A 96607-nucleotide genomic window follows, 5' to 3' on the forward strand; every position below is an offset into this window, starting at 1 on the left:
AAGGTAACCGAGCACCTGCGCGAGGTGGCCGGGCACCACCTCGACCCGACCTATGTCGATCTGTTGATCCGGAATATGGACAAGGCGCTGGCAATCAACGCGCAGTGGCCCGACTGACCAGTACTCCGGATCGCCTGACGCTTACTTGAGCGCAGCGCGCAGCGCCGACGCATCGAAATAAATTTGACGAATCACCGGATGCTCGGCTGCCACCGCGGTTTCGATGCGGCCGATCGCCGCTTCCACCTTATCGATCGACAGTCCCCGGCGAAACTGGACCGACGCGGCCAGCAGCACTTCTTCCGGTCCCAGCTGCATCGTGCGCAGGCTGGCCACGCTGTCCAGCGCCGGCTCGCGCAGGAACAGCGCCTTCAATGCGGCCAGCTCGTCATGGTCGATCGCTTCGCCCACGAGCAGGCCACCGGTCTCGCGCGCCAGCATGAAGGCGGCGCCGATCAACAGCAGGCCAATCAGGATCGACGCGGCCGGATCGATGTACGGATTATTGAAGTAGTGGCCCAGCGCGATGCCGGCGGCGGCAATCCCGAGACCCAGCAGCGCCGCGGAATCCTCGATGAAAATCGTGAAGACGGACGCATCCTTGCTCGCACGGACGGCCTGCCACAGCGTCGTGCCGGGTTTGCGCGCCGTGTTCAATTCCTTGCGCGACACATTCCAGCTATACCCTTCGAACAGGACAGCCACACCAAGCACGACGTAGCTCCACATCGGGTCTTCCAGTGGCGGCGGGTTCTGCAGTGCGGCGACGCCATGGTAGATCGATAATCCGCCGCCCAGCGAAAAGACCGACAGCGCAACGATCAGCGCCCAGAAATACAGCGACTTGCCGTAGCCGAACGGGTGTTTGCGATCGGGCGCGCGGGCGCTGCGGCGTTCGCCCAGCAGCAACAGGAATTCATTGCCCGTGTCGACGGCCGAGTGGATACCCTCGGCCACCATCGCCGCACTGCCGGTGATGCCGGCGACGATGAACTTGGCCACCGCGATGCCCAGGTTGGCGGCAATTGCCGCATAGATGACTTTTTGCGAGCCCTGGCGTGGCGCGTCTTGCTTGTTCTCGTTCATGGACTCTCCAAATGGGAGCCCAGCGTAAAGAACCTGCAGCAACGCATCTGTACGGCGCCGCACGTGCCCGCTCGATCGTGGCACTAGGCCGCCAGTTTTTCCTTGCGCTGCGAACGGGGAAAACGCAGGTGGTACGTCAGCCCCTGCCCCGGCGCACTCGTGGCCCGCACTGTCCCGCCCAGCGCGCCGGTCACCAGGTTGTACAGGATGTGTGCGCCCAGGCCACTGCCCCCGGTCCCGCGCCGCGTGGTAAAGAACGGATCGAACAATTTGTCGAGCGTGGCGGCATCCATCCCTGCCCCGTCGTCGGCGTACTCCATCACGACCCAGCCATCGGTGCCCAGTGCAGCGCGCAGCGTAATGTTGCCGGCCTGCTCGTGCTCGAAGCCGTGCACCAGCGAATTCATGACCATATTGGTGAGGATCTGCGACACCGCGCCCGGGAAGCTGTCGAGCAGCAGGTCGGGCGGGCAATCGACCGCGACCTTCACCGGGCGGCCCTTGAGCTTCGGGTGCAGCGACAGGAGCACTTCGTTCAGGTACGCGCCCAGGTTGAAGCTGCGGATATCGTCCGACGACTGGTCCACCGCCACCTGCTTGAAGCTGCGCACCAGGTTGGCGGCGCGCTGGGTGTTGGTGGTCATGATGCGCAGCGACTGGTCGACGATGTCGAAGAAGCTCTCCAGGCTCTCTGCGGTCATCTCGCCCGCTGCCAGTTCTTCGCGCGTGAGTTTCAGCTCCTGCACCAGGTGGCTCGTGGCCGTCACGCAGATGCCCAGCGGCGTATTGATTTCATGCGCCACGCCGGCCACCAGGCGGCCGAGCGAGGCAAGTTTTTCCTGCCGCACCAGTTCGGACTGCGCCTCCTGCAGCGCGTGCAGCGCGTCGTTCAGTGCCGCGTTCTGCTGCTCGAGGGCTTCCTTGGTCTTGCGGATCCGGCGGTCGGCCTGCATGCGCGCAATCGCCACGGCCACGTGGCTGGCCATGAACGCCAGCAGATCGAGGTCGGCCTTGCTGTAGACGATCGCCGGGTCGTAGCTCTGCACCACAATCACGCCGTACGGCTGGTCGTTGACCAGCATCGGCGCGCCCATCCAGCTTGCGATATCCGTGCTGCCCAGCGGCTCGGCCACGGTGCCGGCGTCAACGAGCGCCCTGAAGCTGGCCACGTCGTGCAGCTGCGCCTGCTTGGTCGACAGGATGTGCGAACACATCGCCTTGCCGAACGGGAAGCGCAGCAGCGGTGGCGCGCTGTCCTTCTGGTCGACGAAGTACGGGATGCTGATCTCTTGCGTGCGCTGGTGGTACAGGCCGATCAGGAAGTTGTCGGCCACCATCAGTTCGCCGATGATGCGGTGCAGGCTGGCGCTGAGCTGGTCAGTGTCGAGCGCCTGCGCCGACAGGTCGGCGATCTCGTACAGCGCGTGCTGGATCTTTTCGGCGCGGCGGCGCTCGGCCACCTCGTGCGCCAGCGCGGCCGTGCGCGCCGAGACCGCGCGTTCCAGCCGGTCCATGCTTTGCAGGCCCTGCAGCGCGTTCGAGACGTGGTTGGCGATCAGCCCGAACAGCGCAATGTCTTCTTCGCTGTAGGTCTGGTCGGCAGAGTAGCTCTGGATGACGATCGTGCCCAGCGCCTGGTGGTTCTGGTCGAGCAGCGCACAGGCAACAAAATGCTCCGGCGTGCTGCCGTTGCCCCAGCGCCCGGCCGCCTTGCGGTGGCGCTCCTTGAAGTCGGCCGCCGTCAGCACCAGCCTATGGCGGTTGAGCAGCACCCAGGCCGTGGGCGACTGGTCGGGCGAGGCGAGCCGGATGCGTTCGAGCGGATCGGGCGCGCCGTCGACTTCATCGACGAAATAGGGAAAGCGCACGGTGCCGTCTTCATGGTCGGCCAGCGCCACATAGAAGTTGGCCGCGTACATGATGCGGCCCAGCGCGCCGTGCACGGCCCGGATGAATGCGGTGATGTCGCTGCAGCTGGTCGAGAGTTGTCCGATATCGAGCAACATCGACTGCACCGCTTCCAGCCGGTCAAGACGTTCCATACTTTCCCCCACCTGTTCACAGAATGCATCTGATGATGCGCAGAGGAAATAGTAGCAGCTTGAGGCCGGGCGCAGCAGCCTGCCGCGCCCGGCTGTGGCTTTTTAGCGCGGCGCGCGGAAGTCGTTCTCGACCCAGGCCTGCGCCGAACTCGGGGTGAGCTTGAAGGTCGGCGCCACGCGCACGCGCGCAACCTGCTCGCCCATCTCGTCGGTGGCGGCCAGCATCGCGTACGGATCGTCGTCGTCCGGGACAATATCGAGCGTGACCTTCAGTTCGCCCTGCTCGGTGAAGATGTACAGGTTCTTGTGCAGGATCGCGTGCATGTGCTGCTCGTGGCGGCGAATGACTTCGGACGCCGTCTTGATCAGCGTGTTGAAGGCATTGGTGTCGAGCGGCTTCGGGTTCTTCTTGTCGCGGCCCATGGTCCAGGGACCGACCAGCGCCGGTTCGGGCTCGCCATCCTTGTACATTGCCACGGCCCAGCCTTCATCGTCGTCGTTCTTGATCACGCGCGCGGTCCAGCCATTGCCCTGCCACAGCCGGGGTTGCTGCACGGGGCCGGTGTCCTCGCTGCCGTCGTCGCTGTCGGGGTCCAGCATCTGGTCGTTCATGGGTCGGTGTCCTCGGCGCTTGCGCGCCCAAAACCACGATCATAGAGGAAACCGGCCCCATGAAAAAGGCCGCACGGCGCTGCTGCGAGCGATTGGCTGAAATAGTCTAAATAACTATGCCGGACAATCGTCGACGATGCGTGGACAGCGCCACGACGGGCCGGGTGGCGGCATGATTGGCGGGCCGACGGGGATCGGCCGCGGATCGCCGTTGGGCGCCGGCGTATCGCGGTTGAACGGCGTGATGATGATGGGCGGAATGGCCGGTGGCGCCGAGGGCGGATCCTTCGGTCCGCCCGATGCATGGGCCAGGTCGTGGAAGGCATTGGGCACAGCGTACATGGGGTCCCCCTGAAACAGAGCAGGCTGTCAGTATAGGAAACGCTGCCGTGATTACAAGGACGGAATGGGCGGATCTGGCTGGCCCGGCCTATGCACATTTCATCCCGTTAAACATGCAGCCTGTCGCACGCGGCTGGCCGCGCACGTGCGCCGCGCCTACAGTTCGAGCATGCAAGACCAAACAGCTCAACCCAACCATTCGCGAGGACTGCCATGAAAAAATACGCCCCCTACGTCATCCTGTTCCTGTTTGCCGCCATGCTGTGGAATCTGTTTACCTGGAGCGGCGACATGACGGTCAATCTCGATGGCGACCAGATCGATGGCCCGCTGGGCTTCCTGCTGGCCACGCTGTTCACGGGTGGCGGCATGCTGCTGGCCATGTTCATCTCGGTGATCACGGTGGCGGTACTGGCGGTGGTGTTTGCCGGGGTTGGCGTGATTTTGATCGGCTCGCTGGCGATCGGCGCCGTCGTGCTGGCGCTGGCGATGTCGCCGCTGCTGCTGCCGCTGGTACTTGTCGTGGCGCTCGTGTGGTACGCGATGCGCCGGCCGCGCCCGGTCACGCTGGACAAGGCCGCGGCAGCGTAAAAACTTAGCGCGCCACGTACTGCGCGTAACCACGCGCACGCAGGGCGCACGCCGGGCACGTGCCACAACCGTGGCCCCAAGCATGCGCCTCACCCCGCTCACCCAGATAGCAGGTGTGCGTATCGAAGCGGATCAGATCGACCAGCGCTGCGCCACCCTCCTGCTCCGCCAGTTCCCAGGTCTGGGCCTTGTCGATCCACATCAGCGGCGTTTCGACCTTGAGTCTGGTGGCCATGCCGAGGTTCAGCGCCACCTGCAGCGCCTTCATCGTGTCGTCGCGGCAATCCGGGTAGCCCGAGAAATCCGTCTCGCACATCCCGCCCACCAGCACGTTCAGTCCGCGCCGGTAGGCCACCGTCGCCGCCACCGTCATGAACATCAGGTTGCGGCCCGGGACGAACGTATTCGGCAAGCCGTTTTCCTGCATCTCGATCGCGACATTGCTGGTCAAGGCCGTGTCGGAAATTTTGGAGATCAGGGACAGGTCGATCATGTGATCGTCGCCCAGGCGCGTGTCCCAGTCGGGATTGAGCGCGCGCAGCTTGGCCAGCACGCCGGGGCGCACGGCCAGCTCGATCGCATGGCGCTGGCCATAATCGAAGCCGATCGTCTCGACCCGCGCATAGCGCCGCAGCGCCCAGGCCAGGCAGGTGGTGGAGTCCTGGCCGCCACTGAACAGGACGAGCGCGGTATCGGTAGAGAGGATGGTCATGGTGGTAAAAGAAGGTAAAAGGCAGGGGGTCAACCGTCAATTCTGGCACAGATCGCGGGCACCGTGGCCGATAAAGCCGTTCTTGTCCAGACGCGCGCGCGCAACATTTCACGTCCGCCATCGACTTTGCCAATCAGTTAAGATGCGAACGAGTCACCCAATGGAGCGTCACGTTGTCACGATCGAATCCCCACCTGCGCAAGGGTCCCCGCCAGCGCACACTTCCTCCGCTGTTGCAACGCTCCCTGCTGGGTGTTGGCGCATTCATGTTTGCCACCGCTGTCTATGCGCAAAGTACCACCGGCGTCGATTACACGGTGCGTATCGACGCGCCGCGCGCGCTGGAGGAGTTGCTTGAAGAGAACCTCGACCTGATGCGCTGGCGCGGCAACTCGCGCGTCGACATCGACCAGCTGCAGCGCCTCGTGAAAGAAGCGCCGGCACAAGCCACCAGCCTGATCGCCACCGAAGGCTACTACTCACCGAAAGTCTCGGTTGGCCTCGACACCAGCGGTGCACGGCCGGTCGCGCGCGTGATCGTCGATCCGGGCCAGCCGGTGCTGGTCGGCGACGTCGACCTGGTGTTGCAGGGCTTTGCCGCCTTTGAAGAAGGCGGCGCCCCATTCGACGCCGGCGCCCTGCGCAACCGCTGGACGCTGCCGGTGGGCAGCCAGTTCCGCCAGTCCGACTGGGAAGGCGCCAAGAAAGGCCTCGTGCGCGACATTGCACAAAGCCGCTTCCCGCGCGCACGCCTGGTCGAAACCAGTGCGACCGTCGATCCGGATTCGCGCCGCGCGCTGCTGCGCGTGGTGATCGATTCGGGCCCCGAGATGCGCTTCGGCCAGCTACGAATCCGCGGCCTGAAACGTTACCCGGCCGAAGTCATCACCAACCTCAACAAGATCAACCCGGGCGACCAGTACAGCGAAGCGGCGCTGCAGGCGCTGCAAGCGCGCTTGCAGGAGACCGGCTACTTCGCCAGCGTCGAGGTCAGCGCCGACATGCGCGCCGTACTGAATGCCGAAATCGCCGACATCAAGGAAGACGCCGACAGCGACGCCAACCCGGCCACGCCGGAACCGGCGACCGGCCCGACCACGCTGCCGGTGATCGTGCGCGTGACTGAAAACAAGCAGAAGAACGTCGAAGCCGGTGTGGGCTTTTCGACCGACACGGGCGGCCGCGCGCAGCTGAGCTACGACGACCTGAACGTGTTCGGCAAGCGCTTCAAGAGCGACCTGATCTACGAACAAAAACGCCAGACCGCCAAGGGCGAACTGTTCTGGCCAACCACGGCCAAGGGCTACAACGACAGCATCAGCGCCGGTGTTGAACGCGAAGACCTGCGCGGCGAACTGACCACGCTGGCCAGCGTCGCCGCACGCCGTGCCTGGGGCTCGCCGCTGCTGGAGCAAAGCGTGACGCTCGAAGCGCTGACCGAAGAACGCGAAGTCGAGGGCCTCGAACCCACCCGCACCAAAAGCCTGCCGCTCACCTACAGCATCACCAAGCGCAAGCTCGACAGCCTGATCCTGCCGACCAACGGCTATGTGGTCAACGCGCAGCTTGGCGGCGCCGTGCTCCCGATCCTGACGGACGAAAAATTCCTGCGCATGTACCTGCGCGGCATCTACTACAAGCCATTGGGCCCGGCCGGCACGCTGATCCTGCGCGGCGAAACCGGCGCTGTGGCGTCGAAGGAAAAACTCGGCGTGCCGAGCACCTTCCTGTTCCGCGCCGGTGGCGACCAGTCGGTGCGCGGCTATGGTTACCAGGAGCTGGGTGTGCAGGAAAACGGCGCGACCGTGGGCGGCCGTTACCTGGCCACCGCCAGCGCCGAATACCAGTACTGGTTCAAGCCGCCCTGGGGCGTGGCCGTGTTCTATGACGTCGGCAATGCCGCCGACAAGTTCGGCGACCTCAATCCCAAGTCGGGCTACGGCGTGGGCGCGCGCTGGCGCAGCCCGGTCGGTCCGATCAATGTCGACCTGGCCTACGGCCACGCGGTGCGCAAGGCGCGCCTGCACTTCTCACTCGGATTCACGTTCTGATGGATACACCTGACAATAACGCTGCAAAGCAGCAGGCGCCGACGCCCGACCAAGCCCAGGCCAACCCACGCCGCTGGCCGCGCCGCGTCGCGATCGGCCTTGTCGCCACCGGCGTCATCGTCGGCGGCACGCTCTGGTACCTGGGCCGCGAAACCACCTTGCAGATGATCGCCCAGCGCGTTGCCAGCGCCACCGGCGGCAAGCTCACGCTCACGGGCGTGAGCGGCACCTTGTACGGCAAGATGCACATCGAACGCCTGATCTGGCGCACCGACGAGCAGATCGTCACCGCCAACAAGATCGACATCGACTGGTCGCCGGGCCAGGTGCTGTCGGGCGGCATCCTGATCGACCAGCTGTGGGCCGCCAGCGTGCGCATGCAGACGCTGAAGGAAACCGACGAGCCATCCGTGCTCCCGGCCAGTCTGGCGCCACCATTCGCGATCGAGGTCGACGACGCCCGCCTCGCCAATCTGACGATGGTGAACATCGGCGGCGCCGAAACGCGCATCGACAATATCCGCGCGCGCGCCAAGGGCGACAAGCGCAGCTGGGTCGTGCAGAACGCCACGGCGGCCACGCCATGGGGCCAGGTTGCCGCCAATGCCACCGTCGGCGCGGCCCGTCCCTTCAAGATCGACGCCACCGGCAGCCTGACACAATCGCAGGCCAGCGCCGGCGCCCGCGCTGCGCAGTTGCAGATCAAGGTTGGCGGCGACATTCAAAACGCCACGCAGATCGACGCCACCGGCACCGCCGGACGCGCCATCGGCGACGCCCACTTCACGCTTGCGCCGTACGCCGAGATCCCGCTGCGCGCGCTGCGCATCAATGGCCGCAACGTCGATCCGGGCTTCTTCAACCCTGCCCTGCCGACTGCCGACCTGACCTTCGCGGTCGTCGGCAAGCTGGACGAACAACGCAATATCAGCGGCAGCGTCGACATCACCAATACCGGGCCGGAAGGCACGATCGACCAGCAACGCCTGCCGCTGCGCGCGGCGCGCGGGCAACTGGGCGGCAACCTGTCAGCGCTGAATGTCTCGAACGTCCTGCTCGACTTCGGCGCGGCCGGCACATTCACCGGCACCGGCGGCGTGCAGCGCACGAAGGACGAAGAAGGCATCGGCACCGCACGCTTCGCGCTGCACACCGACCGCTTCAATCTGCGCGAAGTGCATTCGGCCATGAAGCCGACGGCGATCAAGGGCGATATTGCGGTCACCAACGAGGCTACGCGCCAGACGTTAGAGGCGAACCTGATTGACGCTGGCCTGCGCTTGAGCGCGCTGGCCACGCTGGAAAACAATGTGGCCACGCTGCGTGAAGCGACGCTGCGCGCCGGGCGCGGCAGCGTTACGGCCAGCGGCACCATGAACCTCGAAGGCGATCAGGCCTTCAAGGCCACGGCCAATGCCAGCCGCTTCGACCCGTCCGAATTTGGCGACCTGCCGGCGGCCGACATCAACGCCACCGTCAATGCCGCCGGCGTTCTGACGCCCGCATGGAAGGTCGACGCCGACTTCGCCGTGCGCCAGAGCCGACTGATGAACCAGCCGCTGAGCGGCAAAGGCAAACTCACGGCCGATGCCAAGCGCTTTGCCGGCATCGACGCCAACCTGGCGCTGGGCCAGAACACGGTCGACCTGAAAGGCGCGTTTGGCGGCGCGGGCGACCGCCTGCAATGGCGCCTGGACGGCCGCCAGCTCGCCGCCGTGCGCGCCGACCTGTATGGCGCGGTGGTGGCCAACGGCGTCGTCACCGGCACCATGGCGGCGCCGCGCACGACGTTCGACGTCAACGCGCGCAACCTGGGCTGGGTCGACGCCCAGCGCAAGAACAACAGCGGCGTCGTGCGTGCCCAGGGTGAAGCCTGGCTGGGCGGCCCCGAGGATGCACGCGTGGTCGAAGTCAAGGCCACCGGCGCGACCGAACGCTTCAACCCGGCTGCCTTCGGTTCGCCGCTCGCCGGCAATATCAACTCGACCTTTACCGGCAGCGGCCGTGCGGGCGCTGACTGGCGCGGCGCGCTGGACCTGAAGGTGGTCGACTCGACGCTGGCCAATTCGCCGTTCTGGGGCCATGCGCGCCTGGCGGCCGACCGCCGCCATGTGTCCGACGCCAACGTCGACCTGCACGTGGGTCCGAACGTCATCGCCGCTACCGGCAGTTTTGGTGCCGCGCGCGATGCGCTCAACTGGCGCATCGATGCGCCGCAACTGGCCGCGTTCGGCCCCGAGTACGGCGGCGTGCTGCGCGGCTCGGGCGTCCTGTCCGGCACGGCCGACACGCCATCGCTCACGGCGACCATCGCGGGCCAGAACCTGCGCGCCATGGGCACGCACACGGTGCGCTCACTGAAAGCCAGCGCCAACCTCGGTTCCGGCCGTGGCGCAAGCGACCCATTGGTGACCGATGTCGAGGTGCTCGACTACGTCAACGGCGACACGCGCGTGGCGTCCGTGCGCCTGAAAACCGACGGCACGCGCGGTGCGCACACGCTGCGCCTGTCGGCGCTGGGCGACGCGTTCGATGCCAATGCAGAACTGCGTGGCGCCTTCTCGAAGGACACCTGGAGCGGCACGCTGGCCGCACTGCAGAACCGTGGCCGCTATGCGATGAACCTGCAAAAGCCGGTGCCGTTGACGGTCAGCGGCGCGCCGGGCGGCGGTCTCGCCGGCCTGGCCAGCCCGGAGCGTATCGCATTCAATGGCGCTGTGATCGCCCTGCCGAACGGCAGCATCACGGTCGACGCGCTGACCAAGGACGGCCCGCGCTGGGCCAGCCGCGGCCATGCCGACAATGTGCCGCTGACCTACCTGGCCCAATTCTCCCCAAGCTTGGCCGACAACGCGCGCGGCGACCTGACGCTGGGCGCGGCCTGGTCGGTCGACATGCGCGCGCCGCAAGCGCAAGGCGCCGCGCCTTCGCTGGCCGGCAACGTGCGCGTGTTCCGCGAAAAGGGCGACGCCATCGTCGGTGGCGACACGCCCGTGCCGCTTGGCCTGCGCCAGCTGGAGGCACGCGCCGAAGTGGTGGGCAGCAGCCTGCGCGTGAACCTGGACCTGGACGGCGCCCGCACCGGCGTGGCCAAGATCGACGCCAACGCGCAGATGATCAACGGCCGCCTGGAGAGCGCCAGCCCGCTGCGCATGACGGCCAATGCCAATATCCCGTCGATCGCCTGGCTCGCGGCGCTGGCTGGCCAGCCGGGCCTCGAACTCGACGGCGCGCTGCGCGTGGCGATGACGGGTGGCGGCACGATCGGCAAGCCGAGCCTGAACGGCAATCTCGATGGCGACAAGCTGGGCGTGCGCTGGGCCGAACAAGGCGTGAACCTGCGCAACGGCGAACTGCGCGCGCTGCTTGGCGGCGACCAGCTGCGCATCGAAAAGCTGTCGTTCCAGGGCCGCCAGGGCGGCGCCGCGGCCAGCGGCTACGTGCGCTTTGCCGACGGTGCGCCGACGATGGATATTCGCCTGAACATGGACAGGCTCGAAGCCCTGTCGCGCCCGGATCGCACCGTGATCCTGAGCGGTCAGGCATCGCTCGTACGTGACGCCAGCCGCTTCGCACTGGAAGGCAAATTCCGCGCCGACCGCGCCCTGATCGAATTTGCGCCGCAAGGCACGCCGACGATCTCGGACGACGTCATCGTGCTGGGCCGCGGCACCACCAAGCCAACGCCAAAAACCAGCGAGAAGGAAGTGCCGCTGACGGTGGACCTGGCGGCCGACCTGGGCGACGACTTCCACATCCGCGCGATGGGCATCGACGCCTACCTGGCCGGCACTGCCCGCGTGCGCATGACGGGCAGCGGCCAGCCACGCATCAACGGCACCATCCGCGCGCTGAACGGCACCTACGCCGCGTATGGCCAGAACCTGTCGATCGAACGCGCCGTGATGACCTTCAGCGGCCCGTACGACAACCCGTCGCTCGACATCCTCGCGGTGCGCAAGCGCCCCGAGGGCGAGCAGCTGTCCGAGACCAACGTCGAAGCCGGCGTCCAGGTGCGTGGCACGGCGCAATCGCCGACGGCGCGCCTGGTGTCGACGCCGAACGTGTCCGACAGCGACAAGCTGTCGTGGCTCGTGCTCGGCCAGGGCATGGAAGCAGCCAGCGGCGACCAGAAAGGCGTGCTGACAGCAGCTGCCAGCGCCCTGCTGGGCGGCAGCGGCGGCACCGGCGGCATCCAGTCCAAGATCGCCAACTCGCTGGGCGTGGATGAACTGGGCCTGAAACAGGGCGCCGGCGGCGGCAGCGGTTCGGGACTGGAAAGCACCGTGGTCACGGTCGGCAAGCGCATCTCGCAGCGCGCTTACCTGAGCTTCGAGCAAGGCACCAGTACCGCATCGAGCCTGGTGCGCCTGCGCTACAAGCTCACGCCGCGTATCTCGCTGCAGTTCCAGACCGGGACCAACAGCGCGCTTGATATTCTCTATTCGTGGGCGTTTGACTGATCTGGCCTAGACAGCAGCGGACAACCCTGTCCGCTGCTGTCCCACGGCGCCCGCCATGCGCACCAGGCGGCCCAGCAGCAAGCCATTGAACACACCGAACACGAGGCAGATCGTCGCGGCCACCGCCAACTGCTGCGCCAGGTGCGGCTGGATCACCAGCACGACCGACGTGATGTACTTGGTCAGAAAAATTGCCAGCATCAGCATCAATGGCATCACGCTGCCACGCACCAGCACGCGGTCCGGCGCCGTACCGGCTGCGATGCGCGTGCGGCCGAAGCGCCAGGCCAGCAGCATCGCCGCCGCACAGCCGGTGCCCCAGGCAGCCAGCAGCACCATTCCCATGTCGAACTTGAGCGCCATATCGTTCAGCGACAATCCCAGCATCACCAGCGGCAGGATCAGCATCCGGCGCAGCGTCAGTTCGCGATCGCGCATCTCGACCGCGCCGCGCCAGAGCAGGAATGCGAGGATGGCCCAGACATACAGGGGCGTGTGGGTCAGGATCTGGATCAGCATGACGGGCTCCGTTGCAGGTAGAAGGTGCGTACATTTTGCGTACACGCCAGGCGCCGCGGCATCCGGTGCGACGAAGGGGCGCCCGGCCGGCGCGAACTGCCTGCCGCGCGGCGCGAACTTTGCGCTGGCCGGGTAGAATCTGGCCATGGCAAGCAAACATCCCATCTTCCCCGGCCCACGCACCGCACGCGGCGCAGTGCTCGCCGTGCTGTTGTCGAACGCCGACCAGGCAGGCAGCGAGCCGCTGCGCGGACGCGTGACGCTGGCCGCGATCGTGCGCGCGCTGAAACGCAAATACCACTGGCCGATCGAAACCACCAGCTTCCCGTCCAACGATATCGATGGGCGCGCCACCTGGGCCACCGTCTACAGCCTGCCGCAGGGCGTCATCGATACGGCGCTGGCTGGCAAGGGCAGCGACTGGCTGCGCAGCACCCGCAGCGGCGGCGAGGCCGATCAGGCTTGATCCCGCATGGCCCGCGACAACATCAACGATATCCTCGTCTTCATCGCCGTTGCGCGCGAGCGCAGCTTCACGCGCGCCGCCGCCAAGCTGGGCATGAGCCAGTCGGCCCTCAGCCACATCGTGCGCGGGCTCGAGGAACGCCTGGGTGTGCGCCTGCTCACGCGCACGACGCGCAGCGTCTCGCCCACCGAGGCGGGCGAGCGCCTGCTGCAGAACGTGGGGCCGCGGCTGGAAGAAATCGATGCGGAGATCACGGCCATCACCGACCTGGGCGACAAGCCCGCCGGCACCGTGCGCATCACGGCCATTGACCACGTGATCGACACGGTTCTGTGGCCGCGCATCGCGCCACTGCTGCCGCAGTATCCCGAGCTGCACATCGAAATCAGCTCGGACTACCGTCTGGTGGACATCGCGGCCGAACGCTTCGACATCGGCGTGCGCCATGGCGACCAGGTGGAGAAGGACATGATCGCCGTGCGCCTGACGGCCGACGTGCCGATGCGGATCGTCGGCGCGCCTGCCTACTTCGCGCGCCAGCCGGCACCGGCGTCGCTGCAGGATCTCATGACGCACAACTGCATCAACCTGCGCCTGGCCAGCAGCGGCGGGCTGTATGCGTGGGAATTGCTGCATGACGGCCAACCGGTCGAGGCGCGCGTGCGCGGCCAGGCGGTGTTTACCAACGTCCATCACATGCTCGCTGCGGCGCTCGACGGCGTGGGCGTGACCTTCCTGCCCGAGAGCCTGATCGCGCCGCACCTGCAGGCCGGGCGCCTGGTCAGCGTGATGGAAGACTGGTGTCCCAGCTTTCCCGGTCTGCACGCCTACTACCCGAGCCGGCGCCATTCGTCGCGCGCACTGGGCCTCGTGATCGACGCGCTGCGTTATACGGGTTGATCGACGCGGCCGGCGCGCGCCGCCAGTAATGCCAGCAAGCTGGCCGCCACCAGCACGGCGGCGCTGAACCCGAACGTGGCGCCATGGCCGCTGGCGTCGAACAGCAGGCCGCCGCCGGTGGCGCCGAGCATGATCGCCAGCTGCACTACCGCCACCATCAGGCCGCCGCCGGCTTCGGCATCGCGCGGCAGTGTACGCGACAGCCAGGTCCACCAGCCCACCGGCGCCGCCGTCGCCACCAGTCCCCAGATGGCCAGCAGCACCGTCGTTGCCGCCACTGACTGGCCGACGACGAGCAACGCCGCCACGATCGCCGCCATGATGAGCGGGATCGCGATCAGGACCGGGTACATGCGCTCCCTGAGCACGGACCCGATCAGCGTCGTGCCGATGAATCCGGCCACACCAAGTACCAGCAGCATCAGCGACAGCGTCGACACATCGACGCGGGTGACGGTTTCCAGGAACGGCCGCAGATAGGTGAACAGCGCAAACTGCCCCATGAAGAACAGGCTTGCCGCCCCCATGCCCAGGCAGACCGCGGGACGCTTCAACAATGTGAACATGCTGGCCGGCGCCTGCCGGTTCTCGGGGCGCAGCGCCGGAAGGCTGAACCAGAGCCAGGCCAGTGCCAGCGTCGCCACCGGCACCAGGCAAAAGAACGCGCCGCGCCAGCCGATCACGCCGCCCAGGTAGCTGCCTGCGGGCGCGGCAATCACCGTGGCCAGCGCATTGCCGCCATTGAGGATGGCCAGCGCGCGCGGCACGTCGGCCGTGGGCACGAGGCGCATCGCGGTGGCCGCCGACATCGACCAGAAGCCGCCGATGGCCACGCCGATCAGCGCGCGGCCCACCATGAACAGCGGATAGTTAGGCGCAAACGCAGCCACGGTGCCCGAGGCGATCATCAGGCCGGTCAGCGCCAGCAGCAGCGTCTTGCGGTCGAGCCGGCCCACGACGGACGTCAGGCACAGACTGGTCAGGAGCGCGAATGCACCGGAAATGGCGATTGACTGCCCGGCCTGGCCTTCGGTGATGCGCAGGTCGGCCGCCAGTGGCGTGAGCAGGCTGACCGGCATGAATTCGGACGCGACGAGGGCAAAGGCGGCAAGCGACATCGCCAGCACGGCGCCCCACGCCGCGGGCGCGGCCGGCTTGCTGTCGCAAGCGACGGAAATGGTTGGATTCATTGGTTATGCAAGAGTGGAAAACAAACGCTCCTCCTGTACCGGGGGCGCAGGAGGAGCGGAGAAGCAGCCCGCCAGGGCTGAAGGAGACTTACGCGGCCAGCGTGGCGCTGTCGATCACGAAGCGGTACTTGACGTCACCCTTGAGCATGCGCTCGTAGGCGCCGTTGATTTCGTCGGCGCGGATCATCTCGATGTCCGACACGATGCCGTGTTCAGCGCAGAAATCGAGCATCTCCTGGGTTTCCGGAATCCCGCCGATCATCGAACCGGCGATCGCGCGGCGCTTCATGATCAGGCTGAACACCTGCGGCGACGGGTGTGGCGAATCCGGCGCACCGACCAGCACCATGGTGCCGTCACGCTTGAGGATCTGCAGGAACGCGTCCAGGTCGTGCGGCGCAGCGACCGTGTTGATGATCAGGTCGAGGGTCTTGGCCTGCGCCGCCATGGCGTCGGCATCCTTCGAGATCACGACTTCATCGGCGCCCAGCGCCAGCGCATCGTCGCGCTTGGATGCCGACGTCGTGAACGCCACGACATGCGCGCCCATGGCGTGGGCCAGCTTGATGCCCATGTGGCCCAGGCCACCGATGCCGACGATGCCGACTTTCTTGCCAGGACCGGCGTTCCAGTGGCGCAGCGGCGACCAGACGGTGATGCCGGCGCACAGCAGCGGCGCCACGGCGGCCAGCTGCTCTTGCGGGTGCGTCACGCGCAGCACGAAGCGTTCGTGCACGACGATCTGCTCGGAGTAGCCGCCCAGCGTGTGGCCCGGTGCATCCGGGGTCGGCCCATTGTAGGTGCCGACCATATTGTCGCAATAGTTTTCCAGGCCTTCGCCGCAATCGGCGCACGCTTTGCACGAGTCGACCATGCAGCCGACACCGACCAGGTCACCGACCTTGTGCTGCGTGACGTGGGCGCCGATGGCCGACACGCGGCCGACGATCTCGTGGCCCGGGACGCAGGGAAACTGCGAGCCGGCCCATTCGCCGCGCACGGTGTGCAGGTCGGAGTGGCAGACGCCGCAGAAGTCGATCGCGATCTGCACGTCGTGCGCGCCAGGCGCGCGGCGCGTGATGTCCATCGATTCGAGGGCTTGGTCGGGCGCGTAAGCGCCATAGGCTTTGACAGTCATGGGAATCCTTGTGGTGATGCGATCAGCGGCGCGGGCGGCGCTGACCGATAAACAAGGAGGCAATATAAAAGCTGGCGCAAGCGGGATAAAGGCCCGTTCATGCATTGGGCATATGACGCCAGCCCATGAATACGCGGGTCCGGCAGGCACGGCGTCTGCGCCGTCGCGCCTGCGCCGGTGGCACAATACGTTCGGGAGAACGTCGCATCAGGCAAGGCCGATGCGTAACCCGGTCACATTCCATGGAGCGCAGGCGCATTGACACCATCCACCGACAATCCGGCCCTCGATTTCCTGCGCTTGTCCAGCAAGCGCAGGCCGGTGGTGCGCTTCGTGGTCGCCGCGACGGTACTGGCCTGCATCCTGCTGGTGGCCTTTGCCGCGTGGTTCATCGAGACGACGCGCCGGGCGCAGATCGCGCAGACCACGGTCGCGACCAGCAATGTCGCGCGCATGATCGGGGCCCAGGTCGAATCGGCCATGAAGACCACGAGCATGGCACTGGCCAACGTCGCCGAACGGGTCGAACACGACGGCACGCGCCCCGCGGCGCTGGCGCGGCTGCAGTCGCATCTGGTCGATCTGACCCACACGACACCCGAGCTGCATGGCATCTTCGTGTATGGCGAAGATGGCGTGTGGCTGGCCACGTCGCTGGGCCAGCCGTTCGTGGCTAACAATGCCGACCGCGCGTATTTTCAGTATCACCGCGAACGTCCGGGCCGCGGCATCCACGTGGCCCATCCGGTGCGCAGCCGCTCGAGCGGCATCTGGGTATTGCCGGTGTCGCGCCGCATCGACCATGCCGACGGCAGCTTCGCCGGCGTCGTGCTCGTCACGCTGAAGGTCAACTTCTTCGAACAGATCTACGACGACCTGGATATTGGCCGCACCGGCACGGTGCTGCTGGCGCTGGCCGACGGCACGGTGGTCTACCGGCGCCCGTTCGACGAGAAGATCATCGGCACCAACCTGTCGCAGGGGGTGGTGTTCCAGGCGATCCGCAGCAAGTCGGCCGGCGCCGATTTCCTGACCGCCACGGTCGACAGGATCGAAAGGCTGTACAGCTTTCGCCGGGTCGATCGCGTTCCATTCGTGATCGCCGTCGGCCAGACCAAGGACGAGCTGCTGGGCAACTGGAAGCAGTCGAGCCTTCTGATCGGCGCTGTCACGCTGCTGATCGCGGCGCTGTTTACGCTGTTCGGGCGCAAGCTGGTGCGGCAGATCGCGATCCGCGACCGGCTCGACCAGACCTTGCGTGCCTATTCCGAAGACCTGCAGCGCGACAATCTGGGGCTGCACGAACTGGCGCACACCGACAAGCTCACGCAACTGGCCAACCGGCGCCGCTTCGATGACATGCTCGACCATGAATGGCGCCGCGCGCAGCGCAGCAATGCGCCGCTGGCGCTGATCCTGCTCGACATCGACTACTTCAAGAAGTACAACGACCATTACGGCCATCCGGCCGGTGACGCCTGCCTGCGGGGTGTGGGCGGCGTGCTGGCCGCCAGCCTGAATCGCACGGGCGACCTGCCCGCCCGCTACGGCGGCGAAGAATTCGCGATCATCCTGCCGGCGACCGACCTGCACGGCGCGCTGGCTGTCGCCGAGCGCATGCGCCAGGACATTCTTGGCCTCTGCATCTCGCACGTGGAATCGCCTTTCGGGACCGTCACGGCCAGCCTTGGCGTGGCCTCCTTCGAACCTGGCGGCAAGGAGTCACTGGACACCGCCGACCTGGTCGTACGCGCGGACATGCAGCTCTACCAGGCCAAGGCTGCGGGCCGCAACCGGGTGTGCGGCGCAGCCTTCAGCGCCACCGGCGCCGACGCCGGTTCAAGCGAAGGCCAGGCGGCGCAATGAGGCGTCGATATCGTGCAGGCTGTCGACTTCACAGGTGGGAATGGCGAGCGATTCGTTGGCCAGACGGCCCGGATTGAACCAGACGCTGTCGATGCCGAAGCGGTTCGCGCCGAGGATGTCGGCGTCCAGGCGGTCGCCCACGATCACCGTATCGGGCTTGGTGAAGGTGCGCGCCATCTTGCTGGTGTACTCGAAGAAGCGGCTGTCCGGCTTGGCGAAGCCGCAGGCTTCGGACGTCGCGACGAATGACAGCGACGGGGCCAGCCCCGAACTGGCGATGCGCCGGTGCTGGATCGCGTGCGCGCCGTTGGTGATGATGCCCACTTCGCCGATCCCGGCCAGCGTCTCGCACAGCGCTACGGCGCCGTCCACAAGCACGACGGTATCGGCAAGGGATTCGCTGTACACATCGCTGGCAACGTGTGGATCGAGGTCGATCCCGTTGTCGGCGAAGGTCTTGCGAAAGCGTTCAATGCGCAGGAAGTCCTTCGACACGGCGCCCTGTTCAAAGAGGCGCCACAGCGCGACGTTGGTCATCTGGTACTGCGCGAACAGGGCGTCAAGGCCCTCACGCAGATCGAGGTGCGCCATCGTGCGCTGGAAGGAAGCTTGTTCGGAAGCCCGGAAATCGAGCAGGGTGTCGTCGAGGTCAAACAGGAAAAGTCGGTGTTTCATTGCGTCCAACAGTAAGGCGGCAATGCTCCATGGTAGCACCCGCCGCCAAGCTGCGTCAGCTGGGGTTCGGATCGGGCACCGGCTCGTCATCGTGCGGCAGATGGCCCGGCTGGTGATGCGGATGCGGATGCGGCGCCTCGAACGGATCGGGCATTGGATCGTCGACGGGCGCCGGATCCGGCGCGCGGTGGGCATGGATGGAAAACGGCGGCGCTGATGGCGCGGTATGGCCTGCTTGCATGATGCGGTCCTCCTCGATTGGCTGATTGGCTGATTGGCCCACCTTAGCATGCGCTCCTGCGGCGCGGCGCGCGCCGGCAGTGGGCTACAATGCGGTCTTTCCGAACACCGCCTGCTGACCGTCCCCATGGAACTTTCGATCACCACCCTGGCCCTGCTCGTCCTGACCCCGCTGCTGGTCTGGCGCATCTACGCGCGCATCAAGAAGCAGATGCTGCGCCAGCGCTCGATCTACCAGCGCCATTACACGGGCATCCTGGTGTTTGGCGCGATGATCCTGGTGCCGGCGGCGCAGCTATTCGCCAGCCCGTACAACCTGGCGGCGCTGCTGGTGGGCGCCGCCGGCGGTATCGGCTACGGCGTGTGGGGCCTGAAGCTGTCACGCTTCGAGGCCACGCCCGAGGGTTACTTCTTCACGCCGAACGCCCGCCTGGGCCTGGTGATGGCGATGATCCTGGTGGCGCGCATCCTGTACATCGGCGTCGAGATCTACGCCAACCAGGGCAAGGGCTTGCCCACGCCCCAGTTGAGCGACAGTCCGCTGACCATGCTGTGTGTGGGTCTCACCAGTGGCTACTTCGCCTGTTATTCGGCCGGGCTGCTGCGCTGGCGGCGGCGGGCCAAGCGCCAGAGCTTGCAGGCATAAAAAAAAGGGATCCGCATCGGATCCCTTTTTGCATCAAGCCGCCTTCGCGTCTTCCTTCCGGCGCTGCAGCACGAAGATCGGCTGCGCCCACTGCTGGTCCTTCTTCTTCTTGCTCGTGATGAGCGTCAGTTCCGACGGGTCGTAGACGTCCGTGTTGTGCGTCAGCGGGGTCGTCATCAGGTACTGGGCGTCGGTGTTCTTCAAAAACTCGCCGACCAGCTGGATGTTGCGGATATCCAGGTGGGCAAACGGTTCGTCGATGAACACGAAGCCGCCCGAGCCTTCTTCGGACTTGAGCAGGCCAATCAGCAGCACCAGCGACTTCATGACCTGCTGGCCGCCCGACGCTTCGCCGTCGTTCATCCCGATCTGGTCCTTGCCGTCGAACTTGAAGCGCACGTGCAGGCCCGCCTGCGACAGTTGCACGTCGTCGTTCTCGAGGCGCACCGGGTCGGCCTGCACGTCGATCCCGGCCAGGCCACCCAGTTCGCGGATGTTCTTGGTGTAGGTCTTGATCGTGTAGCGCAGGCGCTCGATGTAGGCGCCGCGCGCATTGCCGGTCGCTTCGATCGCGCGGTTGTTCTGGTAGCGGCGCTCTTCGGTCTCGGTCTGGCGGCTTTCGAGCTGGTCGTGCAGGCGCGCGTACTGGTCGACCACCGTCGGGTCGAGTTCCCAGTCGTCGCGCGCCAGCGACCCTTCAAGGGACCCGAGGCGCAGATTGACCTGGTGCGCGTTTTGGTGCTTGGCCACCAGGTCGCCGCGCCAGTTCGGATTCTTCCAGGCGCCCGGCACTGCACGCCAGCTGCGGCGCAACTCCAGCAATGCTTTGGCGTGCTCGGTGCGCTGGTCGATCTGGCGGCGATGGTTCAGGCGCATGCCCGCCTCGGCTTCCGACAGCGCCATGCGCGCGTTCTGCCACACGGTGTCGGCGCGGGTGCGCGCGACGGTCGCGTTCTTGCTCAGCGTTTGCAGCTCGCCCAGGCGCGCGCCCACTTCCATCCGCTCGGCTTTGAGCGGCGCCAGTGCGCGCGCGGCTTCTTCGAATTCTTCCTGACGCGCCGACAGTTCCTTGGCCGCGTCCACGCCGGCGATGCGCGCCTTCAGGCCGCCCACTTCGGCAGCCAGCTTCGAGATCGCCAGCGTCAGCGCATCTTCCTTCTGTTCCAGCGCCGGCAGTGATTTCTGGATCGCTTCCAGACGCTGCGTCTTGCCGGCTGCGCCAAAGCGATAACGCGATGCTTCGACGAACAGCGAACGGCCACCGCGGCGTTCGCGGTGGTAAGCGTCCGGCGTGATCCACTCGTCCGAGCGGCTCTTGAAACCGTCGTCGACCGAATCGACGCGCACGATGCGCTCCAGCTGGTCGATCAGCCAGCCCGGCGCCTTGCCAGAAAAGCTCACCACCGACAGCAGGCTGTCATCCTTCACGACCGGCGCCGTCACGCAATCGGGCACGATGAAGTGGCGATAGCGCTCCTTCTCGGCCAGGCGGTAGGCGTTGGCGGCATCCGACGCTTTTTCGAGCAGCACGACCGATGCGTAACCACCGAGCACGCCTTCGACCGCGCCCTGCCATTTCGGGTCCGTCACTTCGACGATGTCCGACAGCATGGCGTGCGCGATGCCTTCATCGCGCAGCGCGCGGCGCATCAGGCGCTGTGCTTCGGGTTCCGGCATCGCGCTCTTGCCCTGCAGCTGGGAGATCGTCGCCAGCTCGCCCGCGATCTTGGTCGACACGGCCTCGCGCGCGCTCTTCTGGCGCGCAAGCTCGGCTTCTTTTTCGCCCAGCTGCTTGCCCACTTCAGCGATGTCGGCGCCCGCGTCCGCCGACAGCTTCTGCAGGCGGTCGCGCTGTTCCAGCAGGCTTTCCAGCGGTTTCAAGCGCGTGTTCACTTCGGTCAGGCGGCGGGCCAGTTCGCCGCCCTCCTGCTCGAGCTGCGTTTCCTGCTTTTGCGCTTCGGTCAGCGCGCGCTGCTGGCTGGCCAGCTGGCTGCGTTTCTCGGCCAGCTGGCCGTCGGCCTGCACCAGGGGCTTTTTCGCTTCGCGCAGCGTGCGCGAGACCAAGAGCGCTTTCTCGCGCGCTTCGTGGTACTGCAGCGCCGGCAGCACTTCTTCGTGCAGCTCGCGCTTTTCCTTGTGCAGATCGGACCACTGATGGTGGTTGGCCACGCGCAGGCGCAAGCCTTCGAGGTTCGTGCGCGAGGCTTCCAGTTCGGCCTCGAAGCGCTTGAGCTCGGTCTCGGTGTCGCGCTGGTGGCGCTTGGCTTCGTCGTAGGCGTCCAGCACTTCCTTGTCGCCAAAGACCTGGAACACCAGGTCGAGCAACTGGCGCGGCGCATATTCGCACAGCTTGTCGGTCTCGCCCTGCTCGAGCGCCAGCACTTTCGACATCGCCGGCGACAGGCCGGCCGACGCCAGGCGCTTGCGGTAGTTTTCCACGCCCAGCCAGTCGGTCGCTTCGGTCACTTCCTCGATCTCGACGTTACCGGGCCGCATCAGGTACTGGCGCTTCCAGTCGCCGCCGTTCTTCTGCACCTGGCAAAAGAGCGTGACTTCATCGTCGGCGAAAAAGCCTGAGTGACGAAACGGCCGGTTCGACAACTGGCGGCCCACCGGCTTGTTGTCGACGACGGCGCGCAGCCAGGCGCTTTGCTGGCCCGAGTGGCGCGCATAGTGTTTATACGTGCGGCCCATCGAGCAATCGAGCCCGAACAGCGTGCGCATCGCGTCGAGCAGCGTGGTCTTGCCCGAGCCGTTCTGACCGGCGATCGTGATGATCTTGGCGTCGAGCGGGATGTTCTTGATCCGCTGCCAGTAATCCCAGTGGACCAGTTCGAGTGATTTAATGTGGAACATCGGCTATCTCAATTCGGGGTGTCGGGGACATCAAGGGCGCCGTCGGGCGCCAGGGCATCGTTGGCGGCGTCGGCATCGACCGGTGCCACGCGGCGCGGCGCGGCCGCCAATGGCGCGCGCTTGAACACTTCGGACAGCGCGCCGTTGATGATGCGTTCCTTGAGCACGTCGGTGTCCATCATCAGGTCGAGCAGCGGGCCTTCCAGGATCACGTCGCCGCGGCGTTCGATGAAGCCCAGCTTCGACAGCACGCCCAGGTTCATGTCCATCCGCGTCTTCTTGCCCAGCTTGTCGCCGAAGTCCGACAGCAGCGCCGTGTACGAAATGCCGATCGAGGTGTCTTCAGCGCGCGGGATCGACAACTCCTTCTCGAACATGTCGTTCTGGTCGTCGTCGATCGTCGTGTGGGTTTCCTGGCGCTCGCGCTTGGGCAGGATGATCTGCGCCCACAGCACGACGAGCAGCGCCACGCCATCGCGCGTCAGGCCAAAGTTATTGTTCTGCCAGATGTCCTTGGCCCCGAAGATCTTCGGCTCGACGTTGCGGTGCAGCGCCACGGTGACGTGGTCGGCATACACGTTATCGAGCAGCTTCAGGCCCGATTCGAGCAGGCGCTTGTCAACTTCAGCGCGGAACTGGTCGTCCGACAGCGCGCGCTTGACCATCTTGTCGTCGCGGCGCAGGGTCTGGTGCGTCAGCAGGCGCGCGATCAGGATTTGTGCATCGTCATTCATGGGGCAGGCTGTCCATCAGGAGTGGAATCGGCATTCAGTGAAAGGGTCGCGACCGACATGGCCGCCACTTCCGGGTCGTTCAGCTGGACCATCTCGTCGAGCGAGACAAACGTCAGCGGCAGGCGCGCCAGTTCGGCGGTCGCGCCCTGCAGGCTTGCTTCAGATGCGTCGCCCAGGAGCGGCAGCAGCGAGGCGCGGTACGAGGCCAGCGCGAACGTGGCCGGCAGCAGCGATTCATGCAGCTGCACGCGGCGCGGGCCGACACTCGAAAATTCGGGGAAGTTGCCCAGGTTGGCGAAGTCGGCCAGCTTGTTGATCCAGTCGTTCAGCTCGAGCTGCATGGCCGGATTGTCGTTGACCGTCAGCGGCGCATCCTGGCCGCTCGGCAGGCCTTTCGGGCCGGTCGAGATGATGCGCTCGGCCAGCAGTTCGGTTTCGGCCACGTCGATCATCTCGGCCGGGGTGCCGAACAGCGGCGTGACCGGGCGGTCGATCGCGCCGGCAGCGAGGCTCGCCAGGTCGTCGTGCGCCAGCAGCCAGCGTTTCACGTCGGTGGTCGACAGGCCCGACTGGCCCAGGTGCACGCGCTGGCGTTCGATCTGGTTCAGCGCGCGCGAGAACATGCCCTGCATGTTCAGCAGTGCGCTCTGCGCGCGGCCGATCGCCTGCGCCGCGCGGTGCGTGGCGGCGTCGGCCCGTTCGTCGGACGTGATGGCGCGCAGGATGACCGAGCCCTTCTCGACCCAGTCACAGGCCATGTGCCACTTTGCCTGCGACGTACGCAGGCGGAACTCGGAGCCGGACGCGATCGCATCGCGAAATTCCTCGGTCAGTTCGACCAGGCGGCCCAGCAGGTGTTTCAGCTGGTCGACCGTGACCCCGCCCACGGCCTGGGCGCCCGCCACCTGCGACAGCAGGAAGCCCATTTCGGCTTCGTCGCCTTCGGGCTTGCCCAGCGCCAGCAGGGTTTCCAGCGCGGACAAGACGTTGCGGGCCAGCGGCGTGATGCGGTAGACGGCAGCCGGGGCATCCCAGGCCAGCAGGCCGTGGCCGCGCAGGCGGTTGAGCACCGTTTCCAGGCTTTCGGGGACGAGATAGGCCAGCTTCTGGTTGATGTCGGCGCGCGAGAAGGCCGACGTGGACGCGTCGCCGGCCAGTTCGCGCAGGACGAGCAGACGCACCAGCACGCCGTCCTGCGTGCCGTGGAACAGGGCCGTGAAGGCCGACAGCATTGGCTGGGCACGCTTGAGGTGGAAGACTTGCTCGATTTCATCGGGAGCAATGCCATCCTGGAAGTGTACCTGCAGCGGATCAAGTTCCTGCGCTGTCGTCGAGGCGTCGGCAGCGTGCGCCGCGCCGGCTTGGGGGTCGATCATTTTGTTAATAACCAGTCTCGTGCGCGGCCGGGACGGGTCTGCATTGCATTTGTTACCACAGACCCGGCCAGCTTCGCGGGGGCGTCAGTATAACAGTTAAGACTGGGCAATTCCGGAATGGCTGCCCGCCAGGGCAGCCTCTGCAACACCGCTGCGACTTAAGTCTTGGTCACGCTCTTGAGCGTCTGCTCGATGGTTTCCTTGTCGCCTTCGGTGAAGCGGATCTTGACCGGATAGTATTCGTGCGCCGGTGCCAGCCAGACGTCCACGCTCTGGTCGCGGCTGCCTTTCAGGGCTGCGCGGGTGACCAGAATCGCGTCGACCTCGCCCAGGCCCGTTTTGACTTTCTCGCTCCGCACGACCTTGAAGGTCCAGGTCTCGGCGCTGCTGCGCCCTGCCACGAAGAACGGCCACTCCGAGCCCGGCTTGAACTTGTCGCCGGCGGCGCGCGCCACGGCGGCCAGTTGCCAGGTGACCGACACGCGGTCCTGCTCCCCGCCCTTGAGCGGATAGGTCTTCTCGCCTTCCGAGAACCGCATCGTCCTGGCGGCCCGGTCGAACGTGATCGAGGTGGGGTCCTTGCGCATGCGTTTTTCGGAAAACTCGGTCGGCGCCAGGCCGTAGGCGTCGATGACGCCCTGGCTGCGGTTGTCGAGCAGCGTGCCCAGGATCGCCACGCGCGACTCGAAACGCACGTCGTACTTGCCGTCGCCGGCGCGCCAGTTGACGGTGGCGTCGCCTTTCAGGGCCAGGCCCTTCTGGCGCGCGGCCAGGTCGTACGCCAGATCGGCCGATGGCGGCAATTCGAACGCGCGCTTGATGGCCGGATGGGCGGGCTGGGCGGACGCGCCACCCAGTGCGAAGGTCAGCGCCAGGGCTGCACCGATGTGTCGAATGTTGTTCATAGGCATATCAAGATCCTGAATGGTCCAAGACGATATTATTCACTGTTTGCGTGGTTACTGCTCCGTTGGGCTCGCTATTGCGAATCCGCACCGGATACCAGCCATGCGCCGGGGCCAGCCAGATGTCCAGGCGCGACTTGTACGAGCCCGGTTGCGGCGGGCGCGTCAGGTGCCAGGTTTGCAGTGTGCCGAGTTTGGTATCGATTGCTTCCTGCCCCACCACCGTGAAGCGGTAGATTGCCGCATCGCGGTCTTCGCCAACGAAAATGTCGATGGCGCCGGTGAGCTGCTTCGGGTCGCCACGCGCGATCGCCGCCAGTTGCAGCGGGATGCTGGCCTTGTCCTGGGCGCCAGCCGGCAATTGGTGCGTCGCTTCCGATGCCGAAAACGTGATCACGCCCTTGCGCCAGTTGAAATGGGTGGCCGTCATGGCGCGGCCGCGCCGCTTCTCGGTCATCGTGATCGGGGCGAAACCCGTTGCGGCCACCGCGCCATCACTCTTCAACACCACCAGATTGACCCGCGCGAACACGACGCGGATGCCGGCTTCGATCTGGATGCGGTAGCTGTCCGCGTTCAGTTGCCAGGCCAGCAGCGCCTCGCCCGACCACTCGGTGCCGTCGGCGTCGGTGCGTGCGACGTCGAGCGTGATCTTTGCGGGCGGCGGCATGTCGACCACGTAGCGGCGGGCTTCCGGTGCTGCCGGTGGCGGTGGCGGTGCGGCCGCCGCCGGCGCGGATGCTGGCGGCGCCTGCGGGGCTGGCGCCGCGGGCGTGGGCTCGGCTGCCGGCGTGGCCGGCGCTGCGCCAGCACCGGCACCGGAAGGCGCCGTATCGGTCACCGGCGTGATGTCGCCTGGCCGGTCGGGCACCGCAATCTCCACCGGCACCGGCGGCATCCGGGGCAGTGGCGGCGGACTGGCCTGCGGTACCGGCAACGGTTCGGGCGCAGGCTCTGGCGGAGCAGCGGGCAGCAGTTGGGCCACCAGCGTCACTGGCGCGCCACCTGGCGTGGCCGCCGGCGGCAGGACCGGGCTGACGTGCCCCAGCTCGGTCAGGACGATCCAGTGCAGCAGCACGACCAGCACCACAGGCAGCAGCCGGTGGCGACGGGGAAGAAGAATCGGTGCGGATGGCATGACGCTAGTGTAGCGCGGGCGCCGGAATGGACACGGGTGCCGGGATCAGGGCAACAGGATCGACAGCTCTTGCGCACTCGCGCGCAGGACCGGCAAAAACTCTTCTTCCATCTTGCGCCGCGACACCCGCGCTGCGTGCGCCCCGATGTTCAGCGCCGCCAGCACATTGCCCGACGCGCCGCGCACCGGGACCGAGATCGAGCGCAGGCCGACTTCCAGCTCTTCTTCGACCAGCACGTAGCCGGCGGTGCGCACGTCCGCCAGGATGGCCCTGAGCCGCTCGGGATTGACCACCGTGCGCTCGGTCATGGCCTTGAGCGGCACGCGCGCCAGATAGTCGTCCAGCTCTGGCGCCGGCAGGTGCGCCAGCAGCATGCGGCCCAGCGCCGTGCAGTACGCCGGCAGGCGGCTGCCGGTGGTGAGCGACACCGACATGATGCGCGAGGCGGCCGAGCGCCCCACGTACAGCACTTCGTCGTCCTGCAGCACGCCGAGCGAGCACGATTCGTTCAGGCTGCGGCTGACCTGGTTCAGGTAGGGATGGGCCGAGACCGTGAGCGGCGTCGACGACAGGTACGAGTAGCCGAGCGACAGCACCTTGGGCTTGAGCGAGAACTGGTTGCCGTCCGCGCTGGCATAGCCCAGCGCGATCAGGGTGTGCAGACAGCGCCGCACCGAGGCGCGCGGGATCGCCGTGCGGTGGCTGATCTGGGCAATGGTCAGGCTGCGGCGCTGGTCGCTGAACGCCTGCAGCACCGCCAGCCCGCGCGCCAGCGACAGCATGAAATTCGGGTCGCTGGCGATGATGTCCGCTGGCGGCTCAGGCTCGTGTGGCATGCTCATGGTGCTCCTTGGCAATGACGTGATAAACCGTTCGGCAATCGAACACATTCCATCGAGCTGTCTTGCGCCCCGGGCCGGCACACTCCTACACTCGATTCATCTGTTCAGTGATCAGACATTAGGGCGATTATCGAACAGTGTCAACGCGCGTTGCGCTGGAAAGGACCTGCACCATGATCGACAAGATTTCCCCATCGGTGGACGCGGCAGTGGCCGACATCCCCGATGGCGCGACCATTCTGATCGGCGGCTTCGGCACTGCCGGCATGCCGGCCGCCCTGATCGACGCGCTGATCGCCCAAGGGGCGCGCGACCTCGTCATCGTCAACAACAATGCCGGTAACGGCGACACCGGCCTGGCGGCGCTGCTCAAGGCGCGCCGCGTGCGCAAGATCATTTGCTCGTTCCCGCGCCAGGCCGATTCGCACGTGTTCGACGCGCTATACCGGGCCGGCGAAATCGAACTCGAACTCACGCCGCAGGGCAATCTGGCCGAGCGCATCCGCGCCGCCGGCGCCGGCATCGGCGGCTTTTTTTCGCCCACCGGCTACGGCACCGATCTGGCGGCCGGCAAGGAAACGCGCCTCATCGACGGGCGCCACTATGTGCTCGAGTCGCCGATCCACGCCGACTTCGCGCTGATCAAGGCCTTCCATGGCGACCGCTGGGGCAACCTGGTGTACCGCAAGACCGCGCGCAACTTTGGCCCGATCATGGCGATGGCCGCGCGCTGCACCATCGCCCAGGTCACCCGGGTGGTCGAACTGGGCGAACTCGATCCGGAAGCCATCGTCACACCGGGCATTTTCGTCCAGCGTGTCGTACAGGGAGACGCCGCATGCAACGCTTGACCCGCGACCAGATCGCCGCGCGCGTCGCGCGTGACATTCCCGAAGGCGCTTACGTGAACCTGGGGATCGGCCTGCCGACGCTGGTCGGTGCGCACCTGCCCCCGGACCGCGAGATTTTTCTGCATAGCGAGAACGGCCTGCTCGGCATGGGCCCGCCGCCCGCCCCCGGTGACGAAGACGAAGACCTGATCAACGCCGGCAAGCAACCGGTGACGCTGCTGGCCGGCGGCAGCTACTTCCACCACGCCGACTCGTTCGCGATGATGCGCGGCGGGCACCTCGACATCTGCGTGCTCGGCGCGTTCCAGGTGTCCGTGCAGGGCGACCTGGCCAACTGGCATACCGGTGCACCGGACGCAATTCCGGCCGTGGGCGGCGCGATGGACCTGGCGATCGGCGCCAAGCGCGTGTTCGTCATGATGGAGCACCAGACGCGTGACGGCGCCAGCAAGATCGTCGAGCGCTGTACCTATCCGCTCACGGGCCTCGCGTGCGTGAGCCGCATCTACACCGACCTGGCCGTGCTCGATGTGACGCCCGCTGGCCTGGCGGTGCGTGACATCGTCGACGGCCTGTCGTTTGCCGAACTCGAACACCTGACCGGGCTGGCCTTGACGGATGCGACGCAGGCGCGCGCCGGCGACCTGCCTCCAATCACCCAACGCGTCTGACCACGAAGGAGAAGCCCGCCCTGCCCTGGTTTGTCAAGCAGCCGGCGCCCGACGCCAGCGCTTTCCTATAAAAATACAAGGAGACAATATGCATCGACAAGACGTGACCCTGGTCACCGGCGGCAGCGCCGGCATTGGCCGGTCCATCTGCGAGACGCTGATCGAACAAGGCCGCACGGTCGTCAATCTCGACTCCCACCAGCCCGACTGGCGACATGACCGGCTCGTGTCGTTCCAGGCCGACCTGACGCGCCAGAACGAGACCCGCATGATCGCGCAGCAGATTGCGGCCGCCTACAATGTGACGGCGCTGGTCAACAATGCGGGCGCCACCCGCCCCGGCACCATCGACACGGCCACGATGGAGGATCTCGACCATGTCGTGGACCTGCATCTGAAAGCCGCCATCCTTCTCGTCCAGGCCTTCCTGCCGGCGCTGCGTGCGTCGGGACACGGCCGCATCGTCAACATCGCCTCGCGCGCGGCACTGGGCAAGGCCGAGCGCATCGTGTACGCCGCCACCAAGGCCGGCCTGATCGGCCTGACGCGCACGCTGGCGCTCGAACTGGGCGGCGACGGCATCACCGTCAATGCCGTGGCGCCGGGGCCGATCGCGACCGAACTTTTCCACAACAGCAATCCCGACGGCGCGCCGCAGACCCGGCGCATCATCGACAGCATCGTGGTGGGCCGCCTCGGTACGCCAGCCGATGTGGCGCGTACGGCCGCCTTTTTCCTGTCGCCCGACAACGGTTTCGTCACCGGCCAGGTGCTGTATGTGTGTGGCGGCACCACGCTGGGCGTGGCCCCGGTCTGATTCGATCTGCAACAAGGCCTGGCTGCCGTCCGCGCGCGTGCCCGGTCCATTTCGCCGCACCCGTTGTCCTTATTGGAGACCCATCATGTCACGCACCTTTTCGTCGACCCGCCGTACCCTCACCCTCGCCGCTGCGTCGGCCCTCGGCCTGCTGGCCCTGACGCCGCTGGCGGCGCAGGCCCAGGCCTTCCCCACCAAGGCCATCACGATCGTCGTCCCGTTCTCGGCCGGCGGCACGACCGACATTCTGGCGCGCGTGCTGGGACAATTCATCAGCAAGGATCTTGGCCAGCCGGTCATCATCGACAACCGCGCGGGCGCAGGCGGCAATATCGGCACCCAGCTCGTGGCGCGCGCCGCGCCCGACGGCTACACGATCCTCATGGGCACGGTAGGCACCCACGCCATCAACCAGAGCCTGTACCCGAAACTGGGGTTCGATCCGATCAAGGACTTCGCACCGCTCACGCGCGTGGCCCTGGTGCCGAACCTGCTGGTGGCCAATCCGGCGCAGCCGTTCAAGACCGTCAAGGAGCTGATGGCGTATGCCAAGGCCAATCCCGGCAAGGTCACGTTCGGCTCGTCGGGCAGCGGTACGTCCATTCACCTGTCCGGCGAACTGTTCAAGCAGATGGCCGGGGTCGACCTCCAGCACGTGGCCTACAAGGGGAGCGCGCCGGCCGTCAATGACCTGCTGGGCAACCATATCGCGATCATGTTCGACAATATGCCGTCGGCGATCAGCCACGTCAAAGCCGGCAAGCTGCGCCCCCTGGCCGTCACCACAGCGCAGCGTTCGCCGGCGCTGCCCGACGTGCCGACGGTCGCCGAAGCGGGCGTGCCTGGCTACGAAGCCACATCGTGGTTCGGCCTGCTGGCGCCGGCCAAAACGCCGGCCCCTGTCGTGGCAAAGCTGAACGCGGCGATCCTCAAGGCGCTGGCCGACCCGGACGTCAAGAACAAGCTGCTGGAGCAAGGCGCCGAACCAGCCGGCGAGACGCCGGCGCAGTTCGCGGCCTTCATCGCCAGCGAGACGGTCAAGTGGGGCAAGATCGTCAAGCAGTCCGGCGCGACAGCGCAGTAAGCTGCCGTGGTGCACGGGGCGTGGTCCGCCCCGGCGTTATCTGCTACGCTAGCCGCACCAACACAGGAGACGCCACATGCTCAAGCCGCCCATGCCAGGAATGACCGACACCCTCGAATTCGTCAAGAACCTGTGGGGCGGCATGCAGATCCCCGGCACCATGCCGGGCATGCCGCCGCTGCCCGGCGCCGGCATGTCGGTGGAAGACCTCGACAAGAAGATCGCCGACCTGAAGGCAGTCGAAGCCTGGCTCACCCTCAACCAGAACATGCTGCACGGTACGATCCAGGCCCTGGAAATCCAGCGTGGCACGCTGGCCACGCTCAAGGCGATGGGCGACAGCATGGCCCAGGCGATGGGCCAGACGAAGGTCGGCGAGTCGTCGGTTGCGCCATTCGCGCAGTTCTTTGCCCAGATGGCGCAGACGGCCACGCCACCGGCCCAGACGCCGCCAACACCAACGCCGCCACCGCCACCAGCGCCCGACGCCGCGCAGGCCGCGCCCGATGCCGCGGGCGCCGCCATGCCGGCCGCCGTGGCGTGGTGGAACCTGTTGCAGGACCAGTTCCGTCACGCCGTGGCCAGCACCATACCGGCCGAGGGCGCGGCGGCTGCCGATGACGCCAATGCCACCGACGCGCCTTCTACGACGCCTGATGCGCCATCGGAAGAACCCGCCGCGCGTGCTCGGCGCAACGTTCGCAGCAAGACCGACAAGACCTGACACCAGCAGCCGGGGTGCTGCAGGGACGCCTTGATGCGTCCGATTGACGGCGCTGGTAGCGCACGCGCATGAACCGTGCTGAACTGACCGGGCGGCCGCCCTTCCCGGCCGCTCAGTTCAGCCGGAGCGCCCCATGCTACCCAGTGACCTGTCCCACCTGACACCATCGCAGGTCGACGACCTGCGCCGCAAGCTGGCCGCCGCCGGCTGCCAGCCACCTCCCAACCCCGGCACGATCAGCGAACTGCACGATGCGTTCGCGCTACTGCGCCGCCGTCACGGCCTGGCGCCGTCCAATGCCATCGATGCCGACACCCTGCGCTGCCTGGACCTCGACGCCGGCCTGCTGTTCGGCGAAGTGCTGCGCGACGAACTCGATCTGCTGCGCCCCGCCAGCAGCGAGGCGCTCGACGCCGGCGTGCCGCCCGACCGCGCACGCCTGCAGGCGCGCGCCCACGGCGGCATGCTCACCGGCCTGGCCCTGTCCGGCGGTGGCGTACGCAGCGCCACGTTCGGGCTAGGCGCCCTGCAGGCACTGGCACGCTGCCGCTTGCTGGGCCGGATCGATTACCTGTCCACCGTGTCCGGCGGCGGTTTTGTCGGCGGCTGGCTGGCGCGCTGCCTGCACGCGCATGGCAACGACATCCACGCGCTCGAAACCTTGCTCGCGCCGCCGGCCGGCAGCGGCGAGGCGCCCGAGCTGCGCTTCCTGCGCCAGTACAGCAACTACCTGTCGCCGCAGGGCGGCATGTTCAGCGCCGACACCTGGACCCTGCTCGGCATCTATGTGCGCAATACGGGCCTGAACCTGACGATGCTGGTGGCCTGGCTGTGCGCCCTGCTGCTGCTGCCGCGCTTTGCCGTCTGGGGCGTGCACCGGGTCGTGGGACCTGGCGGGCCATGGGCGCGCCTGGGCGACGCCGCCTGGATCGCGGGCGTGCTGCTGTTCCTGTTTGCCGTGTTCTGCATCGCGCTGTCGATTTCCAGCAAGCCGGCGAGTTCGCGTGGCCGGCGCCGCTTTCCGCTATCGCAGGGCGCCGTACTCTGGTGCATCAACCTGCCGCTGCTGCTGGCGGGCTTTCTCGGCAGTCTCGCCGTATGGCGCCACGGTGGTGCGACGCCGGCGACACTGCTGCCGCCGCAACTGGCAGCGCGGCCGCAGTGGCTGCTGGCGCCGGGCGTGGTCTACTTCATTGTCTGGGCCTGCGGCTGGTACCTGGCGCACGACCGGGCCAGTTCGTACCGGGGCGCAGGCTACACCGTCTGCGGCGCCGGCGCCCTGGCGGTGCTGCTGGTCGTGCTCGACGCCACCCGCACCTTCGCACCGGCGATGCTGGCGTGGCTGCCGGACGGCGGCGCGCAGCTGTCGTGGTGGCTGTGCGGCTTTGTCGCGCTGGTGCTGCTGCTTGCGCTGTGGCTGGTCATGTACACGCGCCTGCGCGCCGACCCGCCACTGCGCGACCTGACCCGCGCGGAGCTGGGCGAAGGCCTGTCGCACTTTGCCTGCGCAATGGGCGCGCTCACGCTGGGCACCGTGCTGCTGCTGTGCGCCCTGGCGCTGCTGCCAGCGCCAGGTGCGCATCCGCTGGTGAACAACGCGATCGCGCTGGCCACCTTCGGCATGCCAGCGATGATGGCGCTGTTTGCCGTGACGATGAACCTGATGATCGGCCTGGTCGGCCGCCAGTACAGCGACGCGAGCCGTGAATGGTGGAGCCGCCAGGGCGCATGGACTGCGATCTTTGCGCTCGGCTGGCTGGCCGTCCACGGCGTGTGCTTCTTCTTTGCGCCGCTGCTGCACTGGGCCTGGCTCACCTACGCGCCGTGGTCTAACCTGGGCACGCTGGTCGGCTGGCTGGCAATGACTGCCTTCGGCCTGAAGGCCGGCAGCGGTAGCGCCACCGGCGCGCGCGCCGCGCGCGACCCGAAGCTCGAACTGGTGGCGCGCCTGGCGCCGTATGTGTTCACTGTCGGGATCTTCGCGCTGCTCGGCAGCCTGGTGCAGCTGACGGTGGCGCGCCCGCGCCTGGACTGCCCGGGCGCTACGCTCGCCTGCGTATTCCAGGCACACGCCGACGCCACGCTGGCAACCCGCGGCAGCACGCTGCTGGTGGCCTTTGCCTGCTTTCTCGGGGCCGCGCTGGTGCTCGGCTGGCGCGTCGACATCAACAAGTTTTCGCTGTACATGCTGTACCGGAATCGCGTCGTGCGTGCCTGGTTCGGCGCCGCCAACCGTGCGCGCCGGCCGCACCCGTTCACCGGCTTCGATCCGGGCGACGACATCCTGCTCGCCGAGCTCAAGAACGCGCGTCCGTACCCGATCGTCAACACCGCGCTGAACCTGGTGGATGGCGAAGAACTGGCATGGCAGACGCGGCGCACCGCGGCGTTCGCGTTCACGCCGCGCTGGTGCGGCTATGAGCAGGCGGGGCCTGGCGGTACCGGTTGTTATCGCCCCACCGCCGCCTACGCCGCGCACGCCGGCGTCGGGCTGGACGACGACGCCGGCGTGCGCCTTGGGATGGCAGTGGCGCTGTCGGGCGCCGCAGCCAGTCCGCACATGGGCGCGCACTGGTCGGCGCCGCTGAATTTCCTGATGACGATGTTCAATGTGCGCCTGGGGCGCTGGTGTCCGAATCCGGCGCGCCCGACCTGGACCAGTTCATCGCCGCCCATTGGCCTGTTCAGCCTGTTGGCCGAGCTGTTCGGCCAACTGGATGCCGACGCCGGCTACGTGCACCTGAGCGATGGCGGCCACTTCGACAACCTGGGCATCTATGAACTGGTGCGGCGCCGCTGCCGCTTGGTGGTCGCGGTGGACGTGGGCAGCGACCGCGAACACGCCTTCGAAGACCTGGGCAACGCGATCCGGCGCTGCGCCACCGAGCTGCATGTGCGGATCGACCTGGATGTGGCGCGCCTTGCCATCGCGCCGGCCAGCGGCATGTGCAGCGCCAGCTGCGCCGCCGGCAGCATCCGCTACGGCCAGGCCGATGGCGCTGCCGGCGATGGTGTCATCCTGTATCTCAAGCCGGCGATCATCGGCACTGAAAACGCCGACCTGCTCAATTACCGCAAGCTGCATCCCGATTATCCGCACGAGAGCCTGGCCGACGGCTGGTTCGACGAGGCGCGCTTCGAGAGCTACCGCGCACTGGGTGACCACGTGCTGGCGGGCGCGCTGGCTGACGCGGTGCAGGCGGCAGCGCAGGCCGATGGCGGCTGCGATATCGGGAAGCTGTGCGCGGAATTACTGCGCAGGTATGGGCCGGCGCGCTAGGCGAAGCGGTTGCTGTGGGTCGGTTTGGGCGCTGGCGTTGCTGGCGCTGATTCGGCTGGCACGTCAGTCGCGGCTTCCTGCTGGTCGTCCGCATCCAAGGGCACAGGCAGCGCCGCTGGATCGACCTTTGGCTGCAAACCACGCAACTGCTCCATCAGCTGCGCGAAGCGCTGCTGCCCCGGCTGCAGCTTGTCGACATGTTCGAGCACTATGCGCGCCTCGGTGTCGAGTTCCTCGTCATAGCCTTCCTGCTGCATGTGCGAGATCGAAATCTGTACCGCGTTGAACAGCACCCGCACATTGTCCGGCACCCGTTCGCGCGCCATGCGCATCCACTTGACAGCGTCGGGCAGCTTCCCGCTCTTCCACAGCACGACGCCCTGGTTCATCAGGTCCACCGCTTCCTTGCGCGCGGCGCGGATGATGGCCGCGCCCTCTTCGCTCAGGCGCGCCTTGTCGAAGATGGCCTGGACCTCATCCTGCAGCAGGTTGTTGTCGTGGTTGTTGCGCACGACGTGGGCCAGCACCTCGCCCGGTGTGTCCTTCACGCCCACCGCAAACAGCAGGATCGCCATCTCGATGCAGATTGCGGTGCCGGGGCGCTTGGGGTCCGCACCCAGCATCGCTTCGAGCTCGTCGCCGGCGCGGCGCGCGTTGCGGTAGTCGCCGCTCTCGTGGTGGATCAGGCCTTCGGTGATCTTGGCACGCAGCGCCATGTCGTCGTAGTCGCCGCCGAAATCGCGCTGGGCCAGTTGCAGCAGTTGCAGCGCATCCTTGGTATTGTTTTTCAGGCCGCATACGCGCGCCAGGCCAAGGTAGGCGTCGGGCGTCTTGCGGATTGAGTATTCACCGATCACGAGACACTTGCGAAACGCCTTTTCGGCCAGCACGACGTTGCCCAGCTTGAGCGCGGCCTGACCCAGGTTGCGCTGGCGCGGCACCGAGTTGGGCGAGAGCTTGGCCGCGCGTTCCAGGATCGCGGCGGCTTCGTCGTGCCGCCCCAGGCCCTGGTAGGCCTGCGCCAGCTGGTCGTAGGCGTCGATGTAGTGGCGGTTCTCGGCGATCACGGTCTGGAACATCTGGCGCGCCTGCTCGAAGTCGCCATCGGCCAGGCGGATCTTGCCCAGGCCGGCGCGGGCCCAGTGGTATTCGCGCTGGCCCAGCACCTGCTCGTACACCGCGCGCGCCAGCGCCGGCTGGCCGCTGCGCTCGAGCATGCGCGCCTTCATGCGCAGCAGCTCGATCACGTGCACGCGGTTGGCGGCGATCTGCTCGTCGCACAGGGTCGCGGCGCGCAGGTAGTCCTTTTCCATGAACGCCTGGTCGATCAGGCGAAAAATCTGCTTGCGGCGCCAGACGCGGTTCAGGCGCGAGAGCAGCACGCCTTCGGTGATCGGCTTGACCAGGTAGGCGTCCGGCTGGTGCTCGGCCGCGCCCATCACCGATTCGACGCTCTTTTCGGCCGAGACCATGACGAACACGCTCGATGGCAGCAGCAACTGGCGGATGCGCGCTTCTTCCAGCACCTGCTGGCCGTTCTTGCCGTCGCCCAGGTTGTAATCGCACAGCACGACGTCGTAGCGCGTCTTGGTCAGGAGGCTCATGGCTTCGCCGCCGCTCGAGGCCTGGTCGATATTGCGCGCACCCAGGCTGCGCAGGCTTTCGCGCAGCAGTTGGCGGATGCCGGCAAAATCGTCGACGATCAGGTAGTGCTTGCCGGCCCAGTCGATCTGCTCGAGGACCTTCGGCAGCGCGGGCGTGGGGGCATCTGCAGGCGCAGGCGCGGCCGGCGGCGTGGCGATCGCCTGCAACAACGCGGTGGACGCGGTCATGGCAGCGTCAGGATGAAGCAGCCGCCGCCCAGCTGGCCGCCGTTCTCGAGCCGCACGGCGCCATGGCGCCCGCGGTGGTGGTGCATGCGCGCCACCTCGCCCGAAAAATACAGGCCCAGGCCCGCGCTGTTGGTGGCAAAGTTGACGCCAATGTCGCCGCTTCCGGGCGCGCCGGCTGCCAGCAACGCGGGCGGAAAACCGGCGCCATTGTCTTCGACGCGGATCTCGAACTGGCCATCGACCTCGCGCGCAGCCAGCAGGATGCGGTCGCGCGTGTAGTGCAGCGCGTTATTGACCGCATGCGAAACAACGCCGACGATCAGATCTTCGTCGACGTGGGCAATCAGCTCGGGATCGACATCGAGTTCAAGCCGGATGCCGCGCGACTCGAGCAGCACGCGCGACAGCGCCACGACCTGCTCGACCACCTGCCCGACTTCGAGCGGCTGCGCATCGAACGGGTAGCCCGGCTTGCCGACCTGCTTGTAGAGCGCGAGGAGTTGCATCAGGTTGTCGTTCAGGCGGCGCGTCTGGTACAGCATCTGCCCCATCTGGCCATACGCTTTCTCGGTCTCGGGCGTGGCGCCGTCGAGCAGCCGCTCGAGCGTGCCGGACAGCACGCTGATCGAGTTCTTCATGTCGTGGGCAGTCACCGCGAGAAACAGGAACAGCTCGGGCGAATGTGGTGCATCTTCCATCGCGGACCAGCCTCCTTCTGCGGTTAATAGTTGCTACAGGTAAATTATACCGGCTCGACCAGCACAGTCTGGACGCGATTGCCAAGGATGAGCGCACATTTGCGGCAACGCAACAGCTAGCGGTCGTGCCCGTTGCTAAGCGGCTGCCGGGCGCCGCGCCGTGCGCGCAGCACGAAGCGGGCCGGATCGAGCGCATCGACCAGCGTCATCTCCAGCGGCAACGGCTCGCCTTCCAGCTGCGCCGCCAACAGCTCGGCTGCCAGCGGCGCCCAGATCAGGCCACGCGAGGCATAGCCCAGGAGGCCGTACAGCCCCGGATGGCGCGGCACGTCGCGCAGGCGCTCGGTGCTGCCGGCGGCGGCGATATCGGGCAGGCGGCCCACGAGTGGCAGGCGGTCCGGTGCCACGCAGCGAAAGCCCACGCGCCCCGCCAGTGGCGCGTCGTCAGCCGCAAGCGGATCGGACACCAGCGCGCGCAGGCGCGTCACGTTTTCCAGCTGGCTGCTGGCGCGCAGCGCGGGATCGGCGTCGAGATCGTACGTCGCGCCGGCGCACAGCACGCCCTGCGCGGACGGCGTCAGGTAGGCTTCGCGGCACAGCACCAGTGGCAGATGGGGCGCCGCGCCCGGCGGCAGGTGCGTGACCTGGCCCCGCAAGGCCTGCAGCGGCAGATCGGCGGTGAGCGCCATGCGGCGTGCGCCGGCGCCGCTGGCCAGGACCGCCGTCGGAGCCGTGGCCAGCACGGTGCCATCCGGCACGCGCGCCAGCCAGTTGTCACCTTCTCGCTCCAGCATCACGTCACCCGCGCCAAAGCAGCGCATCAGGCGCGCGCCGCACGACGCCAGCAGCGCCTCGCAGACACTGCCCGGACGCGCCCAGCCACCTTGCGGGAACAGCCAGCCGCCATCCGGTGCGGGCAAGCCAAGCAATGCTTCGGCCTCCGGCGATTCAAGCCAGCGCGCGAAATCAAGCGGGACGCTGCCATCGCTCGCAATGGCGCGCGAGACCGCCGCGTGATCGGCGTCGCGCGCCAGTTGCAGTACGCCGCAGGCAGCGCCGTCGAAGGCCTGGCCGACGCCGCCCAGTTGTTCCCACAGGCGCAGCGCGTACAGGTAGGCGGCGCGCGTCAGGCGGGTGGGCACGTTGTCGTCGCGCGACAGCAGCGGCATGAAGATGCCGGCCAAGTTGCCCGACGCTTCCAGCGCCACCTCGGGATGCCGCTCGATCAGCGTGACCTGCCAGCCGCGCACGCACAGGCGCGCCGCCAGCGCGCAGCCGGCCAGCCCCGCCCCCAGCACCAGCGCGTGGCGGGCGGGTTCCGGCGTGACGGGCAGGCGTGGTTTGCGGCTGGAGAAGACCGCGTTGTCATTGTTCTCGAACACGAAGCCTTGCGCCGTCAGCGCTTGTCTCTGCGCGTCATCCAGGCCGGGTGCGTTCAGGTGTGCGCCGAGTGTCGTCAGGCGCGCCAATGGTCGGGCAAAGGCGCTGCCGGCAGGGTCGTGCAGCCGGATGCAGTCCAGGTGCGCATTGAGTTCGGCCAGCGCGCTCTCGAGCGGCGCCGCCAGCAGGTCCAGCGTGATGCCGGCTTCTGCTTGCGGGATGCGGTGAAAGCCCGGCTGCAGATCGGGCGCCAGCGCCACGATGTGCAGGTGCTGCGGACGCTGCGGATCGGCGCGCCAGGCCGCGATCAGGGCGGCAACGCGCGCGCCATCGCCATGGTCGCTGTCGAACACGGTGTAGCGCGTGCGGCCGCGCCAGTGGTCCTGCATCGGCATGTCAGCGCCGCGTGCGACAGATGCAGTCGCGATCATGGTCGTCCACCATGCCGATGCCCTGCATGTAGGCATAGACGATGGTCGAACCGACGAACTTGAAACCGCGCTTGCCCAGGTCCTTCGACAGGCGGTCGGACAGGTCGGTACGCGCCGGGCGGGCGCCGTCGGGCCAGTCGTTGACGATCGGAGCGCCGTCGACAAAGCCCCACAGGTAGGCGTCGAGCGTCATGCCCTGCTCACGCATGGCCAGGTAGGCGCGCGCATTGGTGATCGCCGCCGCCACCTTGAGGCGGTTGCGCACGATGCCGGGGTTGGCCAGCAGCTCGGCCTTCTTGTCGTCGTCGTAGCCCGCGATCTTGTGCGCATCCCAGCCATCGAAGGCGGCGCGGTACGTGTCGCGCTTGTTCAGGATGGTTTCCCACGACAGGCCGGCCTGCGCGCCTTCGAGGTTGAGCATCTCGAACAGCGTGGTTTCATCGTGGCACGGCACGCCCCACTCGTTGTCGTGATAGGCGATGTAGCGCGGGTTGGCCATATTGGCCCAGGAGCAGCGAGTAATCGTCATCGTTTGGCGCCGCGTGACGGCATCTTGCGCAGGCAGGCCAGCACGTCATCGATGCGGCCGGCAGCGACCAGCTGCGCAGGCGTGCTGTCGCCAAGCTCGGGCTGGGGCGTGGTCATCCAGCCATCGGCGGCGTCGATGCTGCCGAGCACCTGGCGCACCTCGTGCATGACCGCGTAATGGGTCTGGGCCTTGCGCGAATGGTCCTGGAAGCGGGCCTGCAAAGCGCTGATATTATCGGGAGAAAGACGTTCGGAATCGGTCATGATGTGGGTCTTGGTGGCGTTGCGGGCATCATACCTTGCGACGGCGCGCGCTGGCTGGCCACTGGATCCCGATCACGTCATACACCTATCCTGGAGACACATTGCATGTATTGCCCTGCCCGTTTTGCCCAGCCTGACAGCACCAGCCTGCATGACCTGATCGCCGCCCATCCATTGGGCATGCTGGTAACGCACAGCGACGGCCTGCCGGACGCCGATCACCTGCCATTTGATGTCTACGCGAGCGAGGGGGTTTTGCGCACGCATGTTGCACGCCGCAATCCCCTCTGGCAGCGCGACGGGCAGCAGGTGCTGGTCGTGTTTCGCGGACCATCGGGGTATGCCACGCCGGACCGCGTGGAAAAAGAGGAGACGGGTGGCCGCGTCGTGCCCACCTGGACCTACAACGTGGTGCATGTGCACGGGCGGCTGCGCACGATCGACGAGCCGGCCTGGCTGCTGGCACAGGTGACGCGCCTGACCGACCGCATGGAACACATGCAAGCTGAACCATGGGCGGTGAGCGACGCGCCGAACGATTACATCGAGGGGATGCTGAACGCCATCGTCGGCATCGAAATTGTAATCGAACGGATTGAAGGGAAATGGAAAACCGAGCCGCCGCCAAGGGTACGAACCACCCCTGGCGGCGGCGCGATCAACGCCTGATCTTAGTGGCTGGCGCCGGTATGACCAGCGGCGCCCGAGCTGCCGGTGCTGCCCATCTTGCCGCCAGCAAGCTGTTCGGCATGCTTCAGGTGCTCTTGCACGACCGGGATCATCTTGTCGACCTGTCCTTTGACGTCAGCATCCTTGGCCGCTTTCGAGGCTTTTTGCAGCTTGGCCAGCGTGTCCTTGTGTGCTGCCACGCCGCCCTGCTTCGTGTAGGCCTTGTCGAAGGCGTCGCCATTCGCCTTTTCCAGCTTGGCCGCCACTGCCTTGTGCTTGGCATCAAGTTCGGTCGGGAGCGTCACGCCCTTCGATTGTGCGAGGGTCTGCACTTCGGTCAGCGCCTTGCCATGGTCATCGACCATTTTCTGAGCGAACGCTTTCACATCGGCATTCTGGCTCTTGCTTTGCGCCATTTTTCCCATTTCGACCTCAGCCATGTTCGACATGGCCATGTCCATGATGGCCTTGCGATCGGCAGCGGCCAGCTTGGCCGTGCCACTGGCGGTGGCGGCAGTCGCGCTGGCGCCCATCTGGGTGGAGTTGGCGGTTTGCGCCTGCGCGCCAACCGAACCGAACATGGCTGCTGCGACTGAAACGGCCAACAGGCGCTTGATGAGTTGAGTTTTCTGCATGGTGTATCTCCTGGTTCTTGACATTGTGTATGTTTGGTCGATTCAACACTGCTTGTCGAACCCGTCGTTACGACGGTTATTAACGAAACAACATCGAGTGCGCAAACTTTATACCTGTGTCATTGTTACCAGCGCGCGATAGCCAATAGGAAACTTTCAATCAAAAAAGCCAGCCTCGGCGGCTGGCTTCGTATCACCGGAATTGCAATGTTGCCGTCAGATCGCCCGGCGGACGGGCCCCGCGCCCTTCGAACGCGGCGTTACGCACAGCCAGGCCTTCCAGCAGCGGCAGACCGTGCAGGCGCGTGATGAAGCGCAGCACCGAGGTCGTGTCATAGAAGTTGTGATCGACCGCGCCCCGCTTGGCGTGCGGCGACACCACGATCGCCGGGATGCGCGAGCCCGGGCCCCAGCGGTCGCCCTTGGGCGGGGCCACATGGTCCCACCAGCCGCCGTTCTCGTCGAACGTAATTACCACCACCATGTCTTTCCACTGCGGTGACTTTTTCAGGTGCTCGATGACGTTGGCGACATGGGCGTCGCCCGATTCGATGTCCGAGTAGCCGGCATGCAGGTTCAGGTTGCCTTGCGGCTTGTAGAACGCAACCGCCGGCAGCTTGCCGGCAATCACGTCGGCAATGAAACGGTTCGAGATCGGGCTGTCGCCCAGGCCGCCGTCGCGCAAGTGGTCGGCGCGCGCTTTGGTTCCCGGGGCGAACTGCCTGAAGTAATTGAATGGCTGGTGGTGGTACTGGAAGTTGGGCTTCTGGCCGGCGCCGCGGCCATCGAGCGCCGCTTGCTGGCCGCCGCCATACCAGGCCCAGCTCACACCGCGCCGGGACAGCAGGTCGCCGATCGTGTCGTAGGTTTGCGGCGGCAACACGCTGGCGTCCTGTGGGTCGGCGTGCAGCGGGTTGCCATCGACGGCCGGACGGACCCAGCTCGGCTGGTACGGCGGTGCCATCGTGTTGACGGCGTAACCGTCCGGCGTCATCGCGCCATTGCGCACGACCTTGGGCGGACCGCCCAGCGCCGAGGCCGGCGAATCCGGGGTCAGCGCCAGGCGCACGCCCTGCGGGCCATCAGCCAGCACGGCAATCTTCGACTTGGCCGCCGTTTGCGCAGCATGGAAGTATTCCGGCACGCGCCCGCTGATCAGGAACTGGTGGTTCAGGTACGAGCCGCCAAACGCGGCCATGAAGAAGTTGTCGCACAGCGTGAACTCGCGCGCGATCTGCCACAGGCCGAGGTTCTTCGATGTTTCGCCGTAATAGCCCATCACCATGCCGCCGGCATCGGACCAGGCGGCAAAACCGTCGTTGCGCCCGCCATTGATCTGCATCTGGTTGTGATAGAACTGGTGCACCAGATCGCGCGTGACGATGGATTCCGGCAGCGGCTTGCCGTCGCCATCGGTCAGCCTGAACGGCGCGTTCGGCAGTCTGGTCAATTGCTTCTCATCGATCAGGTAATCCTTGCCACCGATATTCTGGCGGCCTGGCACCATGCCGCCCCAGATTTTGGGCAGGGTCGGCAGGACCGAACCATCGCGGTCGCGCTGTTGCAGGCGCGCCGCAGGCACACTCGCCAGAGGCTCGGCCAGGCCGGGGAAATCGGCAAACAGGTTGTTGAAGCTGCGGTTTTCCAGGTAGATCACGACGACGTTCTTGACGTGGGCGCGCAGCTTGGCGTCCAGCGAACTCCTGGCTGGCGCCTTCGCCGCGGTGGGCGCTGCGCTTGCCACGCCGGGCAGCGTGCCGGCGCCGGCCACCATGCCGGCGGCTGCGGCTGCCTGGAAGATGCGCCTGCGCGCGGGATTGCCTGGCTGGGTGGACGCGTCCGGTCCGGAATCTTGCTCGTGCACGTGCTGCTCCTGTCGCTGGCGGTCAAGACGACCGCAAAGCAGGCATTATCCGTGAGCTTTACAAAGGGAAACAAGCAAGAGAAAACGAATTCGTCCGGATCGTCAAACGGTTGTCACATTTAAGCAGCACAATGCAAGTGCTCCTTGGGAAGGGAACGCGGCAGCGCGAGCTGCCCTACCGGCGCCGGCGGTCGGGAAATATACCGGCACCAATTTATAGAGATGCACCCCACGACACGGCCCCGACGCGGGCCGTGTCCTTTATCTGTCCTTGATATCAGTTCAACCGTACAGCGGCACCAGGATGTCGTAAGCATTGTCCGGCCGCGCGCCATCATCGACGGTCGGCGTGTAGCGGCGATCGTACCGTTCAAGGCGGATACCCTCTTCATCGGCTTCCATGCCCAGCTGCTCCATCGCCGCCGTGCCGGTCACGCGTGAGGCTTGCGCATGCACCATCGGGCCACGGTGCGTCATCAGGGCGTAACGGCGCGCCGGCACCTGGATGCCGATCATGCCGGGCGGGAGCTGCTCGAGGTCAGCGACCTCCACGGCCACGCATTCGACCTGCTCACCATCGTCCCGCCGCAGCGTCACGCCATAGCGGACACCATTGTGCTCGCCCAGCTCGGCTTCACGGGCGAGGAATGCTTTCCATATCTCGGGGAAATCCGTTTCCGGTCCTGAAACTGGCACAACTGCGGGTAGCCCGGCGAGCTTCATTTCAGGTAGTGTGATGGTCGAGATGTGCATGATGTGGACTTCTAAAGAGACGAAAAGATTATAGGCTTATCGCTTCGGCAATATTAGCAACGTCGCAATCGTGCGCCTCGATTCCCGGACAAAATGGAGACAACCGTTGACCACTTCACTTAAAGCCCTGCTGAAAGAGCTGGAAACCTTCGGCGCCAGTCACGATGCGGCCCACGAGAACCGTGCCAGCCGCCTGCTCAACATCACCCACGATACCGGCGAGTTCCTGGCCGTGCTGGTGCGGGCGATGGCCGCACGCCGCATTCTCGAGATCGGCACATCCAATGGCTACTCGACGCTGTGGCTGGCCGATGCGGCCGCAGCGCACGATGGTCTCGTCACGACGGTCGAACTGTCACCCGCGAAGGTCGCGATGGCGCGCGCCAATTTCGTGCGCGTCGGGCTGCAGGACCGGGTGCATCAGGTCGAAGGCAACGCAGGCGACGTGCTGGCCGGCGGGGCCGATGCGGCGTTCGACCTCGTCTTTCTGGATTCGGAGCGCACCGCCTACCTGGCCTGGCTGCCGCAGATCGAACGCGTCCTGCGACCGGGCGGGCTGGTCGTGGTGGACAACGCCACCTCGCACGCACAGGAACTGGCGCCGTTCATGCAGGCGCTGCGCTGCGTGCCGGGCTGGAGCACCAGTCTGGTCGGGGTCGGCAAGGGCCAGTTTCTCGCCACGAAACACTGATTCCGGCGTCTGTGCAGTTCAGCCCCCGTTTCTTGCAATCCATCGCAAGTTCGGGGCCAGGGGTGGATGTCGTGCCTAGAATGGACTCCATCAACTCACTGGAGAACATCATGAAACGTGCCGTCATCGTCGCCCTTCTGTCGCTCGCATCCCTCTCGATCCAGGCCGCCGAACAGGTGCGCAGCGTGACGCCGTTCAAGACCATCGATTCACAGGGCCCGGTGAGCCTGGTGGTTGAAGTGGGCAAGGCGTACTCGCTGCGGGTCGAGGGCAACCAGAAATTCATCGACCGTGTGAAGACCGAGGTCGTGAATGGCGAATTGCGCCTGTCGTTCGCGGACAAGAACAGCAAGAACGTCAATATCGACGATGCCGAACGGGTGGTCGTGACCATGCCCGAGCTCACCAGTTTTCGCGGCGAAGGCGCCGGCCTGATGATCCTGAATAATGTGCGCACCGAGCGCTTCGACGTGAACTACCGGGGCGCCGGCAGCCTGCAGATGAACGGCAAGGTCGGCCAGTTGCGCCTGAATGCCGAGGGCGTGGGCGAAGTCGACGCCAAAGCCCTGATCGCGCAGGATGCCGATGTGACCTTCCGCGGCATCGGCGACGTGAGCGTGCATGCCACCAACAAGCTCAATGCCAGCGTCCAGGGCCTGGGCAACCTGACGTATTACGGCAAGCCGGCATCGGTGAGCAAGTCGGTTTCGGGCATCGGTAACGTCACTGCCGCCAAATAACCGTCACGCATTGACGAGATCGATCAGCACCTGCGCGTGACACGGTGTGCCCGGCCGGCACCAGCATGCCAGGTCATGGCCGCGCAGCGACGCATGTGCCTGTTGCGCCACCTGCTGCCCTGCCGGATCGATCTGCAGCCACAGGCGGTACGCCGCCACGGCTTCTTCGACCGTCGGCATCGCGATATAGCGCCCCGCCGGGGTGCCGGGCGCCAGCTCGGGCAGCACCGAAAATGGATTACCCCACTTGCCAGGCCGCGCCACGGAGATTGTGTTGGGCGGCATGCGCCAACCTTTCTTGCGGCTCAGTTGCACCCGTTGCGGCGTGGTGGTTGACGTCATGGTGATCCTCGTCGATGGCAGCACCGGCAATTCCGGCATCGACGATCATACCGTCGCCAGGCGCTCCTGCATCGACTGTGCACCTGCGTTGCCGCAGGTGGCCGACAGGAACTCCATCAAGCCCTGCAGGGTCTCCACGCGCGCGCGATAAAAAATGAAGCGCCCTTGCTGGCGTGGCGCGACCAGCCCCGCGTGCGTCAGTTCCTTCAAATGGAATGACAGGGACGATGCCGGCATATCGAGGGTTGCTGCAATATTGCTTGCGGACTGGCCCTGGGGGCCGGCCTGCACCAGCAGCCGAAACGCGGCAAAACGGGATTCCTGGGCAAGCGCGGAGAGTGCAACGATGGCGAGATTGGTTTGCATGCGGTCATTCAAGGTTCGATTCAACGGTCCCGGACGCTTACACCGCCGGGCCACCGTTCGAATATTGTCGAATGACTTTGACAGGGTGATGACATGGGCGCGTGCCGGCGCAAATCAGCCACGCCGGCACGCCCGTCGTCACGCCTGCTGGCGCTGCGCGTCGTCCATCAGCTCGTACCACATTGCATTGAGGACGGCGAAGGCAGCCGCGAGCGGCAGGCCGAGTAGCCAGGCGAAATACCACATGATGAAGTCCTTTCTGATTGCGTTTTTTGTTACGTTATTCGTGCGGTTATTCGTTCGGTCAATACGCGTGGCTCTTGCCGCCGCTGATGTCGTCTGGCACCACCTTGCCCCACAAGACCTTGTAGACCCAGCTCGTGTAGGCCAGGATCAGGGGCAAGAAGATGCAGGTCGCGACGAGCATGATGAACAGCGTCAGGTGGCTCGACGACGCATCCCACACCGTCAGGCTGGCCTGCGGCTGGATCGACGATGGCAAAATAAACGGGAACATCGATGCCCCCACACTGAGCACGATGCCGGCGATCGACAGGCTCGACGTAAGCATGGCCACGCCTTCCCGGCGCCGCATCAGGGCCATCAGCGTCAGCAGCGCACCGACGATGCCAGCCGCTGGCGCGAGCTGGGTCCATGGATGCGCAGCGTAATTGGCAAACCAGCTGCCCGCCACGCCCGCCTCGACAGTCTTGAACAGCGGATTGGACGGGCCGCCCGTTATCACCGCGCTCGTGATGCGGTAGCCATCGACAAAGCCCCACAGCAGCACGCCGGCCACGGCGTACAGCACCACGGTGGCAACCGCGGCGCGGATGCCCCAGGCACGCGCACGGCTGGCCACCAGGCCATCGGTCTTGAGCACCAGCCAGGCCGCACCGTGCATGATGAGCATGGCTACCGACACCAGGCCGCACAGCACGGCAAACGGATTGAGCAGGGCAAAGAAGCCACCCTCGTAGAAGATCTGCTGATCGGGCGCAAGGCGGAACGGCACGCCCTGCAGCACGTTGCCCATCGCGACGCCGAAGATCAGCGCCGGCACGAAGCCGCCGACGAACAGGGCCCAGTCCCAGGTCGCGCGCCAGGCGAGGCTGTCACGCTTGCTGCGGTATTTAAAGGCGACCGGCCGCAGGATCAGCGCCAGCAGCACGGCCGCCATCGCCAGGTAAAAACCCGAGAACGAGACCGCATACAGCTGCGGCCAGGCCGCAAAAATGGCGCCACCGCCCAGCACGAGCCAGACTTGGTTGCCTTCCCACACGGGGCCGACGGCATTGATGACGACCCGGCGTTCCAGGTCGGTGTTGGCGACAAATGGCAGCAAGGTGCCAGTGCCCAGGTCAAACCCGTCGGTGACGGCAAAGCCCACCAGCAGGATGCCCAGCAGCAGCCACCAGATGATGCGCAGCGTGTCGTAGTCGAGAAGCGTATGAAGAATCATGGTGGTTTACTCCGCAGTGATCATGGGCGCAGTGCGCATTGCCGGCGTGGTGCCGACCAGTGGGCTGTGGGTGCCCGGCGCATGGGCGAGTTCGTCTTCCGGCCCCTTGCGGATGGCCTTGAACATCAGTTTCATTTCCACGACGATCAAGATCGAATACAGCACGACAAAACCGATCAGGGTCGTCAGCACGGTCTGGATGCCGAGGTTCGACACTGCGACGGCGGTGGGCAGCACGCCCTCGATGGCCCATGGCTGGCGCCCCAGTTCGGCGACGACCCAGCCCGCTTCGGCGGCGATCCATGGCAGCGGGATCGACCACACGGCCACCTTCAGCAGCCACGGATAAGCGTCCAGGCGGCGGCGCGCCGACAGCCAGAAAAACACCGCCGTGAGCACGATGAAGAACATGCCCAGGCCCACCATGATGCGAAACGACCAGAACAGCGGCGCGACCTGCGGCACGGTATCCAGGGCGGCCTGCCTGATCTGCGCTTCGCTGGCCTGGCGCGGATCGTCCACGTAGCGCTTGAGCAGCAGCGCGTAACCCAGCACCGCGCTGTGCTCTTCAAAGCGCGCCTGCAGGGCTGGCGGCACCGGTGCACGGCCACCGAGGGCACGAATCTCTTCGAGCGCGCCATAGGCCACGATGCCCTGCCGCACCCGCACCTCGGCCAGCTTGACCAGGTCACTGATGCCCGGAATCTCGTTCGACAGCGAACGCGTGCCGATCAGGCCCATCACCCACGGAATGTGGATCGCATAGTGCGTCTCGCGCGCGTTCTGGTCGGGAAAGCCGAAGGCGGTAAAGGCGGCCGGCGCAGGCTGCGTCTCCCACATGCCTTCGATGGCAGCGAGCTTCATGTGCTGGTGCTCGGTCGCCAGGTAACCGCTTTCGTCACCCAGCACCACCACCGACAGCGAGGCGGCCAGGCCGAACGACGCGGCCACCGTCATCGATCGCTTGGCCAGTTCGACATGGCGGCCCTTGAGCAGGTACCAGGCCGCAATGCCAAGTACAAACATCGCCGCGATCACATAGCCGGCCGACACGGTGTGCACGAACTTGGCTTGCGCCACCGGATTGGCCAGCACCGCGCCAAAGTCCGTCACTTCCATGCGCATCGTCTGCGGGTTGAGCGTGGCGCCGATCGGGTTCTGCATCCAGCCATTGGCGATCAGGATCCACAGCGCCGAGAAATTGGTGCCAAGGGCCATCAGCCAGGTCACGGCCAGGTGCTGCACCTTCGACAGGCGATCCCACCCGAAGAAGAACAGGCCAACAAACGTCGCCTCGAGAAAGAACGCCATCAGGCCTTCGATTGCCAGCGGCGCGCCGAACACGTCGCCCACGTAGTGGCTGTAGTAGCTCCAGTTCATACCGAACTGAAATTCCATCACGAGGCCCGTCGAGACGCCAATGGCAAAATTGATCCCGAACAGCACGCCCCAGAACTTGGTCATCTGGCGCCAGATGGAGCGCCCGGTCATCACATACACGGTTTCCATGATGGCGATGAGCATCGACAGCCCCAAGGTCAGGGGGACAAACAGAAAGTGGTACAGCGCCGTCAAGGCAAACTGCAGTCGGGAGAGCCCGACAACGTCGAGATCCATGGTGAATCCTTTCTTCTTGAATACGTCAGTGGTTGGTTATTCTTAGTGTTGACGCAGCGTGTCCAGCGCCGCATCGAATGCAGGGGTGCCGCGTCGCAGGTCGGCGTCGATCCGCCCGTCCTTCATCACGAGCAGCCGGTCGGCCAGCGCGGCTTCGCGCCGCAGATGTGTGGCCACCAGCAGCGTGCGGCCGCTGGCGTGCCGCGCCAGGCGCGCCAGTACATCGGCCGCGGTAGCGCCGTCCAGCGCCTCGGTCGGCTCGTCCAGCAGCCAGAAATCAGCCCGGCGCAACAGCAATCTCGCCAGCGCCAGGCGGCGCGACTGGCCGCCCGACAGGCCAAGACCGCCCTCGCCCAGCAAGGTGTCAAGACCCTGTGCGAAGCTGCGCACGTCCTGCTCCAGGCCGGCGGCCTGCAGTGCGGCCCACAATTGCGCGTCGGTGGCGGCGGGATCGGCCAGGCGCAGGTTGTCGCGCAGGCTGTCGCAAAACAGCTCGGTGCGTTGGGTCAGCCAGGTAGCAGGCCGCGCCCATACCTGGCCCGCCCGGGCGGCCAGTTCGCCGGCCGCCAGCGCCAGCAGCGTCGACTTGCCGACACCGCTGCTGCCGACCACGGCAACCCGTTCGCCAACGGCAATGTGCAGGTCGACCGCATGCAGGGCCGCGCCGGTGCGGCCGGGATGGAACACGGTGGCGGCGTGCAGCAGCAACGCCGTGTCGGTGACGGTGCCGGTGCCGGTGCCGGTACCAGTGCCGGGCGGCGCTGGTACGGCGGCGTCATCCTGCTGGCGCAGGCGCGGCGCCACGCGGCGCATGGCCAGCCAGCTGCGGCCAGCCTCGATCGCGCCGCGCCGCAGCGCGGCAAACGGTTCCAGCGCGGCCAGCGCGATCAGCAGCGCCAGCGCCGCGGCGGGTGCGCCCAGCTGCCCCACCTGCGTCTGTATCTGTTGCACCTGCTGCGGCGCCGGATGCGATGCCACTTGCTGCGCCAGCGCCCCCACTGCCAGCAGGACGGCGGCGACGGTGACATGGCCACCGACCGCGTACAGCCAGCCGGCGCCGGTTTCCAGCCGGTGCAGCGCGGCGTCATGGCGCGCCAGGGTCATGTCGAGGCGTGCCAGCTGGTCGCACTGCGCCGGCAGCCGGCCGGCCAGCGCCAGGTCGGTCTGGCCGGCAACCAGGTCGATCGCCTGGGCGCGCAGCCGCTCCAGCGCGCGGACGCGGCGCAGCGCCACCGGCCGCGCAAGGCGCGCAACGTACAGGGTCACGCCCCAGCCGACCGCCAGCAGCCAGCCGAACATCGCCAGGCCAAGGCGCCAGTCGAGGTTCGCCAGCACCAGGCCGGCCAGCAGCGCTGCGCCGCAGGCCGTGCCAGCCGGCACGATCAGGCGCAGGTAGACCGATTCGAGGGCATCGATGTCGCCCGTCAGCCGAAACAGCAGGCGCGACGGCCGGCGCAGCAGCGCCCGTGCGGCATCCGGCGTGGCCCAGCCACGAAACAGCCGCTCGCGCAGCGCGGCCAGTACGCCAAACGTGGCGTCGTGCGTCACCGTGCGCTCGGCATAACGGCCAAAGGTGCGGCCCAGCGCCAGCAGGCGGATCGCCGCGCTCGGCACGAACACATTGAACATGACGGCGCTGCCGGCCAGGCCTGCCAGAGCCGCCGAGGTGATGAACCAGCCCGAGGTGCCCAGCAGCGCCATTCCGGCCAGCACCACCAGCGTCGACAGACCCGCCCCCAGGGCCAGGCGCCGCCCGCCAGTGCGGATGAACAGGGACAGCACCGGCTGCAGGTCGTTATTGCGCTTCATGTCGTTACCGCGCTTTGTTTCTTTGCCACGCTTTGTGTCTTTGCCACGTTTCATGCTGCGCTCCGTTGAATCAATGGTTCGCCGAGGCGCACGACGCGGCCCAGACGCGCGGCCAGTGCCAGATCGTGGGTGGCGACAATCATGGTGCGGCCCTGCGCCAGCTGCAGCAGCGCGTCGATCACACCGGCGGCCGTGTCGCGGTCGAGGTGGGCAGTGGGTTCGTCGACCAGCAGCAGGCCGGCATGCGGCGCGCACATCGCGCGGGCCAGCGCAAGGCGCACCAGTTCGCCGCCCGACAGGCCAAGGCCGCCCTCGCCCAGGCTCTCGCCCGGCGTTGCGTGCTCGATCTGGCCAAGGCCCGCGCGCGCCACGGCGCGGCTGACGGCATCGACCGTCACGCCATTGCGCTCGAGCGCCACATTGGCGCGCACCGAGCCGGCAAATACATGCGGCTTCTGGCCGATCCAGGTCATGCGCGCGCGCAGGCCGGCAGCCGAACCGGCGTCCAGCGGCACGCCGCCGATGCGCACGGTGCCGCTGTCAACTGGGACCAGGCCCGCGATGATCGACAGCAGCGTGGTCTTGCCGCTGCCGCTGGGGCCGACAAGCGCCACGTGCTCGCCGACGCGCACATACACATCCTGGTTGTCGAACAGCGGCGTTTCGCCCGGGTGCGCAAAGCGCAGGCCCTCGATATCGACCGATGGCGCGCGGCCAATGCGCAGCGCTTCGTCGGGTCCTTGCAGCGCGCCTGGCAAAGGCAAACCGGCCGTTTGCAGCTTGGCCAGCGCTTCAAGCGCTGCTTCGCCGGCCGCCTTGTCATGCCATACCGCCGCCAGTTCGCGCAGCGGTTCGAAAAACGCCGGCGCCAAAAGCAGCACGAACAGGCCTTCGGCCAGCGTCAACCGGCTGCCCCAGCTGCCCGGCCCGATTTCGCCGAGCAGGTGGAAACCCACGTACACCGCCACCAGCGCCACGCCCAGCGCCGAAAACAGTTCGAGCGCGGTCGACGACAAGAAGGCGATGCGCAGCACGCGCATGGTGCTGGCACGAACCGCTTCGCCCGAAGCCCTTACCCGGCGGGCGGTGGCATCGACAGCGCCCAGTGCGCGCAGCGTCGACAGGCCGCGCAGCCGGTCGAGCAGAAAACCGCTCATGCCGCCCACCAGCTGCAGTTGCGCTTCGCTGGCAGCCTTGGCGCGCCAGCCGATGACGGCCATGAACAGGGGAATCAGCGGCGCGGCCAGCACCGGGATCAGCGCAGCAAGCCACGAGAAGTAGCAGACCACGAGCGCGATGACGGGCGGCGCCAGCAGCACCCGCATGCGCGCCGGCCCGTAGCGCAGCAGCCATGGCAGCACTGCTTCGGCTTGCTCAGCGACGATGCTGGCGGCCTGGCCGGATGGCAGGCGCGCACGGTCCAGCGGCGAGCGCGCGGCCAGGGCTTGCACGGCTGCCTGGCGCATGGCGGCAAGCTGGCTGCGCGACACGGCAAACAAGCGGCGCGCGCCCCACGCTTCAATGCTGGCGCGCAGGATGCCAAGGGCCAGGAACGCCAGTGCCGGCAGCAGCATGTTGGCCAGCCCGGCGCCCTGGGCCAGGCGCCCTACAGCATGCGCCAGCAGCGCCGCCTGCGGAATCCACAGCAGCGCCGCACCGCTCATTGCCAGCGTGGCGCCACGGGCAGGGCCAGTAGGCAATGCCGGGCGCTGGGGTTGGCTGCGGTGCATGGTGTTCTCCAAACGTTGTTGCAAGAAAGCGGCAGACGTACGGGGGCCATGGCCATCAACACGGACGCACCCCGGAATAAACTTTTTGTATTTTCTAAAACTTCCGAAATTTCAGAAGTCGAATGGATTATGCGCTGAAACTTTTGGTTTGTGTGTAATGGGCGACCAGGTTAGTCGGGAATTACGAACGTATTAACAACAATGGCGGCAAACGCGTGCATGCGTGGTACGTGTCCGGGTGACGTGGGATAATTCACCTTTCACAAGCATCGAAAAGTTCGCAACCATGACGCCACTTGTCCAAACGTTTGTCAGTCACTTCGGCGAGATGGGCAGCCGCTGGGGCATCAACCGCACGGTGGGGCAAATCTACGCCCTGCTCTTCGTTTCCGAAGACCAGCTGCATGCCGACGACATCGGCGAAAAACTCGGCATTTCGCGCTCGAACGTGAGCATCGGCCTGAAAGAATTGCAGTCGTGGGGCCTGGTGCGCCTGTCGCGCATCCCGGGCGACCGCCGCGAATACTTCACGTCGCTGGGCGATGTGTGGGAGATCTTCCGCGTGGTCGCTGCCGAGCGGCGCCGGCGCGAAGTCGCCCCGACGCTGTCGGTGCTGCGCGAGTCGCTGATGGCCAATGCCAGCCACCCCGAAGACAAGTTCGCACAGGAGCGCATGCGCGAGATGCACGAGCTGGTTGACCTGGCCAACAACTGGTTCGACGACCTGCAGCGCCTGTCGCCCGAGTCGATGGCGCAGCTGATGAAGATGGGCTCCAAAGTCCAGAAGCTGCTCTCGGCCAAGGACCGCCTGTTCGCTGCCAAAGACGGCAAGGCGCCCAAGCAAACGCCGGAAGAATAAGGCGGTCGGCAGAGCCGTGCTCGCCTCTTTCAGCCGACCGGCTAGACTGGGCTTTTCCTTTTCTCTTACCAGTCCAGTCCATGAACATCGCTTGTATCGCCTGGGGCTCGCTGCTCTGGAAACCCCAGGGCCTGAAGCTCGCCTCCGGATGGCATCCGGGCGGCCCCGCCATGCCCATCGAATTTGCCCGCCAGAGTGACGACAGTCCCGAACTGGCACTCGTGCTGTGCGAAGGCGCGCGCCTGATGCCCACCTACTGGGCCTACGTCGCCACCGATGACCTGGATACCGCCCGCGCCATGCTGTTCGAGCGCGAAAAGATCAGGGCCGCGTTCCCCGAATGGATCGGCAGCGCGCCGGCGCAGGACGGCGCAGAAGACAATCCACGCGTGGCCGCCTGGCTGCGCGCCAAGGGCATCGACGCCGCCATCTGGACTGCGATCCCGCCGAAATTCGATGGCGTGAGCGGCCGCGTGCCGACCGTCGACGAAGCCGTGGCATGGCTGGACAGCTGCAGCGGCGCGCAGCGCGACGCCGCCGAGGATTACATCCGGCGCACGCCGGCCCATATCGACACCGCGTACCGGCGCATCATCGCGGCGCGCCTGGGCTGGCACCCGCTGCGCGAGGCGCATGTGACGCAGATACGCTGACCGGCGCGATGCGTTGCCGGACCCACGCCTGTGCATGCGCCAGCGTCACCCTGGCCATCGCGGTCGGAAAATGAATGAAACCATGTGGCGCTTCGGGCGCCACGTTCAGTTCGACCTCGGCCACCTGCTGCCAGCGCTGCGCCATGCGCAGCGTGTCGTCGAGCAGCGGATCGCCGCTGCCAACGATCATCAGCGCCGGCGGCATGCCGGCCAGTTCGCCGAACAACGGTGACAGCGGCGGCTGGCGGCGCCCGGCGTCGTCCAGGTCGGGCGTCAGCCTGCGCAGGCCGGCCAGCATGCGCGGGCCGTCGAGCACCAGCGTTTCGGGCCCTGCCCTGCGCACGCTGTCGGTGCCGGCCATATCGTAGACGCCGTAGTACAGAACGACCCCGGCGATGCGCGCCAGCTGCGCCGGCCAGGCCCGCAGCCCTTGCAGCGTAGCCGCAGCCAGGTGCGCGCCCGCCGACTCGCCGACCACAACCACCGGCAAGCCGGCATAGTCTGGCCAGCCGCCTTGCAACAGCCAGCGGGCCGCGGCCAGGCATTCTTCCATCTGCGCCTGCACCGATGCGCGCGGCGCCAGTCGGTAATCGACCGACACCACGGCCAGGCCGCAGCGGGTGGCAAAGCCCGCATTGAACGCATCGTTCATGGGCGCATTGCCGACCACCCAGCCGCCGCCGTGAATGTCGAGCACGACGCCGGCCACCGGCCCGCGCGGGCGCACGATCCGCACCCGCACCTCCGTACCATCCATCACCACCCTGCGCGCCTCAACCTGCAGGCTGGCGCGGCGCAGCTTGCGATCGGCGCCGACCTGGGACAAGCGCAGCAGGCCCTGCACAAGCGGCGGCATGAAGCGGTGGCGCATGCCAAAGCGCGGCGCGCGCGCAAGCCGGAGGTTAAAGCGTTTTGCTTCGGCCAGCGTGGCGTCGTCAAAGGTCAATGGCATCGGCTTTCCTGCAGGATGAAAGAGTCAAACGGCCGGCAAGCGTACCACTGCATTCAAACCACCCTCGGGATGATTCGACAGCACCAGCCGGCCGCCATGCGCCTCGATCACGCCGCGCGCGATGCCAAGGCCCAGCCCCATGCCGCCGTCATTCTGCTCGCGCCCATGGGCCAGCCGCACATACGGGTCGAACAGGCTGGCAAACGCTTCATCGGGTACGCCGGGCCCGTGGTCGCGCAGGCAGATCAGCACCCAGCCAGGCTCCTGGCGCACGCTGATCTCGGCGCGCGCGCCGTAGAACAGCGCGTTGTCGAGCAGGTTGCCAAGCGCGCGCTTGAGCGCCAGCGGCTTGCCGCGCACCGTCACGCCGGACGGCTGCCAGGCCACCGCGTGCCCCGCCAGTTCGGCGCTGCGCACCATGCGGCCCAGCATCGTATCGAGCTTGATCTCGGTCGGGTTTTCGTGGATGTCGCTGTCCTTCACGCATTGCAGCGCGCCCTTGACCATCATGTCGAGTTCATCGAGGTCTTCCTCGAATTCATCGCGCAAGGCTTCGTCGTCCAGCAGTTCGGCGCGCAGCTTGAGGCGCGTGATCGGCGTGCGCAGGTCGTGCGAAATCGAAATGAACAGGCGCTCGCGGTCGTCGATATAGCGCCCGATGCGCTCGCGCATCGCGCTGAAGGCGCGCGCGGTGTTGATGAATTCGCGGCTGCCGGTTTCGGGCAGCGGGCGCGCTTCGTCGTCATGGCCCTGGCCCAGCGCCGACGCGGCATCGGACAACGCGGCCAGCGGCCGCGTGATCGAGCGCACGACAAGCAGGCAAAGCAGCAGCACCACGGCCAGCGACAGGATCTGCGGCATCAGGCGATCCCACGCGAACGGGTCGCTGCTGTCGAGGAAATACGGGTTCGGCATCAGCGCCGCCATGTACAGCCAGTTACCGGGCTCGATCTCGGTCTGGATCACGAGGATCGGCGCCGGGTCGGGCTTGAGCAGCAGCACGTGCTGGACCCAGGCATTGGGCAGGTCCTCCAGGCGCACATCGTGTTCGGCCACCACCAGCCGGTCAGGCCGGGCAAAGGCGAGCCGGAAGCCCGGCGAATGCGGCAGGTCGCTCCTGAGCGTGGCGTCGACCGTGGCAATCACGCTTTGCGCAAGCGGGTGCGGCGCGATCTGCTCGATCGGCACGTAGGCATGATTGAGGTTGACGAAAAAGCGCGTGCCGCCCATTTCACGCAACTGCTGGATGATGAGCAGGCGATAGGCCGGCGGCAGGCTGCGAAAGAAGCGGATCGCGCCGGCGGCGCTGTGCGCCACGTACTGCGCCGACGACTGCGCCTCGACCTGCGATTTCGCGCGCAGCTGGCTGGCCCAGATCGCGCTGGCGGCCAGCTGCGTCACCAGCACGCCGGCCACCATCACGAGCGTCAGGCGGCCAAGCAGCGACGCCGGCAGCCAGCGCTGCAGCGGCTGGTGCAGCATGCGCGCGAGCCTGGCGCCGCTGCGGCTAGACACTGGACACGCTGACGTCGGCCGAGAACACATAGCCGGCCCCGCGCACGGTCTTGATCAGCGCCGGCTGCTTGCCGTCGTCGTTCAGCCGCAGGCGCAGGCGGCTGATCTGCACGTCCAGCGAGCGATCGAGCGGGCCGGCGTCGCGCCCGCGCGTTTCTTCGCACAGCAGGCCGCGGTCGAGGATCTTGCCGGGATGTTCGGTGAAGTATTTGAGCAGCTGAAAGTCGAGCCCCGTGAGCGCCACCGGATTGCCGGCGCTGTCGGTCACCGTGCGCTCCATCAGGTCGAGCGTGAAGCCGACAAACCGGTGGTAGCGCACCGACGGCGTCTCGGGCGCGGCGCGGCGCAGGATCGCCTTGATGCGTGCCAGCAGCTCGCGCGGGCTGTAAGGCTTGGCGATGTAGTCGTCGGCGCCCAGCTCGAGGCCGACGATGCGGTCGGTTTCGTCCGAGCTGGCCGTGAGCATGATGATCGGCACATTCGAGCGCTGGCGCACCTGCTTGCACAGCGCGAAGCCGTCGGTATCGGGCAGCATCACGTCCAGGATCACCATCGACAGCGTCTCGAGATGCGCATGGAATTCGGCCAGGAAGCTCTCGCCGTTGTGCGACAGGATCACGTCGTACTGGTTTTTCTCCAGATACGTCTTGAGCAGCACGCAGGTTTTTTTGTCATCGTCTACGATCAGTATCTTGCGCACCCGGCGTCCCCTGGCTGGTTAGATTGAATAGTCTGAACAAGGCGGCGAGGCGGCGCTGGGCCACCGCCACCGGCACGGCGTCGTCGAGCAGGTAGCGATGCACCTCGGCGATGATGGCGTCGCGGCTGGCTTCGTCGGTCGCCATCCGGTGCACGAGGCTGGGCGCCTGCACGGCCTCGCCGCCGGCGAAGGTCGTCCACGACGCCCGCGCGCAACTGTCCATACGCGCCGGCTCGGCATCGCGCCGCACCGGCACTGCGCCCTTGAGCAGATTGAAGTCGGCCTGGATCGACGGCGAGAGCAGCAGGCGCGCCATCTTTTCCTGGGCTTCGCGGTGCCGGTAGTCGCCGGCAAACATCGACAGTGTGTCGACACTGTACAGGTGATACGCACCGGTGCCCGGTGCGCCGACGCAGCCATAGTCCTGGTCCAGCACCATCCGGTGTTCGGCCAGTTCGGGCTTGGCCCAGTCACCCATGATCATCATGCCGGCCTGGCCGGCGGCGAAGCGGCGCACGACCTCGGTCCAGGGCCGCTCGGCCAGCTGGCCGCCGGCCCAGCCCTTGATCGTGCGCAGGCGCTGCAGTGCGTGCGCGGTGCGCGCGTCAAAAGCAGCGGCGGGACTGCGGCGCACGAACAGCGCGCGATAGAAGGCCGGCCCGCTTTCGGCCAGCACCAGGTTCTCGAACAGCGCCGCAACCTGCCAGGCTTCGCTGCTTTGCGCCAGCGGTTGCACGCCCGCAGCCAGCAGGCGCGCAGCGACGGCGTCGAATTCGGTCCAGGTGGCGGGCGGCGTGAGCTTGAGCCGGGCGAACAGCGCGCGGTTGTAGAACAGCGTATTGACGCGGTGGATGCCGAGCGGCGCGGCCATCGTGTGCTTGCGGTACTGGATCAGGTTCTGGACCGTGGGGAACAGCACGCCGCGCCAGTTGTCGGCAACGGCCACGTTGTCCAGTTCAAGCAGCAGGCCCATCTCGGCCCATTCGGCGACCGACACGCCGATGATCTGCGTGACTTCGGGCGCATCGCCCGCCAGCACCCTGCCCTTGAGGACCTTGCCGGCGCCGATACCGGCGCCGCCGGGAATTGCGGCGTCTTCCCACTGCACGCCTTCCTTGCCCAGGCGCTGCGCCAGCAGGTCGGCCGCGCGGCGTTCGCTGGCCGAGGTCCACCAGTGCAGCACCTGCAGGCCGGACGATGGCGCCACGGCCGATGTCGCGGGCGCCGGTGGCACGATCGCCAGCATCGGCGCCGCCGCCTGCACAGCGCCGTGGAAGGCGCAGGCAGAGGCCAGTACGGCAGCAATCCGCAGGCGTCGCCAGTCACACCAACGCCCTGCCACTTTTCCGATCGACGCTCTCACCCGGTATCCCGCAGAAAACGCTGATTATAGCCCCGTGCTTCGCTACCCAGCAGGCATTTCGGCCACGCCGTCAGCGCCGGTCGATGCGCGCCACCAGTCCCGGCCTGCCATTGCGGTCGAAGGCCGCGACCTGGATCAGCCCACGCTCGGTGATCGGCCCGGTCACCGGCCGGCTGCTGGCGGTTGGCATGCTGCCATCCACGGTATAGCGCAGCGCGATCCCCGGCAACACGTGGTTGACCAGGACCTTGTCGCCGTCGAGCAGCAGGCCCGGTGGCGCAATGCGATACGCCACGCCGGTGCGATCCAGATCGAGCCGCGGCAGCACGCGCTGGCCCAGCGCATTGACAAAGCCCGACCAGGCCGTGCGGTGCAGCGCCGCCGCTTTCGTGGCATCGGGCTCGGTGGCCCAGGCCGGATCCGGCGCCCAGGCCCGTTCGGCCACCGCCAGCAGGCGCGGCATGACCAGATAATCGATGCGGGCCGGGTCGCGCACGGTCTCGGTGAACAACGTCGCTTCCAGGCCACGCACGCGGCGCTTGCCGTAATCGGTCAGGCCGTCCTTGCCCACGCGCGCAGCTTCGGTCGCGTTCTTCAGGTAATCGAACGGGATGAAGTCATAGGGGGTGTCAAGTTCAATGTAGTCGCCCCAGTTCACGCCCGGCTCTTCCGGGTTGGGGTTATACGACATGTCCATGTACATCTTGGTCACGGGCGCGAGCACGATGTCGTAGCCGGCGTTGGCCAGCCGATAAGCCAGGTCTTCGGCGCCTTCGGTATTGTTCCAGACCCAGGCCAGGAACCCCTTCTGCGTGAAGCGGGGATTCGGGATCAGCTTGTTCCTGCCATGCAGCGTGGTCTTGCGCGCCGCCAGCTCTTCCCAGCCCGACGTGTACAGGCCATGCTTGCGCAGCATGCCGTCGACCCGTTCGTAGAAATAATCCCACAGGTCGGCCGTCGACTCCAGGTGTTCGCGCGCCATCATGGCGCGGCTGGCCGGGGATTGTTCCCAGGCGCCGTTCGGCAGTTCGTCGCCGCCCATGTGGATCGTGTGCAGCGGCGCGCCCGCTTCGCGGTGCAGCTTCACCACTTCGTCGACGACATGCTGGACGAACCTGAAGCTCGATTCCAGGCCCGGATTGAGCACGTGATCGTTGTACAGCTGCGGCGATTTGTAGACCGAGCGATCGGCGAAATCATTGAGCAGATACTTGGCCGCATCCTTGTCGCCGGCTGCCTTCAGGCGGTGGTAGCGCGCTTCCATCGCCTGCACGGCGGCGCGCGCGTGGCCCGGCATTTCCAGTTCGGGGATCACTTCGATGTGGCGCGCCGTCGCGTAGCGCAGGATCTCGATGTAGTCGGCGCGCGTGTAGTACCCGCTGCCGCCCGGATCGCGCGGATCGGGCCCGGAGCCGTAGGCCGGCTGCAGGCGCACGCCCGGCCTGGCGCTGTGCCCGCGCACGGCGCCGATCGACGTCAGTTCGGGCAGGCCGGCGATCTCGAGGCGCCAGCCTTCGTCTTCGGTCAGGTGGAAGTGGAACTTGTTCATCTTGTAGCGCGCCATCAGGTCGAGCCACTTGAACACGGTTTCCTTGGTGTGGAAGTTGCGCGATACGTCGAGCATGAAGCCGCGGTAGGCAAAGCGCGGCGCATCGACGATCGTCACCTCGGGCACCGACTGGTCGGCGGCGCCAGGCAACGGCAGCAGGTCGCGCAGGGTCTGCAAGCCATACGCCACGCCGGCCGGGCTGTTGCCGACGATGTTGATGCCGCTGGCCCGCACTGCAAGGCTGTACGCTTCGGGCGAGGTCTGTCCTTCGACCTTGCCCACGCTCAGGCGCAGGGCCGGGCCGCTGCCCTGCAGCGATGCCGGGAACAGCGAGCGCGCCAGGTCGGCTTCGCCTGCCAGCGCCGCTGACGCGCTCACCAATGGCTTGCCCGTCAGGCGCAGTTTGCCGCTGCCCTGCGTCAACTGCAGGGGCGTCGGCAGCACAAGGGGCACGGCGCTCGCCGGCAGCAGGTCGGCGCGCAGATTGCTGCGGTAGGTATCGGCAGCAGTCACCACGGGCCGGGCGCCCGTGTCGCCCTTGTCGAGCTGCTCGGGGCGCGTCACGGGCAGCAGCGCGAAATCGCTGATCGCCACGCCAACCTCGGGCTGCGCGTCATACACCAGGTACGGCCCGATCGGCGCGCGCGCCATCTTGATGATCACCTGCGGATGGTAGTAATCAATGTCGAGCGACTGCCCGGGCGCCAGGCCCGCAAAATTTGCTTGCGGGCGCAGGCGGTACAGATTGCCGGCAACCTGCTCCATGCGCAGATTGCCCGTCACCGCCCCCGGCACGACGCCGTCCATGCTGTTGAAGTACAGCGTCCAGCCCTTGGCCGGCAGGCGCTGGCTGTCGTTGTTGGTCAGGGTCATGCGCGCCTTGGCGCGGCCCTGCGGCATCTGCGGCGTGTACTCGTTGCGCAGCAGTTCCCAGCGCATCTGCAGCCGGGCGCCGCTGGCGACGCCCTCCATGCTGGCCGCAGCGGATGCTGCCAGCGGGGTAGCCGGTGCAGCAGCCATGCCGGCCAGCGGCGTGGCCAGCAGCAGTGACGCGAGAGCGCAGCGTCGAACCAGGTGTGTGGTATCCAAGAGTGTCTCCAATCCAGCCAAAAAGTGGGTTCGTCGTTCAGGGTTGCGGGGGCTTGTACCACCGGTCGAAATCGCGTTGCAGTCGGGCCGCCGCAGGTTCGGGCGCCAGCGTCCCTTTCAGCACGTCGGCGTTGACGCGCCATAGCACGCTTTCCATGCTGGGTTGTCCGCGATGCAGCACCTGCGCATTCAGGCGCACGGTCGACGCACAGCTGTTGCGCCACTCGACCATCTGCTTGGCCACCGGATCGCGCATCGCAATCAGGTGATTCGACAGCGTGAAAAAGCCGGTCAGGCGGTTGCTGTAGATGTCGGCAAATTCCTGCGAGCCGACCCAGGCCAGGAACTTGAAGGCGTCCTGCTTGTTCTTCGATGCGCGGTTCACGCCCAGCCCCAGGTCCATGTGGTCCGAGATGAAGCAGGCATCGCCCCGCCGTTTCACCGGCGCGGCGAACACGCCCAGCTCCAGGCCGGGCGCGCTGCTGAAACGCGCAATATCCCAGGACCCGGCCGGATAGATCGCGGCGCGGCCCGTGGCAAACATCGCCTGGCTCTGGCCATAGGTTTGCGCCGCGGCGCCCGCAGGCAGATAGGCGCCCATGCGCGCGCCAAAGCGCAGCGCTTCGACGAACGGCGGATCGGTCAGGCGCGCGCGCCCGTCGGCCAGCGCCTTCTGGCCAGCTTCGCCGCGCCAGAAATTCGGCCCGATATTGGTAAATACCAGCTGGCTTGCCTCCCAGCCATCGGCCATGCCGAGTGCCAGTGGCGCAACGCCGTTCTTCTTGAGCACATCGAGCACGCGAAAGAATTCATCCACCGTGCGCGGCGCCTGCAGGTCGTACTTGCGGAAGATCGCCTTGTTGTACATGAAGCCGTGGATCACCGACGCCACCGGCATGCAGAAGGCTTCCTTGCCGCCGGCCGTCTGCCAGGCCACCATCGCGCCAGGCTCGAAATACTGCATGCCGGGCTTGCCATCGAGGCGCTCCAGATGCCCCTGCGCGTACAGGCTCAAAGACGCGTCGAACGGCCGGCACGCGACCAGGTCGCCGGCGCTGCCGTCGGCCAGGCGCGCCGCGAGGCGGCCATCGTAGTCGGTGGGCGCGGTGGGTGCGAACTTGACGTCGATGCCGGGATGGCTTCGCTGGAACGCCGGGATCAGCACCTTTTCCCACAGCGCCTTGTCGTCCACGCGCCAGCTCTCGATCACGAGCGTGCCGGCGTGCGCGAGCGGCGCCACCAGGGTCAAGAGTGCGCATAGCATCCATCCGGCAAAGTGCATCGACCTGCCCTTCTCAGTAATGCGCGTACGGATTCTTGTTCCGGTTCGCGTAGTACAACCAGGCGGTGCCTGCCACGCTGCCCGAACTGGTGAAGTCCGCATTGGTATTGCGCGTCGCATACGGCATGCTGCCCAGCTTGTCGACCATGTAGTTCAGCGACTCGAGCATCTGGCTGGCCCCGTTGCCCGCACACCCCATGGTGGGAGCGCCCTGGCGCATCGCCATGATCGCGCCCAGGCTACCCTCGCTCCAGACGAACGGCGCGTTTGACGGCACGTTGTCGTAGATGACGTCGTAGAAGCCGACGATGCCGTTCACCTTGCGCGACGGGTAATCGAGCTGCCCGGCGGTATTGAAATAATCGCACATCCCCGGCAGTGCGGCGGCGAAGTTCTGCCCGGCGCTGCCCGTGTTCCCCAGCGCCAGCACCGACCACGAATAGGTGTCGAGATAGCGCTCGCCGGTATTGAGGGTGCCGGTATTGGCGTCGTAGCCACCCAAAAAGCGCGCGCCGTTCCACAGGCTTTCGGCCGTCTGCCGCAACTGTGTGGCGGCGGTCAGGTACTGGCTGCCGCCATTGAGCGCGTGGTACTGGTGCAGGCTGGCGTAGGCGTCGAGCTGGTGCTCCAGCGCGAAGATGCCGGTGCGCCCCGCCACGTAGTTGGTCGGCGCGAAGCGCAAGCCGCGGCGGGCCACGCCATTGATCGTCACGGCCACGGTTTCTGCGCGCAGGTAGTCGTGCAGGCGCGTCGACATGGCCAGGTACTTCGTGCTGCCAAAGGCTTTCTGGTAGGCGTTGAGCGCCATGCCGAACCAGGCGTTGGCGCCGGCGATGCGCATGTCCACGCCGGGATTGGCATCCGCGCCATCGGTCAGATAGGCAAACACCCACGCGCCGGACGCTGTCTGCGACCTGGCCAGCGCGTTGATGATCTGCTCGGCGCTGGCCTGCTCGCCGGCCAGGCTGAAGGCAATCACGGCCAGCGCCTGGTCGTACAGGAAGGCCGAGTCCATGTCGTGGAAGCTGCGGATCAGGCGCCCCGCGCCATACGGCCCGCCCGTGACCTGCGGCGTATTCATCATGCGCTGCAGTGTGGCGATCTGCGCGTTCGCGGCCGTTGCCGGCGCCGGGAAATAAGCGGCGGTGTAAGCCGTGACCGCCGCCGGATCGATTGGCAGCGACAGCTTGGTCGTGCCCGTGATCTGGCCGCTGCAAAAGCCACCGGCCGCATTGCAGTTGGGGCCCGAGAGCGGATCGTACGATGCCGGATGCAGCACCAGCACGGCGCGGTCGGCGCTGCCCACCGAGCGTGGCAGGGTCAGCGTGAACGTGCCGTCGGCATTGATGACGGCAGTCGCGTCGGCCTGGTAATAGAACACATCGTGGTGGATGAACACGCCCAGCCGATAGTCCTGCACGCTGCCCGCCGGCAGCGCGTGCGCGCCGCGGAACACGGTCTGCGTGGCCGACTGCGTCAGTTGCGAGACGCCGAATGCCACGGCCGGCGCACTGGCGAGCGGCGGTTCATTGTACGGAAAATCCCAGCCCGACCAGACGGGCCATGGCGACGCGGCAGCCACGGCGACGGGCGCCGCCGACAACTGCCGCGACATACCTGCCTGCACACCACCATCTGCGGCGTTGCCGCCACAACCGGCCAGCACCAGTACGCCGGCGCCCACCAGCGCCGTTGCTACCGCCGTTGCCACACCACCCAGACCATTGTTCGCACCACGCATCGCATTCTCCTGAAGGACACACTGCTGACAAGTTGCTGTCCGGCCGCCGGGCGGCGACCGGATGATCACCGCGTTACCAGTCCACGCCCACGCGCACGCCGAACATGCGTGGCTCGTTGTACTGGCCAATGACGTACCCCGGGTCGACGATGCGCGCATTGTTCTTCGCAAGCACGTCGTTCAGGTTGTTCACGTACACCTCGGCGCGCCAGTTGCCGCTCGGTGCGGTCAAGCGCAGCGAGGCATCATAGGTCGCGTAGGCACCCTGCTGGTTGCCGACGTGGGCGTTGTCCAGGTTCTGGATACTGAAGTACATCTTGTCCTGCCAGCGTGCCGACAGACGCGGCGTGAGTTCGTAGTCACCCGTCAGCATGAAGCGCTGCGAGACTTCGATCCGGGCCGAGTTGCGCGGCGCGTTCGGCAAATCATTACCCACCACGTTCGCCGGGAAGCGGCCAACCAGCGCCTGGTTCGGCCCCGTGTAGCGCACGCACGGCTCAACGCCGTAAGTGGCGCGGAATGGCCCGCACGGCACGTCACGCCAGGTCTGCGTGTAATCCGGGTACGACACCACCTTGGCACGCAGGTGCGAATACTGGAAATTCACTTCGGCGCCGGCCCAAGGGCGGTATTTGCCTTCCAGTTCGAGGCCCGAGATCTTCGCTTCGGCCGCATTCGTGGTGCCGTACAACACCGCCGAATCGCACGATGGATTGGCCGCGGTGCACGGGATCGCCGGGATGATCTTGCCCATCTCGACCGCGCCGGTCATCTGCATGTCCTTGTAGCGGCTATGGAAGGCGGTGGCCGAGAACGACAGGCGGTTGTCCAGCATGCGGCCCTTGTAGCCGACCTCGAAATTGGTCAGCGTTTCAGGCTTCCATGGCAGGAAGGTGTAGTGCGGGCCCGGCTCGCGGTCGGCGCAGTTGCCGCCCAGGCCGCGCGCGCAGATATTCTGCTTGTCGCTGAAGCCACCGGCCTTGTAGCCGGTCGAGAGCGATCCGAACACGAAGTCGTCCGGCGTGACCTGGTAGCTCAGGCCCAGGCGCCAGGTGAACTTGTTCCACGAATCGCGGTTGCTGCTGATATCGGGCGTGATGCCGGCCATGCCGGCCACGCCGTAGTACGAACCCATGCCCGGTTTGAGGTCGCTGCTGTTGAAGAAGCGGCCCGGGATCGGCGTGTACTGGCCCTGGAAGTACGAGTACGGATCGCCCGTGGTGCCCGAATCGTAGAACTTGCCGTTCTTGTCTTCGCGCTCGTCGCGCGTCATGCGCCCGCCAACCGTCAGGTTCCATTTCGGCGCGAAGGCCCAGTCGACCTGGCCGAAGGCGGCCATCGATTCTGACTGGCGGTCGGTCTGGTCGTACAGCGCGTAGTACGGCGCGCCCGGCGCGTTGACCATCGCCGAGATCGAGTCTTCGCCGAACTCGATCGCATTCTTTTCGTGCATCCAGAACAGGCCGGTGACGTAGCGCAGATTGCCCTGCTCGCCGCGCAGCTGCAGTTCCTGGACCGTGGTCTTGAACTTGGACGAATTGGTAAAGCCGGCCGAATCGTTGACGAAGCCGCCGTAGATATTGATGTCTTCGGCCAGCGGCTGGTAGCCCGAGTCGCCGTCGCGGATCTGGCGGCGGTTCTGCTCCGAGTACGACACGTTGTATTCGACGGTCGTATGGTCGTTCACGCTCCAGGTCAGGCGGTTGCGGAAGGTGTCGATGTTCCAGTCGAGTTCACCCGGCCGGTTGATCTTGACGTCCCACTGCCCGCCCGGGCACGCGTGGGCCGTGCCGGCCGCCATCGTGCAATCCTTGAGCGCGATGTCGCCGGCGCCCTTGTTGGTGTAGCGCTCGTAGGCGCCGAGCCATTCGAGATCGTTGCGGATCTTCCAGCGGCCCTGCAGGCGCGCCGCCCATTCGTCCTTGTTGCCGTAGGCATCGCTGGCGCCGACCTTGCGGTTGTAGCGCTGGTCGACATCGGGAATGATGTTGCCGGCTGCATCGCGCGCCGGCGTCACGCCGAATTCCGGGAAGTTCGCCGCGTAGAAATCCTGCTCCTGGTTCAGGTAGCTGTCGCGCTTGATAACCATCATCGTGGCGCGCATCGCGAACGTGTCGCTGACCGGGATGTTCTGCACCGCCGTCACCTGGCGCAGGTTGTAGCGCCCGAGCGTGAGGCCCGCATTGCCTTCGGTCGAATTGAATTGCGGCTTGTTCGGGATGATGTTGATGCTGCCGCCCGTCGCATTGCGGCCAAACAGCGTGCCTTGTGGACCGCGCAGAACTTCGACCTGCTCCAGGTCGAACAGCAGCGCCAGCGCCGATTGCGGGCGCGGCGTGTAGATGCCGTCGACGTTCAGGCTGACCGCCGGGTTGCCGATCTCGGTGAAGTCGTTGCTGCTCACGCCGCGCACCGAAATCTTCACGCCCGAACTGCCATCGGTCGCACTGCCCAGTTGCAGATTGGGCACTTCGCCACTCAGGCCGCGCACATCGGTAATGCCCTTGCGGGTCAGTTCTTCCTGGCCGACGGCGGTTACCGACACCGGGGTGCGCAAGAGCGAGGTCGAATGGCGGGTGGCCGTGACCTTCACTTCGGCGATCGCTTCGCCACTGCCGATGCGCGGCGCCGCTGGCGCAGCTGTATCCTGCGCCAGGGCCGGCATGGCGATGCAGGCGCTGGCAACAGCCGCGCTGATCAGCGTTGTATGTGGTTTCAGTAGAGACATCCGGTGCTCCTGGTATGAAATGAAAAACGATGGACCGCGCAGCAGCGCCGTGCGGACAAGTCCTGTGGGGTGGAAATCAGGGTCGGGCGGATGCGCCCGGATTGCGCCAGCGGCGGATCTTGTGGCCAAAGGCGGCATACCAGAGGATCAGGCCGTAACACGGCAACAGCATCCAGTAAGCGCCACGCGAGGTGTTCAGGTCGGCGAAGTGGCCGTACAGCAGCGGCAGCACCGCGCCGCCGGAAATCGCCATGACCAGCAGCGCCGAGCCGCTTGCCGTGTAGCGGCCCAGGCCCTGCAGGGCCAGCGGCCAGATGGCCGGCCACACCATGGCGTTGGCCAGGCCCAGCAGCGCCAGGTACATGACGGTGTCAGGCACCGTCGGCACGCCGGCCCAGCCGATCAGGGCTTGCGAGACGCCGCTGTCAGTGGGCGAGCCGGTGGCCACGCCGATCGTCAGCAGCAGGCCAGCCACGGCCGAGAGCAGCAAGGCGCGCTGCTGCGACAGGTAGCGCGGAATCGCGACCACACCGATCAGGTAGCCGAGCACCATGCACATCATCGTGTAGGACGTCAGCACGCCGAAATTGGCCACGTTCAGTTCATGCCCATACAGGCCGATGGTGTCGCCGGCGATGACTTCCACGCCGACGTAGGCAAACAGCGCCATGGCGCCCAGCACCAGTTGCGGGAACTGCAGCACGCCGGTGCGCTCGACGCCAGCCTCGGGCGTGTCGGCCTCGGGTTCGATATCGCGCAGGTTCGAAAAATGGATGAAGACCATGATCACGAACAACACCGCGGCCATGCAGATATACGGCAGCACCAGCCGCTCGGACAGACCGGCCCGCGCGGCGCTGCGGGCAACCGGGTCGAGCGCTTCGAGCGCCGTGTGCGAGAAGCTGTCGATGTCGGCCAGCATCAGCGTGGAGAACACGAGCGGCACCACCACGCCGGCGCCCTTGTTGAACAGGCCCATGATGCTGATGCGCATGGCGGCGCTCTCGCGCGGCCCAAGGCAGACGATGTAGGGATTGATCGCGGTCTGCATCAGCGTCATGCCGCTGGCGAGCGTGAACAGCGCGACCAGGAACAGTTCGTAGCGCGCGCTTTGCGCGGCCGGGATGAACAGCAACGCGCCCGCGCACATGATGCCCAGACCGATCGTCATGCCCTTCTTGTAGCCGGTGCGGACCAGCACCGCAGCCGATGGCAAGGCCATGGCCGTGTAGGCGATGTAGAACGCGAAGGTCACCCACAGGGCCTGGAAATTGTTCAGACCGCAGACGATTTTTAAAAAGGGAACCAGCGAGCCATTGAGCCAGGTAACGAACCCAAGGATGAAGAACAGCAGGCCGACAAACGCCATGCCGAGGACAACGTCGCGCCTGGAATTGCCGGCAACCGGCGCGCTGGCGAGGGTCACAGCCATGCTGCGCTACCTGCGTCGATGGCTGCCAACAGTGCGCACGACAAACGGTGCGGGAGCGTTTTGAACTGTTGCATGAATGTCCTCGTGTTATCGATGATTCATGCTAGCAGTGGCGCCAGCGGGCGACCACCAGCTGCCAGGAAACGCATAACCTCATGATTTCATTGAATTGTTGCTTGCTCACCCGCCGCTGTTACTCACACTTCTTTACAAACGGGGTGCAGTGACGCTTCCAGGCGCGGGAAATGCGTGGGGCTTGCTTGCAAAACTTTACAAAACGACGCGAGAAATTACAGGAGTGTGACGTCAGCGCCACATGAAGATGGTTTTGCGTCCAGCGACGTAGGGTGTCGGCCTGCTTTACACCTTGATCACGAAGTATGCTGCAAGCATCTATAACTGACTCATTATTCAGTAATATCCGTTGGCGGCATGCGACTTGCTTGACTGCCGGAACGCTGCAGTCTTTGCGCGCCAACAAAAACATACTGGAGACTTTGATGACCATTCCTTGCAGCCTGCGCCGTTCCGGCACGGCACTCTTCGTCGCATTCGCACTGGGCGGCCTCGCCCTGCCCGCCTCTGCCACGACCATCCTGTTCGTCGGCAACAGCTTCACCTATGGCGATCCGGCCGGCGCCAAGCCCCCACTCGTGCAGAACTACCGTCCCGATACCGTGACCGACCTCAACGGTCTGGGCATCGGTGGCGTACCGGCGCTGTTCAAGGCCATGACGATGCAGGCCGGCCTGGATTATCAGGTGAGCCTGGAAACCGAGCCCGGCTCGGGCCTGGATTTTCACTACAACAACCGCTTCAACACAATCGTGAAGCCGTTCGACATGGTGCTGCTGCAAAGCTACAGCACGCTCGACGGCGCCAAGCCGGGCAACCCGGAGACGCTGATCCGCTATTCCGGCCTGCTGGCCAATGCGCTTCGCGAGCAGAATCCGGATGTCGACGTGCGCCTGACGTCGACCTGGTCGCGCGCCGACCTGACGTACAAGAACGCCACCAGCCCGTGGTTTGGGAAATCGATCTACGCAATGGCGCAAGACGTGCGCGCCGGCTACGACGCCGCCGATTCGGCCTCAAGCATCATCAATGGCGTGATCCCCGTGGGCCAGGCCTGGAACCAGGCGATCGCAGGCGGCCTGGCCGACGCCAACCCGTACGACGGCATCGGCGCCGGCCAGATCAACCTGTGGGCGCCGGACTCTTACCACGGCAGCAACTACGGCTACTACCTGGAAGCGCTGACCATCTTCGGCAACGTGACCGGACTCGATCCACGCTCGCTGGGCGCCGACGATTATGTCGCGCGCGACCTCGGCATCAATGTGGCGACTGCGCTGGCCCTGCAAGGCTTCGCCGCCGCGCAGCTGGACGCGGAAGAAGTGCCGGAGCCGGGCATGCTGGCCATGTTCGCGACCGTCGGCGGCTTGCTGGTTGCCGTGCGTCGCCGTCGCGGCAATGCCAAGGCACGCCACGACGGCGCACACGCCTGATATTGCGCGTTCGCGCGTCGACATTCCTCGACTGCTGACCGTGACGGCGCCTGCCCTGGCGCCGTCACGATCACCCTCATCGTCGTCACCCAGGCCCTGGCATCACATGATTGCAACACCGGTCGTCGTGTCTGTACGAATTGCCATAATTTCTGGCTGATTCGCACGATTTGCAGAGCGCACACGTTCATCCTGCAGATTCTGCGAAATTTCTTTGCAGGAATAATCACACTTTCTCACTTCTCTCTTCATATTTACTGACCCTGACGCTGTCAGCATGGCAAGAGAGCGCAAAATCAGCATGTATTTCGTGATCATAAGATATTGAACAGCTGAAAGCGTTTCCTCCAGTCTATATTTTTCAGGTTAAATAGTGAAAATACTCACTTCACGAGACCCTGATGCCAACCCAACCCAACCTGCTGCCTGTCTACCGCCATGCCGACCGCTTGCTGATCATCGTGCTGTGGGCGATGCTGGGCTTTTCGCTGGCATTGACCGGCATGCACGACACCATGACATGGTCGCTGCTGGTCGGCCTGCCGATCGTTGCGATCGCAAGCGGCATTACGTTCCTGGCCAGCGGCACGCTCATGAGCCGCCTGGTCAATGCCGGCGCGCTGATGGCCATGTGCGCGCTGCACATCCATCAAGGTAATGGCCGGGAAGAACTGCACTTCGGTATCTTCGTGTCACTGGCGATCCTGCTGTGCTACCGCGACTGGCGTGTGATCCTGTTCGCAGCAGGTCTGACCGCCGTGCACCACTTCAGCTTCAACTACCTGCAAGAGCTCGGCTACGGCGTCATTTGCCTGACAAAGCCAGGACTGGCGATCGTCTTCATCCACGCCGGCTACGTCATCGTCGAAACGATGGTGCTGTGCTACATCGCGCTGGTACTGCAACGCGAAGCGCTGCGCTCGGCCGAACTGCGCGCCAGCGTGTCGATGCTGCAGGCCCAGCACGGGATCATCGACCTGCGCTCGCTGGCGCCGGTGACCAGCAGCAGCGGCCGCGCCCTGCGCGACGTGCTGCACACGCTGCAGACGGCGATTGGCCAGGTGCGCGACACGGTCGAGACCACGCGCGGCGCCGCCAGCGACATTGCCGAAGGCAGCGCGCTGCTGTTCGAACACTCACGGGACCAGACCGAGGCCTTCGGCCGCGCTGCCGCCTCCATTGACGAACTGGGCGACATCATTCGCGCCAATGCCGATCATGCCCGGCAAGCCAATGCGCTGGCGACGCAGGCATCGGGCATTGCCGCTGTCGGCGGGCGCCAGGTCGGCGCGGTCGTCGAGCGCATGGGCCTGATCGACACGTCGTCGCGCCAAATTGCCGAGATCACCGCCGTCATCGACGGCATCGCGTTCCAGACCAATATCCTGGCCCTCAACGCTGCCGTGGAAGCCGCCCGTGCCGGCGAACAGGGGCGCGGTTTCGCGGTCGTGGCCGCCGAAGTGCGCCAGCTGGCCCAGCGTTCGGGCGCCGCCGCCCGCGAAATCAAGGGCCTGATCGAGGAATCGGTGCGCCAGGTCAGCGCCGGCAGCGCGCTGGCCCAGGAAGCCGGGCGCACGATGGACAATATCGTGCAAAGCGTGACCGACGTAACCGGCATGGTCGGCCGGATCAGCGCAGCTGGAGGGGATCAGGCCGTGCGTGTGGAGGCGGTGGCCGATGCCATCGGCGCCATGGACAGGTCCTTGCAGCACAATACGCAGATGGTCAGCAAGACCGCCGCCGCGGCCGATTCGCTGCAGCAGCGGGCCCATGGCCTGGCGCAGATCGTGCGCATCTTCCGGCTCGACGCGCCAGGCACGGCGCAGATGGGACTATCCTGAGCGCCCTGCAATGACGACGTCATGACATTCATGTTAAGCACCCCGGCGGCGCGTGGCGTCGCCCCCGTCGCTCTGCTGCTCTGCCTGTTGGCCTGGCCGCAGGGCGATGCGCGCGCGCAGGCAACGTGGAACGTGACCGGATTCGGCACCGCCGCCGCCGTCCATGCCACCCAGGACCAGGGCGACTACACGGTCAACCCCAACTCCCCCGGCCAGGCGGGCTATTCCAAAACCTGGGCCTTCGATGTGGACAGCCGCGCCGGTGCGCAACTCGATGTCCGGTTCGACAAGCGCTGGTCGGCCGTGGTCCAGGCGACGCAGGAAAAAAGCATCGAGAATTCGTACAAGACGTCCCTTACCTGGGCCAATGTGAAGTTTCAGGCAACGCCGGAGCTGTCGCTGCGCGCGGGGCGCATTGCGCTGCCGCTGTTCCTGGCCGCCGACTATCGCAAGGTGGGCTACGCCCTGCCCTGGATGCGCGCGCCCGTCGAACTGTACAGCCTGATACCGATTTCCTACAGCGACGGCGTCGACGCCTCGTACCGCTGGCATACCGGGCAGGTCAAGCACGAGACCACACTGTCGCTCGGCCATGCGGCCGCACGCCTGAACAAGGACCTCACTGGCAAGGCCCGCAACATCGTCGGCCTCACCGAGAGCGCGACCGCCGGCGCACTGACCGTGCGCTTCACGGCGGCCCAGGCGCTCTTGGTGGTGCCGGGGGCCCAAGCGCTGTTCGACGGCTTGCGTGCCTTCGGCCCGCCGGGCGAGGCGCTGGCGGACCGCTACGATATCGCCAAGCGCCATGTGCGCGTGTTCAGCGCCGGCTTCAACTACGATCCGGGCAACTGGTTCATCACCGGCGAGAGTGGGCGCATCAACACCAGCTCGCTCCTGGGCGACCAGACCGCCTCGTATCTGTCGGCCGGCCGGCGCTTCGGTAATGTGGCGCCCTATGTTACCTATGCGCGCCTGGTCGCCAACCTCGCCACGCAAACGGCCGGGCTGCCGCTGGACGGCTTGCCGCCCGAAGCGGCGGCGGTGGCGGGCTTGTTGAACAATGCATTGAATGACCAGCTGCGCCAGATTGGTGTCCAGGACACCGCCAGCGTCGGCGTGCGCTGGGACGTCGCGCCGAATATTGCACTCAAGGCGCAGCTCGATCGCGTCACGCCGCGCGGCGGCTCGATCGGCACCCTGATCAACGTCCAGCCGGGGTTCCGTTCCGGCCAGGCGTTCAACGTCCTCAGCCTTGGCATGGACGTCGTTTTCTGACCATGATGAACCGTTCGCTTTCCACACTGTTGCTGTCCCTGTGCCTGGGGCCCGCCCTTGCGCTGGCGCCCAGCGCTGCCCCGGCGGCAGAACTGGCCGTGATCGTCTCGGCGCGCAGCAACATCAGTATGCTCAGTGCCGACCAGGTCGCCGAGATCTTCCTGTTCCAGACCAACCGCTTCCCGAACGGCAGCGAAGTGGTGCCCATCGACCAGGATCTGGGTTCGCCGCTGCGTGACGAGTTCTACAGCAAGGTCACGCATCGCACCCCGGCGCTCGTGAAAGCGCACTGGGCCAGACTGATCTTCACTGGCCGCGGCCAGCCACCGGCCGAGGTCGATGGCAACGCCGCCATGCGCAGGATGATTGCCGAAAATCCGGGGATGATCGGCTATGTCGAGCGCACGGCGCTGGATCCCAGCGTGCGCGCGGTGCTGATCGTGCGCTGACAGGCGCGCCAGCGCCATCCGCCTGTCAGCAAGTTCCAGCGAATTTCAGCGATTTTCGGGATCGGCACGCCGTTCCGGCGGGTCGCCCTCTTCGAAGCCGGCGACAAACACCAGCAGCACATCATTCAGGATTTTTTCCTGGCCTGCTTCGAGCAGCGCATTGGCCACCCGCGACAATTCGACCGGATCGGCCTTGCCATAACTGCCATCGATTGCCCTGCGCGTTACCTTGCCAAGTTCAAACGCCAACTCGGCGACCGCAGTATTTTCTGTCGTTCTCATATCACCCTTTTTTAGCAAGCGCCCGCCGCATGGACATCGTCATCGGTGGCGGGCACGGTTCGGCACATGATACCGGCGAACGGCTGTGGGGGTGCGCCCCGGTGCCGCCAGTTCGCCGGCTGGCCGACTAGTCGAACTTGCTGAAATCCGGCTTGCGCTTTTCGAAGAATGCCGTGAACGCTTCCTTCGCTTCGGCGCCGCCCAGCATCGCGCTGAACTGTTCGTTTTCAGCCGCGATGGTGTCCCTGACGTGCGCGGTGCGCGCGCGGCGCATCAGCGCCTTGGTGGTGCGGATCGAGGCGGGGGGCAGCTTGACCAGTTTGGCGGCCTGCGCCTGCGCGAACGCGAGCAGTTCCGCGGCCGGCAGCACGCGCGCGACGATGCCCATCTCCAGCGCTTCCTGGGCCAGGAATGACTCGCCCAGCATCAGCTTTTCGGCGGCCCGCGTGTAGCCGGCCGACTGCGCAACCAGCAGCGACGACGCAAATTCAGGGCACAGGCCCAGCTGCGAGAACGGCATCGAGAATTTGGCGTTGTCGGCCGCGTAGACCAGATCGCAATGCATCAGGAGCGTGGTGCCGATGCCGACGGCGGCGCCGGCCACGGCCGCGACCACCGGTTTGGTGCACCCTTCCAGCGCCAGCATGAACTGGAACACCGGACGCTCCGGCGTCATCGCACCTTCGCCGGTATTGTTCAAGAAATCGTCGAGGTCGTTACCGGCGGTGAAAATCTCGGGCTGGCCCGCGATCAGGATGGCGCGGATCGTGGTGTCCTGCTCGGCGGCGCGCAAGGCGTCGGCCATCGTCTGGTACATCGCGCCGGTGATCGCGTTCTTGCGTTCGAGGCGGTTGAAGGTGATCGTGAGGATGCCGTCGGCGGTGGTGGTGAGGATGCTCATGGTGGTTGTCTCCCGGTTATTCTTGGGCTGGTTGGACGCGTGGGCGGGAGACCCGCCCACCCTACGAGAGGGTGGCCCGGTCTCCCGCCCACGCGGTGATCGTACTGGCTGGCTTAGACGCGTTCGATAATGCCCGCAGCGCCCATGCCGGCGCCGACGCACATCGTCACCATGCCGTACTTGAGGTTATTGCGACGCAGCGCGTGCACGACGGTCGCAGCGCGGATCGCACCGGTTGCGCCCAGCGGGTGGCCCAGGGCAATGGCGCCGCCCAGCGGGTTGACCTTGCTGGTGTCCAGGCCCAGATCGCGGATCACGGCCAGCGCCTGCGCGGCGAAGGCTTCGTTGAGCTCGATCCAGTCCAGCTGGTCCTGCGTGATGCCGGCGGCGGCCAGCGCTGCAGGAATCGCGAACTTCGGACCGATGCCCATGATTTCCGGCGGCACGCCGCGCACGGCGAACGACGAGAACTTGGCCAGCGGCGTCAGGTTGTGCTCGCGCAGGATTTTTTCGCTGACGACGATCAGGGCGCCGGCGCCATCCGACATCTGCGACGACGTGGCAGCCGTGACCGAACCCTTGGCCGCAAACACGGGCTTGAGTTTGCCCATGCTTTCCATGCTGGCGTCGGCGCGCGGGCCTTCGTCGGTGTCAACGGTGCGGGTCTTGACGTCGATCTGGCCGGTGGCCAGGTTCGGCGTGCGGGTGATGACGTCGACCGGGGTGATCTCGTCCTTGAAGTGACCGGCCTGCTGCGCGGCGATCGCGCGGCGGTGCGATTCCAGGCCGAAGGCGTCCTGGTCTTCGCGCGAGATCTTCCACTGGTTGGCGACGTTCTCGGCCGTCAGACCCATGCCGTAGGCCAGGCCCACGTTCTCGTCCTTGAACGTGTCCATATTGATCGACGGGTGGTGGCCCATCATCGGCACCATCGACATCGATTCGACGCCGCCGGCGATCATCACGTCGGCTTCGCCCACGCGGATGCGGTCGGCGGCCATCGCCAGTGCGGTGATGCCCGAGGCGCAGTAACGGTTGACCGTCACGCCGCCCACGGTGTTCGGCAAGCCGGCCAGTACCACCGAATTACGGGCGATGTTGAAGCCCTGCTCGGCTTCCGGGAACGAGCAGCCGATGATCGCATCGATGATCAACGCCGGGTCCAGGTTCGGCACGGCTGCCATGGCGCCGCGGATCGCGTGCACCAGCAGATCATCCGGGCGGGTCTTGTTGAACATGCCGCGCGGCGCCTTGCCGATCGGGGTACGGGTCGCTGCGACGATGTATGCGTCTTGAAGTTGTTTGCTCATGTCAGTGTCCTGTTCTGTCGACGCTTAGTTGCGCACTGGCTTGCCGGTCTGCATCATGCCCATGATGCGTTCCTGCGTTTTCGGATTGTTCAGCAGCGCCACGAAGGCCTTGCGCTCCAGGTCGAGGATCCACTGCTCGCTGACCACACTGCCCTGGTCGATGTCGCCGCCAGTGACGATCTCGGCGATGGTGTCGCCCAGCTGGTAGTCATAGGCCGAGATGAAGCCGCCGTCGCGCATATTGACCATCTGGCCGCGGATCGTGCCCCAGCCGTAACGGCCGGTGACCGGGAACGTGCGGCGCGCCGGTGCGCGGTAGCCAGCGTCAGCCATGGCGCGCGCCGTGGTTTTCGCCACGTGCAGCAGTTCGTAGGCGTTAAAGACAATCACGTCGTCTTCTTTCAGGTAACCCATCGCCTTGGCTTCCAGTGCCGACTTCGACACTTGCGCGGTGGCCGCGTTCATGAAACCGTTCTTCAGGAATTGCAGGATGTCGTTGCCCTTGGCTTCGGTTGCCGCGCGCAGCGCTGCTTCCTTCAGGCCGCCGCCGGCAGGCACCAGGCCCACACCCACTTCGACCAGGCCGATGTACGACTCGATCGACGCGACACGTTTGCTGGCATGCAGCGCCAGCTCGCAGCCGCCGCCCAGCGCCAGGCCCGCCACTGCAGCGACGACCGGCACGTTCGAGTACTTGAGCGCCATGAAGGTGTCCTGCAGCTCGCGCACGATCGGCTCCATCGCCTTTGCGCCGCCGGCCATGAAGGCTGGCAGGGCCGATTGCAGGTCGGCGCCGGCCGAGAACGCGCCGCCTTCAGCGGCGTCGGTATTCCAGATCACGATGCCCTTGAAGCCCGCTTCGGCTTCTCTCAAAGCGCGCTGCAGGCCCTTGATGACGCCATCGCCGATGACATGCATCTTGGTCTTGAGCGAGACGACCAGGACTTCGTCGTCCGAGTGCCACAGGCGCACGGACTCGTCTTCGAACACGGTGGTGCCAGCGGTTTTTGGGTCGGCGCCGCCCAGGCCCACGACCGGTGCGCGGAACTGCTGGCGTTGATACACCGGCAGGTCCGACAGCGGCACGTAGCCGCTCTTGGCGACCGAGTACGAACCTTCAGGGGTATGCACACCCTTCTCGGCCACACTGCCTTCGAACACCCAGGCTGGCAGCGGTGCAGTCGACAGCGCCTTGCCGGCGTCGATGTCTTCCTTGACCCACTGCGCGATCTGCGTCCAGCCGGCGCCCTGCCACGTTTCGAACGGGCCGACGCTCCAGCCGAAGCCCCAGCGCATCGCGAAGTCGATGTCGCGCGCGTTGTCGGCGATCGATTCGAGGTGGAACGCGATGTAGTGGAACGCGTCGCGGAAGATCGCCCACAGGAACTGCGCCTGCGGGTTGGTCGATTCGCGCATGGCCTTGAACTTCTTGACCGGGTCTTTCTCTTTCAGGATGCGGCCAACGATGTCGGCTGCCTTGGCGCCGCCCGTGACGTACTCACCCGTGGCGAAGTCCAGGCGCTGGATCTCCTTGCCGACCTTCTTGTAGAAGCCGGCGCCGGATTTCTGGCCCAGCGCACCTTTTTCGATCAGCTTGGCCAGGATGTCCGGCGTCTTGTAGACGCTGAAGAACGGGTCGTCCTTCAGGTTGTCCTGCATGGTCTTGATCACATGACCCATCGTGTCCAGGCCGACCACGTCCGCGGTGCGGAAGGTGCCCGACTTGGCGCGGCCCAGCTTGGCGCCGGTCAGGTCATCGACCACGTCCACTGACAGGCCGAATTTCTCGGCTTCGACGATCGTGGCCAGCATGCCGAAGATGCCGACACGGTTGGCGATGAAGTTCGGGGTGTCTTTCGCGCGCACGACGCCCTTGCCCAGGGTCGAGGTCAGGAAGGTCTCGAGCTGGTCCAGGATGTCAGGACGCGTGTCCGTGGTCGGGATCAGTTCGACCAGATGCATGTAGCGCGGCGGGTTGAAGAAGTGCACGCCGCAGAAGCGCGCCTTCAGTTCGGCGTCGAAGCCTTCGGCCAGCTTGTTGATCGACAGGCCCGACGTGTTCGACGCGAAGATCGCGTTTGGCGCGATGTGCGGCGCGACCTTGGCGTACAGGTCGTGTTTCCAGTCCATGCGCTCGGCGATGGCTTCGATGATCAGGTCGCAGCCGGCCAGCACGTCGAGGTTGTCCTCGTAGTTGGCCACTTCGATCAGGGCCGCGTCATCCTTGTTGCCCAGCGGGGCTGGCGAGAGCTTTTTCAGGTTCTCGATGGCGCGCAGGACGATGCCGTTCTTTGGACCTTCCTTAGCCGGCAGGTCGAACAGCACGACTGGCACCTTGGCGTTCACGCAGTGGGCGGCGATTTGCGCGCCCATCACGCCGGCGCCCAGCACGGCGACTTTCTTGACGATGAAATTGGACATGTAAGATTTCCTTGTTGGGTTGGGCGTGAGTGCTTAGAACAGGTCGGCGTCCAGCGCTGTCAGGTTCGCGGCGCCCGAGCGTGCCTGGCGGATCAGCATCGCGGTTTCCGGATACAGACGTGCGAAGTAGAAGCGGATCGTCGCCAGCTTCGATTCATAGAAGCGGTCGCCCGAATCGAGCTTGGCCAGTGCGATCTTGGCTTGCTGCGCGAACAGGTAGCTGTAGACCAGGTGACCGGCCACGCGCAGGTAAGGCACGGCGGCGGCGCCCACTTCGTCCGGATTCTGGAAGGCCTTCATGCCGATTTCCATCGTCAGCTTGGTGACCTTGTCGCCCAGCTCGCCCAGCGGCGTGACGAATTCGGACATGTTCTCGTCCAGGCCATTGTCTTCAACAAAGTTCTTGATCTTCTCGCCGAACTTGCGCAGCTTGGCGCCGTTGTCCATCAGGATCTTGCGGCCCAGGAGGTCCAGCGACTGGATCGTGTTGGTGCCTTCGTAGATCATGTTGATGCGCGCGTCGCGCACGTACTGTTCCATGCCCCATTCGGCGATGTAGCCGTGGCCGCCGTAGACCTGCATCGCTTCGGACGTTGCGATCCAGCCGTTGTCCGTGATGAAGGCCTTGATGATTGGCGTGAGGAGGGCCACTTCGTCAGCCGCTTCCTTGCGCACGTCTTCATCGGTGTGGTTCAGTTCGCGGTCGATCTGCAGCGCGACGTACGACGAGAACGCGCGGCCGCCTTCAGCGAAGGCTTTTGCGGTCAAGAGCATGCGGCGCACGTCCGGGTGCACGATGATCGGGTCGGCTGGCTTGTCCGGTGCTTTCACGCCCGACAGGCTGCGCATCTGGATGCGGTCTTTTGCATAGGCCAGCGCGTTCTGGTACGCCACTTCGGTCAGGCCGAGCGACTGCATGCCCACGCCCAGGCGGGCGGCGTTCATGAACACGAACATCGCCTGCAGGCCTTTATGCGGCTGGCCGATCAGCGTGGCGCGTGCGTTGTCCAGGTTCATCTGGCAGGTCGAGTTGCCGTGGATACCCATCTTTTCTTCGATGGCGCCGCAGGCGATGCCATTGCGCTCGCCGATCGAGCCGTCTTCGTTCGGCATGAACTTCGGCACCAGGAACAGCGAGATGCCTTTCGAGCCTTCCGGTGCATCCGGCAGGCGTGCCAGCACCAGGTGGACGATGTTGTCCGAGATATCATGTTCGCCGGCCGAGATGAAGATCTTCGAGCCGGTGATCAGGTAGGTGCCGTCGCCTTGCGGTTCGGCTTTCGAACGCAACAGGCCCAGGTCGGTGCCGCAATGCGCTTCGGTCAGGCACATCGTGCCGGTCCATTCACCCGAGACGAGCTTTGGCAGGTACAGGCGCTTCTGGTCGTCGGTGCCGTGCTCCAGCAGGCACTCGTAGGCGCCGTGCGACAGGCCCGGGTACATCGACCAGGCCTGGTTCGACGAATTGAGCATCTCGTAGAACGAGTTGTTCAGCGTGATCGGCAGGCCCTGGCCGCCGTATTCCGGATCGCACGCGAGCGCCGCCCAGCCGCCTTCGACATACTGTTTATACGCTTGCTTGAAGCCCTTCGGCGTGGTCACGCTCTTGTCGGCAGCATTGAAGGTGCAGCCTTCGCGGTCGCCCGAGTGGTTCAGCGGGAACAGCACTTCCTGGGTGAATTTTGCACCTTCTTCGAGTACCTGGTTGATGATGTCGGTATCGATTTCCTGGTATTTCGGCAGATTCTTGAATTCTTCGGTGACATTGAGGAACTCGTGCAGAACGAACTGCATATCCCGGATTGGCGCGACGTACTGACCCATGGTTTTCTCCTGAAGAGGTGTGACGATTGTTGGACGTGACAGGCGGCCTTATGCCGCCTGGTGGTCTTGCGATTGTTGGGAATTGCGGTAATTTTCGATCAGGCGTTCAAAGCCGGCCCGGGCCCGCTCGACGGCGCCCGGATTGCGCAGGAAACGCGCATCGTGGTGCAGCGCCAGGATCAGGCCGTGCATCTCGAACACCAGCTGCTCGGCGTCGAAACCGGTGTGCAGGTGCTTCAGTTCGATCGCCTGCTCGACACTGCGCAGCAAGGCGCCCTGCCACGCGCGGACCATCGACACCAGCTCTTCGCGGATCGGGCCTTCGCGGTCGTCGTATTCGACGGCGCCACTGATATAGATGCACCCGGACGCGATTTCGACCGACACCCGCTTGACCCAGCGCGTGTACATCGCCACCAGGCGCGGCAGGCCGCGGGTTTCCTTGATGCTCGGGTAGAAGACCTCTTGCTCGAAGCGGTGGTGGTACAGCTTGACCACTTCGAGCTGCAGGTCTTCGCGCGAACCGAAGTGGGCGAACACGCCAGACTTGCTCATGCTCATCCGGTCGGCCAGCAGGCCGATCGTCAAGCCTTCGAGGCCGTTGCGGCTGGCGAGCTCGAGCGCGACGTCGAGAATTGCCGCCCGCGTCTGCTCGCCCTTGCGCATGAATTTTGCTGAAGTACTGATAGCTTCCCCTGGTCTCGAAAAAATCCGAACGCTCGTACTATTATCTATCGGGCCTGGAATGTCAAACGGGAACTTAGAGGTGCGGTTCTATTGATGAAAAACAACCCGCGACACCCGGAGAAAGCGCCTTTTGCTGACGGCCCGGCTTGCAGGCGAGCGGCAGAAAATAGTTGTTTCATCTGCTAAAGGTACAGCATTTTCGGGGTGACCGGTGCGTCATTTACGAGCACGGCGCACCCGTTTGCAGCTTGACTGTTACCATTAATAATCGGGCAACAAACCCGGCAACATCCAGCGCACCGACGAAAGGTCCAGAGCATGAGCAGCAACCATCAGAATGAGCAGGTCGTCGAAGCGGACGGCAGCGAACTGCAGCTGGCGATTCGCGCCTTCTCGCTCCAGGAAGGTAGCGCTCAGTCCGGTCACGCAGCGCCAGACGGCACGGATTCGATGCAGCATTTTCTGGTGCTGATCGGCCACGCCAGTGCGCGGCTGGACAGCGGCGCGACGGCGGACGACGCGATTGCCGATCTGGTCCGGCGCGGGCTGGACCGCGACACGGCGCAGGTCGTCGTCGACAAGGCCGTCGATGTCGTCGCCTCGAACCGGGCGCTGGAAAGCGCGCCACCGGCGCAGCATGTGCGTCCCCGATCCGGCAAGAGCATCCGCGTGTTTGCCATCGTGCTGGTGGTCGTCGCGCTGATTGTGGCCTTGCTGGTCATGCGATAACGCCTGCTGCGCCTAGTCGCCGGCGCGCTCCATCGCCCGGCGATCGCGCTTGGTCGGCCGCCCCTTGATTTCCAGGCTCGGTTCCGGATACAAACGCCGTGCGACTTTGTCGTTCTCGCGCTTGGCAACGCTTTCGTCGGTCTCGAAATACAGCGTGCGCGCGACAGGAGCGCCACCGCGCGCGCCAGAGATGGCCGCGACGATGATTTCCCAGCGATCCGAGCCGTTATCGATCAGCATCTTGTCGTTGATCTTGACGGTGCGCGCCGGCTTGACTGGCTCGCCGTCGATCCGCACCCTGCCCCGCTCGACCGCATCCTGGGCCAGCGAACGCGTCTTGAAAAACCGTGCTGCCCACAACCATTTGTCCAGCCGGACGTTCTCTTTGTCTTTGTCCATCGTTATCCTTTATTACGCATACCCGATGGCGCACACGCGCATCACCAGTTTGTAGCCGACATATGCACAGCCGTTGATCGCGCGGCGCAGCCAGCCGATGTCGGCAAATTCCTGCGGACAGACTTCGACCCCGTCCGCGATGCCCCGTTCGATGTGCGCGCGCATCGATGCGGCGAAGACCTGATCGTCCACGACGATATTGGCTTCCTGATTCACGAACAGCGACAGGCCGTCGCAGTTGCTCGAGCCGACCGTGGCCCAGGAGTCGTCCACCACCGCCACTTTCGCATGCAATTGGGTCCTGCGGTACTCGACCACGCGGATGCCATCGGCCAGCAGTTTCGGATAGAACGATTGCGCCACCGCGTCCTGGATCGCGAACTCGCCCACCCCGATCAGCAGCGTAACGGCGACGCCGCGCTGCGCCGCATGCGCGAGCGCCTTGCGGAACTTGCGGCCCGGCGCAAAGTACGGCGTGGCCAGCAGCACGCTGTGGCGCGCATGACCCAGCGCCTGCAGATAGGCACGCTGGATCGTGGTACGGTTGCGCAGGTTGTCGCGCACGACGAACGCGGCGCGCGCGGGACTGGCGCACGATGGCGGCGGCGGCTTGCGCATTTCGCGGAACAGTTCCAGGCGCTTGCGCAGCCGCAGGCGGCCCGTGCGGGTCCATTGCCCTTGCGCTTCGTCGTGGATTTGGGCGACGATTGGGCCACGCAGCCGTGCCGTGAAATCCCAGCGCGGCGCCGGCAGGCGATGGCCGTCGGCGTGGTCGCACAGCCAGTCGTCGTTGACGTTGATGCCGCCGACAAAGGCGAGCTCGCGATCGATCACGGTGATCTTGCGGTGCGAGCGGGCGATGCCGCGCTTGCACAGCGGATTGAAGACGCGGTATTGGGCGCCGGCCTCGGCCAGTACCAGGCCCAGCCGGGACGTGACGCGATGGCCGGTGCCGAACCAGTCGACCAGAACCCGCACCTTCACGCCACGTCTGGCCGCGCGCGCGAGCGCATCGCGCACGGCGTCGCCCGTGTCGTCTTCGGCAAAAATATAGGTTTCGAACAGCACCTCATGCCGGGCGGCGTCGAGCGCGGCGATCAGCGCCGGGAAGAACGCAACGCCGCTCTCTAACAGCGTGATGTCGTTATGGTCGACAAAGGTGACGCTGCGCATGGCCTCAGGCCAGCTCGAGTTCCGCCACGATCGGTGCGTGGTCGGACAGCTTGGCCCACAGGGGACCGTGCATCACTTGCGCCGAGTTGACCTTGAAGCCGCGCACGTAGATGCGGTCCAGGCGGAACCACGGCAGCATCGCCGGGAACGTGCGCGCCGGCGCCAGGCGCGGCTTGCGCCCGGCCCAGCTGCGCACCATGTCGCCCATTGGCGAGCGCGGACCCAGCTCGTCGAAGACTTCGCACACGCCCAGGCCGGCGCGCAGCTTGTCGCTCAGGGTGTTGCGCCAGTCGTTGAAGTCGCCCGCGATGATGACCGGCTCGCCGTTCGGCGCCGACGAATTGACAGCGTCGATCAGCGACTGCGTCTGGCGCCCGCGCCCGCCTTCGAACAGGCCCAGGTGCACGACATAGCAGTGCACCGGACACTCGGGCGTACCCAGCACGCAGTGCAGGATGCCGCGCTGCTCGTAGGCGTGGTCCGAGACATCGTGGTTATGCGAGTTTTCGATGGGGTACGTACTGAGCAGCGCATTGCCATGGTGACCGTGGTCGTAGACCGCGTTCATGCCATAGGCCGTGTGGTGCAGGTCGGAGGCGAAATAATCGTACTGGGCGGTTTCAGGCCAGTGCCGATGGCCACGGTCTTCCTTGCCGAAGCGTGCCTGGTGCCGGTCGTGCCGGCCCTGGACTTCTTGCAGGAAGACGACATTGGCGTCGAATTCAGCGATCGCTTTCTTCAGTGCGATCACGCGGGGCGTGCTGCGCAGCGAGGAAACGCCCTTGTGAATGTTGTAGGTAGCCACACGAATTTTCATGGGAACATTCTACCCGGATCGGACTGCCGTTCTCGTGAAACGGCCCCAATCGTGCGCTTATTAAAGCGCTGGCGCGTTCGGCAGGTTGCCAGCTCTCGCACTCTTTTTAGAAACCAACAGTAACAAACTGTTTTCAGGCGATCGCGTGCGCCTGGTCGTACACCGCTTCGTGGCCCGAGACGATCATGCGGCGCGGACGGTGTGCTGCTGCCTCATCCTTTTGCGCGCGGGGCGCCATTGGGCCACACAGGCGCAGGCCATCCATCAGGTCGATATAAATGCAATCGTCGCCGAGTGTGATTGCTTTTACTTTCTTGTCGCTATTCAGTTTGAAGTTATCCATTTTTCTCTCAGAATCATCCACTTAAAAGTTGCACATCAAAAATTCACACTGGGTGAACTATTGACCTTAGACTACTGATTTCTGACTGTCAACCGTGGAATATATGGTGCCCGTCCGTTGGCGACCATATTTAATTCATTCACGAAACGTGTTATCAAGTGTCTCAAAATGTATCTTCATAGGAGAACGTGCATTTTTTCGTGCCTATGTGAGCGCCAGCGAACAGAGCCAAATTAAAAAAAGCACTTACGTACTTTTGCTCTAAAACGTCATTTTATTGCTTGGTATAAGCGAAATTCAATGATGATTTACTGCAAATATGCTTCTTTGAAGAAATTTTATTTGCTTTTTGGATTGGAAGCGAGCTGGCGTGGCAGTTGCAGGATGGCTTCGGCATTCGAAGCCGAAAAGCAGCGGTCAGCCGCTTCCAGGTAGGGCAGCCAGGCGTGGGCAACGTGCTCGCGTGGGCTGAGGATGATGGGGATGTCGCGCGGCACGCAGACAGAAAACACGTGCTCGGTGTTCTGCGTCACGCCGGGGGCGTAGCGGTGACGCCAGAGGGGATAGATCTCGTAGATATTGGATAACTGCCAGTTACACAGGACGATCTGTGTGCCGTCAGCCACGATGCCGGTTTCTTCGAACAGTTCGCGCGCTGCCGTCTCCAGCAGCGGCTCGTCGAGCCGGTCGAGCGAGCCGGTGACCGATTGCCAGAAGCCCGGCTGACCGGCGCGTTCGATCACCAGCACGTCCAGCTCGGACGTGTGGATCACGACCAGCACCGATTCAGGGATCTTGTAGGCTTGCATGACAGGATGAGCGGGGTCGGCAGCCAGGCCGCCTCCCCCGCCCGCCATTACGCGACCTTCGGTTCGTTACGCAGGCGGATGTGCAGCTCTTTCAATTGCTTCTCGTCGACTTCGGACGGTGCATTGGTCAGCAAGCACTGCGCGCGCTGCGTTTTCGGGAACGCGATCACGTCACGGATCGACTCGGAGCCCGTCATCAGCGTGATCAGGCGATCCAGGCCGAAGGCCAGGCCACCGTGCGGTGGCGCGCCGTATTGCAGCGCATCCAGCAGGAAGCCGAACTTGAGCTGCGCTTCTTCGGCGTCGATCTTCAGCGCGCGGAACACCTTGCTCTGGACGTCTTCGCGGTGGATACGGATCGAACCGCCGCCCAGTTCCCAGCCGTTCAGGACCATGTCGTAGGCCTTGGCGATGCAGGCGCCCGGATTGGTCTCGAGCATGTCTTCGTGGCCGTCTTTCGGGGCCGTGAACGGGTGGTGGGTCGCGGTCCAGCGATCGCCGTCTTCGTCGTACTCGAACATCGGGAAGTCGATGACCCACAGCGGCGACCAGACGTCGTCGAACAGGCCGGCCTTCTTGCCGAATTCCGAGTGACCGATCTTCACGCGCAGCGCGCCCAGGGCGTCGTTGACGACCTTGGCCTTGTCGGCGCCGAAGAAGATCAGGTCGCCGTCTTCGGCGCCCGTCAGTTCCAGCACCTGCGCCAGCACCTCGTCGGACAGGTTCTTGACGATCGGCGACTGCAGGCCGTCACGGCCCTTGGCTTTCTCGTTGACCTTGATGTACGCCAGGCCACGGGCGCCGTAGATCGCGACGAACTGGGTGTACGCGTCGATTTCCGAACGTGGCATCGAGCCGCCCTGCGGCACGCGCATGCCGACCACACGGCCATTTGGCAGGTTGGCGGCGCTGTTGAACACCTTGAACTCGACCGTCTTCATCAGCTCGGTCAGTTCGGTGAAGGCGAGCTTGACGCGCATGTCCGGCTTGTCCGAACCGTACATCGCCATCGCGGTGGCGAAGTCCATCACCGGGAACGGGTTCGGCAGTTCGATGCCGGTCGTGTTCTTGAACACGACGCGCATCATTTCTTCGAACATGTCGCGGATCTCCTGTTCGGTCAGGAACGAGGTTTCGCAGTCGATCTGGGTGAATTCAGGCTGGCGGTCAGCGCGCAGATCTTCGTCGCGGAAGCACTTGGTGATCTGGTAGTAACGGTCGAAGTTGGCGACCATCAGCAGCTGCTTGAACAGCTGCGGCGACTGCGGCAGCGCGAAGAAATTGCCCGCGTTGACACGCGATGGCACCAGGTAGTCGCGCGCGCCTTCCGGGGTCGACTTGGTCAGCATCGGGGTTTCGATGTCGATGAAGCCCAGGTTGTCGAGGTACTTGCGCACTTCCATCGAGACCTTGTAGCGCAGCTTCAGGTTGTGCTGCATCTGGCCGCGGCGCAGGTCGAGCACGCGGTGCGTCAGGCGGGTGGTTTCCGACAGGTTGTCGTCGTCCAGCTGGAACGGCACCGGCACCGAAGCATTGAGCACTTCGACTTCGGTCGCGGTCACTTCGATCTTGCCCGAGGCCAGGTTGGCGTTGACGGTGCCGGCCAGACGGTTGGTCACGGTGCCGACGATGCGCAGGCAATACTCATTACGCACGTGCTCGGCTGCCTTGAAGACAGCGGCGTTGTCCGGATGGCAGACCACCTGCACCAGGCCTTCGCGGTCGCGCAGGTCGATGAAGATCACCCCGCCGTGGTCGCGGCGGCGGTGCACCCAGCCGCACAGGCTGACGGTTTGGCCCAGCAGTTCCTCGGTGACGAGGCCGCAGTAATTGGTACGCATGGTGGACATAGTTTTCGTTCCAGGTTGATTGATTTGTCGGCGCCGCCATCACGGGCGGCCCAGATTCTGTGATGCGTTATTTGGCGGCCGCAGTATTGGCGGCGCCGGGCGGCACATGGCTCGGTGCGACCACGCCCATCGAGACGATGTACTTGAGCGCCGCGTCGACGGTCATGTCGAGTTCTTTCACGCGGCTGCGTTCCATCATCAGGAAAAAGCCCGAGGTGGGATTTGGCGTCGTGGGCACGTACACGCTCACGAAGTCGCCCACCAGGTGGTTGGTCACGTCGCCGCCCGGCACGCCGGTCAGAAACGCGATCGTATACGAGTCGGCGTGCGGATACGGGATCAGCACCGCCTGGCGGAAGGCATTGCCGGACGACGAGAACAGCGTGTCGGACACCTGCTTGACGCTGCCGTACAGCGAGCTGACCACCGGCACCCGCTTGAGCAGGCGCTCGCCCACGCGCACGATGTACTTGCCCACCAGGTTGTTGGTGAGCAGGCCCGTGACGAACACGATGGCCAGCGTCAGCACCGCGCCAATGCCCGGCACGTCCATGCCGATGAACTGGCGCGGCTGCCAGGCGGCCGGCACGAACATCAGCGACTGGTCGAGCGTGCTGATGATCAGGCTCAGGACCCAGGCCGTAATCGCCAGGGGCACCAGCACCAGCAGACCGGTGATGAAATATTTACGCATCGGATATCCCGTTATTCTTGTTGGCGCGGCGCAGGGACGCGCCGGGCTCAGGTGCTGCTCTTGTCGCCACCACTGCTGGTGCTGCCCGTGCCAGGCGCGGCAGGCGCTGGCGTGGCCGGTGCAGCTGCTGCGGCCGGCGCGGCCGCTGCGTCAGCACCGCCCGTGCCCGCAGCGGTGCCGGTGGCAGGCGGCGTGCCGCCACGGAAATCGGTCACGTACCAGCCCGAGCCCTTGAGCTGGAAACCGGCCGCAGTCACCTGCTTCTTGAACGATGGCTTGGCGCAGGACGGGCAGACGGTCAGGACCGGATCCGATATCTTTTGCAGTACATCTTTGGAAAAACCGCATTCTTCGCAGCGATAGGCATAAATCGGCATTCTGGTGCTCCGCAAAAATCTTCAAAACCCTGAATTATAAAGCTTTTGCCGCAGCATTTACGGCATTGCGATGGCCCGGGCACAAGACAGCGCCGCGATCGACAAACGCGGGCCTCATCGTGTTGTTTTTCACTACGCCAGCAGGCGAACTGTTTGCTCGTGCACAGCATCGGTGATTTAATACGGCTTCTTTACCGGATGTTGGTCGCAGGAAAGCTCTGCCACTGCGAGAACACAAGAAACAGAAGGCTGCGAGATGTTCATATCATCGCAGCCCATAAAAGAACACAGCTTATCAAGCCCGCTCACGCGGGCTTTTTTCTTGGGCGCGCGTCAGTTGGACGCGTGGACCGGAAACCCGTCCACCCTACTTCGTTGCGCTCAGAGGAAGTACAGCGCAGCCAGCGCGGTGCAGGCGCCCGTCGCCAGCAAGGTCAGGAACGTGAGCATGCGATTGGTGCGGCGCTGCTCCACCACCAGCATCGCCATCATCTCGCTGTTGGCGATGTGCGGATGGTGCCCTTTCGACTCGCGTTCCAGCGCCTGGTGCACGAGGCGCGGCAGTTGCGGGAAGATCTGGGCGTAGCGCGGCGCTTCGGCCTTCAGGCGCTCGACCAGGCCTTGCCAGCCCACCTGCTCGGCCATCCAGCGCTCAAGGTATGGCTTGGCCGTCTTCCACAAGTCCAGGTCGGGGTCGAGCTGGCGGCCCAGGCCTTCGATATTGAGCAGCGTCTTTTGCAGCAGCACCAGTTGCGGCTGCACTTCGACATTGAAGCGGCGCGAGGTCTGGAACAGGCGCAGCAGGATCTGGCCAAACGAGATGTCTTTGAGAGGGCGATCGAAGATCGGCTCGCAGCAGGCGCGTACGGCCGATTCGAGTTCGTCGACGCGCGTGCTCGGCGGCGCCCAGCCCGACTCGATGTGGGCCTCGGCCACGCGCTTGTAGTCGCGCTGGAAGAAGGCCAGGAAGTTCTGCGACAGGTAATCCTTGTCGAAGTCGGTCAGCGTGCCAACGATGCCGAAGTCGAGCGCGATATAGCGGCCCAGCGTTTCCGGTGCGGTCGAAACCAGGATATTCCCGGGATGCATGTCGGCGTGGAAGAAGCCGTCACGGAACACCTGGGTGAAGAAAATCTCCACGCCATCGCGCGACAGCTTCTTGAGGTCGACACCGGCGGCGGCCAGGCGATCGATCTGGGACACCGGCAGGCCGTGCATGCGCTCCATGACGATCACGCTGCTCGAGCAATAGTCCCAGTACATCTCGGGCACCATCAGCAGCGTCGAATCGGCGAAGTTGCGGCGCAGCTGGCTGGCGTTGGCGGCCTCGCGCATCAGGTCGAGCTCGTCGTGCAGGTATTTGTCGAATTCGGCGACGACTTCGCGCGGCTTCAGGCGCCGCGCTTCGCTCCAGACCTTTTCGATCAGGTTCGCGGCCATGCGCATCAGCGCCATGTCCTCGTCGATCAGCTTCTTCATGCCCGGGCGCAGCACCTTGACGGCGACTTCCTTGCCGTTCTTGAGCGTGGCGAAGTGCACCTGGGCGATTGACGCCGAGGCGATCGGCTCACGCTCGAAGTGGGCGAACAGCTGGTCGGGATGGGTGCCGAGCGAGCGCGTGATCTGCGCCACCGCCAGGTCGGAGCCGAACGGCGGCACCCGGTCCTGCAGCATGGCCAGTTCATCGGCGATATCGGGCGGCACCAGGTCGCGCCGGGTCGACAGCACCTGGCCGAACTTTACGAAGATCGGGCCCAGTTCTTCGAGCGCCTGGCGCAGCCGCACGGCGCGTGGCGATGTGATCGTGCGCCAGAAGAAGAACGTGTTCATCAGGCGCGCGGTGCGCGGGGCATTGATGCTGGTGACGGCGATTTCGTCCAGGCCGTACTTGGTGAAGACGGTGAGAATGCGCAGCAGGCGCAGGAATTTCAATATCATCGACGATCCGGATTCTGGTCTGCGCTTACAGCAAAGGTGGAAGAAGGTTTGGCGGTGCTGCGCTGGGCCAGCGCCTGTTCGAGCCGCGCGATGCGCTTGGCGCTGCGCTCGACGTCGTCGCGCAGGCGCACGACATCGGCGGCAAAGGCGTCGCGCTGGACCGGACGCACCAGCACCGGCCGCTCGTCAGCCAGGAATTCAGCGAGGTTCTCGGCCAGGCGGCGCCCTGCTTCGCCCAGGCCACCCACCGTGCGGCGGGCGCCCTGATGCAGGCGGTAGGCGGCCACCGGCCCGACCACGCGCTCGAGGTCGTACTCGGCATCCCAGCGCAGGCCGTTGGCCAGCTGCGAAATGACGTTGGCAAATTCGGCGTCGCCCTCGATCTTCACGTACGACAGCGCGCGCGTGCGGTCTTGCGCAATCAGCGGCAGGTCGGCCGGCTTGATGCGGATAGTGACGTTGGCCGGCGCTGCATCCTGGCTGGCCTCGAACAGGCCGTCAGGCGCCACCAGCACGCGCAGCTGGGCCACGCCGGCATCGATGCACGCCTGCTTGCCGGCATGGCGCGCGAGCGCGGCCCGGGCCCAGGCTTCCTGGGCCAGCAGGTGATTGATCGCGGCAACTGCAGGCACGGTCAGCGCATGCTGGGGTGACAAGGTCGACAGGGATGGAAGATTCGGAAACATGGCAGGACTACCCTCAAAAAACAAAACCGCCCGGAGTGATTCGGGCGGTTTTGATCTTACCAGTTCGCCGGGCACGCACCCGGCGTTACGGAATCGGCAAACAAAATAATTCCGGTTCGCCTGCGGCGTACTTAGTTCGGCTGCTGAATGCCAGCCAGCACCCAGCCACCCGCGCCCGACAGCGGCTTGGACATGTTCCAGACCTCGACGAACGGCTCTGGCAATGCATCTTTCGCGCTACGGATCATGGCGTTGAACTGCACGCTCGCCAGGTAATCGGTGGCCGTCTGTTCGATGCCCAGCAACTGCGCATCGACATTGACGACGTCGGTGAAATCAGCGACGGCGCCGCGTTCCTGGATCTGCAGCTTGAGTTCAGCGAACACTTCCGGCGACGTGAATTCGCGCAGGTCGTTCGTGTCGCCACGATCCCAGGCTGCCTGCATGCGGATGAACGACGACTTCGCATGACGCAGGAAGCTCTCGCTGTCGAAGTCGGCCGGCACGCCCCATTGCTGGTGCGCTGCCGGAGTAGCCGCATTACCGAAACCCGATGCATTCAGGCCGCCGCGGTCTTTTTCCAGTGCAACGCCACCCTGGAATGCGGTGGGCTGTGGACGCAGACCCGAACCGATTTCAGGCGTGCCAACGCCACCGGCCGCCTGCGGCTTGAAGCCGCCGCTGAAACCGGCTGCGGATGGATTGGCCGGCGTGTCCTTGCGGCGGAACATGCGCACCAGGAACATGATGACGAGGCCGAACAGCGCGAACATCAGGATGCCTGCGATGATGCTGGCCATTGCACCGCCAATACCCAGGTGCGACAGCAGCATGCCCAGGCCAAGGCCCAGCAATGCGCCGCCAAGGATGTTGCGCATCATGCTTGGCTTTTTGGCGGCAGCCGCTGCGCCAGCGCCGGCAGCAGCTGGCGCGGCCTGGTTCGGGGTCTGGCGCTGCATGTTCTGCGCGGGCGCCGGCGCCGGGGCCGGCATCTGGCGCACGGCCTGCGACTGGCGGCCGACGGAGCGCTTGCCACCCATCGGGCGTGCGTAGGCCTCGGCCACCATCGAGAATGCGGTGACTGCGAGGAGCGTCGTGACCAGGAATTTTTTCATTGTCTCCGTCCTTGATTGGAACTTCAGTTGAAACTACAGCTTGATACCGGTGTGCAAAGCGGCCACACCCGCCGTCAGGTTGAAATACTGGACCCGCTCCAGTCCTGCGTCTTGCAGCATGCCCTTCAGGGTGTCCTGATCGGGGTGCATGCGGATCGATTCGGCCAGGTAGCGATAGCTTTCAGCATCGCCGGCAATCCGCTGGCCCAGCCATGGCAACACCGAGAACGAATACACGTCATACGGCTTTTGCAGTGGCGCAATCACTTTCGAGAACTCAAGCACCAGCAATTTGCCGCCCGGCTTGAGTACCCGGTGCATCTCGGCCAGCGCCTGATCCTTGTGCGTCATGTTGCGCAGGCCGAAGGCCACGCTGACCCGGTCGAAGTAATTGTCCGGGAACGGCAACTTTTCGGCGTTACACAACATGGTTGGGGTGACAAGTCCTTTATTCAAGAGACGGTCACGGCCAACGCGCAGCATCGATTCGTTGATGTCGGTGAGCCAGACTTCGCCCGTCTTGCCGGCCTGCTTTGCAAAGGCCTTGGCCAGGTCGCCCGTGCCGCCGGCGATATCGAGCACCTTGAAGCCGGGCCGTACGCCCGCCTGCGCGATCGTAAACAGCTTCCAGGCGCGGTGCAGGCCGGCCGACATCAGATCGTTCATGACATCGTACTTCGCGGCAACCGAATGGAAGACCTTGGCGACTTCCTGGACCTTCTGGTCCTCGGCGACGGTCTTGTAGCCGAAGTGGGTGGTGTTTGTCATAGTGGCATGCAGGTTGGGGGTCGCCACATTATACAAGGACCCGGCGCGAGGGCCGCGCTGCTGAGCTGGCTACCGCCAACGCGTTCAACACGGGCGCTGGCAAGGCGGATTACGCGCCTTTCTCCCGTTTGGATTCAACTTTTTCCGCCTGTTGGTTACCCACAACGCATCTGCCCGACAGCGTGCAATTAGGCCAGAATCATCGCACGTGCCTCTTTTCCAAGCCGCTCACCGCGACTAAGATCATTAGCAACAGACAAACTCTATTTTCAAATAGTTATGCGAAAACTCAAACTTTCGATTCAATATTGCATTTCTCATTAGAACTTTATCAATAGTTGTGCGCCATGCGTGCCGCAATTTTGGTTTAATTAGCACGATCTTTCAGCCGGCAAACGCCGGTCGTTGCGCCCATCGACGTTGCATGGTCCCCATGGTGTGCCGGGATGCATCACAGCGTAGCGGGTGCCAACCAGTCTGATGAGGATACCGGTGCCTGTAAAACGTCTTATCTGCATTACACGTGAAGGCAGTGCGCACGCCCGTGCCTGCCATGGCGCCCTGCCCGGCTGGGACGTCTGCGTCGTCGAGCATCTGGCGGCGGCGCGCAAGGTCTTGTCCGAGCAACACTACGGCGTGGGCCTGCTGCTCGACAGCAGCGACAGCGCAGACGATGCCGAGCTCGAACGTTTCCTGCACCAGCACCACCACATGCGCTGGGTCGGTGTCTTCGACGCGCACCGGCTCGTCCAGCCGGCCCTGCGCGAACTGATCGCGGCCCATCTGGTCGACTTTCATACGCTGCCGGTCGACACGCTGCGGCTGCAGCACTCGCTGGGCCACGCCCACGGCATGGCGAGCATGGCCACGCGGCCAGCGCTGCACGACGGCGCACTGCGCGTGAGCCACATCGACGGCGCCTCGGCCGCGATCGCCCGCCTGCGCTCGCACATCGACAAGATCGCCGCTGTCGATGCGCCGGTCCTGATCTGCGGCGAAAGCGGCAGCGGCAAGGAGCTGGCCGCGCAGGAAATCCACCTGCGCTCGCCGCGCGCCACCGGCCCGTTCATCGCCATCAATTGCGCCGCCATGGCGCCGGCGCTGATCCACTCGGAACTGTTCGGTCACGAACGGGGCGCCTTCACCGGCGCCATGCGCGACAAGCAGGGCCTGCTCGAAGCGGCATCGGGCGGCAGCATTTTCCTCGACGAAATCGGCGACCTGCCGCTGGACCTCCAGGCAAGCCTGCTGCGTTTCCTGCAAGAGCGCGTGATCTACCGGGTCGGCGGCACCCGCACCATCGCGGTCGATGCACGCGTGATCACCGCCACCCACGTCGACCTGCCCCAGGCCGTGGCCGACGGTCGCTTTCGCGAAGACTTGTACTACCGCCTCAGCGTGTTTCCGATCCGCGTACCGGCGCTGCGGGAACGCAAGGAAGACTTGCCGCTGCTGACCGATCTCATCTTCAACAAGTTTGCCAGCGAACGCAGTCCGCAACTCAAGGGCGTGAGCCGTGAAGCCTTGCAGGCCATGACGCGCTACGATTGGCCCGGCAATGTCCGCGAGCTGATCAACCGCTTGCGCCGCGCCATGGTCCTGGCCGAGCATCGCCTGGTGATGCCGGAAGACCTCGATTTGCCGGGGGTCGGGCCCATCTGCCCGAACGGCGTTGGGCTGGGCACATCGCGCATGAGCGCCGAACGCGTGGCCATCGGCGAGAGCCTGGCCCGCAGCGGCAACAACATCAGCCGGGCAGCGCGCGAACTGGGTGTATCGCGCATGACGCTGTATCGCCTGATGGCCAAGCACGAGATTTCGGTGTAGGCGTCATTCCTCGCCCGGCGTCGGCCTCGTCCTACCGCGTTTCTCCTTGAATTCACAGGGTTTTTATGCAGCGTGCTTGCCAACAGGCAGCACACTGATGTGCCTTGTTCACTCTGTAAACCCGGTCTTTCGGTTGCAATTTGATACAGTTTCCTGATCAATTCTGCAACTGTGTAACAGGACAGAGACACTTGTCGTTTCAGCTATTGGTGTCCTTCATCGTTCTGTGATCCACCTTGCGAACTCATCAAATTAGTCCTACAAAATCAAGGACTTGCTCAAGCGGCCTGTGCTGGCACGAGACCTGCTAATACCGAAGTGGACCGGGCGTCACGAGACCTCGGGATACTTAAACCGTGATATTAGGGGAGCAATAATGAAGCGCACTATCCTGGCAACCGCGATCGCCCTGGCTTTCAGCATGGCCCACGCCCAAGAGAACACCGTGAACGACGTCCGTGGCGGCAATACCCAGACGTCGACGATCACCAATACCACCAACACGGACAGCAGCACGCTGACGGACTCCAGCAACAGCAATAACACTGCGACCACCAACACCACGAATACCGACAACAGCCAGGCGAACAGCAACAACGTTGCGACCAATACCAACAACAGCCAGACCGACAGCAACAACACGGCCACGAATAACAACACGAACACCAACACGCAGACCGACAACAGCCAGCGCACCAACACGACCACCTCCAACAACCAGGTGGACAACTCGGACAACCGCGTCACGAACAACACGACGACCAACAACAACAGCCAGACCAGCAACCAGTCCGACACCCGCACCATGCAGGTCGACAGCAACGACACGTCGACCACCAGCAACACGACCTCCAACACCAGCGACAGCAGCCGTGACAGCTCGGGCCAGAACAACAGCTCGGGTGACGCCACTGCCGAAGTGGCCGGCGCCGCAGCCGCCAACAACGGCGGCACCGCCAGCTCATCGGTCGCGAACTCGTTCAACACCTCGTCGGCAACGTCGACCAGCGCCCTGACCGGCAATGTCAGCGGCAATAGCATCAGCAATATCGGCAACACCGCCCAGAACAACGGCGGCGCCAACGGCGCATCCGGCTCCGGCGCTGCGGGCGGCGTGGGCTATGGCGGCAGGGCCAGCGGCACCGGCGCAGCCGGCGGCGCAGCGTCGGGTGCGGCAGGCGCATCGGGCGGCGCGGGTGGCTACGCGGCGGCTGGTACGGCTTCGACCGGCTCGTCGAGCGTCGGTAACGCCGCTGGCGGCAGAGGCGGCGCCACGGGCGCTGCGGGCGCCACGGGCGGGGCAGGTGCATCCGGGGCCATGGGTGGCTACGCTGCCGGCGGTAACGGCGCAGCAGGCGGCGCCGGCACGGGTGGCGCGGGCGCAGCAGGTGGCGAGGCCAATGGCGGCTCGGGCGCAGCAGGCGGCACGGGCGTGGGCGGCGCAGGCGGCTCGACCGGCTCGCTGGCTGGCGGCAATGGCGGCCGCACCGGTTCGGCGACCGGCGGCGCAGGCGGCGCGGGTGGCAACACCGGTTCGGCATGGGGTGGCGCAGGCGGTGCAGGCGGCATGGGCGGCGCTGGCGGCATGGGCGGCACCTCGTCAGGCTCGAGCCTGAATGCCTCGAATGGCGCGAGCGGCGGCTCGGCCAGCATCGGCGATGCCATGGCATCGACGGGTGCCGGCGGCACGCCAGGCAGCGATCCGGCAGCGGCAGGCGGCGCCAGCGGCGCATCGACCAATACCGGTGGCACCAGCACGGCCGGCAGCCCGACCAGCGGCGCCAGCACCAATGGCGCGGGCGACTCGATGGCGGGTGCGGGCGGTGCCGGTTCAGCCGGCGGCGCGGGTGGCTCGGGCGCCGCATCGTCGAATACCTCGGGTAGCGGCGCAGCAGGCGGCACCTCGACCGGCGGCACCGGCGGCGCTGGCGCGGCTCTGGCCGGCACGGGCGGCGCAGGCGCCACCGGTACGGCAGGCGCCGGACATGCCGACGTCGCTGGCCACGATCTTGCCGATGGCGTCGGGGGAGGGATCGTCGGCCCCCAGCTCGCGCTGCAGATCGGCGAGCAGGCTCGGCCGCGGCGGAATGCG

83 protein-coding genes and 1 pseudogene (1 of these 84 running past the window's edge) are annotated in these 96607 nt (G+C 65.6%); 25 read left to right on the top strand and 59 right to left on the bottom strand.

The genetic code is table 11. The features are described from left to right. Positions 1-117: the final stretch of a DUF3369 domain-containing protein gene (locus AC56LV_RS21745; protein WP_332530532.1), read on the top strand. The gene continues 1389 nt to the left of window position 1, outside the view; only the last 117 of its 1506 coding nucleotides appear in the window; the start codon falls outside the window, past its left edge; the stop codon is at positions 115-117. 24 nt (positions 118-141) lie between these two features. On the opposite strand, the gene AC56LV_RS21750 is transcribed toward AC56LV_RS21745, so the two are convergent. From AC56LV_RS21750 to AC56LV_RS21765, 4 genes are all read right to left on the bottom strand, one after another. Next, positions 142-1086 (bottom strand): cation diffusion facilitator family transporter, encoded by a 945-nt coding sequence (locus AC56LV_RS21750; protein ID WP_499560684.1) that lies wholly within the window; start codon positions 1084-1086, stop codon positions 142-144. An 83-nt stretch (positions 1087-1169) separates the two neighbouring features. Continuing rightward, positions 1170-3128, bottom strand: coding sequence for a GAF domain-containing sensor histidine kinase (locus AC56LV_RS21755; protein WP_499560686.1), 1959 nt, complete (start codon positions 3126-3128; stop codon positions 1170-1172). Positions 3129-3230: 102 nt separating this feature from the next. After that, positions 3231-3740 carry a hypothetical protein gene (locus tag AC56LV_RS21760; RefSeq protein ID WP_229424703.1) on the bottom strand — a complete coding sequence of 170 codons (510 nt, stop codon included), beginning with the start codon at positions 3738-3740 and terminating at the stop codon, positions 3231-3233. A gap of 114 nt (positions 3741-3854) precedes the next feature. Beyond that, positions 3855-4082 (bottom strand): hypothetical protein, encoded by a 228-nt coding sequence (locus AC56LV_RS21765; protein ID WP_499560688.1) that lies wholly within the window; start codon positions 4080-4082, stop codon positions 3855-3857. 213 nt (positions 4083-4295) lie between these two features. Here AC56LV_RS21765 and AC56LV_RS21770 point away from each other — a divergent pair, with 213 nt between their 5' ends. Beyond that, entirely contained in the window at positions 4296-4673 is a 378-nt protein-coding gene (locus AC56LV_RS21770) for a hypothetical protein (RefSeq protein WP_499560690.1), read from the top strand. A gap of 4 nt (positions 4674-4677) precedes the next feature. On the opposite strand, the gene queC is transcribed toward AC56LV_RS21770, so the two are convergent. Further along, on the bottom strand, positions 4678-5385 hold the full coding sequence (gene queC, locus AC56LV_RS21775) for a 7-cyano-7-deazaguanine synthase QueC (protein ID WP_499560692.1): 708 nt from the start codon (positions 5383-5385) through the stop codon (positions 4678-4680). A gap of 266 nt (positions 5386-5651) precedes the next feature. Here queC and AC56LV_RS21780 point away from each other — a divergent pair, with 266 nt between their 5' ends. Together AC56LV_RS21780 and AC56LV_RS21785 are read left to right on the top strand one after the other, a co-directional pair. Then, positions 5652-7436 (top strand): autotransporter assembly complex protein TamA, encoded by a 1785-nt coding sequence (locus AC56LV_RS21780; RefSeq protein ID WP_499560693.1) that lies wholly within the window; start codon positions 5652-5654, stop codon positions 7434-7436. Next, positions 7436-11899 carry a translocation/assembly module TamB domain-containing protein gene (locus AC56LV_RS21785; protein ID WP_499560695.1) on the top strand — a complete coding sequence of 1488 codons (4464 nt, stop codon included), beginning with the start codon at positions 7436-7438 and terminating at the stop codon, positions 11897-11899. Before AC56LV_RS21780 ends, AC56LV_RS21785 begins: the two co-directional genes overlap by 1 nt. 6 nt (positions 11900-11905) lie before the next feature. Here AC56LV_RS21785 and AC56LV_RS21790 read toward each other — a convergent pair whose 3' ends face one another. Continuing rightward, a complete protein-coding gene (locus AC56LV_RS21790) occupies positions 11906-12583 on the bottom strand; it encodes a DUF6622 family protein (protein ID WP_499560697.1) in 678 nt (225 codons plus the stop codon). On the opposite strand from AC56LV_RS21790, the gene AC56LV_RS21795 reads away from it, so the two are divergent. After that, positions 12564-12884, top strand: a complete 321-nt coding sequence (locus tag AC56LV_RS21795; RefSeq protein ID WP_183553958.1) for a hypothetical protein — start codon at positions 12564-12566, stop codon at positions 12882-12884. The genes AC56LV_RS21790 and AC56LV_RS21795 overlap by 20 nt on opposite strands. A gap of 6 nt (positions 12885-12890) precedes the next feature. Continuing rightward, the gene (locus AC56LV_RS21800; RefSeq protein ID WP_499560699.1) at positions 12891-13784 is read left to right on the top strand and encodes a LysR family transcriptional regulator; all 894 of its coding nucleotides are present in this window, start codon (positions 12891-12893) and stop codon (positions 13782-13784) included. Here the strand turns inward: AC56LV_RS21800 and AC56LV_RS21805 are convergent. Both AC56LV_RS21805 and AC56LV_RS21810 read right to left on the bottom strand, forming a co-directional pair. Beyond that, complete coding sequence (locus AC56LV_RS21805) at positions 13772-14974, bottom strand: MFS transporter (RefSeq protein ID WP_499560701.1); 1203 nt, start codon at positions 14972-14974, stop codon at positions 13772-13774. The genes AC56LV_RS21800 and AC56LV_RS21805 overlap by 13 nt on opposite strands. Before the next feature lie 88 nt (positions 14975-15062). After that, positions 15063-16112 carry an NAD(P)-dependent alcohol dehydrogenase gene (locus AC56LV_RS21810; RefSeq protein ID WP_499560703.1) on the bottom strand — a complete coding sequence of 350 codons (1050 nt, stop codon included), beginning with the start codon at positions 16110-16112 and terminating at the stop codon, positions 15063-15065. Between the two features lie 258 nt (positions 16113-16370). Here AC56LV_RS21810 and AC56LV_RS21815 point away from each other — a divergent pair, with 258 nt between their 5' ends. Beyond that, positions 16371-17978 (top strand): GGDEF domain-containing protein, encoded by a 1608-nt coding sequence (locus AC56LV_RS21815; RefSeq protein ID WP_499560705.1) that lies wholly within the window; start codon positions 16371-16373, stop codon positions 17976-17978. Here AC56LV_RS21815 and AC56LV_RS21820 read toward each other — a convergent pair. Further along, the gene (locus tag AC56LV_RS21820) at positions 17952-18653 is read right to left on the bottom strand and encodes a YjjG family noncanonical pyrimidine nucleotidase (RefSeq protein WP_499560707.1); all 702 of its coding nucleotides are present in this window, start codon (positions 18651-18653) and stop codon (positions 17952-17954) included. The genes AC56LV_RS21815 and AC56LV_RS21820 overlap by 27 nt on opposite strands. Positions 18654-18708: 55 nt before the next feature. After that, positions 18709-18894 carry a hypothetical protein gene (locus AC56LV_RS21825; protein WP_499560709.1) on the bottom strand — a complete coding sequence of 62 codons (186 nt, stop codon included), beginning with the start codon at positions 18892-18894 and terminating at the stop codon, positions 18709-18711. Between the two features lie 126 nt (positions 18895-19020). Between AC56LV_RS21825 and AC56LV_RS21830 the strand changes: the two genes are divergently transcribed. Beyond that, on the top strand, positions 19021-19539 hold the full coding sequence (locus tag AC56LV_RS21830; protein ID WP_499560711.1) for a CcdC protein domain-containing protein: 519 nt from the start codon (positions 19021-19023) through the stop codon (positions 19537-19539). A gap of 33 nt (positions 19540-19572) precedes the next feature. On the opposite strand, the gene AC56LV_RS21835 is transcribed toward AC56LV_RS21830, so the two are convergent. The 6 genes from AC56LV_RS21835 to AC56LV_RS21860 all read right to left on the bottom strand — a co-directional run bounded on the left by AC56LV_RS21835 (position 19573) and on the right by AC56LV_RS21860 (position 27391). Beyond that, positions 19573-22395 carry an ATP-binding protein gene (locus AC56LV_RS21835; RefSeq protein WP_499560713.1) on the bottom strand — a complete coding sequence of 941 codons (2823 nt, stop codon included), beginning with the start codon at positions 22393-22395 and terminating at the stop codon, positions 19573-19575. An 8-nt stretch (positions 22396-22403) separates the two neighbouring features. Further along, a complete protein-coding gene (locus AC56LV_RS21840) occupies positions 22404-23129 on the bottom strand; it encodes a hypothetical protein (RefSeq protein WP_183553974.1) in 726 nt (241 codons plus the stop codon). Further along, positions 23126-24505 carry a hypothetical protein gene (locus AC56LV_RS21845; RefSeq protein WP_332530551.1) on the bottom strand — a complete coding sequence of 460 codons (1380 nt, stop codon included), beginning with the start codon at positions 24503-24505 and terminating at the stop codon, positions 23126-23128. Before AC56LV_RS21845 ends, AC56LV_RS21840 begins: the two co-directional genes overlap by 4 nt. Positions 24506-24663: 158 nt before the next feature. After that, a complete protein-coding gene (locus AC56LV_RS21850) occupies positions 24664-25410 on the bottom strand; it encodes a DUF3108 domain-containing protein (RefSeq protein WP_499560715.1) in 747 nt (248 codons plus the stop codon). 7 nt (positions 25411-25417) lie between these two features. Next, the gene (locus AC56LV_RS21855) at positions 25418-26548 is read right to left on the bottom strand and encodes a DUF3108 domain-containing protein (RefSeq protein WP_499560717.1); all 1131 of its coding nucleotides are present in this window, start codon (positions 26546-26548) and stop codon (positions 25418-25420) included. Positions 26549-26593: 45 nt separating this feature from the next. Continuing rightward, a complete protein-coding gene (locus AC56LV_RS21860; protein ID WP_499560719.1) occupies positions 26594-27391 on the bottom strand; it encodes an IclR family transcriptional regulator domain-containing protein in 798 nt (265 codons plus the stop codon). Between the two features lie 173 nt (positions 27392-27564). Here AC56LV_RS21860 and AC56LV_RS21865 point away from each other — a divergent pair, with 173 nt between their 5' ends. The 6 genes from AC56LV_RS21865 to AC56LV_RS21890 all read left to right on the top strand — a co-directional run bounded on the left by AC56LV_RS21865 (position 27565) and on the right by AC56LV_RS21890 (position 34818). Next, positions 27565-28242: a 3-oxoacid CoA-transferase subunit A gene (locus AC56LV_RS21865; RefSeq protein WP_258837292.1), complete on the top strand. Its 678-nt coding sequence runs from the start codon at positions 27565-27567 to the stop codon at positions 28240-28242. Next, positions 28230-28913, top strand: a complete 684-nt coding sequence (locus AC56LV_RS21870; RefSeq protein ID WP_499560721.1) for a 3-oxoacid CoA-transferase subunit B — start codon at positions 28230-28232, stop codon at positions 28911-28913. Before AC56LV_RS21865 ends, AC56LV_RS21870 begins: the two co-directional genes overlap by 13 nt. A gap of 88 nt (positions 28914-29001) precedes the next feature. Beyond that, complete coding sequence (locus tag AC56LV_RS21875; protein WP_499560723.1) at positions 29002-29730, top strand: SDR family NAD(P)-dependent oxidoreductase; 729 nt, start codon at positions 29002-29004, stop codon at positions 29728-29730. A gap of 85 nt (positions 29731-29815) precedes the next feature. Further along, positions 29816-30814 carry a Bug family tripartite tricarboxylate transporter substrate binding protein gene (locus AC56LV_RS21880; RefSeq protein ID WP_499560725.1) on the top strand — a complete coding sequence of 333 codons (999 nt, stop codon included), beginning with the start codon at positions 29816-29818 and terminating at the stop codon, positions 30812-30814. Positions 30815-30890: 76 nt separating this feature from the next. Next, positions 30891-31538, top strand: coding sequence for a PhaM family polyhydroxyalkanoate granule multifunctional regulatory protein (locus tag AC56LV_RS21885; RefSeq protein ID WP_499560727.1), 648 nt, complete (start codon positions 30891-30893; stop codon positions 31536-31538). Between the two features lie 133 nt (positions 31539-31671). Next, complete coding sequence (locus AC56LV_RS21890) at positions 31672-34818, top strand: patatin-like phospholipase family protein (RefSeq protein WP_499560729.1); 3147 nt, start codon at positions 31672-31674, stop codon at positions 34816-34818. Here AC56LV_RS21890 and AC56LV_RS21895 read toward each other — a convergent pair. From AC56LV_RS21895 to AC56LV_RS21915, 5 genes are all read right to left on the bottom strand, one after another. Next, positions 34815-36650 carry a tetratricopeptide repeat protein gene (locus AC56LV_RS21895; RefSeq protein WP_499560731.1) on the bottom strand — a complete coding sequence of 612 codons (1836 nt, stop codon included), beginning with the start codon at positions 36648-36650 and terminating at the stop codon, positions 34815-34817. The genes AC56LV_RS21890 and AC56LV_RS21895 overlap by 4 nt on opposite strands. Then, entirely contained in the window at positions 36647-37348 is a 702-nt protein-coding gene (locus AC56LV_RS21900) for a sensor histidine kinase (RefSeq protein WP_499560733.1), read from the bottom strand. Before AC56LV_RS21900 ends, AC56LV_RS21895 begins: the two co-directional genes overlap by 4 nt. Positions 37349-37464: 116 nt before the next feature. Continuing rightward, positions 37465-39159 (bottom strand): FAD-dependent 5-carboxymethylaminomethyl-2-thiouridine(34) oxidoreductase MnmC1, encoded by a 1695-nt coding sequence (gene mnmC1 / locus AC56LV_RS21905; RefSeq protein ID WP_499560735.1) that lies wholly within the window; start codon positions 39157-39159, stop codon positions 37465-37467. After that, positions 39125-39688 carry a DNA-3-methyladenine glycosylase I gene (locus AC56LV_RS21910; RefSeq protein WP_499560737.1) on the bottom strand — a complete coding sequence of 188 codons (564 nt, stop codon included), beginning with the start codon at positions 39686-39688 and terminating at the stop codon, positions 39125-39127. Before AC56LV_RS21910 ends, mnmC1 begins: the two co-directional genes overlap by 35 nt. Then, complete coding sequence (locus AC56LV_RS21915; protein WP_499560739.1) at positions 39685-39951, bottom strand: antitoxin Xre/MbcA/ParS toxin-binding domain-containing protein; 267 nt, start codon at positions 39949-39951, stop codon at positions 39685-39687. Before AC56LV_RS21915 ends, AC56LV_RS21910 begins: the two co-directional genes overlap by 4 nt. 105 nt (positions 39952-40056) lie before the next feature. On the opposite strand from AC56LV_RS21915, the gene AC56LV_RS21920 reads away from it, so the two are divergent. Continuing rightward, positions 40057-40620, top strand: a complete 564-nt coding sequence (locus AC56LV_RS21920) for an FMN-binding negative transcriptional regulator (RefSeq protein ID WP_499560741.1) — start codon at positions 40057-40059, stop codon at positions 40618-40620. A 2-nt stretch (positions 40621-40622) separates the two neighbouring features. On the opposite strand, the gene AC56LV_RS21925 is transcribed toward AC56LV_RS21920, so the two are convergent. The 3 genes from AC56LV_RS21925 to AC56LV_RS21935 all read right to left on the bottom strand — a co-directional run bounded on the left by AC56LV_RS21925 (position 40623) and on the right by AC56LV_RS21935 (position 43872). Beyond that, positions 40623-41255, bottom strand: coding sequence for a DUF4142 domain-containing protein (locus tag AC56LV_RS21925; RefSeq protein ID WP_499560743.1), 633 nt, complete (start codon positions 41253-41255; stop codon positions 40623-40625). A 193-nt stretch (positions 41256-41448) separates the two neighbouring features. Continuing rightward, positions 41449-43119 carry an acid phosphatase gene (locus AC56LV_RS21930; protein WP_499560745.1) on the bottom strand — a complete coding sequence of 557 codons (1671 nt, stop codon included), beginning with the start codon at positions 43117-43119 and terminating at the stop codon, positions 41449-41451. 282 nt (positions 43120-43401) lie between these two features. Next, positions 43402-43872: a GyrI-like domain-containing protein gene (locus AC56LV_RS21935; RefSeq protein WP_499560747.1), complete on the bottom strand. Its 471-nt coding sequence runs from the start codon at positions 43870-43872 to the stop codon at positions 43402-43404. 106 nt (positions 43873-43978) lie between these two features. Between AC56LV_RS21935 and AC56LV_RS21940 the strand changes: the two genes are divergently transcribed. Together AC56LV_RS21940 and AC56LV_RS21945 are read left to right on the top strand one after the other, a co-directional pair. Beyond that, positions 43979-44563, top strand: a complete 585-nt coding sequence (locus AC56LV_RS21940; RefSeq protein ID WP_499560749.1) for an O-methyltransferase — start codon at positions 43979-43981, stop codon at positions 44561-44563. Positions 44564-44673: 110 nt separating this feature from the next. Further along, positions 44674-45303, top strand: a complete 630-nt coding sequence (locus AC56LV_RS21945; RefSeq protein WP_499560751.1) for a head GIN domain-containing protein — start codon at positions 44674-44676, stop codon at positions 45301-45303. Between the two features lie 3 nt (positions 45304-45306). Here the strand turns inward: AC56LV_RS21945 and AC56LV_RS21950 are convergent, their stop codons facing one another. The 7 genes from AC56LV_RS21950 to cydD form a co-directional block, all read right to left on the bottom strand. Next, entirely contained in the window at positions 45307-45645 is a 339-nt protein-coding gene (locus AC56LV_RS21950) for a DUF4326 domain-containing protein (protein WP_183554014.1), read from the bottom strand. Positions 45646-45690: 45 nt separating this feature from the next. After that, entirely contained in the window at positions 45691-46011 is a 321-nt protein-coding gene (locus AC56LV_RS21955) for an ArsR/SmtB family transcription factor (protein ID WP_258837273.1), read from the bottom strand. Positions 46012-46149: 138 nt separating this feature from the next. Beyond that, entirely contained in the window at positions 46150-46257 is a 108-nt protein-coding gene (gene cydX / locus AC56LV_RS21960) for a cytochrome bd-I oxidase subunit CydX (RefSeq protein WP_183554018.1), read from the bottom strand. Positions 46258-46315: 58 nt separating this feature from the next. Next, complete coding sequence (gene cydB, locus AC56LV_RS21965) at positions 46316-47473, bottom strand: cytochrome d ubiquinol oxidase subunit II (protein WP_499560753.1); 1158 nt, start codon at positions 47471-47473, stop codon at positions 46316-46318. Between the two features lie 6 nt (positions 47474-47479). Next, positions 47480-49090, bottom strand: a complete 1611-nt coding sequence (locus tag AC56LV_RS21970; RefSeq protein WP_499560755.1) for a cytochrome ubiquinol oxidase subunit I — start codon at positions 49088-49090, stop codon at positions 47480-47482. 42 nt (positions 49091-49132) lie between these two features. Then, on the bottom strand, positions 49133-50899 hold the full coding sequence (locus AC56LV_RS21975) for an amino acid ABC transporter ATP-binding/permease protein (RefSeq protein ID WP_499560757.1): 1767 nt from the start codon (positions 50897-50899) through the stop codon (positions 49133-49135). A 50-nt stretch (positions 50900-50949) separates the two neighbouring features. Continuing rightward, entirely contained in the window at positions 50950-52629 is a 1680-nt protein-coding gene (gene cydD, locus AC56LV_RS21980) for a thiol reductant ABC exporter subunit CydD (RefSeq protein WP_499560759.1), read from the bottom strand. 286 nt (positions 52630-52915) lie between these two features. On the opposite strand from cydD, the gene AC56LV_RS21985 reads away from it, so the two are divergent. Together AC56LV_RS21985 and AC56LV_RS21990 are read left to right on the top strand one after the other, a co-directional pair. Next, complete coding sequence (locus AC56LV_RS21985; RefSeq protein WP_183554028.1) at positions 52916-53488, top strand: GbsR/MarR family transcriptional regulator; 573 nt, start codon at positions 52916-52918, stop codon at positions 53486-53488. An 80-nt stretch (positions 53489-53568) separates the two neighbouring features. Then, positions 53569-54141 (top strand): hypothetical protein, encoded by a 573-nt coding sequence (locus tag AC56LV_RS21990; RefSeq protein ID WP_499560760.1) that lies wholly within the window; start codon positions 53569-53571, stop codon positions 54139-54141. Here AC56LV_RS21990 and AC56LV_RS21995 read toward each other — a convergent pair. The 9 genes from AC56LV_RS21995 to AC56LV_RS22035 form a co-directional block, all read right to left on the bottom strand. Further along, the gene (locus tag AC56LV_RS21995; RefSeq protein WP_499560762.1) at positions 54080-55093 is read right to left on the bottom strand and encodes an alpha/beta hydrolase; all 1014 of its coding nucleotides are present in this window, start codon (positions 55091-55093) and stop codon (positions 54080-54082) included. The two genes, AC56LV_RS21990 and AC56LV_RS21995, sit on opposite strands and share 62 nt — an antisense overlap. Before the next feature lie 24 nt (positions 55094-55117). Beyond that, on the bottom strand, positions 55118-56575 hold the full coding sequence (locus AC56LV_RS22000) for an ATP-binding protein (protein ID WP_499560814.1): 1458 nt from the start codon (positions 56573-56575) through the stop codon (positions 55118-55120). A 25-nt stretch (positions 56576-56600) separates the two neighbouring features. After that, positions 56601-57308, bottom strand: a complete 708-nt coding sequence (locus AC56LV_RS22005) for a response regulator (protein ID WP_183554044.1) — start codon at positions 57306-57308, stop codon at positions 56601-56603. Next, positions 57280-58671, bottom strand: a complete 1392-nt coding sequence (locus tag AC56LV_RS22010) for an ABC transporter substrate-binding protein (RefSeq protein WP_499560764.1) — start codon at positions 58669-58671, stop codon at positions 57280-57282. Before AC56LV_RS22010 ends, AC56LV_RS22005 begins: the two co-directional genes overlap by 29 nt. A gap of 70 nt (positions 58672-58741) precedes the next feature. Beyond that, positions 58742-61309 carry a family 20 glycosylhydrolase gene (locus AC56LV_RS22015; protein WP_499560766.1) on the bottom strand — a complete coding sequence of 856 codons (2568 nt, stop codon included), beginning with the start codon at positions 61307-61309 and terminating at the stop codon, positions 58742-58744. A 37-nt stretch (positions 61310-61346) separates the two neighbouring features. Continuing rightward, positions 61347-62591, bottom strand: coding sequence for an ABC transporter substrate-binding protein (locus AC56LV_RS22020; protein WP_499560768.1), 1245 nt, complete (start codon positions 62589-62591; stop codon positions 61347-61349). A gap of 13 nt (positions 62592-62604) precedes the next feature. Next, entirely contained in the window at positions 62605-64332 is a 1728-nt protein-coding gene (locus AC56LV_RS22025) for a hypothetical protein (RefSeq protein WP_499560770.1), read from the bottom strand. Between the two features lie 73 nt (positions 64333-64405). Continuing rightward, complete coding sequence (locus tag AC56LV_RS22030; protein ID WP_499560772.1) at positions 64406-67060, bottom strand: TonB-dependent receptor; 2655 nt, start codon at positions 67058-67060, stop codon at positions 64406-64408. A 76-nt stretch (positions 67061-67136) separates the two neighbouring features. Then, positions 67137-68492: a sugar MFS transporter gene (locus AC56LV_RS22035; protein ID WP_499560774.1), complete on the bottom strand. Its 1356-nt coding sequence runs from the start codon at positions 68490-68492 to the stop codon at positions 67137-67139. A 500-nt stretch (positions 68493-68992) separates the two neighbouring features. Between AC56LV_RS22035 and AC56LV_RS22040 the strand changes: the two genes are divergently transcribed. From AC56LV_RS22040 to AC56LV_RS22055, 4 genes are all read left to right on the top strand, one after another. Beyond that, positions 68993-70000, top strand: a complete 1008-nt coding sequence (locus tag AC56LV_RS22040) for a PEP-CTERM sorting domain-containing protein (protein ID WP_499560776.1) — start codon at positions 68993-68995, stop codon at positions 69998-70000. A gap of 401 nt (positions 70001-70401) precedes the next feature. Beyond that, positions 70402-71841, top strand: a complete 1440-nt coding sequence (locus tag AC56LV_RS22045; RefSeq protein WP_499560778.1) for a methyl-accepting chemotaxis protein — start codon at positions 70402-70404, stop codon at positions 71839-71841. Positions 71842-71862: 21 nt separating this feature from the next. Further along, positions 71863-73116 (top strand): hypothetical protein, encoded by a 1254-nt coding sequence (locus AC56LV_RS22050; protein WP_499560780.1) that lies wholly within the window; start codon positions 71863-71865, stop codon positions 73114-73116. Positions 73117-73118: 2 nt separating this feature from the next. Next, positions 73119-73565 carry a type 2 periplasmic-binding domain-containing protein gene (locus AC56LV_RS22055; RefSeq protein WP_499560782.1) on the top strand — a complete coding sequence of 149 codons (447 nt, stop codon included), beginning with the start codon at positions 73119-73121 and terminating at the stop codon, positions 73563-73565. A 45-nt stretch (positions 73566-73610) separates the two neighbouring features. Here AC56LV_RS22055 and AC56LV_RS22060 read toward each other — a convergent pair whose 3' ends face one another. The 6 genes from AC56LV_RS22060 to AC56LV_RS22085 form a co-directional block, all read right to left on the bottom strand. After that, entirely contained in the window at positions 73611-73847 is a 237-nt protein-coding gene (locus tag AC56LV_RS22060; protein ID WP_183554058.1) for a hypothetical protein, read from the bottom strand. A 127-nt stretch (positions 73848-73974) separates the two neighbouring features. Then, complete coding sequence (locus AC56LV_RS22065) at positions 73975-74748, bottom strand: enoyl-CoA hydratase (protein WP_499560784.1); 774 nt, start codon at positions 74746-74748, stop codon at positions 73975-73977. 113 nt (positions 74749-74861) lie between these two features. Further along, the gene (locus AC56LV_RS22070; RefSeq protein WP_258837255.1) at positions 74862-76058 is read right to left on the bottom strand and encodes an acetyl-CoA C-acyltransferase; all 1197 of its coding nucleotides are present in this window, start codon (positions 76056-76058) and stop codon (positions 74862-74864) included. A 24-nt stretch (positions 76059-76082) separates the two neighbouring features. Further along, positions 76083-78479 carry a 3-hydroxyacyl-CoA dehydrogenase/enoyl-CoA hydratase family protein gene (locus AC56LV_RS22075; protein ID WP_499560786.1) on the bottom strand — a complete coding sequence of 799 codons (2397 nt, stop codon included), beginning with the start codon at positions 78477-78479 and terminating at the stop codon, positions 76083-76085. A 33-nt stretch (positions 78480-78512) separates the two neighbouring features. After that, a complete protein-coding gene (locus AC56LV_RS22080) occupies positions 78513-80303 on the bottom strand; it encodes an acyl-CoA dehydrogenase C-terminal domain-containing protein (protein ID WP_499500572.1) in 1791 nt (596 codons plus the stop codon). 48 nt (positions 80304-80351) lie between these two features. After that, a complete protein-coding gene (locus AC56LV_RS22085; protein ID WP_482897112.1) occupies positions 80352-80969 on the bottom strand; it encodes a TetR/AcrR family transcriptional regulator in 618 nt (205 codons plus the stop codon). A gap of 339 nt (positions 80970-81308) precedes the next feature. On the opposite strand from AC56LV_RS22085, the gene AC56LV_RS22090 reads away from it, so the two are divergent. Then, the gene (locus AC56LV_RS22090; protein WP_499560788.1) at positions 81309-81719 is read left to right on the top strand and encodes a hypothetical protein; all 411 of its coding nucleotides are present in this window, start codon (positions 81309-81311) and stop codon (positions 81717-81719) included. Positions 81720-81731: 12 nt separating this feature from the next. Here the strand turns inward: AC56LV_RS22090 and AC56LV_RS22095 are convergent, their stop codons facing one another. The 12 genes from AC56LV_RS22095 to ubiE all read right to left on the bottom strand — a co-directional run bounded on the left by AC56LV_RS22095 (position 81732) and on the right by ubiE (position 92688). After that, entirely contained in the window at positions 81732-82118 is a 387-nt protein-coding gene (locus AC56LV_RS22095; protein WP_499560790.1) for an RNA-binding S4 domain-containing protein, read from the bottom strand. Between the two features lie 12 nt (positions 82119-82130). Further along, complete coding sequence (clsB, locus tag AC56LV_RS22100; RefSeq protein WP_499560792.1) at positions 82131-83291, bottom strand: cardiolipin synthase ClsB; 1161 nt, start codon at positions 83289-83291, stop codon at positions 82131-82133. A 4-nt stretch (positions 83292-83295) separates the two neighbouring features. Beyond that, positions 83296-84108, bottom strand: a complete 813-nt coding sequence (locus AC56LV_RS22105) for an endonuclease/exonuclease/phosphatase family protein (RefSeq protein WP_482897108.1) — start codon at positions 84106-84108, stop codon at positions 83296-83298. 133 nt (positions 84109-84241) lie between these two features. Then, positions 84242-84451 (bottom strand): hypothetical protein, encoded by a 210-nt coding sequence (locus AC56LV_RS22110; protein WP_183554079.1) that lies wholly within the window; start codon positions 84449-84451, stop codon positions 84242-84244. Positions 84452-84789: 338 nt separating this feature from the next. After that, positions 84790-85260 (bottom strand): dihydroneopterin triphosphate diphosphatase, encoded by a 471-nt coding sequence (gene nudB, locus AC56LV_RS22115; RefSeq protein ID WP_499560816.1) that lies wholly within the window; start codon positions 85258-85260, stop codon positions 84790-84792. 47 nt (positions 85261-85307) lie between these two features. Next, positions 85308-87110 carry an aspartate--tRNA ligase gene (gene aspS, locus AC56LV_RS22120; RefSeq protein ID WP_499560794.1) on the bottom strand — a complete coding sequence of 601 codons (1803 nt, stop codon included), beginning with the start codon at positions 87108-87110 and terminating at the stop codon, positions 85308-85310. 67 nt (positions 87111-87177) lie between these two features. After that, positions 87178-87804, bottom strand: a complete 627-nt coding sequence (locus AC56LV_RS22125; protein WP_499560796.1) for a DUF502 domain-containing protein — start codon at positions 87802-87804, stop codon at positions 87178-87180. Between the two features lie 47 nt (positions 87805-87851). Next, positions 87852-88181 carry an FmdB family zinc ribbon protein gene (locus AC56LV_RS22130; protein ID WP_499560798.1) on the bottom strand — a complete coding sequence of 110 codons (330 nt, stop codon included), beginning with the start codon at positions 88179-88181 and terminating at the stop codon, positions 87852-87854. Between the two features lie 381 nt (positions 88182-88562). Beyond that, on the bottom strand, positions 88563-90119 hold the full coding sequence (ubiB, locus tag AC56LV_RS22135; protein WP_183554085.1) for a ubiquinone biosynthesis regulatory protein kinase UbiB: 1557 nt from the start codon (positions 90117-90119) through the stop codon (positions 88563-88565). Then, positions 90116-90805 carry a ubiquinone biosynthesis accessory factor UbiJ gene (locus tag AC56LV_RS22140; RefSeq protein ID WP_499560800.1) on the bottom strand — a complete coding sequence of 230 codons (690 nt, stop codon included), beginning with the start codon at positions 90803-90805 and terminating at the stop codon, positions 90116-90118. Before AC56LV_RS22140 ends, ubiB begins: the two co-directional genes overlap by 4 nt. A 131-nt stretch (positions 90806-90936) precedes the next feature. Continuing rightward, a complete protein-coding gene (locus AC56LV_RS22145; protein WP_499560802.1) occupies positions 90937-91920 on the bottom strand; it encodes a Tim44 domain-containing protein in 984 nt (327 codons plus the stop codon). Between the two features lie 33 nt (positions 91921-91953). Then, positions 91954-92688 carry a bifunctional demethylmenaquinone methyltransferase/2-methoxy-6-polyprenyl-1,4-benzoquinol methylase UbiE gene (ubiE, locus tag AC56LV_RS22150; protein ID WP_343026523.1) on the bottom strand — a complete coding sequence of 245 codons (735 nt, stop codon included), beginning with the start codon at positions 92686-92688 and terminating at the stop codon, positions 91954-91956. Positions 92689-93180: 492 nt separating this feature from the next. On the opposite strand from ubiE, the gene AC56LV_RS22155 reads away from it, so the two are divergent. Next, a complete protein-coding gene (locus AC56LV_RS22155) occupies positions 93181-94515 on the top strand; it encodes a sigma-54 dependent transcriptional regulator (protein WP_499560804.1) in 1335 nt (444 codons plus the stop codon). Between the two features lie 1975 nt (positions 94516-96490). Here AC56LV_RS22155 and AC56LV_RS22160 read toward each other — a convergent pair. Then, positions 96491-96607, bottom strand: a pseudogene (locus tag AC56LV_RS22160) (HDOD domain-containing protein); the annotation flags it as partial.

This window comes from Telluria sp. RB2R28 (assembly GCF_059685835.1).

Excerpts from the sequence above, each read along its gene's own strand:
- AC56LV_RS21750 (WP_499560684.1), bottom strand. The coding sequence starts at position 1,086 with ATGAACGAGAACAAGCAAGACGCGCCACGCCAGGGCTCGCAAAAAGTC.
- AC56LV_RS21755 (WP_499560686.1), bottom strand. The coding sequence starts at position 3,128 with ATGGAACGTCTTGACCGGCTGGAAGCGGTGCAGTCGATGTTGCTCGAT.
- AC56LV_RS21760 (WP_229424703.1), bottom strand. The coding sequence starts at position 3,740 with ATGAACGACCAGATGCTGGACCCCGACAGCGACGACGGCAGCGAGGAC.
- AC56LV_RS21765 (WP_499560688.1), bottom strand. The coding sequence starts at position 4,082 with ATGTACGCTGTGCCCAATGCCTTCCACGACCTGGCCCATGCATCGGGC.
- AC56LV_RS21770 (WP_499560690.1), top strand. The coding sequence starts at position 4,296 with ATGAAAAAATACGCCCCCTACGTCATCCTGTTCCTGTTTGCCGCCATG.
- queC (WP_499560692.1), bottom strand. The coding sequence starts at position 5,385 with ATGACCATCCTCTCTACCGATACCGCGCTCGTCCTGTTCAGTGGCGGC.
- AC56LV_RS21780 (WP_499560693.1), top strand. The coding sequence starts at position 5,652 with ATGTTTGCCACCGCTGTCTATGCGCAAAGTACCACCGGCGTCGATTAC.
- AC56LV_RS21785 (WP_499560695.1), top strand. The coding sequence starts at position 7,436 with ATGGATACACCTGACAATAACGCTGCAAAGCAGCAGGCGCCGACGCCC.
- AC56LV_RS21795 (WP_183553958.1), top strand. The coding sequence starts at position 12,564 with ATGGCAAGCAAACATCCCATCTTCCCCGGCCCACGCACCGCACGCGGC.
- AC56LV_RS21790 (WP_499560697.1), bottom strand. The coding sequence starts at position 12,583 with ATGGGATGTTTGCTTGCCATGGCCAGATTCTACCCGGCCAGCGCAAAG.
- AC56LV_RS21800 (WP_499560699.1), top strand. The coding sequence starts at position 12,891 with ATGGCCCGCGACAACATCAACGATATCCTCGTCTTCATCGCCGTTGCG.
- AC56LV_RS21805 (WP_499560701.1), bottom strand. The coding sequence starts at position 14,974 with ATGAATCCAACCATTTCCGTCGCTTGCGACAGCAAGCCGGCCGCGCCC.
- AC56LV_RS21810 (WP_499560703.1), bottom strand. The coding sequence starts at position 16,112 with ATGACTGTCAAAGCCTATGGCGCTTACGCGCCCGACCAAGCCCTCGAA.
- AC56LV_RS21820 (WP_499560707.1), bottom strand. The coding sequence starts at position 18,653 with ATGAAACACCGACTTTTCCTGTTTGACCTCGACGACACCCTGCTCGAT.
- AC56LV_RS21825 (WP_499560709.1), bottom strand. The coding sequence starts at position 18,894 with ATGCAAGCAGGCCATACCGCGCCATCAGCGCCGCCGTTTTCCATCCAT.
- AC56LV_RS21830 (WP_499560711.1), top strand. The coding sequence starts at position 19,021 with ATGGAACTTTCGATCACCACCCTGGCCCTGCTCGTCCTGACCCCGCTG.
- AC56LV_RS21835 (WP_499560713.1), bottom strand. The coding sequence starts at position 22,395 with ATGTTCCACATTAAATCACTCGAACTGGTCCACTGGGATTACTGGCAG.
- AC56LV_RS21840 (WP_183553974.1), bottom strand. The coding sequence starts at position 23,129 with ATGAATGACGATGCACAAATCCTGATCGCGCGCCTGCTGACGCACCAG.
- AC56LV_RS21845 (WP_332530551.1), bottom strand. The coding sequence starts at position 24,505 with ATGATCGACCCCCAAGCCGGCGCGGCGCACGCTGCCGACGCCTCGACG.
- AC56LV_RS21850 (WP_499560715.1), bottom strand. The coding sequence starts at position 25,410 with ATGAACAACATTCGACACATCGGTGCAGCCCTGGCGCTGACCTTCGCA.
- AC56LV_RS21855 (WP_499560717.1), bottom strand. The coding sequence starts at position 26,548 with ATGCCATCCGCACCGATTCTTCTTCCCCGTCGCCACCGGCTGCTGCCT.
- AC56LV_RS21860 (WP_499560719.1), bottom strand. The coding sequence starts at position 27,391 with ATGAGCATGCCACACGAGCCTGAGCCGCCAGCGGACATCATCGCCAGC.
- AC56LV_RS21865 (WP_258837292.1), top strand. The coding sequence starts at position 27,565 with ATGATCGACAAGATTTCCCCATCGGTGGACGCGGCAGTGGCCGACATC.
- AC56LV_RS21870 (WP_499560721.1), top strand. The coding sequence starts at position 28,230 with ATGCAACGCTTGACCCGCGACCAGATCGCCGCGCGCGTCGCGCGTGAC.
- AC56LV_RS21875 (WP_499560723.1), top strand. The coding sequence starts at position 29,002 with ATGCATCGACAAGACGTGACCCTGGTCACCGGCGGCAGCGCCGGCATT.
- AC56LV_RS21880 (WP_499560725.1), top strand. The coding sequence starts at position 29,816 with ATGTCACGCACCTTTTCGTCGACCCGCCGTACCCTCACCCTCGCCGCT.
- AC56LV_RS21885 (WP_499560727.1), top strand. The coding sequence starts at position 30,891 with ATGCTCAAGCCGCCCATGCCAGGAATGACCGACACCCTCGAATTCGTC.
- AC56LV_RS21890 (WP_499560729.1), top strand. The coding sequence starts at position 31,672 with ATGCTACCCAGTGACCTGTCCCACCTGACACCATCGCAGGTCGACGAC.
- AC56LV_RS21895 (WP_499560731.1), bottom strand. The coding sequence starts at position 36,650 with ATGACCGCGTCCACCGCGTTGTTGCAGGCGATCGCCACGCCGCCGGCC.
- AC56LV_RS21900 (WP_499560733.1), bottom strand. The coding sequence starts at position 37,348 with ATGGAAGATGCACCACATTCGCCCGAGCTGTTCCTGTTTCTCGCGGTG.
- mnmC1 (WP_499560735.1), bottom strand. The coding sequence starts at position 39,159 with ATGATCGCGACTGCATCTGTCGCACGCGGCGCTGACATGCCGATGCAG.
- AC56LV_RS21910 (WP_499560737.1), bottom strand. The coding sequence starts at position 39,688 with ATGACGATTACTCGCTGCTCCTGGGCCAATATGGCCAACCCGCGCTAC.
- AC56LV_RS21915 (WP_499560739.1), bottom strand. The coding sequence starts at position 39,951 with ATGACCGATTCCGAACGTCTTTCTCCCGATAATATCAGCGCTTTGCAG.
- AC56LV_RS21920 (WP_499560741.1), top strand. The coding sequence starts at position 40,057 with ATGTATTGCCCTGCCCGTTTTGCCCAGCCTGACAGCACCAGCCTGCAT.
- AC56LV_RS21925 (WP_499560743.1), bottom strand. The coding sequence starts at position 41,255 with ATGCAGAAAACTCAACTCATCAAGCGCCTGTTGGCCGTTTCAGTCGCA.
- AC56LV_RS21935 (WP_499560747.1), bottom strand. The coding sequence starts at position 43,872 with ATGCACATCTCGACCATCACACTACCTGAAATGAAGCTCGCCGGGCTA.
- AC56LV_RS21945 (WP_499560751.1), top strand. The coding sequence starts at position 44,674 with ATGAAACGTGCCGTCATCGTCGCCCTTCTGTCGCTCGCATCCCTCTCG.
- AC56LV_RS21950 (WP_183554014.1), bottom strand. The coding sequence starts at position 45,645 with ATGACGTCAACCACCACGCCGCAACGGGTGCAACTGAGCCGCAAGAAA.
- AC56LV_RS21955 (WP_258837273.1), bottom strand. The coding sequence starts at position 46,011 with ATGCAAACCAATCTCGCCATCGTTGCACTCTCCGCGCTTGCCCAGGAA.
- cydX (WP_183554018.1), bottom strand. The coding sequence starts at position 46,257 with ATGTGGTATTTCGCCTGGCTACTCGGCCTGCCGCTCGCGGCTGCCTTC.
- cydB (WP_499560753.1), bottom strand. The coding sequence starts at position 47,473 with ATGATTCTTCATACGCTTCTCGACTACGACACGCTGCGCATCATCTGG.
- AC56LV_RS21970 (WP_499560755.1), bottom strand. The coding sequence starts at position 49,090 with ATGGATCTCGACGTTGTCGGGCTCTCCCGACTGCAGTTTGCCTTGACG.
- AC56LV_RS21975 (WP_499560757.1), bottom strand. The coding sequence starts at position 50,899 with ATGAAGCGCAATAACGACCTGCAGCCGGTGCTGTCCCTGTTCATCCGC.
- cydD (WP_499560759.1), bottom strand. The coding sequence starts at position 52,629 with ATGCACCGCAGCCAACCCCAGCGCCCGGCATTGCCTACTGGCCCTGCC.
- AC56LV_RS21985 (WP_183554028.1), top strand. The coding sequence starts at position 52,916 with ATGACGCCACTTGTCCAAACGTTTGTCAGTCACTTCGGCGAGATGGGC.
- AC56LV_RS21990 (WP_499560760.1), top strand. The coding sequence starts at position 53,569 with ATGAACATCGCTTGTATCGCCTGGGGCTCGCTGCTCTGGAAACCCCAG.
- AC56LV_RS21995 (WP_499560762.1), bottom strand. The coding sequence starts at position 55,093 with ATGCCATTGACCTTTGACGACGCCACGCTGGCCGAAGCAAAACGCTTT.
- AC56LV_RS22000 (WP_499560814.1), bottom strand. The coding sequence starts at position 56,575 with ATGCTGCACCAGCCGCTGCAGCGCTGGCTGCCGGCGTCGCTGCTTGGC.
- AC56LV_RS22020 (WP_499560768.1), bottom strand. The coding sequence starts at position 62,591 with ATGCACTTTGCCGGATGGATGCTATGCGCACTCTTGACCCTGGTGGCG.
- AC56LV_RS22025 (WP_499560770.1), bottom strand. The coding sequence starts at position 64,332 with ATGCGTGGTGCGAACAATGGTCTGGGTGGTGTGGCAACGGCGGTAGCA.
- AC56LV_RS22030 (WP_499560772.1), bottom strand. The coding sequence starts at position 67,060 with ATGTCTCTACTGAAACCACATACAACGCTGATCAGCGCGGCTGTTGCC.
- AC56LV_RS22035 (WP_499560774.1), bottom strand. The coding sequence starts at position 68,492 with ATGGCTGTGACCCTCGCCAGCGCGCCGGTTGCCGGCAATTCCAGGCGC.
- AC56LV_RS22040 (WP_499560776.1), top strand. The coding sequence starts at position 68,993 with ATGACCATTCCTTGCAGCCTGCGCCGTTCCGGCACGGCACTCTTCGTC.
- AC56LV_RS22045 (WP_499560778.1), top strand. The coding sequence starts at position 70,402 with ATGCCAACCCAACCCAACCTGCTGCCTGTCTACCGCCATGCCGACCGC.
- AC56LV_RS22050 (WP_499560780.1), top strand. The coding sequence starts at position 71,863 with ATGACATTCATGTTAAGCACCCCGGCGGCGCGTGGCGTCGCCCCCGTC.
- AC56LV_RS22055 (WP_499560782.1), top strand. The coding sequence starts at position 73,119 with ATGATGAACCGTTCGCTTTCCACACTGTTGCTGTCCCTGTGCCTGGGG.
- AC56LV_RS22060 (WP_183554058.1), bottom strand. The coding sequence starts at position 73,847 with ATGAGAACGACAGAAAATACTGCGGTCGCCGAGTTGGCGTTTGAACTT.
- AC56LV_RS22065 (WP_499560784.1), bottom strand. The coding sequence starts at position 74,748 with ATGAGCATCCTCACCACCACCGCCGACGGCATCCTCACGATCACCTTC.
- AC56LV_RS22070 (WP_258837255.1), bottom strand. The coding sequence starts at position 76,058 with ATGAGCAAACAACTTCAAGACGCATACATCGTCGCAGCGACCCGTACC.
- AC56LV_RS22075 (WP_499560786.1), bottom strand. The coding sequence starts at position 78,479 with ATGTCCAATTTCATCGTCAAGAAAGTCGCCGTGCTGGGCGCCGGCGTG.
- AC56LV_RS22080 (WP_499500572.1), bottom strand. The coding sequence starts at position 80,303 with ATGGGTCAGTACGTCGCGCCAATCCGGGATATGCAGTTCGTTCTGCAC.
- AC56LV_RS22085 (WP_482897112.1), bottom strand. The coding sequence starts at position 80,969 with ATGCGCAAGGGCGAGCAGACGCGGGCGGCAATTCTCGACGTCGCGCTC.
- AC56LV_RS22090 (WP_499560788.1), top strand. The coding sequence starts at position 81,309 with ATGAGCAGCAACCATCAGAATGAGCAGGTCGTCGAAGCGGACGGCAGC.
- AC56LV_RS22095 (WP_499560790.1), bottom strand. The coding sequence starts at position 82,118 with ATGGACAAAGACAAAGAGAACGTCCGGCTGGACAAATGGTTGTGGGCA.
- clsB (WP_499560792.1), bottom strand. The coding sequence starts at position 83,291 with ATGCGCAGCGTCACCTTTGTCGACCATAACGACATCACGCTGTTAGAG.
- AC56LV_RS22105 (WP_482897108.1), bottom strand. The coding sequence starts at position 84,108 with ATGAAAATTCGTGTGGCTACCTACAACATTCACAAGGGCGTTTCCTCG.
- AC56LV_RS22110 (WP_183554079.1), bottom strand. The coding sequence starts at position 84,451 with ATGGATAACTTCAAACTGAATAGCGACAAGAAAGTAAAAGCAATCACA.
- nudB (WP_499560816.1), bottom strand. The coding sequence starts at position 85,260 with ATGCAAGCCTACAAGATCCCTGAATCGGTGCTGGTCGTGATCCACACG.
- aspS (WP_499560794.1), bottom strand. The coding sequence starts at position 87,110 with ATGTCCACCATGCGTACCAATTACTGCGGCCTCGTCACCGAGGAACTG.
- AC56LV_RS22125 (WP_499560796.1), bottom strand. The coding sequence starts at position 87,804 with ATGCGTAAATATTTCATCACCGGTCTGCTGGTGCTGGTGCCCCTGGCG.
- AC56LV_RS22130 (WP_499560798.1), bottom strand. The coding sequence starts at position 88,181 with ATGCCGATTTATGCCTATCGCTGCGAAGAATGCGGTTTTTCCAAAGAT.
- ubiB (WP_183554085.1), bottom strand. The coding sequence starts at position 90,119 with ATGATATTGAAATTCCTGCGCCTGCTGCGCATTCTCACCGTCTTCACC.
- AC56LV_RS22140 (WP_499560800.1), bottom strand. The coding sequence starts at position 90,805 with ATGTTTCCGAATCTTCCATCCCTGTCGACCTTGTCACCCCAGCATGCG.
- AC56LV_RS22145 (WP_499560802.1), bottom strand. The coding sequence starts at position 91,920 with ATGAAAAAATTCCTGGTCACGACGCTCCTCGCAGTCACCGCATTCTCG.
- ubiE (WP_343026523.1), bottom strand. The coding sequence starts at position 92,688 with ATGACAAACACCACCCACTTCGGCTACAAGACCGTCGCCGAGGACCAG.